At 42.1% G+C, this 115,343-nt stretch carries 89 protein-coding genes, 1 tRNA gene and 3 pseudogenes (1 of these 93 running past the window's edge); 56 read left to right on the forward strand and 37 right to left on the reverse strand.

Annotated features, from left to right (window positions below; translation table 11 throughout):
* Positions 1-61 precede the first annotated feature (61 nt).
* Both AW17_RS02610 and AW17_RS02615 read left to right on the forward strand, forming a co-directional pair.
* Entirely contained in the window at positions 62-424 is a 363-nt protein-coding gene (locus AW17_RS02610; protein WP_029274542.1) for an ISAon1 family transposase N-terminal region protein, read from the forward strand.
* A complete protein-coding gene (locus AW17_RS02615; RefSeq protein ID WP_029274543.1) occupies positions 399-1,382 on the forward strand; it encodes an ISAon1 family transposase in 984 nt (327 codons plus the stop codon). The genes AW17_RS02610 and AW17_RS02615 overlap by 26 nt, the downstream gene beginning before the upstream one ends.
* 501 nt (positions 1,383-1,883) lie before the next feature.
* Here the strand turns inward: AW17_RS02615 and AW17_RS02620 are convergent.
* The 4 genes from AW17_RS02620 to AW17_RS02635 all read right to left on the reverse strand — a co-directional run bounded on the left by AW17_RS02620 (position 1,884) and on the right by AW17_RS02635 (position 11,910).
* A complete protein-coding gene (locus tag AW17_RS02620; protein WP_029274544.1) occupies positions 1,884-6,599 on the reverse strand; it encodes an NACHT domain-containing protein in 4,716 nt (1,571 codons plus the stop codon).
* Between the two features lie 246 nt (positions 6,600-6,845).
* Complete coding sequence (locus tag AW17_RS02625) at positions 6,846-8,132, reverse strand: hypothetical protein (protein WP_029274545.1); 1,287 nt, start codon at positions 8,130-8,132, stop codon at positions 6,846-6,848.
* 307 nt (positions 8,133-8,439) lie between these two features.
* A complete protein-coding gene (locus AW17_RS02630) occupies positions 8,440-9,543 on the reverse strand; it encodes a ComEC/Rec2 family competence protein (protein WP_029274546.1) in 1,104 nt (367 codons plus the stop codon).
* A 12-nt stretch (positions 9,544-9,555) separates the two neighbouring features.
* Entirely contained in the window at positions 9,556-11,910 is a 2,355-nt protein-coding gene (locus tag AW17_RS02635) for a S8 family serine peptidase (RefSeq protein ID WP_029274547.1), read from the reverse strand.
* A gap of 237 nt (positions 11,911-12,147) precedes the next feature.
* On the opposite strand from AW17_RS02635, the gene AW17_RS02640 reads away from it, so the two are divergent.
* Entirely contained in the window at positions 12,148-12,903 is a 756-nt protein-coding gene (locus AW17_RS02640) for a metallophosphoesterase (protein ID WP_029274548.1), read from the forward strand.
* A 20-nt stretch (positions 12,904-12,923) separates the two neighbouring features.
* On the opposite strand, the gene AW17_RS02645 is transcribed toward AW17_RS02640, so the two are convergent.
* Both AW17_RS02645 and AW17_RS25470 read right to left on the reverse strand, forming a co-directional pair.
* The gene (locus AW17_RS02645) at positions 12,924-13,592 is read right to left on the reverse strand and encodes a competence protein CoiA family protein (RefSeq protein ID WP_483414141.1); all 669 of its coding nucleotides are present in this window, start codon (positions 13,590-13,592) and stop codon (positions 12,924-12,926) included.
* A pseudogene (locus tag AW17_RS25470) lies at positions 13,593-13,730 on the reverse strand (competence protein CoiA family protein); the annotation flags it as partial.
* 582 nt (positions 13,731-14,312) lie between these two features.
* Here AW17_RS25470 and AW17_RS02650 point away from each other — a divergent pair.
* Together AW17_RS02650 and AW17_RS02655 are read left to right on the forward strand one after the other, a co-directional pair.
* Positions 14,313-17,474 (forward strand): sacsin N-terminal ATP-binding-like domain-containing protein, encoded by a 3,162-nt coding sequence (locus AW17_RS02650; protein WP_029274550.1) that lies wholly within the window; start codon positions 14,313-14,315, stop codon positions 17,472-17,474.
* Positions 17,475-17,526: 52 nt separating this feature from the next.
* Positions 17,527-23,184 (forward strand): P-loop domain-containing protein, encoded by a 5,658-nt coding sequence (locus AW17_RS02655; protein ID WP_029274551.1) that lies wholly within the window; start codon positions 17,527-17,529, stop codon positions 23,182-23,184.
* 118 nt (positions 23,185-23,302) lie between these two features.
* On the opposite strand, the gene AW17_RS02660 is transcribed toward AW17_RS02655, so the two are convergent.
* From AW17_RS02660 to AW17_RS02670, 3 genes are read right to left on the reverse strand one after another with little or no spacing between them, the layout of a single operon-like run.
* Entirely contained in the window at positions 23,303-26,530 is a 3,228-nt protein-coding gene (locus AW17_RS02660) for an error-prone DNA polymerase (protein ID WP_029274552.1), read from the reverse strand.
* A gap of 16 nt (positions 26,531-26,546) precedes the next feature.
* Entirely contained in the window at positions 26,547-28,043 is a 1,497-nt protein-coding gene (locus AW17_RS02665; protein WP_029274554.1) for a Y-family DNA polymerase, read from the reverse strand.
* A gap of 1 nt (position 28,044) precedes the next feature.
* Positions 28,045-28,785 carry an ImuA family protein gene (locus tag AW17_RS02670; protein ID WP_029274555.1) on the reverse strand — a complete coding sequence of 247 codons (741 nt, stop codon included), beginning with the start codon at positions 28,783-28,785 and terminating at the stop codon, positions 28,045-28,047.
* A 73-nt stretch (positions 28,786-28,858) separates the two neighbouring features.
* Between AW17_RS02670 and AW17_RS02675 the strand changes: the two genes are divergently transcribed.
* Entirely contained in the window at positions 28,859-29,644 is a 786-nt protein-coding gene (locus AW17_RS02675; protein ID WP_029274556.1) for an XRE family transcriptional regulator, read from the forward strand.
* Positions 29,645-29,689: 45 nt separating this feature from the next.
* Here AW17_RS02675 and AW17_RS02680 read toward each other — a convergent pair whose 3' ends face one another.
* Genes AW17_RS02680 through AW17_RS02695 form a run of 4 tightly spaced genes read right to left on the reverse strand, consistent with a single transcriptional unit; the run spans position 29,690 to position 35,282 of the window.
* Positions 29,690-30,736, reverse strand: a complete 1,047-nt coding sequence (locus AW17_RS02680; RefSeq protein ID WP_029274557.1) for a hypothetical protein — start codon at positions 30,734-30,736, stop codon at positions 29,690-29,692.
* Complete coding sequence (locus AW17_RS02685; RefSeq protein ID WP_029274558.1) at positions 30,737-32,293, reverse strand: restriction system-associated AAA family ATPase; 1,557 nt, start codon at positions 32,291-32,293, stop codon at positions 30,737-30,739. It lies immediately after the preceding gene.
* Positions 32,290-33,882 carry a restriction endonuclease subunit S gene (locus AW17_RS02690; protein ID WP_083488611.1) on the reverse strand — a complete coding sequence of 531 codons (1,593 nt, stop codon included), beginning with the start codon at positions 33,880-33,882 and terminating at the stop codon, positions 32,290-32,292. Before AW17_RS02690 ends, AW17_RS02685 begins: the two co-directional genes overlap by 4 nt.
* A gap of 5 nt (positions 33,883-33,887) precedes the next feature.
* Positions 33,888-35,282: a class I SAM-dependent DNA methyltransferase gene (locus tag AW17_RS02695; RefSeq protein ID WP_029274561.1), complete on the reverse strand. Its 1,395-nt coding sequence runs from the start codon at positions 35,280-35,282 to the stop codon at positions 33,888-33,890.
* A gap of 962 nt (positions 35,283-36,244) precedes the next feature.
* Between AW17_RS02695 and AW17_RS02705 the strand changes: the two genes are divergently transcribed.
* The 15 genes from AW17_RS02705 to AW17_RS02770 all read left to right on the forward strand — a co-directional run bounded on the left by AW17_RS02705 (position 36,245) and on the right by AW17_RS02770 (position 50,499).
* Positions 36,245-37,357 carry a DNA cytosine methyltransferase gene (locus AW17_RS02705; protein ID WP_029274563.1) on the forward strand — a complete coding sequence of 371 codons (1,113 nt, stop codon included), beginning with the start codon at positions 36,245-36,247 and terminating at the stop codon, positions 37,355-37,357.
* A complete protein-coding gene (locus AW17_RS24020) occupies positions 37,354-37,503 on the forward strand; it encodes a hypothetical protein (RefSeq protein ID WP_157280186.1) in 150 nt (49 codons plus the stop codon). The genes AW17_RS02705 and AW17_RS24020 overlap by 4 nt, the downstream gene beginning before the upstream one ends.
* 45 nt (positions 37,504-37,548) lie before the next feature.
* Positions 37,549-38,511 (forward strand): hypothetical protein, encoded by a 963-nt coding sequence (locus tag AW17_RS02710; RefSeq protein ID WP_029274564.1) that lies wholly within the window; start codon positions 37,549-37,551, stop codon positions 38,509-38,511.
* Positions 38,512-38,575: 64 nt separating this feature from the next.
* Positions 38,576-40,186, forward strand: coding sequence for a hypothetical protein (locus AW17_RS02715; RefSeq protein ID WP_029274565.1), 1,611 nt, complete (start codon positions 38,576-38,578; stop codon positions 40,184-40,186).
* 41 nt (positions 40,187-40,227) lie between these two features.
* Entirely contained in the window at positions 40,228-40,596 is a 369-nt protein-coding gene (locus AW17_RS02720; protein WP_029274566.1) for a hypothetical protein, read from the forward strand.
* Positions 40,597-40,655: 59 nt separating this feature from the next.
* Positions 40,656-41,291 carry a hypothetical protein gene (locus AW17_RS02725; RefSeq protein ID WP_029274567.1) on the forward strand — a complete coding sequence of 212 codons (636 nt, stop codon included), beginning with the start codon at positions 40,656-40,658 and terminating at the stop codon, positions 41,289-41,291.
* 156 nt (positions 41,292-41,447) lie between these two features.
* Positions 41,448-41,855 carry a hypothetical protein gene (locus AW17_RS02730; RefSeq protein WP_029274568.1) on the forward strand — a complete coding sequence of 136 codons (408 nt, stop codon included), beginning with the start codon at positions 41,448-41,450 and terminating at the stop codon, positions 41,853-41,855.
* On the forward strand, positions 41,840-43,117 hold the full coding sequence (locus AW17_RS02735) for a relaxase/mobilization nuclease domain-containing protein (protein WP_029274569.1): 1,278 nt from the start codon (positions 41,840-41,842) through the stop codon (positions 43,115-43,117). The genes AW17_RS02730 and AW17_RS02735 overlap by 16 nt, the downstream gene beginning before the upstream one ends.
* A gap of 25 nt (positions 43,118-43,142) precedes the next feature.
* Positions 43,143-45,131 carry a conjugal transfer protein MobC gene (gene mobC, locus AW17_RS02740; protein ID WP_029274570.1) on the forward strand — a complete coding sequence of 663 codons (1,989 nt, stop codon included), beginning with the start codon at positions 43,143-43,145 and terminating at the stop codon, positions 45,129-45,131.
* Positions 45,132-45,238: 107 nt separating this feature from the next.
* Positions 45,239-46,207: a hypothetical protein gene (locus AW17_RS02745; RefSeq protein ID WP_157280187.1), complete on the forward strand. Its 969-nt coding sequence runs from the start codon at positions 45,239-45,241 to the stop codon at positions 46,205-46,207.
* A gap of 212 nt (positions 46,208-46,419) precedes the next feature.
* On the forward strand, positions 46,420-47,193 hold the full coding sequence (locus AW17_RS02750) for a hypothetical protein (protein ID WP_029274572.1): 774 nt from the start codon (positions 46,420-46,422) through the stop codon (positions 47,191-47,193).
* Between the two features lie 261 nt (positions 47,194-47,454).
* Positions 47,455-48,405, forward strand: a complete 951-nt coding sequence (locus AW17_RS02755; RefSeq protein WP_157280188.1) for a hypothetical protein — start codon at positions 47,455-47,457, stop codon at positions 48,403-48,405.
* A gap of 270 nt (positions 48,406-48,675) precedes the next feature.
* Positions 48,676-49,002 carry a hypothetical protein gene (locus AW17_RS24025; protein ID WP_157280189.1) on the forward strand — a complete coding sequence of 109 codons (327 nt, stop codon included), beginning with the start codon at positions 48,676-48,678 and terminating at the stop codon, positions 49,000-49,002.
* 49 nt (positions 49,003-49,051) lie between these two features.
* On the forward strand, positions 49,052-49,819 hold the full coding sequence (locus AW17_RS02765; RefSeq protein WP_157280190.1) for a hypothetical protein: 768 nt from the start codon (positions 49,052-49,054) through the stop codon (positions 49,817-49,819).
* 62 nt (positions 49,820-49,881) lie between these two features.
* On the forward strand, positions 49,882-50,499 hold the full coding sequence (locus AW17_RS02770; RefSeq protein ID WP_029274576.1) for a DUF6630 family protein: 618 nt from the start codon (positions 49,882-49,884) through the stop codon (positions 50,497-50,499).
* 130 nt (positions 50,500-50,629) lie between these two features.
* Here AW17_RS02770 and AW17_RS02775 read toward each other — a convergent pair whose 3' ends face one another.
* From AW17_RS02775 to AW17_RS24030, 7 genes are all read right to left on the reverse strand, one after another.
* The gene (locus AW17_RS02775; protein ID WP_029274577.1) at positions 50,630-51,103 is read right to left on the reverse strand and encodes a DUF695 domain-containing protein; all 474 of its coding nucleotides are present in this window, start codon (positions 51,101-51,103) and stop codon (positions 50,630-50,632) included.
* 44 nt (positions 51,104-51,147) lie between these two features.
* The gene (locus AW17_RS25325; protein WP_029274578.1) at positions 51,148-51,492 is read right to left on the reverse strand and encodes an Imm51 family immunity protein; all 345 of its coding nucleotides are present in this window, start codon (positions 51,490-51,492) and stop codon (positions 51,148-51,150) included.
* A 21-nt stretch (positions 51,493-51,513) separates the two neighbouring features.
* Entirely contained in the window at positions 51,514-52,020 is a 507-nt protein-coding gene (locus tag AW17_RS02785; protein WP_029274579.1) for a hypothetical protein, read from the reverse strand.
* Between the two features lie 17 nt (positions 52,021-52,037).
* Complete coding sequence (locus AW17_RS02790) at positions 52,038-56,582, reverse strand: RHS repeat-associated core domain-containing protein (protein WP_029274580.1); 4,545 nt, start codon at positions 56,580-56,582, stop codon at positions 52,038-52,040.
* A 26-nt stretch (positions 56,583-56,608) separates the two neighbouring features.
* Entirely contained in the window at positions 56,609-59,905 is a 3,297-nt protein-coding gene (locus tag AW17_RS02795) for a hypothetical protein (protein ID WP_029274581.1), read from the reverse strand.
* A gap of 101 nt (positions 59,906-60,006) precedes the next feature.
* A complete protein-coding gene (locus AW17_RS02800; RefSeq protein WP_157280191.1) occupies positions 60,007-61,539 on the reverse strand; it encodes a hypothetical protein in 1,533 nt (510 codons plus the stop codon).
* Between the two features lie 85 nt (positions 61,540-61,624).
* Positions 61,625-61,798, reverse strand: a complete 174-nt coding sequence (locus AW17_RS24030; RefSeq protein WP_157280192.1) for a hypothetical protein — start codon at positions 61,796-61,798, stop codon at positions 61,625-61,627.
* A 398-nt stretch (positions 61,799-62,196) separates the two neighbouring features.
* Between AW17_RS24030 and AW17_RS02805 the strand changes: the two genes are divergently transcribed.
* Complete coding sequence (locus tag AW17_RS02805; protein WP_029274584.1) at positions 62,197-62,583, forward strand: helix-turn-helix domain-containing protein; 387 nt, start codon at positions 62,197-62,199, stop codon at positions 62,581-62,583.
* 111 nt (positions 62,584-62,694) lie between these two features.
* The gene (locus AW17_RS02810; protein ID WP_029274585.1) at positions 62,695-62,907 is read left to right on the forward strand and encodes a hypothetical protein; all 213 of its coding nucleotides are present in this window, start codon (positions 62,695-62,697) and stop codon (positions 62,905-62,907) included.
* Between the two features lie 71 nt (positions 62,908-62,978).
* Here the strand turns inward: AW17_RS02810 and AW17_RS02815 are convergent, their stop codons facing one another.
* On the reverse strand, positions 62,979-63,419 hold the full coding sequence (locus AW17_RS02815; protein ID WP_029274586.1) for a hypothetical protein: 441 nt from the start codon (positions 63,417-63,419) through the stop codon (positions 62,979-62,981).
* 290 nt (positions 63,420-63,709) lie between these two features.
* The gene (locus AW17_RS24035; RefSeq protein ID WP_157280193.1) at positions 63,710-63,877 is read right to left on the reverse strand and encodes a hypothetical protein; all 168 of its coding nucleotides are present in this window, start codon (positions 63,875-63,877) and stop codon (positions 63,710-63,712) included.
* 60 nt (positions 63,878-63,937) lie between these two features.
* On the opposite strand from AW17_RS24035, the gene AW17_RS02820 reads away from it, so the two are divergent.
* The 4 genes from AW17_RS02820 to AW17_RS02835 all read left to right on the forward strand — a co-directional run bounded on the left by AW17_RS02820 (position 63,938) and on the right by AW17_RS02835 (position 69,535).
* Positions 63,938-65,200: a hypothetical protein gene (locus AW17_RS02820; RefSeq protein ID WP_029274587.1), complete on the forward strand. Its 1,263-nt coding sequence runs from the start codon at positions 63,938-63,940 to the stop codon at positions 65,198-65,200.
* A 32-nt stretch (positions 65,201-65,232) separates the two neighbouring features.
* A complete protein-coding gene (locus AW17_RS02825; RefSeq protein ID WP_157280194.1) occupies positions 65,233-65,760 on the forward strand; it encodes a hypothetical protein in 528 nt (175 codons plus the stop codon).
* Positions 65,761-65,871: 111 nt separating this feature from the next.
* Positions 65,872-67,758 carry a transglutaminase domain-containing protein gene (locus AW17_RS02830; protein ID WP_157280195.1) on the forward strand — a complete coding sequence of 629 codons (1,887 nt, stop codon included), beginning with the start codon at positions 65,872-65,874 and terminating at the stop codon, positions 67,756-67,758.
* A 169-nt stretch (positions 67,759-67,927) separates the two neighbouring features.
* Entirely contained in the window at positions 67,928-69,535 is a 1,608-nt protein-coding gene (locus AW17_RS02835) for an O-antigen ligase family protein (RefSeq protein ID WP_167343638.1), read from the forward strand.
* A 76-nt stretch (positions 69,536-69,611) separates the two neighbouring features.
* On the opposite strand, the gene AW17_RS02840 is transcribed toward AW17_RS02835, so the two are convergent.
* Positions 69,612-70,313 carry a LytR/AlgR family response regulator transcription factor gene (locus AW17_RS02840; RefSeq protein ID WP_029274591.1) on the reverse strand — a complete coding sequence of 234 codons (702 nt, stop codon included), beginning with the start codon at positions 70,311-70,313 and terminating at the stop codon, positions 69,612-69,614.
* Complete coding sequence (locus AW17_RS02845; RefSeq protein ID WP_157280196.1) at positions 70,310-71,302, reverse strand: sensor histidine kinase; 993 nt, start codon at positions 71,300-71,302, stop codon at positions 70,310-70,312. The genes AW17_RS02840 and AW17_RS02845 overlap by 4 nt, the downstream gene beginning before the upstream one ends.
* Before the next feature lie 129 nt (positions 71,303-71,431).
* On the opposite strand from AW17_RS02845, the gene AW17_RS24040 reads away from it, so the two are divergent.
* Together AW17_RS24040 and AW17_RS02850 are read left to right on the forward strand one after the other, a co-directional pair.
* Positions 71,432-71,575, forward strand: coding sequence for a hypothetical protein (locus AW17_RS24040; RefSeq protein WP_157280197.1), 144 nt, complete (start codon positions 71,432-71,434; stop codon positions 71,573-71,575).
* Positions 71,576-71,907: 332 nt separating this feature from the next.
* A complete protein-coding gene (locus tag AW17_RS02850) occupies positions 71,908-72,213 on the forward strand; it encodes a hypothetical protein (RefSeq protein ID WP_029274594.1) in 306 nt (101 codons plus the stop codon).
* A gap of 47 nt (positions 72,214-72,260) precedes the next feature.
* Here the strand turns inward: AW17_RS02850 and AW17_RS02855 are convergent, their stop codons facing one another.
* The 7 genes from AW17_RS02855 to AW17_RS02885 form a co-directional block, all read right to left on the reverse strand.
* Positions 72,261-72,857, reverse strand: a complete 597-nt coding sequence (locus AW17_RS02855; RefSeq protein ID WP_051691597.1) for a TlpA family protein disulfide reductase — start codon at positions 72,855-72,857, stop codon at positions 72,261-72,263.
* A gap of 11 nt (positions 72,858-72,868) precedes the next feature.
* Entirely contained in the window at positions 72,869-74,260 is a 1,392-nt protein-coding gene (locus AW17_RS02860; protein WP_157280198.1) for a RagB/SusD family nutrient uptake outer membrane protein, read from the reverse strand.
* Positions 74,261-74,264: 4 nt separating this feature from the next.
* The gene (locus AW17_RS02865; RefSeq protein WP_167343639.1) at positions 74,265-77,666 is read right to left on the reverse strand and encodes a SusC/RagA family TonB-linked outer membrane protein; all 3,402 of its coding nucleotides are present in this window, start codon (positions 77,664-77,666) and stop codon (positions 74,265-74,267) included.
* Between the two features lie 180 nt (positions 77,667-77,846).
* Positions 77,847-79,022: a FecR family protein gene (locus AW17_RS02870; RefSeq protein ID WP_029274598.1), complete on the reverse strand. Its 1,176-nt coding sequence runs from the start codon at positions 79,020-79,022 to the stop codon at positions 77,847-77,849.
* Positions 79,023-79,221: 199 nt separating this feature from the next.
* A complete protein-coding gene (locus tag AW17_RS02875) occupies positions 79,222-82,257 on the reverse strand; it encodes an RICIN domain-containing protein (RefSeq protein WP_029274599.1) in 3,036 nt (1,011 codons plus the stop codon).
* A 151-nt stretch (positions 82,258-82,408) separates the two neighbouring features.
* Positions 82,409-83,008, reverse strand: coding sequence for an RNA polymerase sigma factor (locus tag AW17_RS02880; protein ID WP_051691601.1), 600 nt, complete (start codon positions 83,006-83,008; stop codon positions 82,409-82,411).
* Between the two features lie 219 nt (positions 83,009-83,227).
* Positions 83,228-83,623, reverse strand: a complete 396-nt coding sequence (locus AW17_RS02885; protein ID WP_029274602.1) for a hypothetical protein — start codon at positions 83,621-83,623, stop codon at positions 83,228-83,230.
* A gap of 159 nt (positions 83,624-83,782) precedes the next feature.
* Between AW17_RS02885 and AW17_RS02890 the strand changes: the two genes are divergently transcribed.
* Together AW17_RS02890 and AW17_RS02895 are read left to right on the forward strand one after the other, a co-directional pair.
* Positions 83,783-84,643: a LytTR family DNA-binding domain-containing protein gene (locus AW17_RS02890; RefSeq protein ID WP_029274603.1), complete on the forward strand. Its 861-nt coding sequence runs from the start codon at positions 83,783-83,785 to the stop codon at positions 84,641-84,643.
* A gap of 301 nt (positions 84,644-84,944) precedes the next feature.
* The gene (locus AW17_RS02895) at positions 84,945-85,793 is read left to right on the forward strand and encodes an RteC domain-containing protein (RefSeq protein WP_029274604.1); all 849 of its coding nucleotides are present in this window, start codon (positions 84,945-84,947) and stop codon (positions 85,791-85,793) included.
* 294 nt (positions 85,794-86,087) lie between these two features.
* Here the strand turns inward: AW17_RS02895 and AW17_RS24590 are convergent, their stop codons facing one another.
* Entirely contained in the window at positions 86,088-86,591 is a 504-nt protein-coding gene (locus AW17_RS24590) for a DUF6922 domain-containing protein (RefSeq protein ID WP_209444188.1), read from the reverse strand.
* A 313-nt stretch (positions 86,592-86,904) separates the two neighbouring features.
* Here AW17_RS24590 and AW17_RS02905 point away from each other — a divergent pair, with 313 nt between their 5' ends.
* The 22 genes and pseudogenes from AW17_RS02905 to AW17_RS25330 all read left to right on the forward strand — a co-directional run.
* On the forward strand, positions 86,905-87,339 hold the full coding sequence (locus AW17_RS02905) for a hypothetical protein (RefSeq protein ID WP_029274606.1): 435 nt from the start codon (positions 86,905-86,907) through the stop codon (positions 87,337-87,339).
* A 68-nt stretch (positions 87,340-87,407) separates the two neighbouring features.
* A complete protein-coding gene (locus AW17_RS02910; RefSeq protein ID WP_029274607.1) occupies positions 87,408-88,523 on the forward strand; it encodes a hypothetical protein in 1,116 nt (371 codons plus the stop codon).
* A 248-nt stretch (positions 88,524-88,771) separates the two neighbouring features.
* Positions 88,772-89,104 carry a DUF4134 domain-containing protein gene (locus AW17_RS02915; RefSeq protein WP_029274608.1) on the forward strand — a complete coding sequence of 111 codons (333 nt, stop codon included), beginning with the start codon at positions 88,772-88,774 and terminating at the stop codon, positions 89,102-89,104.
* Between the two features lie 29 nt (positions 89,105-89,133).
* Positions 89,134-89,496 carry a hypothetical protein gene (locus AW17_RS02920; protein WP_029274609.1) on the forward strand — a complete coding sequence of 121 codons (363 nt, stop codon included), beginning with the start codon at positions 89,134-89,136 and terminating at the stop codon, positions 89,494-89,496.
* Positions 89,471-89,989 (forward strand): hypothetical protein, encoded by a 519-nt coding sequence (locus tag AW17_RS02925; protein WP_157280199.1) that lies wholly within the window; start codon positions 89,471-89,473, stop codon positions 89,987-89,989. Before AW17_RS02920 ends, AW17_RS02925 begins: the two co-directional genes overlap by 26 nt.
* Positions 89,986-90,309, forward strand: coding sequence for a DUF4133 domain-containing protein (locus tag AW17_RS02930; RefSeq protein WP_029274611.1), 324 nt, complete (start codon positions 89,986-89,988; stop codon positions 90,307-90,309). The genes AW17_RS02925 and AW17_RS02930 overlap by 4 nt, the downstream gene beginning before the upstream one ends.
* Before the next feature lie 48 nt (positions 90,310-90,357).
* On the forward strand, positions 90,358-92,868 hold the full coding sequence (locus AW17_RS02935; protein WP_051691605.1) for a TraG family conjugative transposon ATPase: 2,511 nt from the start codon (positions 90,358-90,360) through the stop codon (positions 92,866-92,868).
* A 12-nt stretch (positions 92,869-92,880) separates the two neighbouring features.
* On the forward strand, positions 92,881-93,441 hold the full coding sequence (locus AW17_RS02940) for a hypothetical protein (protein WP_029274613.1): 561 nt from the start codon (positions 92,881-92,883) through the stop codon (positions 93,439-93,441).
* Positions 93,438-94,112 (forward strand): hypothetical protein, encoded by a 675-nt coding sequence (locus AW17_RS02945; RefSeq protein WP_029274614.1) that lies wholly within the window; start codon positions 93,438-93,440, stop codon positions 94,110-94,112. The genes AW17_RS02940 and AW17_RS02945 overlap by 4 nt, the downstream gene beginning before the upstream one ends.
* A 6-nt stretch (positions 94,113-94,118) precedes the next feature.
* Positions 94,119-94,541, forward strand: coding sequence for a hypothetical protein (locus AW17_RS02950; protein WP_029274615.1), 423 nt, complete (start codon positions 94,119-94,121; stop codon positions 94,539-94,541).
* Positions 94,542-94,574: 33 nt separating this feature from the next.
* Positions 94,575-95,219, forward strand: coding sequence for a hypothetical protein (locus AW17_RS02955; RefSeq protein ID WP_083488613.1), 645 nt, complete (start codon positions 94,575-94,577; stop codon positions 95,217-95,219).
* Between the two features lie 68 nt (positions 95,220-95,287).
* Positions 95,288-95,917, forward strand: coding sequence for a hypothetical protein (locus tag AW17_RS02960; protein WP_029274617.1), 630 nt, complete (start codon positions 95,288-95,290; stop codon positions 95,915-95,917).
* Between the two features lie 35 nt (positions 95,918-95,952).
* Positions 95,953-96,945: a conjugative transposon protein TraJ gene (gene traJ / locus AW17_RS02965; protein WP_051691602.1), complete on the forward strand. Its 993-nt coding sequence runs from the start codon at positions 95,953-95,955 to the stop codon at positions 96,943-96,945.
* A 23-nt stretch (positions 96,946-96,968) separates the two neighbouring features.
* Positions 96,969-97,586 carry a conjugative transposon protein TraK gene (gene traK, locus AW17_RS02970; protein WP_029274619.1) on the forward strand — a complete coding sequence of 206 codons (618 nt, stop codon included), beginning with the start codon at positions 96,969-96,971 and terminating at the stop codon, positions 97,584-97,586.
* Positions 97,587-98,000: 414 nt separating this feature from the next.
* Positions 98,001-99,284: a conjugative transposon protein TraM gene (traM, locus tag AW17_RS02980; protein WP_051691603.1), complete on the forward strand. Its 1,284-nt coding sequence runs from the start codon at positions 98,001-98,003 to the stop codon at positions 99,282-99,284.
* Positions 99,285-99,304: 20 nt separating this feature from the next.
* Positions 99,305-100,129 carry a conjugative transposon protein TraN gene (gene traN, locus AW17_RS02985; RefSeq protein WP_029274623.1) on the forward strand — a complete coding sequence of 275 codons (825 nt, stop codon included), beginning with the start codon at positions 99,305-99,307 and terminating at the stop codon, positions 100,127-100,129.
* A 30-nt stretch (positions 100,130-100,159) separates the two neighbouring features.
* Complete coding sequence (locus tag AW17_RS02990) at positions 100,160-100,645, forward strand: hypothetical protein (RefSeq protein WP_029274624.1); 486 nt, start codon at positions 100,160-100,162, stop codon at positions 100,643-100,645.
* Between the two features lie 34 nt (positions 100,646-100,679).
* The gene (locus AW17_RS02995; protein WP_029274625.1) at positions 100,680-101,516 is read left to right on the forward strand and encodes a hypothetical protein; all 837 of its coding nucleotides are present in this window, start codon (positions 100,680-100,682) and stop codon (positions 101,514-101,516) included.
* 74 nt (positions 101,517-101,590) lie between these two features.
* Positions 101,591-102,403 carry a DNA adenine methylase gene (locus AW17_RS03000; RefSeq protein WP_029274626.1) on the forward strand — a complete coding sequence of 271 codons (813 nt, stop codon included), beginning with the start codon at positions 101,591-101,593 and terminating at the stop codon, positions 102,401-102,403.
* 38 nt (positions 102,404-102,441) lie between these two features.
* Complete coding sequence (locus tag AW17_RS03005) at positions 102,442-102,747, forward strand: hypothetical protein (RefSeq protein WP_029274627.1); 306 nt, start codon at positions 102,442-102,444, stop codon at positions 102,745-102,747.
* Positions 102,748-102,798: 51 nt separating this feature from the next.
* Complete coding sequence (locus tag AW17_RS03010; protein WP_029274628.1) at positions 102,799-103,209, forward strand: recombinase family protein; 411 nt, start codon at positions 102,799-102,801, stop codon at positions 103,207-103,209.
* 263 nt (positions 103,210-103,472) lie between these two features.
* A pseudogene (locus AW17_RS25330) lies at positions 103,473-104,402 on the forward strand (recombinase family protein); the annotation flags it as partial.
* A 586-nt stretch (positions 104,403-104,988) separates the two neighbouring features.
* On the opposite strand, the gene AW17_RS03020 reads toward AW17_RS25330, so the two are convergent.
* The 3 genes from AW17_RS03020 to AW17_RS03035 form a co-directional block, all read right to left on the reverse strand.
* Positions 104,989-105,062 (reverse strand) — tRNA-Asp (locus AW17_RS03020).
* A 104-nt stretch (positions 105,063-105,166) separates the two neighbouring features.
* Positions 105,167-106,240: a peptide chain release factor 1 gene (prfA, locus tag AW17_RS03025; protein ID WP_029274630.1), complete on the reverse strand. Its 1,074-nt coding sequence runs from the start codon at positions 106,238-106,240 to the stop codon at positions 105,167-105,169.
* Between the two features lie 744 nt (positions 106,241-106,984).
* Entirely contained in the window at positions 106,985-107,734 is a 750-nt protein-coding gene (locus AW17_RS03035) for a UDP-2,3-diacylglucosamine diphosphatase (RefSeq protein ID WP_029274632.1), read from the reverse strand.
* A gap of 459 nt (positions 107,735-108,193) precedes the next feature.
* On the opposite strand from AW17_RS03035, the gene AW17_RS03040 reads away from it, so the two are divergent.
* The 3 genes from AW17_RS03040 to AW17_RS03050 all read left to right on the forward strand — a co-directional run bounded on the left by AW17_RS03040 (position 108,194) and on the right by AW17_RS03050 (position 112,007).
* On the forward strand, positions 108,194-110,320 hold the full coding sequence (locus AW17_RS03040) for a prolyl oligopeptidase family serine peptidase (protein WP_029274633.1): 2,127 nt from the start codon (positions 108,194-108,196) through the stop codon (positions 110,318-110,320).
* A gap of 307 nt (positions 110,321-110,627) precedes the next feature.
* Positions 110,628-111,638, forward strand: a complete 1,011-nt coding sequence (locus tag AW17_RS03045) for an NAD(P)/FAD-dependent oxidoreductase (RefSeq protein ID WP_029274634.1) — start codon at positions 110,628-110,630, stop codon at positions 111,636-111,638.
* 42 nt (positions 111,639-111,680) lie between these two features.
* Complete coding sequence (locus tag AW17_RS03050) at positions 111,681-112,007, forward strand: 2Fe-2S iron-sulfur cluster-binding protein (protein ID WP_025141835.1); 327 nt, start codon at positions 111,681-111,683, stop codon at positions 112,005-112,007.
* A gap of 392 nt (positions 112,008-112,399) precedes the next feature.
* On the opposite strand, the gene AW17_RS03060 is transcribed toward AW17_RS03050, so the two are convergent.
* The gene (locus tag AW17_RS03060; RefSeq protein WP_029274636.1) at positions 112,400-115,006 is read right to left on the reverse strand and encodes a glycoside hydrolase family 2 protein; all 2,607 of its coding nucleotides are present in this window, start codon (positions 115,004-115,006) and stop codon (positions 112,400-112,402) included.
* Positions 115,007-115,243: 237 nt separating this feature from the next.
* Positions 115,244-115,343: pseudogene (locus AW17_RS03065) on the reverse strand (glycoside hydrolase family 92 protein); its annotated part runs 211 nt beyond the window's last position; the annotation flags it as partial.

Raw genomic sequence — 115,343 nt, forward strand, 5'->3', positions numbered from 1 at the left:
GGATCAAGCAAAAAAGTTGGGGAGTATTAAAGTTTGATTATTTTTGTGAAAATACTTTGTTTTGGACACCACACTACTATCTTTCATACTTCCTGAAGGCTTAACCGAATACTTTGAACTTGATAAGTTTGAACTTTCTGAAGGCTCTTATCATATTTATCTTTTAGAAAAAAACATTCACCCTGGGGAGTATTCAGGAGAAAAGCTAATTTCTAAGGGTTTTTTCGATGAAGTCACTGTTCGCGACTTTCCTTTACGTGGCAAGCCTTGTTTTTTGAAGGTAAAGCGCCGCAAGTGGCAAAACCTCAATACCAAAAAGATTGTTTTTAGGGATTGGCATCTGGTTGCCGATGGTACTAAGATGACTACTGAGTTTGCATTTTTTTTTGAAAAGCTATTTGGATTCAAGCCCAATAAGCTGTAAAACGCTAGGTCATTTCTTTGGATTAGATGGTAAACGCCTTGAGGAACAATATGCTAGTCATCTGAGTGGATTTACAGATTGGGATCAGTTGGAACATGCGGAGAACTGGCTTGTTTTTCCGGAGAATCTGGGAGAATATCTTTCCATAGATGAAACCAGCCTCTCCCAGGGAGAGTTGTATACCGTTCTGACCAATAAGGCTGCAAAAGGTAAAAAAGGTGCCTTGGTTGCCATTATTAAAGGAACGGAAAGCGAATCGGTTATCAAAGTCCTCTCTCAGATCAAGGTAGGCTTGCGCAGAAAAGTGAAAGAAGTTACTCTTGATCTTGCTCCAACAATGTCCCGTATAGTTAAACGGTGCTTTCCTAATGCAGAACTGGTTTCCGATCGGTTCCACGTACAGCAACTGGCTACCGAAGGTGTCCAGGAAATAAGGATAAGACACAGATGGGAGGCCATCGAACAGGAAAACAAGGAAATGGAGCTGGCCAAGACTGCAAAAAAACGCTGGGTGCCGGAATTGCTGGAAAATGGTGATACAGTAAAACAATTACTCGCAAGAAGTAGATACTTACTGTTCAAGAGAGAGGTTAACTGGACCCCTTCGCAATCACACCGGGCAGAGTTATTATTTGGTTTGTATCCTGATCTTGAGCAGGCTTATAAATTAAGTCAGGGTTTGTCCATTATACTCAGTACATCCAAGGACAGGATAGTTGCTTTTAAAAAGCTGGCCATTTGGTATAATCAGGTAGAAGCAGCGGGATTCAAATCGTTTAACACGATTTCAAGAACAATCCAGAACAACTACCAAACCATATTAAACTACTTTACAAATAGAAGCACCAATGCATCTGCTGAATCTTTCAACGCTAAAATAAAAGCATTCAGATCACAGTTTAGGGGAGTGAGAAATGTAAAATTCTTCTTGTTCAGATTAGCTAAAATTTATGCCTAGAATTAATCCCCAACTTTTTTGCTTGATCCCTTTTTTGCTTGATCCAATACTCCCCAACTTTTTTGCTTGATCCTGCCCGGCGCACAACGAAAAAGCCTGTAAACATTTAATTTACAAGCTTTTAGTTAAATTTAAAACTATTTTCGCGGACCGTACGGTACAAATGTCGAACCATTTTATAGAGGACCTTAAAAAACTGGAATTGATAAAAAGAGGATTAATTGCTGAAAATGAGTCTATTGCGAAAAGAATACAGACGGAGAGCCTGTTTCCTTCAAGAGACAAAAAGGCATCTATTAATAAACGAAAAGGATTTAAGCTGTGAATTTTTAAATTCTCTACCTCGCCAAGCGTATAAAATAACTCCTTTAAATAAAGAATCGAATAATGTCCTGTGTTCGGGCGAAAACTAAAGCCGTTATTAACAATAAGGTATCTATCCACATGCCAAAATTGAATTAGCGATTCAACTTTGTGAATCGCTAATTCAATTTTGGTATTTTACCTCAATTCCGGCAGCGTTTGAAACAACCGCCTTGCCTCGGGCCAACCCGCTTCCACAAACACCGCAAGGCATTCGACGAGCTTCTCCCTTCTTTGTGCATCCACAAAAATGGGACGGTAATCGGCTATGTAAAGGCCGACAAGTTTAACAAACAGCTTGGCGCCCATCGGCTCATGCTCATATCTTGCAACACCGGTTTTTCTCAGCATTGCCTCGCTGAACAGATCAAAACATTGGGCAGGGTTCGCTTCGAGTAATTTTTCAAGGACTTCTAAGCAGTGGTGCACGGATTTGGGCGTTCCCAATGTGGTCAATTTGGAAATGATCGGACTGTATTCGTCCAGAAAGGCCTGCTGTTCTTCGATCGATAAGCTTATTGCCCTCCTATAACCAATGCCATAATAAAGCTGATCGGCGATTTCATTGAATAACTTTAGTGCAGCTACTTCCTCTTCAGTCGCTTCACGATCAGTCGGCCATGATCTTACATTCGGTTCCAGAGCTGCAATCAATGCCCATAAAAATGCAATAACATTTTTCCTGCTTATTTCTTCCGGACCGCCCGCACTGGAATACCCAATACCGAGATAATCCCGCAAACTGAACAGCACGCCATGGAGCTGCTTTTCGTAATTCTTGAAATTGGCAATCCATTTACCGATTTCCGCTTTTGAGGACGTAAAGCCCTTTACCACACCAAAGTAAGCAAATGTAGACGGCACCACGTTCTCCCCGCTATGGAAAGATACTTCTTTACCTGTCAGTTTTAAAAACAACGGCTCTACTTTTTCAGGGGCAATCACCCTTAACCGGGAAAGTACGTGGGCACCAAATCCCAATACCGCCTTGTTATGTTCGGAGGAAACAAATTTATCTGCCAGTTCCCACATCGCATTCCGGTCAATATCCCACAGACCGATCACCTTAGTGATGAGCTGCATCCGCACCGCTGGATGGGGATCGGTAAGCAACATTTTCTGATAGCGCTCACTAATTTTTGGCCACAGCCCCGGTACGGTTAATGTATCTCCCAATGCTCCGGCAGCTTCTACCCTTACCGACTGGCCCGACCAGGATGGAAAACGCTCGAAATCCGCTTCGGTCTGTTTATCAATCCTCGGGCTGGTATGATGGCTTAAATCCAGTAGCCGCTGAACGGCAGCATCCTGCTCCTCAGTTGGCACTAGACCGTTTTTTAGCGATTTGCCCAGCGACTTGGAAATCACTTCGGCAGCTTCATCCGCCAGGGCCTCAGGAATGGGCAAACTTGCGGTATCAACCAATTTGGAAAGACCGTCCACAGTCGGCCATAATGGATCTTCCTGCCCGTCTTCCACTTTTTCGGCCATCATTGACCTCAGCGAATCGCTGGCCGAATGGATCTGCTCAAGCTCATCAGAATCATGGGGTTTCCTTCCCGTACTGCTTGTGGCGGAGCTCCATCCCGAACCAAACTCGACCGGTCTACCATTGGATACGTCCTCGCCATCTTTCAATGCCTTTTTAAGAAAATCCTTTGCCTGCTCGGTGACCAGATTGGCCTCACCGATTGCATTAAAAACAGTGGCAACAGTCGATTTCAGGTAGTATTCCGGATCTCCGGTGTGCGCGAAATCATAGGACAAAATCTTTTCCTCAGCACTTCTGCGCTGTTCCACTGAAACGAGGGGATAGGTCGCTGTAATCATTTCAATGGCCTGTTTCCTTGTATTCATGGAGCTTAAAATGACCTGGTCAATGGCCGAATTCCACATGAGCTTGCCCAATACTTCGGGCCGTCTTGTAGCGGCATCAAATAATACCTTCCACACCAATGCCTTGCTGCTTTCATTCAACAAAATAGCAGGTGCGGTAAACAACACAGCCTCATCTGCGCCAATCGCCCAGGCTATAAAGGCACTATAAATCTTATCTTCACCGTCATGCCCAGAATCAATGTCCCATGCCCAGAGCGCACTGTTATCCTCAATGAACAGCTTCTGGCCGTCCAAATAGTCCACCTTGTAATCCTTAACAGGTTCGCCCAGCCTGCGGCTGTTCAGCCCGTCCAGACCTGCACCAAGGGCGCGGAAACCGGCTTTTGGAAACAGTTCCAGCAGCCTTGGGAAATCCGTACTTAGGCTATACTCCGCCAAGCTAAAATCTTGGGCTGCATTTGAAGTCAGGCTCAGAATCCAGCTGGGGCGGCCCATTGCCGTTTTGTGCTCACTGCTGAAATCCCCTCCTGCAAATACCCGGCGGTAGAGCATTGCAATCAGATCATCATCATGCTCAGCAAGGGAAACTGTCTCCCTTGCCAGCCAGGGCACTTCAATGTAACCCAGCTTGTTAAAACGTTCGGGAGCGAAAACCTGCTTCAGCCTATCTTTGGAGGCTTTTGGATCAGAGCCGTATGTCTTTGCCAGGAACGGAATGACACTCGGAGAAAGCCAGTGGATCAAATGGTCTTCCTTTGACATGGCATCAAATAAAGTCCTTGATACTTTCCCCAATGCCAGCTGGCCAATATCGGTCAATGGACCAGGGAGCAGCAGATCAATGATCACCCTCAGGCTGTTCAGCTGATAATAGTCGATCACATTTTTAATTCCCGAAACCATTACAGCCCAGCCATCTGCCGCACCAGTGGCTACCCCAAAGGTACTAAGCGTACCGGCCAGATGGATAATTCCTTTTTTATGATCAGGATCAGCGCCTGACAAGACTTTTGAAAGCGCAGTCAGATCTTCTCCGACAGCAACACCTTGAACAGCGATCCGCGCCACTTCCACCCTGATGATGGGATCAGTAGCTTCACTAGTCATCAAAATGGTAATCAGCTTCCAATAATCTTCGGCAGAAGACGTTTTTTTTAGGTGTTCCACCCAGTACTCCAGCGACGGAGAGATGAGCAATCCCGCTCCTGCCGATTTTGACAATCGGGGTATGGCCTTCGGCGGATCAGGTTCCAATATCAACTTGGACACTGCATAATCAAAAAGCACGTGGTGCCGGAATGCGATACGGTGGGTCTGCTCGGTGACCAGCACACCCCTGGCCTGTAACTGCTGGATAACAGCAGCGGCATCTTGCGGAATTTCAGTCTCCGGGATATCGACCGCCCGTGCTGAAAGCACGAGCTCAACAAAGGTTTTCATCGCAATGGTAGCGGGCAGCCCCAGGTCATCCAAACGCTCGCTCCAATACCTGGCGAGCAATTCCGAGCGGGTGACAACACCGGACAGAGAAGCTGGCGCGACCCCTGCGCTAAGCAGTTCGCCGATCAGCGAGAGGTTAAACGGATTTCTTGCCAGTTCGGACATTTTATCCCCGCCAGCAGCTAATGCAACCTTCAGCGAAGGTGACTTTGCTTCGATCTCGCTGATTTCCGACTCACCGAGCAGGGGAACATGAACATGCCGGACAGCCATAAAGCTGGGCTCGGAAAATCCGGGAACAGGGGCCACGCCTTTAAAAAGCCGTCTCCATTCCACCCCTAACTTCAGATCAAAGGTCCGCACCGAGGCGATCACCTTCCAGCCGGGTAACAGGGAGACCTCATGGATCAGTTTTTTATAAGTTGCCTCGGCCACACCGCCCCTAGTCGCATCTAGTGCGTCAAGGACCAGGTAGCCGGTGCCACTTAGTGATATATTTTTGCACACCTCAATCAAGGGATGCTCCAGTCCGATTTCTTTTTGCAGCGCTTCCAGGGTGCCGATGTTGGTTTCAACCGTCAGGGTCACCACAACCGAATCTTTTGAAAGTTCGCTCGAAAGTGCATGCATAATGCCCGATTTTCCAGAACCGGGATCTCCGGTAATGGCCAGTCCGCCGTTTCTTGCCGCACTGATCACCACTGGGCTGACCGGACGGGAAAAAGTGATCTCTCCGGCCTCGGTATTGATCTTAGTAAATCGTACCAGCCTGTTCACCACACTTGCGCTATAGGCCGTAAGCTTGGCCACATCTGAGTGATAACTTGGTGGTTCTACAAGGGAAATTTTGCCCTGTAAGTAAAGTCGGATCGCACTCTGGTCGCCGCCGGTCCCATTTTTGGATGCCTCGGTTGCCCATTTGACCAGCATATCAGCCAACGTTGTTTCATCCCCCTTTATCTTGACCACCTCCCGCAATGCTTCGGTAGCCAAAAGTTTCTGGTTGTCATCCAGCACCACCACTGCGCAAAGCTTAAGTATCGAATTTACCGTGGCGGATGATGCTGCAGTTCCCTCTTCCTCCAGCCAGGCATCCTTAATCAAACCCGTGAAGATATCCAAGGCATTTTGCTGGTTCTTTGGCAATGCGGTCGCTGCACCCGTGCGGCTTTTTGCAAGTACTTCCTTCAGGTCGTTACGCACTGTAGCTGGTGCGGTCTCACTGACTACCAGTATCAACCTGTCGGTGGTCAAATCCATATCCCGGTTTTTACTTCCGCTGGGAACGCCTTCACGGTATTGCCGCACAAACTGGTCAACGACAGATCGCAGTTCACTATCCTTTGCATCGGACAATGACAGATTTGTTTTCGCTTGAAAAAATAGTAATCCCTTATCCGTTATGACCTTAACATCATCAACGGGGGAAGGTGCCTCCATAAATATCTTTTGGGGCTTGCCTGGTAAATTATCGCCCAGGCGACTTATTGGACGTTCTGTTAGTAGGAGAGCGGCTACATAGGCGCCGACTTCTGATTGAAAAAGAACGCCACCTGATGTTGCTCTTCCACTCATAGTACAAAATACAGGAAACTTCTGAATTTGGCAAATCACGGCTACCATACCTGCAAGTGTTGTGACTACAATTCAAAAACGACAAGTAATTTCAGACGAGACTGACAATAAACAAAAGAAGAAAGGCCTTGGATTATAATTTTCTGGTCGGGCAAAATAGTGAGCAGGGAATTATCGAATACCTTACATGAATACTTCAGATTTAGCGACGCAATATCTTTTTCATCAGACAACAAACTTCCTTGGCTAGCCAAGCTTGTACAGATAATTTTCAAGCTTGTTTTTCCAGCTTTCAAAACTCTCCAAAGGCTTCTTCGATATCTTAGAATGGAAAAAGGTTGCAAAACATACGATATCCACATTGCGATTTTGACGCTGGCTACTTTTGTAAACATCCCTTCCGGAGCTGCATATTTGTTTGATTTCTCGCTCTATTAGAAAAAATGGCTCGGTAGTGTCGAGGTAAGTGCTCCATACATAAGTAGCATTTGAATTTCTCTGCTCCCAAACAAAATGAGTATGTTTTATCCCTTCAATAGTAAACAAAAAACCGAAGTATGGATAAAGTGTAAATTTAATCTTCTGATTCAGGGTTTGCCTAATGTTAGCAAGATATTGGATCTGAGCTTTGTTACGTACTTTGCCATTTTTCATTATAATTTCAATTACCTCCTGCTCTGTATCCTGCAAAATACCTGTAGTAATTTTAGTCAATTCCAATACAGAATTAAGAGAAAGTAGCTGGCCTGTTTCATTGTTCTTTGCTTTGCAGATACTCATTACCCTTTCCTGTTTAATCTCTTCTATCAAAGATTTATTAATGGCTTCAATATCTGGCGAACTCGCGGTATGATCGGTTTGGCCCTTGAACACCGAAAGCTGTGCAACCACTGTAATGCGTTTCTTGCCAAGTTTTTTTGAAAACCATTCTTTTACTTCTTCGAACGCCTCTATGATTTCGGTATTTAGAACTACAAAGGAAATCGTTTTATTGATCCCTAGTTCTCTAACCCAGTAATCAAATGTTACATATCCATTCTTAAATAACAGATTAGAAAAAGGTATTTTAAGTTCAAGGGTGTATCGAAAAGCGCTCACTTGATCGACTGTTGTCAAATGTGAGAATCCTTTGAAACCTTGTTGATGGCCTAAACTAGCTGTTGATTCTAGGAGTTTAGTGGCGGACTCATTATATTCAAGCATTGGTTTCAAATTAATTTGTTGGTGCCACCACAATTGAGGTGAGAGTAAATCCCATTTCATTGGAGCAAATATTATCTGATTAATTATTTTATCAGTACGCTGTTTGATAAAACGATCTTTGTCGGTCGGCGAATAGTCAATCACTTGAACATTTAAAACACCTAAAGCCGGATTATAATCATCAATCTTGACCATCCAATATAAGCCTTTCTTAAAACCTAGGTATTGATAGAGGATATTGGTTTGATCGAAAGGTAGAGACAGAAACGGTGTCAGGTATATTCTATCCTCATCAATTTTCAATAACAATTCATTGTTAAGCTTACTCATTAGTTTTTGATACGTTCGGATTAAATAAATTTCAAAAAGCCGATAACACTGTGTGTCTTATTAAATCAATAATAAGCACTGGTGACGATATTGTTTATCTTTTACCAATTATTTTTAGCAACATCCTTTAATCCTTTCCTGACATCAGGAATCTCGGTTATTTTCAATCAAAAGTTTGACTCTTCTCTCATTTACGTATTTGAATTGTGCGTCATTTTTTTGCTTTCAATAACTAATAATCTGGGGAAGGAACCGCTCCTTTTTCGCTAATATCCATAGGATGTTTCATGAAAATGGCTATTGTAGACTAAAGTGTAAGCGATACTGAATTCTTTCCATGATCGATGTATGTAATACTGTAACCGTATTCTGTAGGATCATAGTCTTTTAGTATTTTTTTTGTCGAAGGGGTCTCATTAGTAATAATTATCTCAATTTGTCGGCCTTGCTTTTTTGCTACCTCAACAATCCAGGAGAGGGTTGCATAGTCAGGGTTTTGATGTTTCCCATTGGCAGAAATCACATACCTATCAGCAGTAATTGTTTCAAAAAACTCTCTGCTCGTATTCCTGTCACTTCCATGATGAGGTACTTTAAGTATGTCTACGTGCAGCTTCCCATACATTAATAGCTTACGCTTTTTAAGTCCTTCAATGATATGATCGCCACGAGCGTCTCCAGTAAATAGTATCTTTTTTTCATCGATAGTTGCGAGAAAGGTAATGCTGCTTAGGTTGGGAGCCGTATCGTCCGAATACGCAGTCATATCAAACTTTCCATCGCTGATTTCCTGTATCCTATTTTCCGTCCATTCGTTCCATTCATCCCTTAAGGCAAGCAGATTCTCAGTAGTTGGCCCTGTGATCGTAAGCGTAAGGTTTCCAAAGCTTATGGGATCTGAGGTTTTTTCAAGAGAAAAGAAATTATCATTCGTGCTGATGTTGATTGGTATTTCAAGATAGTTCGCAAATGTTCTCACTTTATTTGCTTCGTTCTGGCTGCTAATCACCATCTGGGCATGTTCCATGTCCATGGACTGATTGCCCATAACCTCGCATATTTTTTCTACTTGATTGGTGATGGTCCCATCTAAATCAATGGTATTGGAGAAAGAATTGTGCCAGAGTTCTTTTATGGAAAGAATTTCGTCTTTCCCCTGATCTCTTTGCTTTTTTATTTCGGTTAATAGATCAAGAACACCCTTTATGTGATCAGTGTCGATATGGCTCACGATAAGAGCATCAAGAGTACCCTCGGCACCAATAATATTTTCAATTTCTCCTCTGAGATGATTATTATACACACCAGAGGGCCCGCCGTCAATAAGAATGAATTTTCTCTCGTTGGGTGTGCCGAATTCAATAATAATTGAATCGCCGAATTGTGCCTGAACAACATGAATCCTTGTCATAGTTATAGGTTATTAGTGTTTTGTGAATATGAAATCTTTATCGTCTGACGTGATGACCATAGCAAAATCCTGAGAAGGTTGCCAAAGACTGTGCGCTACGATCTGCACGGTATAGCTACCAGGGGATGCCTCAGACAGGCATATAGTCTGAACATTGTTGTGTAAATCTATCGCAACACCGGTAAGCCCATCAGCAACAACCAGGTTTCTTGGGAGTATGTGATTGCCAGCCCATTTTTGGCCAGATGCTGGATGACTGGCGATTAGAACAAGATTATGTTGTAAACCCCGCGCAGGTGGGTCCGTATATACCATTGTTATCTTGAGCCAACATGGGTTTGATATTTGAATGTTGAAGCTAAACCGCTGCCCCGTTTTGGTGAAATGCATTGAGGGATCGAGATAGCCATCTTCGAAAGCAAGCTTGAAATTAGAGTGGGTACCAGGTATGCAGTTGAGCATATTTAATAAACCGAAGCCCTGATGATAGTGTGGGATTTCAACATCCTGAGTTGTGCCAGAAAATCTGACAAAATTTGCATCCGCCTCCTTCAATATCGATGTACTGTTAATAAGTGTGGCTTTTAAAAGTGCTGCACTAGGCAGATGGGAATGATTTTTTTGATAGTATTCTCTTGCGAGAGCTGCACAACCAGAAACCAAAGGGGCAGACATACTAGTACCGCACATGATTGCGTACTTGTCAAACTCAGGATGGATTCCACAGAAATTTGACAAATCAGCGTCTTTAGAAAATGTGGATGCAATGTCTGTTCCTGGTGCAACTAAGTCTGGTTTTACTCTACGTTCATCATCCACTGGCCCCCGGCTACTGAATGCCGCCATGCAATCAGGGTTGCCAGATATTTTTTGTCCTTTTGTAGGATCAAAGGGAAATGATTCTTGCCAGACTGTTCCATAAGTCAACGTTGAGTAACCGCCAACCGATCTCGTGCTGCGGCTAGCCCCAACGGTTAACGCATTTTTTGCAGTTGCAGGTGATCCCAAAGAAAAGAGATCTGTATAGCCTTCAGGCACGTTACGATAAATCTTGCCCTTACCATCATTCCCAGCCGAAAAGACAAGTAGCATATCCTTGTTTGCATAAACAAAGTTGTCAACTTCAACCGAGCTTGCCGTATAACGTGACTTTGTTGCTGCCCCCCAGCTATTATTGTGAATCCTGGCACCCGCATCAAAAGCTTCCTGAAAAAGCTGCCCCAGATCAACAGGTAAATCGAGCTGGCCATTTCCTTTTAAAATTGATTGAAAAAAGATCTTCGCTTTCGGTGCGGTTCCCTTTATCGTTTGATTAGAGTTGGCACCGGTTCCAACAATAGAGCCTGCAACATGTGTACCGTGCCCATTTGGATCAGAGCTATCGCCGGATCTCCCCCAAGCACTTATGCCAGCAATACGGTCAGCAAGTGCAGGGTGAGTGTCGTCTATTCCCGTATCAGCTATTCCGATAATTTGACCTTCCCCTTCATAATCCATTTGAACCACAACGGGAGCGCCAAATCCATCAACATTAAGTATCTGCCGCGCCAGATCGTTGGTTGGCTTCGGCTGGATATACTGCTCAATTGTTTGGATATATTTGTTGGCTGCAAGAGCTGCAAAAATAATCTCACCGGTCTTTATCTCAATGCGCACCTTTATCTCGGAACTTCCTAAGACTCGTACTTGATTTTCTTCTAAATATTTTAGCAACTCGTACCTATCCTCTTTGCGATGAAGAACGACATCAAAAAGAGCTGGTGTGCCTATCGGTACGGTCAGCTGAATCATTTCTCCTTTAAGATTTCCACGATTTGCTATGTCCGAAATAAAATCAAGATTATTAAAACTCAAGTTTTTCTTAAGTTTTGTAAAAATATTTAATCCAGTCTCATCTTCGCCGTAGTATCGTAAATCCTGGATAAAGCTTAGTTCGCGAACTCTATTCAGCACGTTTTCTTTAAGATAGATAACATAGCTATCATTGCCAAGGTATCTGATGATATCTATGGCAAGGGATTCGAGCTCTTGTTTATAATCGTTGATTAATGGCGTATCCAGTGTTACGATAAAATAATTAGGAAAAGTCGCATCATCAAAGCCCCGTTCAAATATACTTGAAGGCCTGATTTTAATGTAACCCTCTACTTTTGAGAATGTAGACTCTGGAAATATGTCTGCCGTTTCCTGAGATTTGCCTTCTTCACTTAACACTTTTATAATAAACTGTTCATTTTGAAGTTCTTTATATTCTTCATCACTGACAGTTCCAATTAGGTAACTATCTGTTCTCAAAATATCCTTAAGAGTTGTATTAATGCGAAGCATTTCTGCATCGGTCAATGCGTAAGCAATAATCCGTTTCATTGAGTAGCGTTTTAGCGTTTTTGGAACGCAGTTAGTTTTAGGATTGGCTTAGTAAATATTGTATTTTTTTTTTACGTGTACAACCCCCATTTTCGTCCCCCCACTGTCAATATTTGGGATAAGATAAAACTTAAGAATTACCAGCTCCCTAAAGTATTTAAAGTCTAGAAAGGACTTTGAAGTCATGTATAATTGTCTCACATTTGACAGGGAACTGAAAAAAGAGAACAATCATCTATGCGGACACTGGTTATTGGAGATATACACGGAGGCTATAAGGCATTGCTCCAGTGTTTGGAAAGATCTGACTTCGATTATAAAAATGATCGGCTGATTCAACTTGGCGACATAGCTGACGGGTACCCTGAAGTCTATGAAGTTGTAGAAGAACTTTTAAAAATAGAGAATCTTATTGCCATTAAAGGGAATCACGATGACTGGTTCGCCGAATTTATTAGAACAGATTTTCACCCGTTTTATTGGACATATGGAGGGAAAGGCACACTCATTTCATACCTTAATAAATGCGGCAAAACAGGCCGTTATTTTGCCACAGGAAGCGGGTATAAAACCTCACTGGTTTCGGGAGATATCCCCCAAGCCCATATGGATTTTTTCCAAAACCAAACATTGTATTACATCGACAATAAAAAGCGGTGTTTTTTACATGCTGGGTTCAAACGTGACCTAGGTTTTAACAGCCAAAAAATGGAAGAATATTTTTGGAATAGAGATCTTTGGAGCGATGCGCTTAAGTATAGTTCAAATGCTGAGCTTAAAAAAGAATTCAATATCGCTACAAAGTTCAAGGAAATATATATCGGTCATACACGGACCCCAAAAGACAAACCACTGAAACTATTTAATATTATCAACATCGATACCGGTGCAGGCCATGCGGGAAAATTAACGATCATGGATATTAACAAAAAGGTATTCTGGCAATCCGATCCGCTCCCGGAACTTTATCCTGAGAATTTTAGGGACCAATGACTCCAGCCGCTATTTTTATGCTAATCTCTATTAACATGACCCGGCACTTCATTGACGGCATATTTTTTAATAAAATCGTCCTTTTCAATACATTGAAGGTATGTAAGTGGTGTGCCGACCTGCTCTCTTTTCCTGATCCAGTATAAAGTATCTTCTCCAAAGTCCAGGAAAATCGGTGCTTTGCTGTTTAACCAGGCCCGATGTTTATATGACCAATTGAACAACCAGTATGTTTCTGGAGTGCTTTTATGACAATCCGCAATGGCCTGCAGTTGTTCATCACTAAGACCTTTACGGTAGACTGCAGGACCGTGTTGAAGATCGTCTTTCACAAAGTATTGAGGAAAACTTGCAAGTCCTTCGGGAGAAACCGAAAAATTGAAGGGATTCATTATTGGAGAACGCGGGTCGGGTATTGCTGTGGTCAGTCTTATGTTATTTTTGAAGTTTTGTGCGTTTACAACCCATATCAGCTTTTTGTAAAAATTATTTCGGCCAAGTAACTCATTAACTGATAAGGGAGAATGTTGAAACTCGATGGTAATACCTGTCGGAGTTTGTATGTCCGCCCTGTGAAACTCGCCGGTGACCTCGTCCCTGAACACTTTTTCGCGCCACTCTTTTGGAAAATAATCCTGCCAATCTAGGTGCCATTGCGTCATCGGCTCCCACCAGGGATCGCAATCCATATTTCTCAAATGAGCCCAATGATGGATCTTAATGGTGCCACACTTTGAGGTGACGAGATTACCGCACCCTGGACAAAGGCCTTTCAGTCTGGTCTCAGGAGCCCTGATCTCCCCATTTACGCTAGCATATCGGATCATATCAATTCAGGTTAATTTTAAATGGTACCTAAATATAAAAATGGTTAAAATTGATTTATATTCAAAGTGTCTTCGCAATCTTCCAAAACTTCCATTATAATTTATTACTGCAGCGATAGGTTACGCAAACAGGGTTTACTTTGGTAGACATAACTTTAACAGAAATGGCACCCAAGCAGGCCTGTGATACATTTCGGCATCTGTTAATACGTAGGCGATAATCCGTTTCATGAGTAGTGTTTTAGAGTTTTCAGCAGTCGGTTAGTTTTACAGGATGCCTTAGTAGATATTGTTTTTTTTTTATGCATGTAACCCCTTTTTTTGTACTCCATTGTCGTTACTCTTGATAAAATCAAACTTGAGAGTTATATATTAGAGAGTTATTAGAAAGATTTGAATACTGAAATGTCAGTATTTTTAATACCAACTTTTGTTGTGTCGTATTATATCTTTATTGTTGCAATGTGAACTTGCCTAGGCAGTAGTTATAGTGTGGGTATTTATAATAGTCTGCCGCTTGACAATATAGGTAGTGCTCATTCGCAAAAAAAACTTAAAAGAGGAACAATTAACGCTCAATAAATGCCAGAGAAAGATATTTTATCAGAAATGCAGTCAATAGAAACTGCCGAGGACTATAAAAAACAATCCGAAATCAATGATATGCGGCAACATGCCAATAAAATCATCGTAGGGATAAAAAAGCTTAATCAACATGACGCAAACCGGGCCATTTGGGAGCTATTTCAAAACGCGGTTGACCTTAGCAATAATTGCCAAGTCGAAATTTGTCTGGATAACGACTCTCTGCAATTTAGCCATAATGGAGTTCCATTCACGCCAATGACATTGGACTGCTTGTTTAAACAGGTTAGTTCGAAAACTCTAGAGGAGAAAAAGAAGTTCTATACAGATGAAGATCCTGTGGGCCAGTATGGTACTGGATTCATGACGACCCATGTATTCGGAAAGGAACTGATTATTGATGGCGCAATTCGAAAGGGAGATGGCTATATACCCTTAAATAATTTTGTGATTGATCGCCGAACCGACAATTGGAAAGTATTGGCAAATTCGATAAGGGATTTAAAGCTTGAGGTTACTTCATTACTCGAAAAGTTTAGAGATCCAATCGTATCCCCATATCCGAAAACAAGCTTCACCTACAAATTCGCATCTGAGCAAAATAAATCTGCAGCAAAATTAGCTATAGAGTCACTAGGACTTATACTTCCATATGTGATGACTATCAATCCTAATCTTTTTAGTGTCGAAGTTCGTGGGCTGGACGGAATTAAGACTACATATAAAAAAGCAGAGTTGTATGACCAAAATGAAATGATGGTCAGGCCGATTCTTATCGATGGGATCAGGAGAAAAGAAGTATGTTATATCGAGACCAACGATAAGAAAACCACGATAATTCTTCCGGTTGACAAAGATTACAACGCATTCCGCTTGGATGAAAAACTGCCACGCTTGTTTCTTTATTATCCATTGATTGGAACAGAAAACCTAGGATGCAACTTTATTTTTCACTCTCGACAGTTTCAGCCAACAGAGCCTAGAAACTCACTTTATTTAAACTCGGACAATGAGTCAAACGCCAAAGATGAAGCGCAAAACAAGTTGTTACTGGAAAATGCATCTTTACGGTTATTTGAATTCCTTAAAGCCAAGGTTAACAAAATATCTAATGGCATCTATCTGTCAACAATCAATTTTAAGATAGACGGCGATGATGAATTTCTTAATTCTTATTTTTCTGGATTAAAGAAAACTTGGATCGAAACCTTCAAAGATTTGCCATTGGTAGATGTTAAGGAGGGATCTATAAGCCCAACAGAGGCTTGCTTTTTAGACAACGAACTACTTTCTTTAGATGAAGGTTTTATTTCATGTTACCCACTTACTGAAAAATTCTTTCCGAACTTACCTCAGAAAATGCTAATTACTGAGTGGACTGCAAGGGTGGACGAATGGAGCTTGGATCAACTAAATTACATTCGCGCTGAGGATCTTGTTATCAAGATTGAAGCCGAAGCCGTGTTATCCAGATTTGAAAAGAAAGACGACCTTCAAAAATTTTATCGTTTTCTTATTGCAAACGGCAAAGGTCATTTTTTCAACTCACACCGATTGCTGCCTAACATCTTTGGGGACTTCAGATACTTGATGGGCAACGATGGATTAAATAATCCCGTGAATATAAGCCTAGAACTTATTTCTATAGCCAATGTGATAATGCCTGAAGTCCCTAAACGGCACGTTGATCATGATTTTCAGTTTAGTCTAGATCTTTCCGATTATAATCGGAAAAATTACGCAACGGAAATTCTTGATGTTATTGCTTCTAAGGTAAACGACAATACTTTAGCAGAAGAACTCGAAGATGATTTCCTAGATAAAGTCATCGACTACTGCAAGCTCAATGCAAACTTAGATTCTGCAAGCGTCCCTGCTGAAATGGCAAAATTGGTCAGCAGACTTTATACTAGGGATGAAACTCTGATCTTGTTGCCACAGATAGAAGAAGACAAGTTGGACCTTAGGCCTGTGCAACGACTGCTAGTACGTCTGATGCTTAATGATCTCAGTAAGAAAAGTACTGACTGGGTTGCAGAAAATATTGAATATTTGAAAGAGATATTGAATATTTCCGGATTTGATGCTTATAAAGAAATGTTCGGAGCTTTGCCCGTTTTCCCGAACCAACTTAATGAGCTTTGTAAACAAGCTTCACTTGAAATCGACGCTCCGGTTCCTTCTGAAATTTTAGATCTTTACGATACTGTACTCAAGCCCAACCTGCCTATTCGCACGGGCTTGGTTCACAATGGATTTTCCGACTTTTTAAAAGTCAAGGAGAAAAAGACAATCAGAAATGTAACTGAAAAGATCGAAGGAGTTTTCTTTGGTGATAATGATCTCATCAACCTTAATAGCCACCCATATAAGCCGGAGATTCTAAAAATTGTAGACACATTTAAGAGCAATTCAGACTATGCGAATTATTATCCCTTAATTCATGCTCAGCGCTCATCGATTTTGGTCAATCTGGCCAACGGGGAAGACTCGTTCGCTATTTTGAGTATGCACCCTGATAAAATAAATGAACTTGCGACGTTAGGAAATGATCCAAACTTTGATCAAATCTTAACGCTTGGTCGGGCGGCGGTGCTTGCGAAACAGCACGAGACGGCCAATTTTGACCATAAATATATGTTGGGAAGGCATATAGAGAGGATTCTACGTGATGGTCTTAAAGAAATTTTGGCAGAAGAAGTCAAGGCTGATGTCAAGGATGTACAAAATGGACAGGATATAATTATACGCATTAAGGAAACTCCGGTCTATTTTATTGAGGTTAAATCAAGGTGGGATAGTGATAATCCGATACGGATGTCAAAGAACCAAACCCAAAAAGCCTTTAAAGAAAAACATCGGTATGCGCTCTGCTCTGTAGATCTGACAGAATACGACGGCGAGGATGCATTGAAGGTAGAGGATATATCAGAGATTGAAAATTGCATGTATTTCGGAAGAGATATTGGCGATAGAGTTTCACACCTAATCGATATTCTTGATGAGGTTGATATGCCAGACTCTATCAATCTTGATGGTGATTTTCGAACAAGAATACCTATGAGCTATGTCGTAAGCGGAGAAAGCCTTAAGGTTTTTGAGAGTTTTCTAATTGAGTTTCTACAACAAAAGATAGCGGATGGCGCGCTATTAATTTAACAGGTCCAGCCCTGTTGGATTGTATTCGTTTTTTATTTCACAATAATTATTTATGGCATTAGGAGACGCACATGAGGGTTACAGTTATCAGGACCTATTGAATACTTATTTTATTTTGGATGACCTTGTAAAGCAACGGAATTCGGACTTTCTTGTCGATCTTAAGGAATACAAAGAGGATAGATTTGATGATCTGACTATTCGGTGCCAGGACGAGGTGTTTAAGAAACAAATTAAATATAGTAATGATCACAATGACCATAGGCTTAGTAAGGACGATATTGCAAATGATGGGAACTATCAACTTGCACTACATAGTCTCTTCGTTTCGTGGGCAACGAGTAGGAAAAAACCAAATGAGGTGAGACTCTGTTTAGCCTGGAGTCTGCCAGATTCAACTTTAATGGATCTTATGGAAACTGCCCCAAGTCGAAGCTCCTTTGAAAATTTCGATACGACTGTACTCCGCTTTAACATCGAAAAATTCTGGCCAGAGGGTGGAACCCCGGCCAAAGGCTGGAACAAGTTCAGGGGACAAAATTTAAATCGTACTCTATTCGCGGATTTTTTGGAAGTTTTCAGATTGGAACTCGAAATGCCCAAATTTACCGAGGACCTGCAAAATCCCGGACCACTTGAAAGGTTAGTTCTCGAAAAAGTCGATAGCTTAGGTATTGGCTATTTCCCTAATGACAGGTATTCAAAAGAAGAGTTTGTATGGGCGCTTATGGCCAAAGTGAGAAAACATCGTAGCTCTGGCTCCTCTTTGTCTACAAATGATATTTATAATCATTTTGGGATTAAAACAGACTATGGTGCTATCGAGCAAAGTTTTCCAGTTATAGGCTCACAGAATATTAGTACCGATTCGATTTACGAAATCTTGGTGTCTGAGTTAAGATCTTATCAGCTATTAGCAGTAACGGGGGAGCCCGGCATGGGCAAATCTTGGCTGATTGAAAATTTAAAGACATACCTTCAATGTAGAAACATACCATTGATCCGTCATTTGTGTTATACCGACCTTAGTGACAAGTATCAAACACAGCGAATTCTGCTAAATGTTTTTTATGGCAATCTAATTAATGAAATACTTGAACTCTTCCCCAATCTAAAGAGTAAAAAGCAGCGATTTTTCGCCAGTACATTAGACGAATTAAATTTGCTGTTGTCATCTATTGAGGAAGAAACAATTTTGGTGATAGATGGGCTTGATCATGTAGAGCGGATTTATGCCTCCCGTGGACTGGAGAGCGAGATCACGAAGTCTGAAATAGATATATTTGGTGCCATTGAAAAACTTCAACCGTCTCCCTATGTAAGAATACTCGTTATCGCTCAGCCTATGGCAAAGCTTTTAGGGCTAAGTGCTTTTAAACAGCTTAAATTACCCCCTTGGGAGATAGTACAGATTAAACAATATTTGAACAAAATTAACATCGAAGATTCATTGTTGTTACAAGGAGAGGAACTGTCGGTTTATTTAAAAAGAAAGACAAATGGAAATCCATTGTATTTACGTTACATTTTAAAGGAAATTGAAGAACTAGGCCAGATAGATCTTCAAACGCTTGAAGCGATTCCCTCTTACGATAGTGGGCTTCAAGCATACTATAAATACCTATTGAATAAACTTAATCTTCGTGAACAGGTTCCGCGTATATTAAGCGGAGTAAATTTCACCCTCTCCCTTCAGGAACTAAAGGACATAACTGGAGATGGCGATTATGTAGAAGAGTCTCTTTCTGCCTTATTACCTGTTATTAAACTCAACGTATCTCAGAATGGCTATAGTATCTACCATGAAAGCTTCCGCCGTTTTATATTAGCTGAACTTGAAAGAAATAATATTTCAATAACAAAGAATATTTTTGAACCGGTCACTTCATGGATGGAATCAAATGGAGTGATTAACCATCCTAAAAGCTTCAGATATTATTTCCAGTTTGTCTTCGAAAACGGAAATCTCGAAAGACTTCTTCCATATTGCTCGAACGATTTTATTTACGATTCGGTTTTGGCAGGCCAATACTGGGATCTGATTAAGGACAATGTTGATTATATTTCAAAAGCCACTCTTCGAAAGGGGGCCTTATCCGACATATTCCTAGTTACTGAGCTAAATAAGGTTATGTCTACCACCGGCGACGCATTTGACGAAAACCTTTTGTGTTACCTAACGGCGATTGGTCACATGGATGGTTTCTATACAATTGCCGATTATCTTGTCTATGACGGCAAGCCAACTTTGGGCCTTAAGCAAGGGCTACAGGTATGCAAATTGTGCTTCGACAACAATGTGCGTGCGCCTTGGCAGATCTATTTGGATTATTACCAAGGTACAAAATTCGAAAATGCTGATGATGCATATGAGGTTTTTACGCTGGCTTTGTCCTATCATATCGAAAGCGAGAATCTAACTGCAATTACACGCATTGGAGCAAAACTTGTGGAAAATGAGAACTCTGGATACGGAAATATTTTTCAACAGGTGTTAGAGAAATTTGACGACAACGATTTTGTGATTCAGCTTTTGAAGGATGACAATACCATTAGAAATTTATATAATCAATATACGCCTTCCTTACCACCTCCACTCGAACTAGAAAGCCTTTGGATGAAATTGCAGGCATTTGACAGGGTGGACGATGAAAATCTAATAACTCTCGATGATTTTATACAGGGTGTTGCGAATAGCGAAGATGTGGTTTACAATTATTATATTGATCAACTCAGTAATATTAACTGGTTTAATAACTGGCTAATTTTTTCTATTGAAATACAACGCCTTATACTCGAAGAAATTTCTGATCAAGCTAAAGTTCTCGATTGTTTCCATCTTTTAGCATGCGACACCGAGGCTTTTAAAGGAGCGCCACGGACAACCGACCTTTACGGGATACGTAGGTATATTTGGGAATCTATTGAAAAAGGTATAAGACTTGTAACCGATAGTAAAATCTGGCCGAGTATTGTTGATTGCCTTATAAAAGTTAGTGAAGGAACCTCTACGAGTTTGCAAAAAAGTCTTATGGGGCCGCTGACGACTGATAAACTGTTTGAGATGTTATTAGATCATTCAGGTAATACGAATCGGGCCTACATTGCGGAAAGTCTGGAAGAGTTACTTGAACATAAGAAGCAATATCATCTTCATAGTTACATAGCAGAGTATTATTACCGCCTTGCTGTTTTATATACTCAAATAGACATCGTAAAATCTAAAGCACATTTGAGAAATGGCGTGAATTTTACGCTTGGGTATACTTTTCGCAGGGATATGGCAATTGAAGATTTGCTTGTATCAATCGAAAGTCTGCATCAAGTAGATATCGAGATGGGCTTAGAAAGTATTCAGAGAATTTTACCACTAGTAAATGCTGTCGTTAATCATACGGATGGGAAAAGCACTCAGCATTTTCCTGTGGATTGGTTTGAAAAGTTTAATAAAATAGATCCTGAACGTTCAGCTATTTATCTCCTAAATCAACTTGCATATGCCAGATTAGACTGGCGGTGGGAAGATAGCCTTGCACATATGCTTGAATACATGGATGGAGACGTCGACCCCATTCTGGAAATGTATTTTACACGCACCTTCCCAGTATTGTCCTCACATAAATTCTTAGACTATAGTTTAGTGTTGCTCCACAAATTGTCTGAGCTTGATTGGCTAGCTGCCGAAAGGTATTTGGGGACAGTTTTTGAAAAATTTAAACCTGCATTTCGGAATAAAATCGACTTACTTCAGGCTAAGAATTTAAGGCTGGTGATCAACATGCTAGACTCAGAAAGCAGAATTGATCCGAAGCTCATTAAAGAACAAAAGCCATACACTAAATCGATTGAAAAAGATCATTCAATTGGTGCAAATATAAGAGAGCGAAAAGATTTTAGTGATATGGACCAAAGTGAACTATCAGATTACTTCAGCAAGAAACTGATTCTGAACAATGAGTGGCAATCGATTTTTTATCTTTTTGAACAGATCAAAAATCAACCAGAACAGCATAGACCCCTTATTGAAGCATTTTTCAGTGATAATTACCGATTTGATGGAAGACCCAGGGAACTTGAAGAAATATTTCATGATGGTGAACAAATGGAGGAGTACTACAGAATGATGAGCTTTATGAATGATATAAGTGGCTACTTTGACGCTCTCGTCAATAAAGAAGCATTTATTGTAGCCTATAGACAAGATGACAAGGCAGCTGTTTCGATACTAAGAGAAAAGATGGAAACGGCCTTTGATAGCGGGTATCCTAAATGCTTCTCAGGAAACCTTTTTAATGCGTTTTCGGTTGTCGGAATAGAACCAGATATTCTCAAAACCTCATGGTTACACATTTTTGATTCAATGAGCAGGCGACTGCCAGATACGACTCCAATTAATTGGCAAGAGGAGCTGGAGTTACCCTTTGAGATGACTAGAGAAGAAGTATTATTTTGTATACTATTAACACGTTTTAAAGCAGGTACTACAGAACGGTTTCAATGGGCACTATCTGGATTAGTAGGTATACTTTATACGGATGAAAACAAACTGATTAAACCTTTCTGTTGGTTTTTTACTCAATGGAAGAATTTTAAACCTAGCATTCAACTTACCATTCTCCAGTTAATCTATGACTATAACTTGAACAATAAAGGATATGGTGAAAAATTTAAAGAATATCTGATAGTTTTATATCCAACCAGAAGGTTTCTATTGGATGTTATGATAGAAGAGATTCTTGATTTACCCCTACGGAAGCTGGTTGCACTACCACCTAAAATGAGATACAGGCCGATGTCAGAGGCTGAATTCAATTTTTTTAGGTCTCGAAATCATAGACACATTAGAATGGAATCTTATTTTGTGGAGCTTGCGCCTGCATTTGAAAAAGCAAAAAACGAATTTGAAAAGCAACTTAATGAAACTGAAGATCTTGCTTTATATGCTAATAGAATGTATGAGAGAACTACGAGCAATATTTATTTCGCTGACCATATTCTCGATTCTATTAATACAGAACTCTATGAAGATCTATACAACAGCCTACTTAAAACGTCTGAACGACGCTCTGTAATCAGAGAAATGAAGCTCATGTTAAAGGGGATAGTTGCCTACTGCGAATCGATCTGTAGTAGGGATAATTCTCTAACAAAACCATCGCAGATTTCTGAGAAATATAATACATCGGCACCGAGCAGTAAAAATGGTTGGATACGTTTGGCACATTATGAATTGGAATTAATCGAGAATCAGCGGTTTAAATTGAGCGAGATAAAACTTTTTGCGGCCGTACAGTTCACAGCTCTCGATTGTGTGGAATTTCCATTTTCTACATATCTCCAACCAGTCGAGTCGATTTTCGATAATAAAACCCCTTTTAATGAGGAGCAAACTATGATGTTTTTCCAAAAAGAATCAGATGGTTTGGAGGACTACGTATTATTATGGGTGCATTCTAAACTAGTTGATCACTTAAAACTTACGGTTCAGCCTTTTAATAAAGGTCTTTATGCCATTGATAAAAAAGGAGATGTTGGATTAAAGTTTAATGCCTGGAAATCAGATTATCTGGCACTCGGGGCAACTGATAGGTTAAGTGACGAAATTCCAAAGTTAAGCGGTGGCGAATTACTTATTCGAGAAGATCTCTATCAAAAAATAGTTGCATGGATAGGGATGCCGGGTAAATATTTTACCTACAAGATCTCATAGATAATTTGTAGCCGCTACGTAGCTTCTGGGATTAATTTTTCCAAGTTGACTAATTCGAAAAGCTGAAAATTACTGTTTGTAAATCGGTAATTTTCAGCTTTTGATAATACAGTGTGTATTATTTAAAATTTCTTCCTTCTGGGAAAAGTTCAGTCTGTATTACTTTCTTTACTTTTGATTTGGCGCTAGAATTGCGGAAAGGTTCTCCGTTATTTTCATCCGCACGCGATAGAGTGAGTAAATCGGCTTCCTGATCTGTAACAGTCAATTCCTGCAATAAACAGGATAAATTAAAACAACGCTTTACAACAACGTGTGTAACCTCTCCCTCCCTCTGCAGTTGGCCCTCTACCATAAGTAGTCTCGATCTTATTATTTCCTTTCTGTAGCGGTCGAAGAGCTTTTTAAACACAACCAGATTAGCCACCCCGGTTTCATCCTCTATGGTAATGAAACAGATCCCTGATGCTGTGCCCGGTCTTTGGCGGACCAATACCAGACCGGAAACTCGTACCAGCGTTCCATCCGGCCAAAGTGCCAGTTCCTTATTTGTAAGCACATGGCGATTGAACAATTCCTGGCGTACAAAACTTACCGGATGTGCCTTTAGAGATAGCGCAGTGCTGCCATAATCCTGAACCACATGCTCAGACAGCGACATTTTGGGTAGCTGGATATTCTGCTCTTCTGTGTGGTTTATTTCATGACCTTCAAATAACCCAATAGGACGGTCAGCAAGAGCGGTAACTTGCCACAATGCCTGTCTTCGATCCATGCCCATAGACCGGAAGGCATCTGCATCTGCGAGTTTTTCAAGCGTAGCTAAAGATACACCTGCTTCCATTAATGTATACATGTGGTTGTAGGGGTTGTTCCTTTGTTCTATCAGCAGTATTATCTCCTCTTCCCGCACACCGCTGATCTGACGGAAGCCCAATCGCATAGCGCAGTATTTACCGGATTTTTCTTCCAATATATTATCCCACATCGAAAGGTTGACATCAACCGAACGTACTTCAACACCATGCTTTCTCGCATCGATAACGATCTGTGCGGGCTGGTAAAATCCCATTGGCATGCTGTTCAACAATCCGGCAGCAAATACATCAGGGTAATAACACTTCAGCCACGAGGAGATGTAAACTAGCAACGCAAAGGAAGCCGCATGGCTTTCGGGGAAGCCATACCCCTCAAAGCCTTGTAGCTGCTTGAATACCCGTCTTGAAAAATCTTCTTCATAACCACGGGCCACCATGCCATCTACAAGTTTCTTTTCATACAGGTGCAGCTTACCGTTGGCTTTGAAAGATGCCATACTGCGCCGCAGTTGATCGGCCTCACCTGGGGTAAAGCCGGCAGCAACAATGGCGATCTCCATGGCCTGCTCTTGGAAAAGTGGAACCCCCAGCGTTCTACCCAGTATTTCTTCGAGTTCTTTGGAAGGGTAGTCTACCAGTTCTTCTCCGTTTCTACGGCGCAAGTATGGATGTACCATATCGCCCTGGATCGGGCCAGGCCGTACAATAGCAACTTCGATCACCAGGTCATAAAAACATTTCGGACGCAAGCGGGGCAGCATGGACATCTGCGCCCTGCTCTCGATCTGGAAAACACCTATGGTGTCGGCATGGCTAACCATCTCATATACATTCGGATCATCTTGGGGAATATTGGCTAATGTTAAATCAAGGCCATAGTGTTGCTTAGCCAGATCAAAGCCCTTTCGGATCATGGTGAGCATCCCCAGCGCCAATACATCTACCTTCAAAATACCCAAAGCTTCCAGATCGTCCTTATTCCATTCCAACTGAGTCCTGTTTTCCATCCTCGCGTTGAGTACAGGGCAAATATCAGAAAGCAGATTGTCGGTGATCACGAAGCCACCTGTGTGTTGCCCCAGCTGACGTGGGAGCCCAACATATTGCTGCGTTAAGTTCAGCACTTTTAACAGGTGTGGGTCTTTTGGATCAAAACCTTCACTGGAACCTGTTTTGCCTTCCAGCCACTCCGGTGTCAGCTCATAGCCGGACTTCGACAACCGGTCCACCGCATCTACAGACAGGCCCATTGCCTTACCCACATCACGCACCGCGCCCTTCCAATGCACCTGGGTAACGGTGGCAACAATGGCAGCATGTTCCCGCCCATAGTCCTCATAGATGTATTGGATAATTTCCTCGCGGCGCTCATGCTCAAAGTCGACATCGATATCAGGCCACTCCTCGCGGGCATCGGACATAAACCGGGAAAACAACAAGCGCGATTTCATGGGATCAACAGCAGTGATGGATAAACAATAGCAGACAGTTGAATTGGCAGCTGAGCCTCGCCCCTGGTAAAGAATACCAAGTTCCTGTGCCTTTTGGGTATATTTATAAACCCGCAAAAAATAAGGGGCCAGCTTACGCCGCTCTATAAAATCAAGTTCAAATTCTAGTTGCTTTTGGATCTTTACAGGTATTGCTGCTCCATAGCGGCCATGTGCGCCTTCGAAGGTGAATTTTATTAAACGCTGCTGTGGTGCAAGCCCGTCAATGATCTTTTCTTCCGGTTCAATATATTTCAGGCTGTCAAGTGAAAAGGTGCAGGCCACTGCGATTTCCTGGGTGCGCCTGATCGCGTCCGGGTACTGGCGGAACAGCCGTTCCATTTCCTGCGCAGGTTTCAGGTACCGCTCTGCGTTCTGATGCAATAGATAACCGGCATTGTATATTGTACGTTTCTCTCGCACGCAGGTTACAATATCCTGCAGTTCCCGCCGCTCATGGCTATGAAAGTATACGTCATTGGTGGCTACCATCGGTGCACCTATTTCGTCTGCTAATCCAGAGATACGGAATAATTTTTTTGCATCATCACCTTTATAGGAAAAACAGGCACCCAGGTATAAATTCGACCCAAACACGCTCTTGTATTCTTTGATGGCGGATTTGAAGGCAGGATCAAAATCAAACTCATTGTTTAGTTTTCCCGGAGGTGCTGTTATAAATTTAATGCCTGCACAATAACGAAAAACGTCTGCTTTGTATATTTCGCAGCTGCCCTTTTCTGTCCGTAGGTTACCCTGAGTGAGTATGGCTGAAAGATTACTGTAGGCCTGCTGATCTGTTGGATACGCCAGAATACTCGGGCCGTCAACAAGATCCAGCCTGCAGGCAACAATGATGCGTATGCCGGCTGCTTTTGCTGCAATATGCGCCCGTACAATGCCTGCAAGGGTATTGTGATCCGTAATTGCAACGGTCGTATAGCCAAGTGCTACAGCTTGCTCTACCATTTCTTCAGGATGCGAGCCACCCCTTAAAAAACTGAAATTTGTGGTAACCTGTAATTCTGTATAACTCATACATCCTCCCTTTCATTTATGCAAAAAATCCGTGTATAAACCATTCCGGTTCGTGATCATCGTACCGGCCTGAACGGAATACCCAATAACGAGCGCCCTGCTCATCTTCGACCCTATAATAATCCCGGACCAGTCCTTGTTCAATCCACCATTCCCGTTCGATACGTTCTGGTCCATCTGCCTTCCTGATCTTATGGATCTGGTCTTTATAAATAAACAACATTGGCGGATAATCCGGTATGGGTGAGGTAACCTGGATACGCTCCGGTTTAGGCAAAAGGCATACCGGCCTTGGTTGATCATCCGGCCAGGCAATCGCTGGCTTTTCCTGTAAACATGAAGCCTCCCGGATAGAACGCTCCGGCCAGTAATGCTCGTCCGGCAGGTAACGGTGTATAGCAGCAATGCCGAATCTGCCGGCTATCCTGTCCAACAGCCCTGCAATAGCAGTATGTTCCTGATTGCTAACCGCCCATAGGCTTTCCTGCTGAACGGAAAGGTCTTCCACTACCGGAGCTTCCAAAATGAAGAGTTCTATGCCCAATGCTGGTCTGATGGTTGATATCTTAAGCTGGAATAATTTAAACAGGTGTTCTATATTTCTGACTGGCTGATTGGTACCTATTTCGATCTGCTGCACTTCTCCGTCAATCCTGTAGCCCCTGAATAAAGATTTTCTCAGTCCTTTGCCCTCCCGGAACATGCGTTGACAAAGGGTTTCCAATAAATGGCGTAATGCGATCTCTATGCCCGTAGCTGTTCGTATCGGCTCCAGGCACGGCAAGCGTTCCTGAAAAGGCACGACGGGCTGTACCGGATCAATTTGTTCCGGAGCTGTTCCCAAGGCCTGGTCTAACCTGGCTAACAGATCAGTACCGAAGCGCCTGCGCAACGCCGTGCGCGGCATATTGATAAAACTGGCTATCCGGTAAAGACCAAGTTTCTGCAACCGGGCCAACACTCCGGATTCCAGGCGCAGTGCTGCCGGTGGTAATTGTAAAATTGCATCGGCATGCATGCCCGGCGGGGTAATGGGGCTGATCTGCCCAAACCGGGATATGGCCCAGGAAGAACCTACGGTGTCTGCCACCGCAGCACGGACCTCATAGCCTGCCGATCGAAGCCTGGTCTGTATCTCTTTGAGGTAAGGCGATTCTCCTCCCCAAAGGTGGGCGCAGCCGCTGATATCCAGGATTAGGCCATCCGGTAGATCTATTGCCACAACTGGGGTATAGCGCAGACACCATTCTGCTAATGCTCGCAATAATTTTTCGGCCCTTAATGGATTATCGTCTAATACTTCCACGTTCGGAAATATGGCCCTAGTATCGGCTACAACCATGCCCGGTTCTATTCCTTTAGCGCTGGCTGCACCACTGCATGCCTTAACTACCATACGTCCGCGTTCCGCCGCCGCAAGCACGAAAGGCTTTCCTTTCAGCTCAGGTCTACGGATAGCAAGCTGATCCGCCGTTAAATGACGGAACCATATGGTTAAATAACGCCTGGACATATTATACGGCTTGGGGAATAAAGATTTTTTGTTTATCGACTGTGGCAGGTATAAGGTGGTTAAATTGACCAGCTGACCATTGCAATTGCCATTTACCGGGCTTTCCGTTGCGCACTTTCTGCAGATCCACATTCCAACATGGGTAACCCACACCCGGAAGTCCATACTGCAGATTACTAGCAATCGGCGTAATCTGCCAGCGGGATACGCAGGCTATATTATCTATCTTCCGTGGATTGCGCCGGTGCAAAAAGCCGGTTACCCTGCTTTTTTCAACAGCCAGCTGCAGCCGCCTGGATTCGGTCAGATTAATTTCTTTCAGTTCTGCTACGACAACAGTTAGCTTTTCACATTTTAAGGCCTCTTCTACCGCCCAAAGTACATCTCTGTCCCATCGTAGGTCCACAAAAATAATCCGGTCCGGATCAAGGCCAAAAGCCTTTAAACCAGGCGGGAATAACTGACGTTCTGTGCCCACCCATAGGCAGGTTCCATCTTGTTGCATTAAATGGCCCATCAGTCCGGCCATAAAGCCGGTTGTTGCAGCAGCGTCGGCAACTGTAGGGCTAATAAATTCGTGTACCGCAGCTACTGGAAAAGTCTCATTGGGAAAGGCATGTTCCAAAGGACCGAGCCCCGTATCCCGGCGGTCATGATCTAAAACAGCCCGAAAGCCCTGCATCGCAAGAATGTCCTGCCGCAGTTTTTTTATCAGTTCTTTTTTATTCACCGCTTCTTCCATCACAATTAAATTTAATTTCCTACATTTGACACGATTAGTGACAAAATGTTGATATCAATAATAGCAATACAAAATGAATGCACAAAAAGTTTTTTTCGCCGAGAATTTAAAACTCCTCCGCAACAGGAAGAAATTGAGTCAGGAGGCAATGGCCGAAACGCTTGGTATTGGCCGTTCTAAGTACAATGCGCTTGAAAATGGGCAGACCAAAGCCCCCCAACCAGAAGACCTCATACATTTTTCAAACACATTTAAAATAAGTATCGACTCTTTGCTAAGAATTGACCTTTCAAAGGTCTCGGAACTTAAATTGAGGGAGCTTGAAGCGGGGAGCGATATTTATTTGCAGGGGGGTAAAGTGCGCGTGCTGGCGATTTCAGTCGATAAAAGCAACAAAGAAAATGTAGAATATGTACCGATCAAGGTAAAAGCAGGTTATATGGCAGGCTATAATGACCCGGAGTTTATTGCCAGCCTGCCCAAGGTCAACCTGCCTAATCTCCCCAAAGGGAAAAGCTACCGGATGTTCCCGATAATCGGCGACTCTATGCATCCGATACCTGAAGGAAGTGACGTGATCACCAGCTTTGTTGAAGACTGGACGGGTATTAAGCCCAAAACGGCATGCATAGTTATCTTAAATGGCAACAATGATTTTGTATTTAAATTAGTTACTGTTCAAAACGACAAAACTATATTACTGGAATCGTTAAACAAACTCTACAAGCCATATAGTGTTACGGTTGCGGAAGTTTTAGAGATATGGCAATTCCATAGTTATCAAACGAAAGAACTTCCTACGCAAGAAACCGATCTGGATGAGATAAAACGTATGATAATCTCGTTGCGAAATCTATAATTTTTTTTTAAATCCAGAATACGTGGCCATTGCCGAAATGCTTAGTTAACTGTTAATAAAATTCAGAACGGCCTTATTAAACGCATCGTCAATGTATGAGGCTAGGAAATTATAAAAGGCCCCTTTCACTAAATTCGGCTCACTGAGTGGGTTTTCAAGCAACATTTTGCCGAGTTTTCCAAATTGAGCGCGTGCTTCTGTCTGGTCTGCTGGTAGACCATGTGTTTTGACGTATATTTTATAGTCCTTGAGCCAGTCTACAAAGCAGCCGTCTAGCATCTGATCTGCATAACGGCCTTTGATCTTGAAAACCTCTTCCCATCTTCTAGTCTGTGGATTGTCTGGATGGATCATTATTTTCCAATTCCCACCTGTCTTTAAGTCTTTCGGGGGGGTACTGCCATTTAGGGTTATGCTTATGGGAAACGAAGTCTCAAATGGGGAGTAATACAACACTCTTGCCTTTCCATTGTAGATTACATCCTTTGAGCCTTTAAAGTTTCGGTTACATTCAGTGCCCATAGGGACCAAATTTTTCATGTTTATACTTGAATAGGCATATTTGGACTGTATAAGGATATGATCATAATCCTGTTTACGCAAAGAAGGCGGGTTAAGCCTCTCGATTCCGCAGAATGGGCAGATATTATGATCCAAAGTATTATACAATTCCCGGTAGTGCTTTTTTACCTGTCCAAAACTACCTAAGGTCGTCTTGTACAAATAACTGAATAACTCTTTTGTTGCCGGTCTGATGGAGAGTGGAATGGATATTGCTTGAATTGACTTGCCATCAAAACTCAGATCGCTGATCACCGCAATGATAAACTGACTATCATTGAAGCTCTTTTGGAGTTGTTTTTTTTGGGGGACTGTAAGCGATTTATAGAGATTGAAAAAAGTTTCAAAGTGCCCCCGAAGCGTGCCCTGATCACCACTGGCTAGAAAAGTTACGAATTCCGAATGAAAATAATTGTTTGTATCAAACTGTGCGGTATTATCGACATCTGTAATTTTTCTGAAAAAATACCGTACGTGTTTATTTAATCTATAAGCTGGGTGCTTTGGCAGCTCCTTGAAAAGGTACAACATTTATTTTTCTTTTGAGTTTACGTCCTTATTTTTCAGATCCTGCAACTTTTTAAAAAGAAAAAATTTTTCTCCCGATTCACCAAATTCCTTTATACCGTCCTCTAACTCTTGCAGCGTTCCGTTTTTCAATAAGGACTGCATTTCATCAAAGGATTTTTTAGAGAGCGAAGATTCCAGTTCAAATGCAGATTGCAAAATAGAATCATAATCCGATCCGTATGTTTCATTGAGAGGCCATTCTACAGTCAACTCATTTTTTACCCTTTTGAAAACATAAACATATTCCCTTTTAATATCGGCTACGATAAAAGGAGAATGACTTGTCAGAAAATAATCCTGGCTTTTGCTTGATGTCAGTTTTGAAAGTAAGCTGATAAACTCCCTCCGCCACATTGGGTTAAAGTGGGTTTCCGGCTCATCCAACAAAAAAAGTGAATTTTCGAATCCCGACATAAGGATGGTACCTGATATATTCATCAGCTGGTGTTCTCCATCACTTAAATTCAAGTAGTCGATTACATCACCGTTATCTAGATTTAGTTTCACTTCTGAATAACTTAAAACCTTATCCTGTTCTGCAACCGTAGGTGGTTTGATAATAAGTTTTCTCAGACTGCGCTTTCTCTTGATCTCGGCCAAATGGCTATCCTTGATGATGAGGTTATTGAGCAGCTCGATTTTATATAATGCGGTATACAGCGCAAGAGGAGTCTTAAATAAAGCTAACAACGCAGCTCGTGTTGCATCATTCACGTAAAAATCAAGAACATATTTGTTCTCAGTCTTGAAATACTGGTGGCAGGTAGAGGCTTTCTTTAGTTTTTCGATCCAGTCCTCCAGTTCCGCTGTCAATTCAACTTTATTTTTTTTGGGAGCAGCGGTATGTCTAGTTTGTATAACAATTTGAAAACTTCTAAGTGCGCTAATCCCAATATAATCCGTTAATTTTTTTACCTTACTTTTTTGTCCCAGAACCAGATTGGAAATGACTACTCCAATATTGGTATTATAATCCATCAGATAAAAGCGCGGTTCGTAGTCATCCAAGGTTTCGGTTTTTTCGAGTCTTGCTCTTTTAGCGGTATAACGTGCGTATTCATCATAGTAATCGGTAAAAGGAAGACTCAAGGTCTCATTTTCTCCTGAGGTATACCCAATGACCTTGAGCGGCAAAAATTTGTTTACTTCCTCAAAGGGGACAGCTACAATTTTACCACTAGCATCTTTTATGACCAATTCTGGTTCCCTATCTTTTTTATCAGTGTGTTTGAAATTTACCTGAAAATCCTTCTTATTTAAAGATATAGTATAATGGATATCAAAAAGAACTGAGGTAAAGGGACTCAGAATCTTATTGACCTGTCGGTAAACCCGGTCCAGATATAAAAATATGTCGGCTATTGTTTCCAGTAGCTGCGATTTCCCCGACCCATTTATGCCGATAAAAATGTTCGGATTAAATGTATCCTCTGATTTGTTGGTAGGAAACTCAAGCAGAAGATCATTTAACAGCGGCTTGTCCGCGTTTTCAATGATATGGATCTGAAGTATTTTCATGTCTTCCTAATTTTAAAATACATCGTATTTGAACTTTCTTGGAAGTTCATCTCAAGGGCGCTGTCCAACAATGCATAGATTTCATCTTTGAGAATCTCATAATCAAGCTGGGAATGTTTCTCAATATCCAGAAAGGTAAATTCCTTGGAACCGTATCTTTCTTTCAAAATATCGATTAAAGAAGTGTTCTTTTTTTGGGCCATATTCGCATGCTTTGTTTTTAACCGTGCCTTTTTCTTCAAAACTAACTGTTGCTGAAGTTCCGATTTCTTCTCCCTGATATCGATTAAAATATCGGTTTGGACAACATCTTCTGACTGGGCGACCAACGTACCCTCAAATGCTTCTGATAAGATTTTATCCAGGGTGCTTGATACAGATATTTTGGCGGCTACGTTTTTCTTATATATTTTCTCAAGTTCATGGAATTGACCGGAAATCCTTTCAACTATCTCCAACTGCTCAGCCACAGGGGGCACCTTAATTTCAAAATTCCGGCACTGTGTAAGCGAGATATTGCTCTGGCCTGCCGATCCCCTGTATTCATTTTCGATTTGTTTTATTTGAGTGCCTTCCAAGAAAAAATAATATAGAAACTTATAATTCAAGAATGCTTTGGGCCGAAACAGCACCATGGCTTGATTCATGTTCCATTCAGGATAATCGTTGGGTATAATGGCCACTTTTCCTAGGGGCGGTCCCACAATATTAATGACAACGTCATTAGGTAGCGCAATTGATTTTTTCAATTTTTGATGTGCCATCTCATCAATAAATTGAGGCTTATAATCAAAGTCGATCCTCTGATTTACTATATTGTAGACTTTAAGAAATGGAATCCCACTGGAAATCTCAAACCGCTTGCCTTTAGGAGTTGAACCATTTGATATTTTGCTACAGCAACTTTCTGCGCTTATTCTATGCCAGCCATTTTCATCCACTGGGGCTTCAAGAGCCGGAGCCTCTTCAGGCGGGGCATCAATGCGCCATTGTCTAGTGAGATCACCGGAAAAGGCTTTGTTTAAGATTTTCTCTCTGGAGGCATTTAATACATCAGGTAATTTGTCTAGCGTTGTCTTTACGGTATGAAGCTTCGCAAACGATTCGCTTATCTTGGCTGCGATCCGATGCTGTTCTTCGAGCGGAGGAAGGGGTATTTCAAGGTTCCAGAATATATCCTGGTTAACATGCGGGATTCCTGATCCTTTTATATTTGAGTTGATGTACTCAAAATTAGATTTGATAAAATAAAAAAGGAAATCGTAATGAACAACCACTGGTGTAAGTACCATCAATGTCGAACCTAGTGCTCCATTTTGCCCCCTACCTACCCAACCGCTCCTTGAACCGTCCCATACCACAATAAGATCGCGGTCTGATATGATGACGGCTGATTCTTTATCAGCAAACTGATTGATCTTCCCGGTTTCTATAGCTTTGATATCTAAATAGGGAACAGCGTTCTCAAAATGTTCGCCGCTAAGTTTTTTCGGCTTTTTGCCTTTTCTTGACAAGACAACGTCACTCAACCTAGCGGAGGTCCAGCTAGTCGGTAAATTCGTTTGCGGTGTATTCTTAGACTGCTTCAACTGATCTATTTCTCTAACATTACCAATAATTCCCTAAGATCGTCAACCAAATCCTTGACTTGGTCGATAGTATCTCTGATCAGGTGTTCGGCCGTAACACCATTGTAGCCTGCATCATCGGTATCATCTTTTAACCAGCTGATATCGAGGTTATAGTTTCTTTTCTTAATATAATCCAATGAGTACTTTCTAAAGCGGCCTTCCTCCCCCGAATCTTGTCTCCGGCTGTTTCCGTTAACATCTGCACCGTATTCTTTTACGAATTCCGAAAAATGTTTTGTTGCTAGGGGACGATCCTTTTTAGTGATGCTCTCTACATTGCTCCTTGCATCGAAATACCATACATTTCTCGTTGCAGTTCCCTTCTGCAGAAATATTACCACAGCCTTTACATTTGCATATGGTAAAAATGTTCCTTGGGGGAGTCTCAAAATAGTATGGAAATTGCATTTTTCAAAAAGAATTTTCCACAATTCAATCGCCTTGTCATCGGTAAGAACGCTATCAGGAAGAACGATGGCTGCTCTTCCATTTTCTTTTAAACAGCTAAAGACATGCTGGATGAAATTCAACTGCTTGTTACTAGTCTTCACAATGAAATCCTTTCGATCCGGAATTTGGCTGGCCCCTTTGTTTCCGAAGGGAGGATTGGTCAGCACACAAGTATAAGCCTGTGTGTCCAGTGGCTCGTAAATGGTGTCACCCAACCTAATATTTGGTATGATGCCATGAAGATACAGGTTCATTTGTGCCATCCTGCGCGGCCGAATTACAAGCTCTTGTCCATAGTAGGTCTGTTCATAGACTTTCTTCTTCTGAGATGCTGATAATTTATGACCTGCGTTTTTGCTTTTCCACCATTCATAACTGGAGATAATAAACCCTGAAGTTCCGCAAGCAATGTCAGAGACATTGAAATCGCCTGATTCAAAGGGGTCCGGTTTCATCACCTCAACGATCGCCTCGATCAGCGGCCGAGGAGTAAAATATTGACCAGCTCCCTTCTTACTTTCATTAGCCGCTTTTTCCAACAAGCCCTCGAACATCGCCCCAAGTACGTCCTCGTTGTAGTCACTCCAATTGATTTCGTCAATCAGAAGCAGTAGCTTCTTAAGGCTTGCCGCGTACCTGATCTTGGCAATTGGCTGTATGAAAATATCACCTAGGATATTTTTTTCTCTGCTAAGCTGAGATAAAATCTCGTTATACCTGATCAGTAAGTCTTCCTGGTCATGTATAATCAAATCATTCCACCTGCAACCCACAGGAATTGCAACTCCCCTTTCTTCAGCAATTTTAAGAAATAATAAATATGTAAGTTCTTCAATATAGTCACTATAGTCCACACCTTCGTGTCGAAGGGTGTGGCAGAAGTTCCAAAGCTTGCCAACAAGATCCATTTACTTAAAAAGTATTTTTTAAATTTTTATTTGCCTACGTTGAGAGGCAAAACTTTACAATACTACTAAAACTTCTAGTCAAACAGCAATCAGCTTTGCAATTTCCTGCCCTAGAGATTGTAAATTCGTCGTTTTCAACATGAATTAAAAAAAGCCAGGGGTATTGTTGAAAACTCTTGATTGTTTTTTTGTCTCTTCATGAATTTACTTGTTGTTATTTGGCACCCAATGCCGTCCCCAAACTACGAGAATTCCCAACGTAATAGTTTACTCATCCTAAGGATGTTTAATTGCCGGCAGAACTCGGGAAATTACAAATTAAGAACCCGTCTCATTTTATCATGTGTGAAACGGTCATGGTCGTTGTTCATCCTATCGGCGAAGTTTCACAACCCATAAAAATGACTGAGTAAATTTGAAAACTCCAGCGTTCGCAAAAAAAAGCTAGTACTTTTTAGCTTTTCAAAATGCACGCATCAGATTCCGAACCGTTAGTTGCTATGATCTATCCGATGACGCTTATCTTTTAGTGTTTGTTGATATCCCTTTCCCATCATACCAATCGCCAATAACACTAACGCAATTGCCAATAACTTTCCGAGTCTTTCTAGCCAGGTTGTGGCGACTGCTTTCCTATAGCTATTGAAATGCTGCAGGCCTCTAGCGCCTCTCCTATAGAACCTCCTTCTATTGATTGCAGTGTTGATCCCAAAGGCCAAGGCTACCAAGGCCACGGCTGCCACATAATAAAAATTCAAGCTAACTCCTTTCTCTTAATGTTGCTTTCTGATTTAAGCTAATTTATAAAAATATTTTATCATATCTAAGTAGCTGTATTCCCATTTCTTAGGATTTAAATTTATCACCCAATACCAAAGTATCATAATTACAAATCACCCATAGCCAATTTTGCCACCGTACCCGATGGTCCGATAACCGCCCCTTAAGACGAGGAGGCCAGAATGAAAGGACAGAGAAAAATCAGGCACGGAAGCTTATTCAGTGGGATAGGCGGCTTTGACCTGGCGGCAGAATGGATGGGGTGGGATAATGTGTTTCACTGTGAGTTGAATGCATTCTGTAAACAAGTGTTGAGTTATTATTATCCAAAAGCAAAAAGCTATGGAAATATCAAAGAAACAGATTTCAGGCCGCAAAGAGGCTGCATCGACATCCTTACCGGAGGTTTCCCCTGCCAGCCATTCAGTGTCGCAGGAAAGCGGCAGGGAACTGCCGATGAGCGCCATTTGTGGCCGGACATGCTTAGAGCAATACGAGAAATTCGACCCCCGTGGATCGTGGGCGAGAACGTTCGCGGAATCATTAGTTGGAGCGAAGGTGTGGTCTTCGAGCAGGTGCAGATTGACCTGGAAGCTGAAGGATACCAGGTTCAACCGTATGTTCTTCCTGCTGCAGGTCTCGGCGCTCCGCACCGAAGAGAAAGGGTCTGGTTTATTGCCTACTCCGGTAACAATGGATACGGGGGCAAGCGATATCCTGAAGATAGACCAGCGACGGGAGAAATTAAAGGCAATGAAGATCAACGGCAACGGTTTTGGAATGAGCCTGGCAGAGATGGTGCAGCGAATGCTTCTTCCAACACCGCTAACATCAGATGCGACGATGGGGAGCATCATCGGCAAGAACGACCAGTTCAGAGCTACCCGTGGGCTGCCGCGAAAATACAACCAGAATGGGAAATCGGGCAGCGTGGGGCTGGCCCGCTTGGTGCAATTGCTACCAACGCCAATAGCAAGGGATTGGAAGGGGAAACAGGCAAGAGAATACAACAGGGAGGTCAAACCCACGAGCCTGCCGGGCACTATGGAATTCCGGGTTGGGAAAACTTCCCACAAACTCAGCCCACTATTTGTCGAGGAAATGATGGGATTCCCGGCAAACTGGATTTTGATGCCCTTTTTGAATTGTACCCATCTACCATCATGCCCATAACATTTCCCAAATGGCGGACCGAGAGTATAAAGGCATTAGGCAACGCGATCGTGCCCGGCCTGGCATACCAAATATTTAAAGCTATAGAGAAAACGATGGCTGGTTTAAATAGAACATTATGAAAATACAACTTAAAAACATCAAGCATATGCCCTCCCTTAGCCAGGAGACCGAAGCATTTACCGCCAATCTTTATATAAACGATGCTCATGTCGGTTTTGTAGAGAACGGGGGATACGGTGGCAATACGGACTATTTTTCAACCTAAAGAAGTTATGCATAAGACTGCGAAGAAGAATAAACCCCAAAGGTTATGAACGAAGAAGAGATGGAAACGCTACTTAAAAATCTTGAAGCAAGAGGGTTTGCGGATCAAAGGTTGAAGCTAGGCATAGAAAAAACCGAGCAACTGGGACTACCCACATTTTTAATTCCCTTCGACAGAGCATTTGACGGTGGCCAAATGTTTTACAAATTACAGATTCAGTGGAATGATGATGCCCTTGGTTTTGAGCTTGCGGCAATACATGCAACTCTTAGAACGCCCGTGAGTATCGATCGAAATGTATTTCAGGGATTTGATACGGTTGTACTGGATAAGCAAATGGATGAGATCGACTGGCAGCAGTATTGGAATTCTACAATCGACGGGCCTGCGTTGCCAGACAATTTTCAAAATGCAATAGGCTGTATCGATGGCATTGCTCAATTGCTGTTATCCGAATCTACGCAAGCAAAACATGCTGGAGATCTATTGATGTATAAACACTGGCCTGCTAATATCTACAACATTTTTTCTGGAGAACCGGACAAAATGAGACGGGCACATGAGCATAGTTACACCTTTAAGCTAAGTTCCTATCCGGACATTTCTGCGGCTACAGCTTATACGATCATTTCGGAAATGGCCGCCTCCTTTTTAAACAGCGACCAACAAAATAGTGCATCGTTAACCCTGGAACATTCAAATCTACAGCAGATTCAAAGAGCTATTGCAACTAGTATTGTTTTTGGCAATCCCAATGGTAGCCTCAGTCAATTGACCTTTAACAGTCCCATTCAAGAAATTCTAAGAACACCTTATGGTGAGATAATGATTATGTATGCAATTACAGACCACGTTGTGCCCAGACTTAAAAATGGTGATCGGGTTTTGAACGATAATATACCTACGGAGATTTATGTGGATGCAGGGCTTAAAGAAAGCCAATACACTGCGTTTAAGCATAAAACAGCAAGACCGAAACACCCACATAGGAAAGGCAAAAAACTATAAGGCTTTTTATGGGCCCCAATAAAAAACTCTATAAGCAATGATTACCCAATAATATAAGTAGAGAATGGATAGTGAGAAGGAAGAACAATTATTAAATTATCTGAATAGCCTGGGCTTTTACGGGGATACTTTAAAAGAAGAAATTCTGTACCATACGAATTTGTATCAGCCTGTTTTTTCCGTAAATCATAGAATTGATTATGGAGAAGAGGCAATGCTCTTCCGGCTGAGGTTCGAACGGGATTTGCAGTTCGACGCTTACCGCCTGGCCAGTTACAAGGCTACACATCAGGAAGCCATTACAATTGACCATAAGACAATTAATGATGTCGACACCGGTAAGCTTGAGCAGTATATGAAGATTGAGGATTGGCCTGCATATTTTAGCAAGAATGGTGACTCGCGGCTTAACGAACAGGATAAAGCTTCTATTGAAAAAACCATTGAACAGCTCAATAGATTATCTTCCGGGCAGAACTTTGATGGGATAAAGATACAGCAAGAGCTGATGTTCAAATATTGGCCAGAGGACATAGCAAATCTTCCAGATGGCAATGAACTGAAGTACATGCATCAACGCAGCCGGGATTTTTCTGCAGGAGCATCCGGTATCTGCACCAGTACTGAGGCGTACCTGCAGGTTTCTGGAAGATTTAATGATCTGCTTGAAAAAATGATGGCACTTAAGCTTGATCAATATGCAAACTTTGATACTTACAGCGCACTTACCCGTTTGCCGGCAGACAATCCAAAAGAGTTCTTGATAACCTGTTTCCATAACAACACGGAGGCTTATGGGGAATTTTCCATTCCTGTTACAAGCGTTGATGGCTGGTATAGTATTGATGAATATCGTGCAAGTCTGTGGATATATCCTGAGATTGAACATGGAGTATTCAATGGCATAAACACATTGGAGTTGGAGAAAGTCATGCAATCCGTTGACTGGTCTAATGATGGCGAACTGTTTGTAATTCACGATGATCGCGAACCAGAGTTTTATCCCAAGATCGATATGATTCAGCAACAAATATTTCAGTTACAGCAGGACGAAAAAGGTGCGGTAATTGCAGATCTCTTCCAGCTAAAGTACTGGCAATATTCTTCTTTCTTTGAGGCTCTGGTACGGCAGGAGGCTGATAAGCTTCTTGAGTCTCTTCCTAAAATTGAACGCTATTTCCCTTGTGAGGTAGATGCCGGCATTGCCTGGAACCTTCTCTGTGGCAGGACTGTTCTTGATAGTAACGTATATCCTCTTTCGCCGAGCAATGCCGAGTGGCTTCGCCTGGACACCAATGAATATTCCGGTGAAAAGAACCTTGCATTTACTGAAATTTATGAGGTTTCTCATGAAAGACTTTCGGCATTGGTTCAGCAGATACCAACTAAACCAGATCATGGTGTCGTGTATGACCTGACTAGGGGTAATATTGTTCCAGTTACTCTTTATAACGGGGCAAAAGTTCTGTTGCAAGCTAATCCGGAACACAAAACAATTGATTTTTTTACCCCTGAAAACAAACCAATACCGATCAATTTAAACTTTGATCCTGACTGGAAACCCTTGTATTCAGTCCCCCCAGCATTGTCTGAAGGGGAGCGGATCAAGCTTGCGCAACCAAGTCGCACGCAACATCAGTTCCGGAGGAAAAAAGGTAAAGGAAAGGGAATCTAACGCCGGTCAGGCAGACGAAATTAAGATGAGACAATAAGATTATGGAAGATATTGGTAACAGTTATACGGCATATTCTTTAGGGAACCTCGAGAAATTGGTTATAGAAGCAGAACGGTTAAACAGCAGTAACTTACTGGAAGCTATTTTAAAGGATGATGGCTTTACGAAGCAAGGTGACAACCGATATTCCGGTAAAGATCCGGATCAAATAATTGAGCTTACCCCCGGCGAAAATGGATTGTCCTATGTAAATAAACTACAGGAAGCAGACCGCGGGCAGCTCATCCAGTTCCTGCAGAACAGGATGATAAGCGAGCAATATATTATCCCCAATACCGATTTAATATCTTCCTATCCGCTGTACAGGTCGCCCTACAATTTGAAGAAAAGAACAAAAGAAAACAGATAAAGATAACGAACCGGCCAGTACGAAAAAAAGGCAAAGGCAGGGGTATTTAATTAATAAAGATGCAGATAGGAATTGAAGATTTAAGCTATCATTTTCCGTTAACGGAACCGTTTCCGGTGTTCAAGGGGACACTGCTCATCGACGGTATTGATGTAGGCACAACGTGGAATGAAGGGTATGGTGCAGCGACCCACTATTCAGCAAATGATCATGGCATTGTGCTTATCAGACAAGCAGAAGATGAATGTCTGAGTAAAGAAATGGTCTTTAAAGCAGAGAATGGAAACGGAGAGTTATGGCTAAGGCGTACCCTTTCACTGAGCATCGACCAAAAGGTTATGGGGGACATTTACAGGCATGGTCGGGAGCTGGGTCGGCATAATAGAGCGGCAGAGAACTTGTTACCAGCAATGACAAGTCAGACGGAATTACCAAGTCGTGAAAAATTATACAGGGACATGCAGCGAGGGATTCTCACTGGCAAACTTAGTGACTATTATATTCACGACTTAGGTATCTCTCTTGCCCGTATTATAGAACATCCCGACGCAAAAGAAATACTGGTGCCCGCCCTGATGAACATCTCCAAGGCGTACAGCAGAAAGCAAATACTAAACACCAATATCGCTAACGCCATCCTGCAGGCTGCTGGATTGAAAAACAAACGAGACAAACGTTACCGGAAAGGATTGTAGAGCATAAAACAGGCATTAAGAAGAGAGAACACGTTTTTTGGGTGTTCAGCAAGATGTAGGTTTGTCGACAAACCATCTTGCCCCCTGCTACCCGCAGGGGGATGGAAAACCCTCCGGAGTCGGGTTTTCTGATGTTATTAGAATGAAAAGTGCTGTATGGGAAAGAGAAAAAGTGAGGAAAGAAAACAGCTTAGCTATAGGATACATACCCGTATTTCGAAAGAAAAATACGAAGAGCTCGTGCTACTTTTAAGCCAGAGCAAAAACATAAAATCCCTGAGTGCACTGCTGCGCCATATCCTCGATGGCAACAGAATTCTGGTCAGACACCAGGATATAACCAGCGATAAAATGCTGGCTGAGCTTGGCGCTGTCCGTAGGGAGCTTCATTCCATTGGCATAAATATAAACCAGGTGACCAAACGTTTTCATGCCGAAAAACTTCCCGAATCCCGTATTGCACGCGTGCTTGATCTGACCCGCTTCTACCAGCAGGCGGAAGAGAAACTCACCGAGGTGATAGCGATAATTTCTAAAATCTCAGCGAAATGGTTGCCCGAATAGCGCATGGGCAGAGCATCCGGGGGGTGCTCAACTACAATGAAAATAAAGTTGTGGACGGCGATGCTAAACTGCTCATGGCCTGCGGCTATCCCTTGGCCCCGGAGGATTTATCCTTTAAACAGAAGCTACATTTTTTTGAAATGCTGACCAGCCAGAACGAGATGGCGCGGACCAATACCCTGCACATATCGCTCAATTTTTCCAATAGGGAAGTCATAGATGATCAGCTCATGGAAAGGATAGCCATTGACTATATGGAAAGGATCGGCTTTGGGCAGCAGCCCTTTCTTGTGTACCGGCATTATGATGCGGCTCATGCCCATATGCATATCGCGACGGTAAATATTGCGGACGGTGGTGAGCGGATTGAAACACATAATCTGGGACGTAACCAGTCGGAGAAAGCACGTAGGGAAATTGAAAATGAGTATGGACTGATCAAGGCCGAAGATCAAAAAAAAGAAACAGAATTTTTGCTGAGTGCGGTTGATCTAAAGAAGATCAGCTACGGCAGAACAGAAACGAAAAAGGCAATTTCTGCTATCGTCCGCGAGGTAACCGGGAGTTACAGATTTACTTCTATCCCTGAATTAAACTCTGCCTTGGCCCAGTTTAATGTAACTGCCTACCAGGGAGAGGAAGGTTCGAAAATGAAGGAGAACGGTGGCCTTACCTATCATATCGTTGATGAAGAAGGCAAGAAATTGGGCGTGCCCATTAAGGCCAGCTCCATATATTCTTCCCCTACCTTAAAAAACCTGCAGAAGAAATATGCTCCAAATAAAGAAGCAAGGAAACCTTACGGCCAGCGCTTGAGGCATCTGCTGGACAAGGCCATCGCCAGTTCAAAAACCAGAGAGGAACTGGAAGCGCAACTTCGGTGCCAAGGCATCCGGATACTGTTCAGAGAGAACGTACAGGGACAGATCTATGGTGTCACTTTTATTGATAACGGAACACGCGCGGTATTTAATGGCAGTGATCTGGGCAAAGCCTATGGTGCGAAAGCTTTTCTGGAAAGGCTGCCGAAACCGGTAGAGCCCAATGAAAGAAATAGCCTCGTTATGTCGACAGGTAATATTAAAATAGAACCCGCGCCAGTAACATATCCTGCCGGATTTGATTCCCCCAATAAAAATTATCCCGCCCATGATCAGCCGGTCATCCTGATCCTGGTTGATACTTTGCTGTCCGATACTTATCAGGAAAATATGCCTGATCCTTTCAGGAGAAAAAAGAAAAAGAGAATACAAACAGAATAGTGAGTTGAAGATAAAGCCGTGAAGTATGAATACTGGAGAGAACGCAGAAGCTTTAAGAAAGATCATTGACCTGACCCGCAAATGCAGCATCATAATACTTGCCCTGCATTTTTATGTTTACTGTTATGCCGCTTTTGAGCGGTGGCATCTTGCACATGACATCATAAAACAGGTCTTAACAAATATTGGGAATACCGGGCTGTTCCGGCATTTTTATATTTCAAAAATTGCGGCACTACTCCTGCTTTTTATATCCCTGATCGGTGCGAAGGGAAAAAAGGATGAGAAGTTAAAAAGTGCTACTGCCATTCGCTCTTTGCTTTCCGGCCTGGTTATTTTCGGAGCCAGCCACATTCTCCTTAGGCTTCAGGCATCGGCAGAAGTTCTGGCCGGGATGTATATAAGTGTAACATCTCTTGGATACCTGTTCATCCTTAATGGCGGAGCGTTGCTTACCAGGTTATTGAAGCAGCGCCTGGATGAAGATATCTTTAATCAGTTGCAGGAAACTTTTCCCCAGGAAGAGAGATTACTTGAGAATGAGTACTCAATAAACCTTCCGGCGAGATACAACCTGAAGGGTAAAATCCGAAAGTCGTGGATAAATTTCCTCAACCCCTTCAGATCGCTTTTGGTAGCGGGAACCCCTGGTGCTGGTAAGAGCTACTTCGTAATAAGGCACGTTATCACGCAGCATCTGAGCAAGGGCTTCAGCATGTTCATTTACGATTTTAAGTTTCCGGACCTCTCCATTATTGCTTATAATTCTTACCTCAAGAACAAGCATAGATACAAGGTAGAGCCGAAATTTTATGTTATAGACTTCGACAACATTTACCATCGCTGCAATCCACTCTACCCGGAAAGCATGACCGATATTACCGATGCGACCGAGAGCAGCCGTACTATCATGTTGGGACTGAACCGCGAATGGATCAAAAAAACCGGGGATTTTTTTGTGGAAAGTCCAATCAATTTCCTGACCGGTATTATCTGGTACCTGCGCAAATATAAGAACGGAAAGTACTGTACACTGCCGCATGTCATAGAGTTAATGCAGACAAATTATGATCAGCTTTTTCCGGTGCTCAGGACCGAACCGGAAATAGAAGTTCTGATCAATCCTTTTGTCACTGCGTATGTAAACGGGGCCATGGAACAGTTGGAAGGTCAGATCGCCTCTGCCAAGATTACCATGGCACGGCTGGCTTCTCCAATGCTCTATTACGTGCTTTCTGGCAACGACTTTACACTGGACATCAATAACCCGAAAGAACCCAAGATTGTCTGCGTAGGCAATAATCCCCAGAAGGCGCAGGTCTATGGCGCTGTTCTATCCCTGTATGTTTCCAGGATGATCAAGTTGGTCAATAGAAAGGACCAGTTGAAATCATCACTTATCTTCGATGAGTTTCCTACGATATATATTGGTGGTGCTTCAGGTATCGAAGGCACGATAGCAACTGCCAGAGGGAATCGGGTCTGTACCTGCCTTGCAGTTCAGGATATATCTCAGTTGCGCAAAGACTATGGTAAGGAAAGTGCTGATGTGATCTTCAATATAGTGGGTAACATTATTAGCGGCCAGGTTTTAGGTGATACAGCGAAGACTTTGAGCGAGCGCTTTGGCAAGATCATGCAGCAGCGGCAGAGCCTTTCGATCAATGCAAATGATACCTCAATTAGTAAGTCCACCCAGCTGGAATATGCTATTCCCGCTTCCAGGATTTCGACGCTTTCTTCTGGGGAATTTGTTGGTTCGGTTGCCGATAACCCAACGGAAAAAATTGAGCTGAAAAATTTTCACTGTGAGATTATTAATGACCATGACGCTATAGCTGCAGAAGAAGCCGCTTATGTTCCTATTCCAAAGGTGAGGAATGTTTCTGCTCAAGAAATAGATGATAATTATATTCAGATCAAAGAAGAGGTAGCAGTCATTATCGAAACAGAGATGGATAGAATTTATGCGACACCTGAATTAGCGCACCTTCTGGTGTCTAGGGATGATTAAACCGGGTATCATTCCCGATGCTTCAGCGCTACGATGATGGTATAATTTTTGTTTTAAAAACAGGACCTAGTTAACCGATTATGAAGGCTAAATCTTCAGAAAGATATATGAAATCAATGATCATTTTATTGGCTGCAGTGTACAGTTCCTTAGCCAGCGCCCAAAGCGATGTGCGCAGACAAACTTCCGTCGAAGAATTAAACAGAACAAATAGAAACGCTGGAAAGGCAATTGAGTACCGTGCTAATATACAGGCAGGGGCCTGCGCTTTCGAATTGTTCGTGAACGATATTCCGGTAGAACAGTTTTTTGGTAATGCAACCGGAACCTTTAATACCAGCAGTCCCATAAATGACTGCATCCTACGCTCAGGCACGCAGCAATGGAAGCTTATTGTATATCCAGGCTATAAAGACGGAAAGCCGACCGAAGCTCTTTCATCGAATATAGTGATTGATATAGAAGTGGAAGGACTGGAACATGTCACAACTGGAACTGCAAAAACAGTGGATAAGCCAATACAGCTAATAACTGCGCCTGTAAAAAAAGACGGTAATGGAAAAGAAACGTATTCGGACGCAGGAAAACCTATGGCGGTTTATGAAGGGACTTTCAAAGCACAGGTTCCTTATAGTCTGCCTGGGTGGTCGAACAGCAAAGATTTGAGCAAAGAGAATCCTGAAAAGTTATTGGAGGAAGTATTATCATATTACAGGGAGTATGCCGGCTATTATGCGATGAAAGATACGGCTGCAATATTACAGGCAGTGTATCCCAAGGAAAAAGAACGCGCCCAGTATTTTTTTATTGATGAAAACGGGGCCAGGGAAACCTATAAGGATTATACTGAGTTCCTTTCATTTAAAAACGCGGAAGTCCAGCCTATTGAAAAGTACAAACTAAAATTTTACGGAAATGGCAGAATTGTAACGCTTGAGCGTTCAGATTTTCCGAATATCGGCGAACCTGTTACCCGTATACACCACTACGGTAAAAACAACAATCTGCTTATAGACTACATGTTCTGCTATCTTCATAAACGGCAGGGTAGCGATAAATTCGAGATGATAAGATAACGGGCTATTGTAAAAAACTAAACAGTCTGTACCTAGGCCACACCTGAACTCGCGCACTTGCTTGTTTCAAGGGAATATTAATTTGCCGATACATTTCTAATTATAGCCATCCAAAAAAAATAACAGCTATTACCGAAGTAATACAAAGCCGGTTTTAGGCTATCCATTTTTGTTTTGCCATGGCAATGCAGCCATGTGTGAATTAAACAAAGATGAATAGAATTTACGTTTTGGCATTGCTGGTTATAGTAGCCACTGCCTGTAACAAAGAAGCGTCGGTAGAACAGAGGCTTCAAAGTGCTCCGGTCATATCAGGCCTGACTATTAGGGGCGCTGGGATCGGAAGTCCTTATAACCCGAACAATCCGGCAGATAGTATCGGCATCATCCATAATCTTGCGCTTAATTATGTCTATAATAAAATGCTCAATAAAGGCGATACCAGTCGCATGGCCAAGCGAAACTATATCTTAGACTTTTTCAGAAATAGATATGGACAGATAAATCCGGAACAGTTTCTTGAGAAGGATGAGAGCTATAAGCCTTTTAAATCGATACCCATCGGAGAATTGACCGCCCGGTTTAAATGTTCTCCAGGAATGGGAAAGTACATTAACAGAATTATCAATGATTGTTACCTGGTCAAAAAGCCGCGGGATTACATGGAATACTTTAAAAGAATGGCTGCCCTCGAGGATGAGTTAATGTTACCCGATAGTTCGGTTACAGATGAAGAAAAGCAGCGGCTGCTACATTTGACTTCAATAACCCGTCATTCGATGTGGTTCTGGATGAACGCAGTTTCTAAGGAACAGGGAGAAACTGCGCAGGGCCTTCGCAAATTTATCCGCGCCCTTCTTGGCTTACAGGCAGATCAGCATTACGCAATAACTGCCTTGCTGACTTTTCAGGAATACCGGAATCTCGCGGAGTATGCTGCGGATGAAAGCGCAGGGGCCCTCTTTTACTTTGATGCATTTCTATAAAGAGAGTGGTTTGTGACAAGGTTACCTACAGGGGTAGCCTTGGTCATTGTGGACAATTATTTTAGTTGATCAGAGAAAGAAGGTGTTTTTTAATTCTCCCGCATCAATATTATAAAACAGGTATAAAATTTGCTTGGCATAATTCAGCATTTAATCTTTATGAATACAGCCAAATATTATTTAACGCTTCACGGTTCATCAGCAATCAACCTATCAGATCGAAGCTTCTGACAAAAATATGGACCAACCAAAAACCAACAGATGAAACATTTACACATGAACCTGAGATCCTTACTAATAGTATTGATTGCAATATCGGTGCAAAGTGCCTGCAGTCAGCCTAAGGCGCAACAGATAACCAAGGAGAAGTATAACAATATATCAAAGGAAATAAAAACATTCGATTATAACCCTACCTACCAGATAAGGTTTACTGCAGTGAACTGCACTTATGAAATTTATGTAAATGATATGCTGGCAACTTTTTCATTTATTACCGGCAATAGTGCGGGCGAGCAGCATGCGGACATCCCGCAGTATATCCTTGGAAGTGGAACTCAAGAGGTCATGGTGAAAGTTTTTCCTAAGGCTATTGAAGACGGTCGGTTGCAGGAAAAATTAACCAAGGCTGCATCCTTCCGCGCACGGATTGTACATGGTGAGTATGGGGTAACAGCTTTCGATAATTTTGCAGAGGTTGCAAATTTAAAGGTGCCGATAGAAGAAGGAAAGACAGTTGCGGTGTATAAAATGAAATTTGATGCGAAGGTGCCTTACGCATTGGCCGGCTGGAAAAACGGAACCGATCTTACCAAAGAAGATAAAACAGCATTGAGCAGAGAAGCTATCGCAATAAATGAAAAGCTCGCAAACGCTTTTTCAAAGAAAGATATTCCGGTTATTGCTTTAATGATATACAATAGGGAAAAGGAAGTTGCGCAGGCCTTTTTCTTTAAATCAGGTGAAGAGAAGAGCTATGATCATGGATGGGAGAAGCTTGCCAAAGAAACGAATGACCTGGTTAGTATGAAGCTGGCAAAGGATACAGATCTCCGCTATCTGGCAAATGGCAGGGTTGTAGCACTTCTGCAGCGGTCCGGAGAAAACCGAGACTTTCCGGCTATCGAGGGGGAAACTGAAGACAGTTTTGTTTATTACGCTCTCTATCTCTTCCGTCCGAAACCGGGAGCACCTTTGGAAATTATCAGATAACGAAAATCAGAACCTATGTTTAACTTCTTATTTTTGGCCATACTAATTATTTGTATTGTTATATGGATATGCTTTAAACTGAAGAACTGGAAACAGAGAGGCCTGTTCCTTGTGGTGATGTTCATAGGTATTCCTCTGGCTCTGCTATACTGGTTCCATATGGGACGAGAGAACCGAGAAGCGCAGTTATTGAAAGCACGCACTGAATGCCGGGCGCGGAAGACAATTGACGGGCTGCATATAAAGTTCAACGGGTTTACCGAAAAAGATATGTCAAGTAAATTTTTTACTGTTCATAAAAATCAAATTGGAGCAGTATTGGACAGCAATAAGCAGAAGGTCAATACAGCGAAACTTTCGGGCGGAGTTTTATCTGCAGATTATGAGTACCGTGGTCCGTTTCAGAACAGTGACATTCTCGAAATCAGGGCAGGCAGAAAAACCTATATCCTCAAAAATTTTATTCTGACTGCAACCGCGAATTACAGCATGGGCGGCCCTATTGTAAGAGGATGTAGAATTGATAGTGCTGATATAAATGGGAAAAGAAGAGCTTTAGATCAGCATATAATAATTTACAATTCCGACAATTATTGAAATAAAAGAAGTCAGGTTTTCAATAAATCCAATTAGAAAATCCAGAACGATGAAATTTACAAGATACCTCTATCTGATGCCGGCAGTGATCTTAGTTATATCCTGCTCGAATCCGCGCCTCGGTGAGCCGATATTAAACCTGGAAAACTTTGACCTGAATATCAATGTTGACAGATTTTACTCTGGCGAATTTAATAAGGCAAAGGAATACGATGCCCAGCAGAATGAGATAGCACATGGTAAAAAAGAAGAAGATTTTGGAGACAAACTAATTGATCCCTGGGCTTTGCACATGATTGCGATTGATAGCGTTTTTAAGGACACGGATGATCTTTCATCACCCAAACAATTGATCGGCTTACAATACAACATGAAGTCGTGGTCACCAGGCGACAGTTTAGCCGTTGTGGGGGAAATGTACTTTGAATCCATCAATATGATGAAAAGCGCCGATGGAAAGTTCATGGCTTTGGTCGCATCAAATGAGAGCGATGGAAAAGAACCGTTTGAAAAATTGCTATCCTTCCTTAAGCAAAAGCATGGGCAACCAAAAATTACCGAAAGGGATTTTTTCGGTAAGTATAAAATTTATTCTTGGCAGCTAAAGGATATGCTGTTGGCGATCTCATCAAGGCACAACGACAAAAAAAATGAACTGAAAATAGAACTGGATTCTGGAAATGGCAAGGCTGACACAACAAAAAATCCTTCGGTTGATAGCAGGTTCTTTATTGTCAAAAACTCATTTAGAGATTCAGTCATTGGTAATTTAAATTCGGGTTCCTGGCTATATTTCGATGACCTTTTGGAACAATAGTATTCGATACTCAAAACTAAAATCAAACCTCATTTATACACCTATTAAAACGCACGTAAGATATGGACACCAAATTTAGCCAATTACTTATGACCCCTGAAGAACAGAACGCGATGGTGCAAGAATCCTTTGCCAGTCATCAGGAGTTACTGACCTATCTGTTGGATCACTGCATATTGCTACAGGTGGATTGGAAAGGAGAAGAAGAGGAGCAGCAGATCGGCAGGTTCCTTCAGGATAGGGCTGCGATCCTATTGCCCGGAACAAGTATTGACATTGAAACCCCATATACGAAGCTCAGAGAAGCTGTCAGCGAGGGAAATATTGATGTCGGTGATAGCGTACCCCTCCTGTTGAAAAATTTTCAGAGCCAGCAAAAAAAGACCGATTTAACGGTTGTTTTACTGGATATAGGAAATGATAGCTACTATATCGGCCTGATAAAGCAAAGTGACACGGCCAAACTGAAAAAACAAGCAGGTCTTGGATGGAGATTCACTGCTTTTGGCAGTTTAACTGGCGAGGTTCTTTACACTGTAAACTGCGACTGCGGTAGTATGAATGTCTGGCAGGTGAAACGGGGAGAAAAGTTAACCGACGATGTTTGCCAGGATTGTGGCAAGCAGATTTTTGATGAAGAAGGCCACTCCTCATTTCAGGTTGTCAAGGATTATATTTAAGTGTCTTGGTGGACCCTTCAGAAGGTATGGCTGCAGCAAATAAAAAACGGAGCCAAATGTTTTTTTTATTTCGCTCCGTTTTTTTGTTACAAAGTTATTATACTGAATAAAGGTAGATTGAAGCGACTAATTATTTAAAGGATTTGTAAGTCTTCCAACCCGGATCGGGCTTATTGAAACTCGTTAGCTCGTAGCGGGGATATTTTGATTTGATATTTTCAAGCCCTTCTTCAAACTTATTGATATCTTTTGTATAAATAACAAATTCTCTAAATCCTGACGTAGTTATAACTATTGGAATTACAGAGTTGAAATCAAATTCTAGGGTCTCGAAAATATCATCTTCCAATTTGTTTAAGCTTGGCTCAAGCTCGAAATTTGGCAGACCATCTGCAGTCGGCGCTAAAAGATTAAACGCTATGCCACAATTAGTTGTATATGCTTTGTGGCCAGCGATTTTATCACAACCAACATTCTTTCTGACTATCATTGGCATCCCATTATTTTTACCTTCCAAGACACTCCATGATTGTGGTATCGAGGTGATATCAGCAGCTTCAGGAATATTAGGCTTGATGCCGAATAATTTTTTAAGTATGCTCATGTTCAATTTTAGTTTGTTAAAAAATTTGATCAACTAGTCAAGACTTAATCATCAATTCTACTTCTGTCCGCTATCGATATCCAGGATTGCAACTTATCCATTTCTGAAAAAATTGGAGCAAGCGTTTTAATAAATCTCTCCTGGATTTCCGAACTGTCACAAGTACAATAAAATCTTTCGGTCTCTGAGTCGAACTCAATTTGTTTATGTAATTCAGGATCTAATTTTTCAAGAATCTGAATTACATGGCCTTCCCAACAATAACCATTTCCCTCGTATCCATTGGCTTTAAAGAGGTGATAGTAACTAGGGTAAAGGTCACTACTTTCTAAATTAGCAACTATCGAATTGCCCGTCTTCTTGGTCAGGAAAGGGTAACATTCTGTCATTTTTTGATGAGTTTTAGAATACTATTCAAATTTTGGATAGTTCACTAAATCGTAGTGGCCAGTCTGCATTCGATAAACAATGCTCTTCGGGTTCATCACCATCCCGATTTCTGCATTGCGATTTTCACCAATCAATTCACTTACACGTGTAAATTCTGGGTCATTAATTCTCCAAATGACCCATTTTTTTGAAATGATAATTGGGGAACCTCCTTCTGACCGACCAAAGTCGTAGGTATCTCTAAAAATGACATTAATGTCACCTACCTCCTTAATATTGCCTGCTTTAGTCCAATATCCAAATTGTATTCCAAGTTTAATCAAGCAGTGTGCATAAAAATCTATATCATCTTTGATGATTTCGGTCAAATCGGGAGTTTGATTTTCTTCATATGTTTTTTTGTAAACCCTGATTACATTACTATCTAATTGCCTCTCGTCGTCAGCAACATATTGAAAGAATTTCTTTTTATTTTCACTCACTTTAGCAAAAAAAATATCTCCGTGTTTTATGATTGTTCGAGCCATGTGCTAAACTACTTATTTTAAGGTTTTACGCCAAACAATTCCCACCTAGAAGGAGAAATTGAGTTAATCTTGTTGTATAAGTTGCCTAAACCTTGCTGATTGATCACCGTCTGTTCGATAACCCGGGCTTGATTTCTCGTCAGATTTTCCGCTCCATCAACAACCCTCCAAGTCAATAGCTCCTTTCCGCCGCCTTTACTGACATGTTCCGCCCATCTCAATACTGGATTCCTGTTCGTAATTCCGACGTATTTTATAACACCCACAGCATCCACTCCTTCATAAACCTTATAGGCGCGTTTCGCCCATTTTGCCCCTGTAACGTAGTTTCCCGCAATCGGAATAGCTGATGCAAAAGCCCATGCAGCGTTTTTGCCATCTCCTTCGATCGAGTAGTATAATCCGTTGACAATATCGAAGCCTTCCCCAATTACAGGCAACATACCGCCTGTCTCTAGTGCATCGTGGACAGTACCCATTGGCGGCAAGTATCCCAATTCGCCGGCTCGGAAATGGGCATTATCCATCGCTTTGTTGTATGCGAAATCATAGTAGCCATTACCTAATGGTGATTTAGAACCCAACGATGAGTATACGTCTTCACCCCATTTCCAGAAGTTGGGTTTATGGTCAACAACTTCAATTTCTGGAAGCAAGAGTCCCCAACCGAGAAAAAGTCTATCCACAAAATATGCTGTTTTTCCAGCTTGCTCGGCTGCTATATCAACCATTTGTTGAGAGGTAAGGCCTTCTGTTTCTCCACTTGCACCATCACTACTAATACTTGAGCCGCTACCTTTCGACGCTCCAACACTGAAATAATCCCCGTGTTTCTTGAAATTACTAGGCCCCGAAGCACTTGAGTACAGATCAGCTGAGTTTTCAATGCTTTGCCCAGCATAGGCAAATGAAGCTAAAGATGGATTAAACATCTCTCCGTTTGGATCTACCATACTCTCAGGGGCATTACCCATCGCTGCATACGGTGAGTATAAATCCTGCCCACCCATAGAGCCAAATGGATCAACGCCAAGGAACCTGCCTATTTGGGGATCATACTGCCGAGCATGGAAATCCATCCAGTTAAGGCCTATATCCTTGATGTATTCGTTACTTTGATATTTGTGTCGTTGACGTTTGGTATTATTATCTGCGGCACTACTTAGCCCAGCCATTGGCAAACCGAAAGGATAATAATGCATTTCTTCCAGTTGTCTCCCTTTCTGGAGTTTTATTACCAGTTGGTCAAAGTTGACGTTGGCACACTCATAACAGTTTATGCCACGGCTTTGATTGCTAAGGTAAACCGCGAGATAACCATTGGCAGGTATCGTCAGAGCGCTATTTGTTCCGATCTGTTCCCAACTTCCGTTGCTATTGACCTGAAAGGCATTGCTAAAGCTTCGATCAATCTGCATATTTTCATCAAAGAGCACATAGTTCAGATAGGCTTTTGGACGGGTTGGGTCTGTGGCGCTATTGATAATATTGTCATATTGATCTAAATAGTTCTCAGGAGTAAACAGCTGCGGTACCATGTCGGGATTGTGCCCTTCACTACCTTCAAAACCACCAACACCGCCTGTGAGGGTACCGACAATACTTACCAACATCTGATCACTAACGACGGGATTGTCGTCCTCTTGGTCATAACTATCGTAAAACGAGTTTACGTTCATTTCCACCTGATCCCCTGCCATTACATGCATTAGAAGGGACGTGCCAATACGCTGGTCTTCACCGTTCAATCTGCCCGCTTTTAGATCACCAGGATCGGTACTTGCAGGTTTGTCATCTCTAATTTCGTTGAGCTGTTCAAACAACAAACCTTCCAAATTGGCACTTGCCAATTCGTAAGTAGCGAGATACTGTAAAAGAGGTTTTTGAGTAATATCTATTGTAGATCTTACATTTCCCAGGTGATCTTTTACAAAATACTCTTCCTTAAAGGCATCGGTTGCGACATCGCGGACTGTGCGTCCATTGGCATTTAAAATATATTGTAGAACATTATTTTCATAAATATAGGAGCCTACATAGTCGATTTGCTTATTTGGCTTCCCTGGCTCCAAGACCAATTCTTGCACCTTTTTGCCAGATACATCATAGCTGTATTCTATACTTTTACCATTTGCAAAAGAAATCACCTGTGGCTTGTCAAAATGGGTATAAACTACACTGGTAATTCCTTTGTTGGCATCCTTTGTCAGGTTCCCGTTAAGGTCATATTCGTAATCTTTAGCGGCGCCATTAGTATTTACAAAATCGCCGAGTTGATAGTCAGTTGCAGAATCAACAACCTTGGTTAATCGGTTGCTCAGTTCATTTTCTTCGTAGCTGTAGCGCAAATTATCAATGGTCTGTACCCCTGCAGTCGGTGACACGCCCCGCTGATCCATGGAGAGTAGGTTGCCATTTTTATCATAGTGGATATTACTTACGGTATAATCCAGATCAGTTTTGTTCCAGCCTGTTGTACCATTGGTGCGGTACTCGGCGTTCTTTAACCGACCTGCCATATCATAATCGTAGCCATAGGCATGGCTATTACCACTGCCACGCCATATTGTACCCGATATTTTGCCATTGTATTGCGGTTGGGTAAAACCGCAATCGTATTTTATTGATTCTCCAAAAGTTCTGCTTTCAAAGCCCTTGTAACCGGTCTCGGCATACACAGCATTAATGCCCGTTAACTGCCCACGGATATTATAGGACAAGTCCTGCACCTCCCCGTAACTACCAAGGGTTTTGCGCTTGACTCTTCCTAAAGCGTCATAGAGATATTTAACGCTTACTGACCACGGGTTATCATTTATTTTATGGCTGGTCTGAAGCAATGCTCCTGTTCCGACCTGGTATTCATTTTTGGTAAACTCCTTGTACACAGAATATGAAGCAAACAGATTTTGAAAAATGCTTTTACTTATAAGAGGCCTGTTAAGGAAATCGTATTGCGTCCCTGAGAAAAGATAATGAACGAGACCGGCCTGGTCAGACCAATCAACTTTCAAGCTCCTGATCAACCTGCCTTTATCATCATAATAATTATGATTCCAGGTCCAATCACCGGTTGATATTTGCACAGCACCCGGGGACCGAAAAATTTTGCTTTTGCTACCTGTCAGTAGTCCTTGAGTCCGTAAACTTCGTACTGGTATCTCGGCTGCCGGTGTGTTTTCAAGTTCGGTAAACTGTAATTGATTATTATAAGTAGTATAGTTTGTATTGTTCGGGTCAGTATCCTCATAGTTATCATAAAAGTGGTAACTCACAAGTTGATGTCCGGCGATAGCATTGTCCCCCGGTATCACACCTTCTTTATCAAAACCCATATAATGCCTAATATCACTATTTGAAAAAGAGGTGCCTGGGGGATAATCAAATGTTGCTTGCCAGTCATATGGAAGGTCAATGTTGGAATATTGAGCAGTAGCAATAACCCTGTCTAACTTGTCATAATAAGTTAGCTGATACTGATTGGCCTGCTTATCCTTTGGAGTCTGCAGCATGACAATCCTATCTTTATTGTCATATACGTAATGCGTAAATCCGCTTTCTCCTGGAAATTGAACGGCCTTTAAACGACCCGTGTTGTCATATTGATGCTGGAAGCATAGGTTATTCAATACCGTGGCACTCACTACCCACCCATTTTGTTGGATCAGTTGTACGGCGCGCGGCGGCAAAGTGTATCGTAGTTGACCCAATTCATCGTAGACATAATAGGTGCTTAGATAAGTTGTAATATTTTGCGGGACACCGCCGCCTATCGCGTAGCTAGAATCGGCGACCATTTTAAGCACAATCCTTCCATCTTTATCTTTAAATGCTTTTGTTGATAACGCACCGAAACTGTTAACAGCATTTGCATTCGGAGCGGATATTATTTGCCCAAATAGTTCTCCCGCTGCATAAGTTCCAGTGGATACTGGATTGCCAGAAGCGTCAATATCCCACATCCTTACCTCCCCAGCAACGTTACTTATCCCGGTTGTTACTGAGCCCCGATTTTGGCCTACCTGGCTTTTACCCGCTCCATAATTTATGTTGCGGGTTCCTGATGCGTCTGATATAGTGGTAGACTTCGAATACGAAGTATAACCTTCGTCTGGATAGACGCCATTATAATAGCTCTTTTGTGCCTCGAAACTATTCGGTTGCAGTCCAAAATACTCACTGGCATAAGGCAGGAAGCTATATTGATCATTCTGAAACCTGGTGTCTGCTATCTGAACCAGATGCTTATATGTACTGTTTTCCAACGATACATTGCTTTGTACAGACTGGATCGTACGGTTAAATCCATCTACGTATGTGTAGCTCTGCTTAAGATTCTGTGAACCAATCGAATTGATCGCAGACGCGTCCGAAATTGGAACCATCGGAGTACTGCTTTTTATATAATTGACTCCGAGCGTTGTAATAGGAGCAGGTGGTACTTGAATTGTCGTAACGCTTCCCTGAGGAAACGTTTGATTGAGCTGAGGCACATTCTGGCCCCATATCTTTGATGCAGATACTACAACAAAAAGCAGCAGACTTAAATATTTTGTGTACATATTTTTTTGTTTTCGGAATTAAGAATTTAGTTGCTGAAGAATTCAGTTTTGGAAAGTATATGTCCTTCCTGATCCCTACTGAGGACAGGTCGGCCAAGTTTATCATATTCCAGGTAAATTATCCTTCCTGCTGCATCTGTCGTAGATGTCGCTCCACATAGAGGTTTGTAGGTCCAGGATTGCATCATAGCATCTGCAGGAAACAACCTGATCTCGTCCACGAAAATCTGGCTGTTTGAGGTAAAGCTCATAGTGCCATTATTGGTAGGCGTAAATTTACCCTGGTAAAATGTCCATCCATTCGTTGCATATAGAGCTGCAAAGGTTACGGTCGCGCCCGCACCGGAAAAGTTGGGTATACCGTTTTTAGACCAAAAACTGACGATATACACTTTATTCGGTGTAAGACCTGACACTGAAATGTTTACACCATTTGGAGTGAGGCTATAAGCAAATTGCCCGCTAATGGCGCTTGCAGCCAAACCGCTGTTCTGATAGGTGAATCGACCATCGGTGATAAAGGTTCCTGCAGGATAAGTTGCACCAGTTGAAAGTATTTCAAAACTGGTATAAGCAATCTCGTTGTAACGTGCATTACTAACATCGGCCAGTTTATCACCGGTAACAGTATCCCAGAGCATAGCTTTATAACTATTCAAATCGCGAAGCTTGGTTTCTAAAGGATTACCTTTTTGATCAAACAGGATCACTTCCGTTGTCTTTTTGAATAGGGGAATAGCAGCACCACTATAAGCAGAAATAATTTTGTTATATCGGGCGGAAGCCGGGGATGTAGTCAAAATGCCTGTATAGGTAGGATATTCTATAGGTGCCCCATTGTTTAAGGTATACAGCTTTTTTGACCGCAAGATACCATTGGAAAATTCCAGGCCATTAATTGAGGCATCTAAAAGACGTTTGTATTCCGGCCTATTAAGGCCTGATGTTCCTAAACTCCACCGTTCCGTACTTATTACCTTTTCAATTCCATTATTTTTCATGTCATACAATGGACCAGAACCACTTCCTTCTACAACATCATAGTTGTATACATATTCGGTAAGGATATATTCTCCTTTACTGTTTCTAGTTTTGATCCATTTTTGCCTGTCCCTACTATCATAACCATATGACACCTTATCCGAAATTACTGGACTGCCATCAGGAAATTTCTCTGTTAGTGTTTCTTGGAGAAACACCTTCCCTGTATATGGCAAGAAGGTATCAGTAGCAACAATAACATCCAAAAAGGGATTTATGCTTTGACCTGTGCGGGCGCGCATCGTCTTTACGTTCGGTTCTAATAAAGCAGAAGAGCTCATGTCAACAGTGCTAGAATACGTATTGGCAGTGCGGGTAACCAACTGGTTGAACTGGTCGTACTGTGTTGTTTTTAAGGGTAGGCCAACAAGCCAGTCTTTGATGTATTGCTTGTCTGTAAAAGGCTCCTGAAGATAATCTCTTGAACCGCTTTTCAAATAACAAGTGTCTGTACCGGTAATTATATTTGTAAACACGTACTCTGTACGTCCTATTAAATTTCCTGATTGATCCCGGCTCTCCACCTTCACCTCGGAGTATCCGTGATTTGAGCCATTGATTAGTTGGCGAGGACTTATGCTATATCCTCCAACCGTGTAAGCTGTTTTATCAAGATTACCAGTACTGGAGGAACCGCCAACATCGCTTAAGTAATGAAAATACCCACCGGTCAGAAAGCGCTGTCCGCCGCTATAGATGAAATTCTGTATCCTGGAATTGCCAGGGTGGAATTTGTCGGTTTCGGTTATCGACTTTATTCGAAGGCCATCATTATCGTTTACACCAAGAAAGAAAGCTGGATCTTCTGGGGAAACAGACCTGGTATTCTGCAGTCCTGAATGTAATTCATAAGCAAAGCTTACACTTCCTCCTAATGCATTTTTTACCTTAACGAGATTAGCCGCAGCCATTGTATTGACATCGGTTGTCACCTCTCTATTAACACCAAAGCTAGCGCCAGCAAAGGTATGCTGAGGTACTGAATAACCGTCCTCAACACCTTGCGCCGCTCCATTGTTATAACCAAAGCGATCCATGCCTCCGCTCATTCGGGAAGGAAGTTTATTTGAAGAATATTCGAAAGAATAATAAGGCTCTGTAACAGTACCATCACAACTTTTGATTTCAATACCTGTTAAAATCATTCGTAGTTTGGTGTCATTGTTAAAATCGCAAATCGGGGTATAGGGCACAATAACAGCGGGATTTGGATTGTGACTGGCAACATGGTATGCCTTAGAAAGGGTGAAACGGGTACAATTCTCCGAACCCGAGCTTATGACAACCTCTTTTAAAGCCGTTGCACAAACAGGCTGGCCGATTCCAGGAGAAGCGGTGTCATACACGAATGATGCGGTAACTCCATTTGGATATCGGATGGCTTTTAATTGCACCAGATCGCCTGTAACTTGGTCTGCTTTTACCCATGAACTAGGGATATAAATAATTGCACCGTCTGTTAAGCGCTCTTGCCATTGAGCCTTTCGGTAAAGTGTGGTTTTCGGAGTTAATGTCTCATCATATTCATAGGTAATCTGATTGCCCTCGGCAAAAATGATCTTTTCTATCACCCAGCGTGAAACATAGCTGTAACTAAGCAATGTATTATTGGTAGCTGCATTGTTCTGAACGCGTCCCTGATTAAAATCGCCGGGGCGAAAAAAATATTGGTTACCAGATTCATCGGTAATCTTGAAATTCAATTCTCCGGTCAATAATTTTTCTATCTTTACATGTCTGTTGGGATGTGTAAAAACATATCCATCTTTGCCGATTTTGAAAGTAAAGTTTAACCCTCCGACGGAAACAATAAAGTCGTCATTTTCACCGTCAGGATGGATATTGCCGGGAATATAAGCCATATTATAAAGCCCCCATCTCCCCACAGAGGTCATGACAGTTCCGTTTGGTGAAGCAGGTAACTGATGCACTTGACTTAATTCATCGGGCAGGTCGCGCATTACCCTACTAATTCCTCCCCCAGCGTTAATATTCCAATGTAGGCCTGCTTTTCCGGCAATTTCATCAACCTTCACACCTTTGGTATTGTAACTAAATGAAACCCCAAAACTACCATGGTTGTTGCTGAACTGGTAAATAGGGATATTTATATTGGCGCTACCATCGAACAGGTTGGGGCTATAAATATTGCCAATGCTACTGTTCTTTCCTGTAATAGACGGAACAAACTTAGCATCCGCTGTTGGAGCGCCGGGCTGGGCGTTTCCGTTTGGGCCACACAAAATAAAAGCAGCACCAAGTAATCGAAGAAAGTGTTTCATAGAATATAAAGAAGAATTGTTTTGGGTTGTTGAAGGATTAAGCAAAGATCAAGTATGTCTACGCCAACACTTGGCGTCCCATATTTTTATATTATTAATTTTCATTTTGACCATCCGAAACGAATCATAAACGGTGTTCTTAAATTGTTTTGCTGCCACAGGAAATTATAACCTGCTAGAAAAGTACCGCCCCACTTGCTGTTGATCCGGTACCGTTTCATAATACCCGCATAGGTGGACTGCTGCCCGCCGCCGAAAGCGGCTTTCAGGGTATTATCACTTTGCTGTGGTTGCGGATTATTAGGATCGGCATGCTCCTCCAGGTAAGAACGGTTTAAAGGACGGAATATCTGTTCATAACCGGCGTGTATACTGAAGCCATATAACATAATCCAATCGGCATAAGCGCGTGCGCTGATGCCTTCATAGGTCAGCTTAATGTTTTGCCAGTTCTGCCCCAGGCCTATACTGGTTGCTAAACCAACACCATAACTGAGTTTGGGTGTATGTTTAAATGCTACCGATGCTCCCAGTTCCAGCATAGCCGGACGCAGGCCATCAGGCGTAGCCCTCATGGTCTGGAAATTATACTGTGTTTCGAGCCTTTGCCAGAATGGTTTTCCACGTTCGGGGTTTTTAGTGAATGCCGGTGCCTCGATATGTTTTAATTTAACTTTCGCTGCTTTTGCTTCTGCAAGGGTTTGTTTGGCTTCGTTTGCAGCATTCTTTGCTTCTTTTACTTTATCGGTTACACCATTCAGCTTTTCGCTGAACTGCTGCACCTGCTCGCCCATACTTTGTTGTACCGCCTGCAGGTTATTGCCAAATTTATCCTGTAACATTTTACCCATCTGGCTTTTGGTCTGGTACCCCATGCTTTGCAGATCTGCAGCTGTAGCATTATTGCCGAGTCCGCCAAAGGCATTTTTATTGGTGTTGAGATAATTGTCAAAGCCTTCTACGCCCTGCAAATATTCCATTGCTTTTTCTTCCGCTTCATCCGGATCGTCCGCCAGTTCGCGCCAGGCTTTCATTTTTTCCTGGGCATAGTAAACGTTCTTTTGTATGTTTTGCAGACCGGCAATATTTTTACCGCCCGCTAATTGCTCCAGGGCTTTGCTGCGTTGTTGGATCAGGTCTTTGACCTGTTGTTCTGCATTCAGTTTGGATTGGAGCTCCGAAATCTTTGATGTATAATCACCACCCGGCAATTCTTTGCCGGCAAGACCGGCTACCGAATTCAGTTTACCGGCTTGCTTTTGTATAAATTGCTGAATGCCATTCAAACTATCGATGGTAGCATTCCGTCTTCCTGTCCTTTGATTCAGTACCGCAGTATCCTTCGATAAGCTGGTTATAGAATCATAGGTCAGTGGCATATCCAGGTACTGCTTGTAAAGCGCTGAATCTTTGGCTGCCAACTGCTTCATCATACGCGCTTCCTGTTTTTTCAGGCGGCGCAATAATTTCTGTTGTATACGCTGGGAACGTTTCAGATATTTGTCCAAAGCCGAAGTTCTGTTGTCCAGGTAATTCTGTGCTGTGATTTCTGGATTATTTTCCTGACCATGAGTGTTATCAATGGCAATAAACTGTATGATAAACAGATTCATCAAGAAAAATATTATTTTCACTAGAGAGTTTTAAAATTGTAGCCCAAGGGCTGGGAATGGATGAACAACAAGCGGGGACTATTCTAGTAGGGCCAGGTACGAACAATTATACTCTCCGTTTTAATGCAGGCAGTTGCATCTGTTCCGCACAGTGTTTCACAGAATCAAAATCTTTAGGTTTACCCGAGGTGCCACCATCACCTGTTGTGGTAATAGCAAAGCCTATCAATAATAAAAGAAGTAAAAAAAATGCACAGATACCTAGAAAAAATGCCTTCATGTTTGTCTGTAAGACCGCCACTAACTTTTAGTGGCGGTAATTAGAAAAGATTTTTGTTCTAATGGTTGGTGTTCAGGGGCGGCATCTTTTCAGCGACAAAGATTGGTCAGAAATTTTCCGCCTGCAAGGGTGAAACCCCGGTAATTCAGTAGGGGAAATTTCCCCTGACTTTATTTTATTCAACCATTATCCCGCAAAGATTATATCAAAATTTGTATCCTGTATACAGTTAAAAACCTGAAAATTACACACATTGCATTTTGCTATTTGTTGCGGTCATAATGCCAATTTTAATCGGTTGATTTAATTTAACTTTGCTTACCGAAGTGGGCATCTTGCCATATTTCATGGGCATTCTGCCCACTAAAAATCTTCAACTTTAACAAAATTTTATTATTATGAATGATGGCAGTACTCCTATAATCAACAATATCGGAAGGAAAATAGAGCGGCTTAGAAAACTAAGGGACATGAGCCAGGATACTTTAGCAAAGGAGCTAGGGATTTCCAGGCAATCGGTACAAAGGATAGAACACAGTGAAGAAATTGATGAAGAAAAGCTGTCCCAGATTGCAGCAGTCCTCGGGGTAACTTCCGATGCAATTAAGAACTTTAATGAGGAGGCAATGTTCAATAACATTGTCAATGACCATGGTACTGTATTCAATTACATCTCAACATATCAGTTGAACCCCATCGATAAAATCGTGGAGCTGTATGATCAACTATTAAAGAGTGAGCGTGAAAAAGTAGAAATCCTAAAAAGTCTGCTTGATAAAAAATGAGTTTTTAGCAGATGCACAGCTTCAGGTTAGCTGTTAAAAGGCAAATGGATTTGATACAGAATTCCGTGGAACAGCGGTAGGTGATTCATTGGGTAAACTAAATTATAATGCATGGAATCAAAAAAAACTTCTACAATTTTTGAACACCGGGAATATTTTTACGCGGTGAAAAGCATATTAGCTTCAGAGATCATACTCGAGATGTATAGTACAACCTATGTACTCGTAAAAGATAAAGACGGTGAATGGGTAAACCATCAGAACAACCGTTATCAGTTAGGGAAAGGATTGTTAGCGTCAACAATTGCCGCTATAGGGGCATGATCTAATTCACCCGTTGCCCTTGAAATATTAAGATGCCCATCCCAAATTGATTTGACTAGATGCAGTCTATCCTATTTGTTGAGCCATTTATCAAGCCCTCCACGCAAAGTAGGCTCCTTGTCAAATTCATCCCGGGTCTTCTCCAGACAGGCCGAAGCATAGTATAAATAGTATGTTTCAAATTCCTTGAAATCCTTAAACCTATTGGTTTTCTCTTGTACTATTCCGAATATCCAATTTGATACATCATCAGTTGCTGAAACCATCCGTTTGGATATTTCATTTGTGATCAACAGGAAACGCATTGATTGTTTTAGGCTGAATGTGACCTCTCCATTTCGAAACTGTTTCAGCAGGCCATCGATATCATCTTCTTTCCAGGTTTTTAATATGATTTCTTTATCATCAAGGGATACTTGTTTCGTAAGGGCCTTTAGCCATAACTGAATGGTAAAATACCCATACTCCCAGCTGTCCATTCCTTTCTTGAAATACATTCGTACTGCACCCATATTGAGTTTTGTTTTGTAGTGACCTTTGATTCTCTAAAATAAAATACGATAAAATTTAGATGACTTCAAAACTTCAGAACTAACTAATGGATTGTTATCAGGTATGATTCGAATAGACGGTGAAGTAGGTAGCCCAATACTTTGCTTTAACTGCGTCCTGCTCAACAAGGGCCAGATACGCCATTTTTTTTGCAAAGACAAAGATTATTACCCTTTCACAAATGGACAGCGTCTCTTATTTAAGCAATCGCTGTATTTAAAAGTGCTACGGGTTCTTCGCGAACAAAGATTTAGGGAATGCCCTGATTTTTATAAGCCCCAATAATTTGGACATTTTTATTAAAGATTTGCGGTTTTGATCGCGCTTTTTCCCCATTCTGCATCAAATATATTGCTAAAAATAAATATAACTTATTTTTTAGTTGCATTTTAATATTTCCAAATGTATATTTGGCCATACAACAACGTAATATCTTATAAACGTGAAATTTTAAATTAACTATCGAACACTACCTATTATGAAAAAATTTTTCTCTCTGCTGTGTTTAGCGCTTATCGCTATAACAGTATTTGTCATCTCTTGTAAAAAGGATTCCAATAACCAAAAAAGTGACCAGGAAACTTTAGCTATAGACAAAGCAAAATCTTGGTACAACCAGAGTATTCTAAAAAACGGTTCCACAAAGTCAAATACATCGCCGCTCTGGGAAGAAGCTGAGGTCCAAAAATCCAAATTCGGGGAAGATGTGGTTATTGTTCCGGCTAGCAGTGGGAATAACACAGACAATCCGCAGGTTGGTATGTTAACGTCCTTTTTGTTTACTGGAAATTCAACGGGAATAAAAACGGGCAACATTGTCAAGATACTTGGAGATGCTCAAGCCATCAAGAACCAAGGGCAACAGCTTATTTTAAAATACAAAAATCAAACTGTTCCCGATCTTAAGTTGGGGGCTATTTTTGTATATGATATACATAACAGATATCTGATTGGAGCATCAATAAAAGACGGTAATTTAAATTCCAACGTAGGTTCACAGTTTGTTAGTTCGTCAGCATTCAACCAATATGATGGTGACAATATCGCGAATAAGAAACTGTCTAGCAGTAAGTTCGGGCAAGGTTTACCTTCTACATTTAGCACACAGGGAGAAGCCGATGGCGAAAACTGCACCAATTGGTATTGGACAACATGGGATGCCAATACAGGTCAGGTACTTAGCGAGACATTCGTAGGCAAGACCTGTGAATCTTCAAACTCTGGAAGTTCAACCACTACAGCTGCATCGACTAATGCACCTCCGCCATGTTATGAATCTTATCATTATGTAACCAAAGTAACGGCAGAAATAGGACAGATAGGAGATATAAAATACGAGGGCGGATGGCAGGTTGCTGCTCTTAAAAATCTCCATACAAGATTGGTAGACGTGCCAGTAGCAAATGTTCCTCCGCGTCCTCCTGTTACCCTTGCATTCGGCACCCTGTACTTTGGATTACCTGTATTAAAGGCGAATGGAAACAATATTACCTATGAAATAGCGCAGAGTATCACCTCGCTTGCGGTTGAAAATGCTGAGAAAGCAGCAAAGCAAGCATTCAAAGATAACTATATGGTAGATGCGATCAACGTAATTTATATGAACACACTTAAAGCTGGAATGGAAGCGGCTGGAGGTCGTGTTAGCGACAATCCAGGTTTGAATATTGTGGTTCCAACTACAGATATAGTAACTGCAACTTACCCTTCAATATTTGGCATGGGCTGGGGGTGTTTCTAATGATGATTTTTAACCTTATAATGATAACGATAATGTTTACAGGTGATACTTCAGCCAAGCAGATTAGCTTTTCAGCTAAAGGGTTAAATCTGTTACATATGGGATCAAAGGCTTCGACCGATATAGAATCTGACCTGATTGACATTGATACATCAACTACAGAAGGCTTTATGGAATATCTATCGATAATGGATTCGCCCGCGCATGAAGGTTATGAGTATAAAAAATTGATATCAAAAGACTATGTCTTCAAAGGGATGGAAAAGGTTCCTTTCGATCTGCTTCTGGCGATAAGTCCAAAAGATGGAGTTAAAGCGATAAAGATTAATTTCAAAACCTCTAATCATCAGTCGATCAAAGATATACTGACAAACGTTTATGGGAAACATAATACGGAGGTTTCAACAGAATATTCCACAGAAATAAATGATGTATCCTATCAGTCTCTCTATTGGTCATACTCAGACTTTGAAATACGGTTTTCTGGTTCAGAGGTCAATATTTTTTACCCTCTGCCCAAAGAGCACATTGAGAAATTGCTTCGGCAGCCAATAGATTAAGATAAAATTTGAGGGTACCTAATGGATATCAGAAGATTGAAATGCGATTTTAAGATTTTTATTGTTTTATTTCTGATTTTTATTGTCGCATGCAAATCTGGAATCAAAAAAATGCCCGTCGGTGTACAAAAAACCCTTGTTACAGCGGCCGAAAACCGCGAAGAGCTTGAAAAGGTAATTTCTCATTATTCAGGGGAATCCGATTCATTAAAGTTAAAAGCCGCATATTTTCTAATTGAAAATATGCGGTATCATTTTACTTATAAAGGTAAATCGTTAGAGTCTTTTAATACTATTTTTGACAGGATCGAGCAAAGAGAAAAACAGACCCCATTTGTAGGTAACATACATTTTCCATTAATAGATTCATGGGCAGATTCAATAATGAGAATAAACGGCATTCCGCATCCCGGGACTCTAAAGAAGGAATTCGACCATAGGATTATTTCTGCAGAAGTTCTAATTGAAAATATCGATTGTGCATTTGCAGCTTGGGAATTTCCATGGGCAAGGCACCTTACTTTTCAAGAGTTTTGTGAATATATACTGCCCTATCGTTTTCAGGATGAACCAGTAGAATCATGGAGGTCGGTCTATATGGAAAAATTTAAATGGCTGATAGATTCCATGGGCAACAGCCGCGATCCGGTTAAAGCTTGCTCCATCATAAATAACGATATCAAGAAATGGTTCAGATTTAATGAAGGATTCAAGGTTTATCCTAGCGCAATTGGCCCTTTAAATCTATTAAGGGCGAAGATGGGCAGATGTTTGGATCAGGCAGGTATTGCCAATTTTGCAATGAGGGCAATGGGCATCCCAGTTGCACATGAAGTTATCCCACAGTGGGGAGACAGAAGTATGGGGCATGATTTCAGTGCTGTGCTGGATACGAACGGAAAATTTATAGATTTTTTAGGTGGAGAGCTTTCCCCTGGAAAAAATGAAATCAGAAATAAAGCATCCAAGATTTTTGAGCAGCATTTTTCTGTTCAAAACCAATCCCTGCTTCAATTTGATGATGGCCTTTCCACGGTTTTGGGACGACCGTTCGGATCTGATGCGACATCCTTATTTTGCGTTACTACCGATTTATCTATTCCCAAAGTTAAGAAATACCCCGCCAGCAATGTGTTTCTGGCTGTATTTGACGACACCAGATGGGTGCCTGTTTTCGGGGCAAAAGAGAATAAGGACAAATACCTCTTCGAAAAGATGGGAAGAGAAATTGTTTATCTGCCCTGTTCGATAGTTGATAATTCTCTGTCACCCTTGTCCGATCCGGTCTATATCGATAAATCAGGAAAAATCCATTTTATAACGCTTAATCAAACCACACAGACAGTCCGGTTGGAGAGAAAATATCCACTGACCAAAATAAAACAGTGGTGGATGACTTTGATGGGAAAAGGAAGGTTTGAAGGGGCGAATAGATCAGATTTTAGTGATCGTGAAACTATTTTCATTATTCCAGATACTATTGCTCTTAAGTATCATATATCCAAAGTGGATAAGTCAAAAGACTACAGGTATGTCAGGTATCTATTCCCAGATAGTTGTTTTGGTTCTCTTGGCGAAATTTCATTTTTCTGCAATCAATCGGCAGTGCCTATAAAAGGATCACCAATAAAGTCTGCGAAGGTAAATAATGAAGATCTAGTCATAGCATTTGATGGAAAATGGGATAAGTTTATACATACGCCGTTAAAAGATGATTATGACAGAGAATGGATCGGATTGGCTTTTGACCAGAGCAAATACATTACACATGTTGGCTACAGTCCGCGTAATGATGGGAACAATATCGAAAAGGGCATGGAGTATGAACTGTATTACTGGGATGGCAAATGGGTTACGCTGGGCAAGCAACGGGCAATAACCGATTACCTAATGGTTAAAAAAGTTCCGGGCAATGCTTTGTTGTTGCTTAGAAACCTGACAGCCGGTAAGGAAGAAAGGATTTTTCTCTATGAAAATGGCAAACAGATCTGGTTCTAGATTTCTGGCGTTAGTTCTTTCACTTGTATTCCTAACGCATCTGTTTGTCCTGGAAAGATACCGGAACAGGTTTTTAGAGTACGATAATCATTATCTGGTGTTTTCCAGTCTTCTATTCTTCGTATGTCTAGTGGTATGGAAATATTCAAATTTTAGTTCCGACACCAATTTGAATATTGATCTACCATCGGCAATTGGGATTTCATTGGTGATCCTTATTACATTCCAGGTCAGCATCTCTCAAAACCCGGATATGCGATATCTTTTCTTTTCATGCCTGCTTCTATTCCTGTTTTTTGTGTTTAAAAATTCTGCTGACAGCCTTAGGACTTTATCTTGGTCTTTTGTTCTTCTGACTTTATTGACTGCTATAGTTCATATCTGCAACCTGCAGCTGTTTTCAGGGGTGTTCTTCTTGAAAAATGGATCAGCTATTAACACCGGTGAAAACGCCAATTATTTTGCATCGGTAATCCCTTTTATTTTTTCGCTCTTGCTTGAAAAGAAAGACAAACTATATTCAAAGATATTTTTTGTGCTGACAATGGCAACTTTTGTTTTATGTACCTATGTACTGTTTACCTGCCATGCACGTACAGCTACTATCGCAACTATTTTAGGGATAGGTATTGTCTTATCCAGGATCGACGCGTTTCGAACGATAGCGGTCCAAAAAGCTAGCACAATTGGCCGCAAGCTGCTGTTGATTTCAATAATAACCGTTATCTGTTGGTTGTCCGGCAGGGCCCTATATAACCGAAACCCGGATTCAGTAGATGGGCGTTTCTTTATCTATGAAGTTAGCTGGCAGATGATAAAGTCGAAGCCAATTTTTGGCCATGGCCCGGAGAGTTTTAGAACCAATTATAATATTTACCAGAGCAACTATATAAAGGCACATAATATATCTTTATCAAAAAAGCAGTTAGCGAATGATAATTACTTCGCCTTTAACGAATTCATCACTGTATTTGTTGAGCTTGGTGCAATAGGGCTGATCATTGTTGGTTTAATTATTTTTAGTTTTTTTCGTACTCGAAAGTCTATTGCCAATGATCAATACTATCATGTTCATATTGGTGCATTAGGAGGACTTGTTTCGATCTTAACTTGCGCATTATTTTCTTATCCCTTTCATACCCTTTCCGTAATGATCAATGTTGTGTTCTTCGGTGCGATAGTATCGGGTAATAGCAAATCAATGTTTTTCATTAATCCAGGAAAGGCTGCTTCAATTTTTCTGTATAGTGCAGGGCTTTGCCTGCTTTTTGTATTTTCTATAAAAGAATATAGAAGGGTTATCGCGTTGGACAGCTGGGAAAATGGTGCACACATAGCTGTAGTGGCCGATATGGACCATGCAGATCCGTTTTATAAGAAGGCTCGGGAGGAGCTGCTTAACAAAAGTGATTTTTTATACAACTACGGAGCAGAGTTATATAGGGCTGGGGATTATGAGCAGAGCCTTTCTTTGCTAAAAAGGGCGAGTTTGTTCATGAGCACTACAGATCTATATATCTATCTTGGAAATAATTATAAAGTGATAAATGATTTTAAGAACGCAGAATCATGCTACCAGACAGCTGAATTTATGCATCCTGCTAAATTCTCTCCGAAGTTTCAGCTTTTGCTCTTGTACCAAGATTTTGGTTTTAAAAATAAAGCTTTGTCTATGGCAAAGAAAATAGCGGACTATCCGGTAAAAATTCCCTCTATCACAATAGATAGCTATAAGTCATACTCAAGGGAATTCCTAAATATAAATAGGGTCAATTAAAATATCACGTCTGTTTGACATCTGGTGTAAGGGCACCATGCGGGTATAAATTCTCAAGTTCTCCTCGGTTCAATCCTCAACGGATGCGTTTGATAAATTCATTTTTATATGTAGGCCCAATGGAAGCGCGAAAGCCTTTTTCCAGCATGACCTCATTGCCTTCAACGTTGACTATTTTTTCAAGATTTATGATATAACTCTTATTGATCCGCATAAAATTCGAGGAATCCAATGCCGCAGCCATTTCAGCAATGGAAATGTAGGTCGTATAGATATCGGTGTCTGTATAAACCTTAACCTTATGGCGTTCGCTCTCTACCATGATAACCTCCTGCTCTGGAATCTTCACAAGACTTCCGCCGATTTTCAGGAATAGGCTCTTGCCAGCCGTCGATAGCGGTAAACGATCACGCAAGCTGAGCTTAGCGAGTACCTTGTTGACGGCCTGTAAAAACCTGGCATAGTCGAACGGCTTGTGCAGGTAATCTACCATATTAAGGTTATAAGCCTGCAAGGCATAAGCATCATGTCCTGTTATAAAAACGACTTCCGTAAACGGCATTAAGAGCGGCGCTATCTGGTCACCCTGCATCCCTGGCATTTCTATATCCAAGAACACAATATCAGGTTTGATAGCGTACCGCGTAATCATATTCAGCGCATGCACGGGTTGGGTTGTTGCACCCAGTAGCTCCAGACCAGTGGTCTGAGAAACATAGTCACTGATCATATCGATCACAGATTGATCATCATCTACAATATAAACCTTGGCATTCATAGCTTGATTTTTAAATCCACGACAAAGCGGTTCCCGGTTACTGCGGTACTTAACTTAAAATTCTTACCATAGGCGGCTTTCAGCCGCGCGATGGAATTGTTGATTCCAATTCCATAACCTCTGGAATCCGTATCGACCCGGATCTCGTTTTCTGTCCGGAAGGTGAACCAGCCACCGATAACCGCCGCAGATACAGAGGCAGGGAACGCCATATCTGCAAGCATCCCATGCTGGAACATGTTTTCGACCAGTGTCAGCAATACCAGCGGAGGCACTGAAAGTTTCGTTTGCTCGGGCACTGAAAGAAGCAGGGATATCTTCACGCCAGGCTTCTTCAATTTCCAAAGGCTTATATATCTCTCGATTTGGAGTAATTCGTCTACTAAAGGGACGAGCCCATCTGTATCTGCTTCGCCGAGGTTGTAACGCAAAATATCGGAGAGGATCATAACCGATTGTTTCGCCTTTTCCGGCCTTCGGTCTATTGTGGAGTAAATCGAGTTGAGGGTATTAAAAAGGAAATGCGGGCTGATCTGAGCCTTCATCAATGCATTTGCAAGCCGCATTTTCTCTTTGATGACCGCCACATTGACCCTGCCAATGTGAAATAACAGCGCCAAAATTGAAATGAATACAGCACGGTATAGATACAGGAAATAATGGGCCTTACCAAAGTGGATCGCTGCCCGGCTTGAATAAATAACATTAAGGATTTCATTAAAAGCATTGTAAAGCCATAAAAATAACGCCCAGGCTATTGGAATGGCAATAATCCCAATTACCCATCTCCAGCTTCGCTTTCTGAATAGAGGAAATACTAAATAGGCCAATGAGTAGAACAGTCCAATGTCTGCAGCGAAGAAAAAAGCAAAGTCCCATAGGCCTGGTTTACTGCCACCCTGCATAACCACGGTCGCATCATTGACCATGTATAAAAATATAAAGCCAAGATGGCTCAGTATCCGCTTTGTCGTATTAGTGAGGGTCATAACATGATATAGATTGGTGCTGCCATATGGCACTTTGGTGCTCTTATGTAAATTTTGGTGCCGAACGTTTTGAATGAAGTCAATGGTTTTATTATTATTGGACTGATCAATAGACAATAACCCAGCATCATGAAAACACAAAGAATTGTCCCACAAAAAAGAACGCTGTTCGTATTCAAATCCGTAAATGCCCTAATCCATGGGTTAAAGGCAGCATCAACAACAGTCTTAACCACAGGAAGCCCAACACAAAGCAGAGGCTGCGAAGATTAGTTTAACATTTTCGTGTCGGCATCAGCCACTTTGGTGCCGACTAATTTGTTTTCGTGCCATGTCATTTTTCTTTTGGTTCAGGCACATCTACCTTCGAGTTAGAAATCACAAACCCTATTTTAACAGGCATTTATTAACGCATAAAATTAAATAAAGTACGATTCGTAATTCCACCCTGTAACCGTTGCTTAACAGGTGAAAAACTCAATTTTTTGAGTTTAAAATCTGGGTTTTAAATAATTAATGAACACGATTCCTCACCGCTTATAAAAGCCACTCTCTGAGGCGGCAAAAGCACCACAACCATTTTTTTAATTCTAAAATCAAATCAAATGAAAAAAGTGTTTTTCTCCGCCCTTTTACTGGGCTTCGCCGTAGCCTCTTTTGCTGGCTCTACCAAAACAGAAACAAAATCCGGAGCAATTTTGTACTGGTACAAGGTTTCTTATGACAACCCTGCTTACCTGAACGGTTATGTCAAAGCAACCGAACCTCTTGTTGCCCACGATGAACAGTCTAACTTCGACTCTCCATGTGACGAAGGAACCAGCAGGGACTGCATCCGGGGTTTTATGTCCCCAGTTACATCCGAAACAGATGCACCTGGAACAGAACAGGTAAAAACAGACGAAGAATAATAATCAACAGGTAAGAAATAAGGACAGCCAATGACGCTGTCCTTATTTTATTGTGTGGCCTGTCTTTTTCTTTCTCTGGACTCTGTTGAATTGTACACCCTGCGCGGATGAATTTCCAGGTCCCTCATAAGGCTATCCAGTTGCGCTTCCGAAATTCTGGAAGTTATTGCCTTTACAATACCGTCAGGATTTGCAACTACTATATAAGGGCAGGATCCGATATCAAATTTGGAAAAAAGAACAGAGTCGTAAGCAACAGTTAAACTCAATTTGAACTCTTCTCGATTCATTTCGTACAATTTGCGAATCTGTTTGTCATCAGGCTCTTTCGCAGATTTATAATATTTTGAACCGGTATAGCCAACCATCACGACCTGTGCTTTTCCCTTGAAGTTGCTTTGAAGGTTACTCATTTTTGGCATTGAGTTTAGACAAACGGTACAATAGCGGTTCCAAAAATCAAGTATCAGCCACTTTCCTTTAAAATCAGACAGGGTGGCGGTTTTGCTTGTGAAGTAGTTTATGTCACTTAAATAAAAATCGGGGCATTTTTTGCCGATAACCGGCAGATCCTTAATTGGTATCTGAGCATTCACAAAATTAAATGAGAATATTAGTAGTATCAATAGTTTTATTGTTTTCATGATTTTTAAGATTAATTGGCATAGCCATCGTTTTGTATAAGATTCGGATTTCTTTGAATTTCAGTTTGCGGAATTGGATAGAATGCATCCCCTCTATTCCAGGTAACGCCCTTTATGGGAGCAAGGACTGCATCTACTTTGCCGAGTCGCTTAAGATCAAACCAGCGATGGCCCCACTCGCAGAATAACTCTAATTGCCTTTCCTTACCGATTGCAGTAAGCAGGTCTTCTTTACCTATGGTGGGATTAGTAATTTTGATTTTCGGCAGCCCTGCCCGGCTTCGGATCATATCCAGGTCATCGATCCCTTCGCTGAGCTTATTGAGATTAGCCCTGGCTTCCGCCCGTATCAGATAAATCTCTGCTAACCTTTGAACGATCAAAGATTCTGTTATCGGTGTTGAAGCGCGCACTTTGTATTTATTCGGATAAAAATAGGTCGTGCCTGCAACTGTATTGCTCTTTAACCAATTGACCTTCCTGTTATCAATTGAACTGAATGCAGCAAAAAGCTGGTCGGTTAAAGCATAGGTTGGCCGTACGGTACCTGAAGAAGGTATAAATAAAGTACCGTCCACAGAATTTCCAGTTGTTTTGGTAATCGAAAACAGAGACTCTTTTGACGTTCCAATAAAGACAGTCGGCAGGGTTTCCAAAGTGAACTTACCTGAAGAAATTACCTCCGAGGCGATTGATTCGGCTGCTTCCCAATTTTGCTGGTATAAATATACGCGTGCTAACAACCCACAGACCGCACCTTTGTTTGGCCTTGTGCTAACGGAAGAAACAAACGTTGGGGTCAACAAATCTCTGGACATTAATAAATCCTCGATAATTTGTTTATACACCGCTTGAACAGATGTTCTGGGCATCAAACTGTTTATTTCAAAATCGGTCGACTTCAGCAGGGGAACATCTCCATATAGGTTTACCAGATAGAAGTAATGCAGCGCCCTTATATAAAGCATCTCTCCCAAGAGTTGGGATTTGATAGCTGGCGTTAAAGTCAGCGAGGAACTAAGTCCTTCGAGAACTGCATTCGCCTGGTATATGTTTTTATATGGATTAGTCCAAAACATTGCCCTCACAATACTGCTGCTGGATAATAAGGAATTTGATCTAAAGGTTTCATCGTTTGCGCTTTGGCTTACGTTATAAACTTCATCAGCAGATTGAGCGGGATATAACGTTAATCCTGAATTGCAGAAGTTAAGCCCGCTGGTGGTAAATTGCGTATACAAGCCAACCGTTGCCGATATTGCAGTTTGATCATCGGTAAATATCCTGCTTAACTCTGCCTGGGTCTCAGGAGGGTCAATCTGCAAAAATTTCTTGCAAGATGAGAACATGACTGCTGTCATCGCAGCTATCACAATATTGAAAGGTATTTTTTTTCGTTTCATGATTTTAAAAATTAAGTTGAAAACCTGCAACCACAGTTCTTAAAGGTGGCAGGACAAAAAAGTCCTGGGTTTCCGGATCAGAGCCTTTATAGCCAGTTATGGTCAGTAGGTTCTGCGCTTCCATATAGACCCTGCACATACCGATACGAAAACGGTCCAATAACCCTTTTGGCAAACGATAAGACAGGGAAACATTTCGCAGTTTTATAAACGAAGCATCTGTATATTGACCGTTTGACAATGCAACACGCCCAACCGCACCGGATACAGCACTTGGCTTTGCAGTGAACCTTTGAATTTCGGCTTCATCCCCAGGCCGCTGCCAGCGGTGTAATACCAACGAAGGTTGGTTATATACTAGTCCCGGAGCGGTGAAACTCAATTGACTAATATAATTAGCGCCTGTCTGACCAACTATCTGGAAGAAGAAGCAGAATTCGAAATTTTTGTAGGTAAGGTTGTTTTGTAATCCTCCAAAGAATTTAGGGTCTGTGTTACCGAAAACCTGATAATCTCCGGCGGTGGTAAACTGTCCGTCTTTGTTTAGATCCTCAAAGGAATACACTCCGGTCTGTGGATCAACGCCAAGGTACCGATAGCCCTTTATTATACTAAGAGATTTCCCTTCTAAGTACCTGGCACTATAAGTAGAGGAGGCCAGTCCTGGAAAGGAAACGAGCTTGTTCTTAGGAATTGAGATATTGAAAGAAGTATTCCATTTAAAAACATTACCGTTAAAATTTTTACTGGTCACAGTAAATTCCCATCCTGAATTTTGCACGAGTCCTGGGAAGTTTTTTACAACGTTTGCGAATCCCGTCTGTGTCGGTAAATTATAGTTGATAAGCTGATTGTTGCACCGGTTTAAATAGTATGTTGAGGAGAACAGTAGTTTATCGTTTAAAAAGCCAAGATCGAGTGAGACTTCAAACTTTTTATTTATTTCCCAGCTGTATTCCGGATTATAAAGGCTTCTTGGATACAACCCCGATATGTTATTATATGGGTTGGGTGTGCTGCTCCATAAATTCAAAAACTTATAATCTCCAATTTGATCGTTTCCTGTCGTACCATAGCTAGCCCTTATTTTACCAAAGCTCAAATAACTAAATTTATCTTTGACAAATTTCTCATTGGAGAATAGCCATGCTGCTCCAATGGAGCCAAAATTTGCATTTTGCTGATCGGGGCCGAAACGGCTGGAGCCATCTCTGCGCGCTGCGAGATTTAGGATGTAGCGGTCAAGGTAATTGTAATTAAACCTTGCAAAAAAAGCTGCATATCTATATTTTGTCCTGTCGTTTGTAGCCTTAATAGCGCCCGCTGCAGCAATGGAATTTAACAACAGGTCAGAGTTGTAGTTAGACCCATACTGATAGGTGAGCAGGCCGGATTTATCCTGGGTTGTGTTTCCAATGAGAATGTTAAAAGTTCCCGCTTTTGTTGATCTGTTGTAATTGATCTGCGGCTCAATGATCCAGTTCTCGTTTTTAGAGTTGGCGAAATATGCAGATGGCAGAACGAAAGCGCTTAGATACGGATCAATAGAAGTGGATGGCTGTATGGATACTTCATCCGAGCCAAACCTATTATATCCCAAATTCAGCCTTATATCCAGACCGGTAACAACGCTATAGTTCAAATTGAAATTGCCCGATAAGTTTTCATTACGGGAAACATATCTTTGATTGAGCATGCCCAATGGATTAAGATGGCTGTTAACAGTATTGAATACCACTCCGGCCTCATCCCAACTCAACTTACCGTTTTCATCGTACAGCCGAAGGTTAGGCGGCAGATTTAAATATCTGGTTAAGTCGACCTGCGGGAGCGTGTTTTTGTCGTTGGCGTACATGCCGGTTAATGCAATCTTAAATTTTTGGTTCTGGGATTTATGATTGATACTGAAATTTACTGACGCTACATTATCTGCAAAATCCACTGGATAAACAGAAGTCTGCCTTTGGTAACCAGAACCAATGCGAAACTGTGTAAAATCATTACCTCCGGAAATAGTGGCCTGTGCATTTGTTGCATGTGCTGTCCGTCCGATAAGCAGGTCTTTAAAATCGGTATACCGTGTAGTATCCCACAGCATGATGTCAGGGGCATACCCCGGGTCGCTTGACAGTTGGCTTGGAGTCAGGCCGTCATTTGCGAACGCCTCTTTTCTCATTTGTACGTACTGCTGTGTATTTAAAAGCTGCATTGATCTGCCGATCTGACTAAATCCTGAATTTGCATTTAAACTTATCAAGGTGCCGCCGGACTTTCCTTTTTTTGTTGTTATTATGATGACACCATTTGCCCCTCGGCTTCCATATATGGAAGTTGCGTCAGCATCTTTAAGTATATCAATACTCTCAATGTCCTGCGAATTAATAGTGTTGAGCGGGCTAAGGCCACCGTTATTCGTGGAAGTGGGATTGTTCGCAGCAGAGGTTAGCTGGTTTGATACGGAATTACCAGACTCAAACGGAACGCCATCGATAATAAACAAAGGGTTGTTTTGAGATAAACTGGGGTCGAGTGATGATTGTCCACGTATTTGTACTTTAAAGGCTGATCCAGCAACACCACTGGTTTGGGTTACGACCATACCGGGAACCCTTCCCTGTAAGGCAGCCAAAGGATTACTTACGGGTTGGCTCTCAATATCTTTTGCAGTTACCGTAAACACAGATCCGGTATTGAGCCTGCGTGTCGTTGTTCCATAAGCGATTACCTGTACCTCATCCAGCTTGGATGTGCTAGAAATCAGTTTAACAACCAGTGCTTCTCCTGCCTGAATTTCCTGCATCTCATATCCAACACAGGTAAATTGCAAGGTTGTGTTTTCGTTGGTAACCTCGATCTGAAATTTACCTTCTTTATCGGTTGCGGTGGCGTGATCCGTTTTTTTCTGCCGGACAGACACATTGGGTATTGGAACTCCTTTTTCGTCTACAACCCGTCCGGAAATTTTAATTTCCCTGGTTGATCCAACAACCTTTTCTTTGGCCTTTATAATTATGGTTTTCCCCTTAATTGCATAAGTAAGTGCCTGGTCCTTTAAACAGGCATCGAGCGCCTGTTCCAGTGTAGCATTGGTGATTGCAACGTCAACGGGACGGGTCTTTTGCAGCAGTTCTTTTTCGCACCAGAAAAGATAACCGCTCTGTTTTTCAATCATCTTGAAAACATTTTCGAGCGGAGCCTTCTTTACGGAAATGGTTATACCCTGACCATAAGCAGCGGCAGGTGAGTGAAGGCAAAAGAATGCGAGAAAAAAAACAGTGATGTTTATCCGCATATAGATTGCTGTTGAATATCTGAACAGTACATCCGGTTTGTCTATCGGAATGCGCATACAGATACGCTTCCACTTTTCGCAATTAGCGTTGTGAAAGCATGTGTAAAAATTCATACTTTTGGTTTTGGTTGGTTGATAAAATGTTGGTTGTGCTGACATGAATCACCCCCAAATTTGCCGGAACCGTCTTGCCACGGTACCGGCTTTTTATATTGGGGGAATCATTAACTAAAACTTCTCTTCTTTTATTGCTTCATACAATCGGGTTTAGGTGATACAATCCGTTATTTATTATCAGGGACGAACGGTTAATAATTTTTTGCCTTTTACGGGTTCGGTAAGTTCAAAGTGGATCTTATTTTCCTCTAGGATCTCAAGTAGGTTCGAAAGCTTCGCATCTCGGTAGATACCACCGCTGTAAAGCTTTGCAGATAATTTTCCCTCAAATTCTACATCGATATTATACCATCTCGATACCTGCCGCATGATGCTTTTGATATCCGCATCCTTAAAATATATCTTGCCGTTTTTCCAGGCCAGCGCACTTTCCAGATCAGCATGCTGAACTTCCATGTTTCCCTCGGAGGATAGGACAGTTTTTTCGCCAGGGCTGATGTTCAATGACACACCGCCTGATTCCACTTTTACCTTTCCTTCTTCAAGTGTGGTAACTAAATAGGGCTCATCACTATAACCGTTTATGTTGAAGTGTGTACCCAGAACTGTAACTGTCTGTTTTTTTGTGCTGACGATAAAGGGATGGAACTTATCTTTTGCAACCACAAAGTAGGCTTCGCCTTCGAGCTCTATCCTTCGTTCTTTTAAGCCATAAAAGGAAACCGGATATCTTAGGCTTGAACCGGCGTTGAGCCATACTTTAGAACCATCTGGTAGCAGCACAGCGTACTGCCCGCCCCTCGGGGTTGAAACCTTGTTATATAGGGACGATAATGGTTGCATGTCTGTTGGGGTATAGATGATCTGGCCGTCAGCAGTCTTTTCAATTGCTGCGCCCTGATCGGTTACGAGTTTGCCATTCGTAGCATCCGTAAGGTTTATGGTACGGCCATCTGAGAGCGTAAGTGTTGCCCGGTTGCCACCAGGCAAAACTTCGATTGTTTTTCCGTAACCTGAAGGACGAGTAACGGGCCTGAGAGTCCCTGTTAGGACGAGGAATATATATCCGATGACCAATGTTACAATAGCAGCGGCAAGAATTTTGATATAAAGACTGACGCTCATGCCTTTCTTTCTGACCGCTTTCATAACCGAAATGTGATTGCGTGCAAGCAGAGTTTCAATTTCAGACTTATCGTTTCCAGTGGTTAATTTGGTATCTAACGTTTCATCGATCATTTCGGCTAACACGGCAGTGTCGGAAACCTCAAAATGCTTCATCAATTGTTCAATCTCTTCGGGCGAGCTTTTCCCCTCGAGATATTTTTCATAAAGTAGTTTGAAATCTTGCATAGGATAACCGTTTATATCCATTACGAACGGGATTAGGAAAGTCTATGCTCTGGCTAAACTTTTTTAGAAAAGATGCGATAACCCATAGAAGGTAAATAGTAAACAATCCCAGTAATGCAATAAAGAGACCCCCAGAAAGTGTTTAACTTTTGGGGGCCGTGCAAGAAGCGAGCTTCTTATGGTAGATCATTAAAAATAATCAATTCGCGGAGGAGACTGATATTGTTGCTAAAACCATACCCGATGGTGTAACACTTTGTGAAATTTTACAGTCATATTCAGAGTCAAAGGCAATTTTAGAAAAGGTGATGCTGGCTGGGGCAGGATAAGTCCCTCCTCCAAATATGGAGTATGAATTTGTAACCCCAACGGTCATTACCGTTTGGCCGTCAGCAGTTATTTGAATTCCACTACTACTTGAGGAACCCTGCAGAGATAGTGGATCATCCTCTTTATTTGATGGATTGAGATAACACCAGGAAGCTCCCGCGAATTGCTGTACGCCATGCGGCGCAATCAAATAGGTTTGGGCAGTATACTCAAACGGATAGCTAAAATAGCTTCCTTTCCCCACTAAAGAACCAAGTGTTAAAGTAAGTGTTAGCTGACTATTGGTGAAATTTTCCACCGTTACAATAACGCTGGCCCCTGCTGGTACTCCCTGTGTCTTTGTACCTACCATCTGTTGATATTGCACCGGAAGATGCCATCCGTCCAGTCCCTTAAAAAAGCAAAATGGAGTAATACCATAGTTCCAGAGCATATCCATTATCTCCTGGTTTACCGTTGTTGTAAAAACATTCTGCGTGCCATCATTATTATTTTCAACAAATGAACCATTACTTTGCAATCCGGGAGGAAGTGGTGATGAAGCCTGGTAATTCGTGTGCATCGTAGCTTTGATCACATTGGCGGCGTTTGCTGGCAAAAGGGTTCTTAGCACCCCAATGGTATATCCGGTCAACATCTGATTGATATTCATCGCACTCATCGTTGAGGGCCAGAAAAGGGATGATATATGCCCTAAGCTGTTAGTCATCTGATATACCGCATGAAGCTTACCCCAATCCGAAAGGATAAATGTTTCAATCTTACCCAAAGCAGAAACTACTGCTTCAAATTCGTTAAGAAGCTCTTGTTGTATCTCAGCAACGGTCATTTCATAGTTATAGAAATTCTGTTCCGCTTTTTGAAGGGCTGTTACGTATTTCGCTGTCAGGGAACCATCCTGTTTTGCCCCCTGGGCGGTAGCCCATCCTGCAGACATTAGATTAGCGATGCAGGGTAAACCATTCTTGGTGAATTTTGCGAGGTCCGAAGCCTCTGTCCCTGCGTCAGGATCACCTACGAAACTGCCTGCTACGTTCATTCCTGCATAGAGCAGGCCCTCAACCAGGTCTCCCAGCCATGGCCTTTTCTTTTTTTGCGGAGGTATTTTTGTTTGCAATCCCTGTGGCAGAGCACAGAGCGTTATCAGTTCAGAAAGCATCATTTCCTGTGCCTGGCTAAGGGAGAGAAAAAGTGTTGTCATCTGTTGGAATAATAACTGGGTCGCGCTGACAGCCGTTATTTCTTTGTTCAATTGAATTGCCACACTATGGAGGTCTTCTATCTGTAGCTGGGTAGGTATCACTCCACCTGGTAAAGTCCCACCATTGAGTAAACCTGTGACCATCAGGTTCATACTAGACTGGTAACTATTTAAAGGCGCTGCAAGGTTTACGTACTGTGTACGAATTCCGCTTGGTACACCAAGCTGCGAGCTAATTGAATTATAGGCGTCTTTTTGGTTAGCGGTCCAAGCAGGAAAGGGATACGAAGGTTGGGCAAGTACTGTTTGCAAGGCCATGCCAGGAGAAAAGTCCCAAACCTGGAATGAAGATTCAGGGGTTGCAGGAGAGACAGCCATAACGCCTACCGTTACTGATGAATTGGTTGCTGATCCGGTAAGCACTGAGTTGTTTTGTTGGTTAATGATGTATCCTTCTGGAGTTATCGACCAAAGTTGGAAGCGCTGCGGACTGGCTTGAAGCGGGTAAGCAACTACATTAGTAGTAAAAATCGGTGCTGCAATTGTGCTGCCTGGGGCAACCTCTAAAGAAAGGGCTACATCCGGGTATGCACTGTTTATGATATACCCTGGATATTGGTATTGCCACATAGTGAGCTCCTGTTGACCAGAAAGCGCAGCGGTAGAAATCTGGAAAATTTTGGACTTATCTGGCTTTTCTGGCATTGTTAAGAACAGTCCTGCCGCTTCACCTGAATCGGTTACATTTCTGATAGTGGTGCTCTGACCAAATGGCATCGCATAAGGAAGTATATACCAAGAGTTAAACTCTGTTCCTTGAGGTTGCGTACCTAGCCCGACCATCCCCCCATTCGCATAAAGCGACTTATTTTGTCCAACGTTCCAGAGTGTCCCAGCTGGAATTTTTTTTGTCCCTCCGCCTGACTGTATGGACTCAGACTCGGCATATTCCCATTGCCATTGCTGGTTGGTGTTTCCTATACATAATGGTGCTACTGAGACGGTTATTCCTCCCGTTAGCGCGAGGTCTGGATTAGCTGCGCTGAGGATATAGCCCTCAATAGTCCTTCGCCATAACTGGGTTAATGTAGGTTGAGCACTCGGGTTCCAGGGATCGGTCTTTGGTGCCACTGAAAGCTCAAAAGTTAGAGAAGTCGTAAGTAGATTATCTGGTGTCGTAATTGGCAGTATAGTGAACCACAGGTCGGAAACGTTGAGGGGGATCAGTTGCCAAAGTTCATTTGTTCCACTGGTAAGTGCATATGTAATCAAAGGTTGACCTGGTGCTGAATTTCCACCGCCATAGACGTTTAAATATAAAGCGCTTCCGGAAGCGTCTGTTGACAGCAATCCGTTTTGAAACGTCCAAATTTGATTGATTGCTCCCTGCACGATGGGTTGCATGGTCACGTTAGTGCCTGCCGAGGAGCCGGCAGTTAGCGCCATGGTAAGGTTAAGTGCATTGATGATAACTCCCTGGGAAATCATCATCCATCGCTGGCCGGGCGAATTAGCTTGCAACGGCTCAATAACAACTACAGTGCCAGCCGAAAAACTAGTCCCTGACAAGGCCATTACAAAGGGTACGCTTTCACCCGACCCATCGGACATTTCTGATTGAAGATAGAACCATTCCCCCAGGGCAATGCCCGAGGTTGTAGTTTGTGCGTTCGGTTGTAAACCGAATGATTTCGGATCTGCCATAGGTTTGGATTTTAGTTAAAGAGGTTAATTGCTATTAAATGTAGTGATGATTATTATACATAGCCATAATAATACATGTGCCATTTTATTCATTTTGTTGGATTTGGCAAAGCCAAAACACACCCGACGGGATAATACAGAAATTATTGCTTTATAACTGAGATGCGGCTATAATTAAAACGAAAGAGGCGATTTTGCCCTCAGGGGTAAGTAACTCCGATTTGAGAAACCGGCTCGCCTTAGCCATATGATCTTTTATTGTACCGATTGAAACACCGAAATGTTCAGCAGCATATTCATAGGTTTTATTCTCCAGTTTGATCAATCGGAATACCTTTTGGCGCTGCGTTGGTAGTTTATTAATGGCAACTTCCAATGCCTCATTTGTTTCCTTTAACAGGATATGCTCGTTAACAGGATCATGATATTCCGTCATGGTCAGGGCGATCTGTTCCCGAAGCGAGCTGTCCCTTGACGCCTTGCGATAGAAATCAATAGCCATGTTCCTGGCAATCTGTTTCAAAAAGGCGGTCACAGGGCGGTCCGGATCAATCCGGCTTCTGTTCGTCCATAATTTTAAGAATACATCCTGATGTATTTCTGCCGCGATTTCATTGATGCGGACCAGTTTGAGAATATTGTAAAAAAGCTGTTTGTCATACCGCAGATATAATTGCTCAAAGGCCTTCACATCTCCCTTTTTTATTTTTTCGAGGAGGCCTTTTTCATCGGTGGCATTTAAAGCGGTCATTTATAGTTAGCCTGCAATTATATAAAAATAATTATTATGTAAGGCAAATAAAAGTCTTTCGGCAGAATAAAAAATATCAAATCGGAACATTACTTTGGCATGGCCGAAATGCTTTTGCTATTGATAGTCTAATACCCGTTAGCTATATTTGAAACGAGAGCGTTAATAGATCGGGGCTGCAATTCTTTGCGCCCCTTTCCTTTTCTGGGCACACTAATATTAATCCACAACAATATAACTCAGCGATAACGTAGTTGCCCCGCCGAGATCTCCGATACCGGTAAGTGGTGGAAAATAGGTATTGCCGCCTCCAACGGCAACAACGATCTGCTTGGTCCTGCGAGGTGGGCCATAATTTGGCACATCTTCTTTCCAGATTACCGACCTGCCGATAATGGCCGCCCCGAACTGCGCACCCCAATAGAATTTTACTTTAGCAGGCGCACCTCCAATGTAATCCTGTTGCTTTAAGGTTAGATTAAAATTGGCATAAAGCCAGGCTACGATATCTGTAGCCATAGCCCTGGCTTCCGTTAATAGATCTGAGTCGTCCAGGACATACAGGTCAGCTAGCTTAGCTCCTATCCCCGAGCTTGTAAAGTCGTATAAAGGCATAATTGTTTTTTTTTAGGTGTTATATATTGAAAATCAATATACATATCCTTGAAAAAAACTTACAGGAGTGTAATCGGAATGTTACGATCCTCAAAACATATTTTCCCTATTTTGAAGTTTTAACCGAAAGCGAACGTTGTACGAATTACTGATTAGCTCATGGAAGTCATCTCTTACCCAACGGGAAAAAAAATAAAATACAATGACCTTACCCTCCGGATTATTGCATCCTTTGCAGCCGCACACATAGTAACAGAATTTGGTGGAAACGAGCCATGGCTCAGCCGCTTATTAACAGGCATGTACTACATCGAATTCGGAACCACCCTGGTTATTACATTGCTGCTTGTCTGTTATATCTACCGCTGTACCTGTTATCTTGACGTAAGGCTGGGATGGCATGAGAAACCGTTGAAGCGGGGTATACTCCAGTTTATCTTTGGCGTTATTTGCCCGACCCTTGGGGCATTTTTTTTGGCCGCCCTATATTTTGCATACTTCGGGGTCAATATTTTAAAAACCAACTATCACCTTTATGCGCTCCCTTTTATCGCGGCATTGATCACGCTCTTTAATGCATATTACCTCGTATACTATCTATTGGCGGAAAGTAAATACTACAAGGCCATTGCAGGCACTGCACTGGACACAAGCGGCAGTCAGACCTACGATACGGAAACCTCAAAAGAGGTCTTTATAGTTCATACTTTAACCAAGAGCTTTCCTGTACAGACAGGCGATATTGCCTATTTCTTCCGGGATAACGGGCATGTGCTTCTTCGTCTATTCCATGGTGCTGATCACCTGCTATCACAAAGCCTCGATCAGATTGAAAAACAGCTCGACGGCCAGGACTTCCTAAGGGTAGCCAGACATATGATTATCAGCCACAAAGCCGTCGTTTCTTTTATGCCGCTGACTTTCGGCAAGATCGGGGTCACCCTAAATCCGCCATACAAAGAACAGGTTAGTGCAAGTAAGCTTCTTGCACGTAATTTCCGGCTGTGGATGGACCGGTAAACGCACCCTTTTGCTGGTAATCGATCCACATTTGTTTGCGTATTTTGATAAGATGTTTGCAGATAACAATAAGTAGATAGCGTATATGACAATTATCAAAATTTGTTTTATGCTACGCCATAAATTTGCATTTTCAATGTCGGAGATCAGATATTTGAATACCATTCCGCAGTAAAATCTGGCATTTCGGGAACTTTTTTTACCATTTCACCCAAATTTCAAACCCACAACTTAGCCATCGCCCTGGTGCGGTAACTAGATTTGACCCAATTAATCACATCAATTACCAAATACCTATGTTATGGAACTATTCACCACAAATCTGTATTCGCAGATGCAGGAGGAGCTTCAGAGTATCGGACGATCAGCAGGTGATCTTCTGTATGTAGCTGAACAATCCTATCTGGTTGCCTGCGGGCACCTTCGCGACCTAAAGACCTTTACCAAAGAATATAACTTTAAAGACGAGGCAGAAGAAATCAGATTTTTTAAAGAAATCAAACCATCCTTTTTAAAGGAGGTCGTCTATTTTATGAAGGTCTACGATGTCGAATCCTTAAAACCTGTTGGGGGCAATGATGCCCAACGCAAATATTATCTTGACTGGATAGAACAGGCTCAAAAGTATTTTGAGCGGAACAGGTTCATCTATCTTTATCACCGGATGGAAAAATCCCACCTCGACCATAAGATGTTTGTCCGGGAACCGGAAGATATACCGATGGTACCCAATTATTCGGTTGATTCCGATCCACTCTTTTCCAATGTATTCAGCTATAAGATGGCCAAGGTAAAAGCGATGGAAGACCTGATCGATTTTCTCCAGGTCCATTTGCGGACGCTGGATGATCCAGAAAATGGGCAATCTTTAGAAACAGGCCCGCTGTTTACCGGCAGCAAGGCTCAGTTTTATGAGCTCGGCTACGCCCTGCAGGCAGCCGGTGTATTCAATAATGGCAATGCCACGCTCAAGCAGGTATTTGACCACCTCCAGTATTGTTTCAGGATAAAAGCCGCAAATTATTATGGTTATTTTAATCAGGCTATCCGTATCCGCAAAAAGAACCGGACCCCGTTTATAGATCTGCTCAAAGAATTTGTTATCCGTAAGATGGATGAAAGCGATGAGTTCCCGAGATTTTCCGGATAGATTTTAACCTACTTATGAGGTACGGAGGCTGTCTCATAAGTCTCTTTTTCAAAAGAGGCGCAAAATAAAATTTGCCTCAAATCTTTAATAATACCAAAAAGGGCAATTTTCGATTTTGAAAATTGCCCTTTTTATATTCGAATCAGGCCATTGCTGGTGTTCAGCCAAATTAAATTCTGAGACGACTGCCTTGTTTTTGCTTTTGAGACAGCTTCTTTTTTTTTATACTTTTATCGCTCGCTTCCCTTTAACAGATATAGTGGTTCGATCTTGCGTAGATCGTAATGCTCTTAATCAGAGCCATAGTTTTGGTTGTACTAGCTTGCGGTTGTAGCATAGCATATGCTCTTTTTTAAGATTGAAAAAAGAAGATACTTCATCTATGCTCGGATCGGGGAGATAGGTAATTTCCTCTTTCAAGGAGGAGATGACAACTTCTAAGCCGTAAAACCTGATAAGCTCCTGCCAGTGCTCACGCATACCACGCTCAATCACTCGCTGGATAACCATGGCCCGACTATCTTGCCAATCTATGAGATCGCAATTGAACTCCCAAAAAAACATCCTCGGCAGATCCGGCTTTACTTTTTCTACAATGACTTTTTTTTCAATATGAACTTCGTCATTGTCAAATACCGTCCTGCTAAAAGAAAAAGCATTTCTAAGTTCTACCAGGTCAAATCGCGGGTAGGACATACAAAAAATTTCCAGCCCACCGAAAATCTCCCAATGACCTTTTTCCTTTTTCCAGTTTACGAGAAATACTTCCTGACGGGAATGGTTGTTACCTTTTTGCATATACCAAATTTAAAAAACGTCTGTCGGTTTTCCTCAAAAAAACGCATTTCGACTGGTATTGCCTTCTAATGTAGTCAGCCACCGGCAAGGATTTTAGGGATGCAGTTTGTTCACAGAATGCGACTTTCAATTGCATTTTCAAAGAGGACGAATAGGTTATGCAATCAATACTTTACTTATTACCCTGTAGGAAGTCTGTCGAAAAATATTTTTAATACCTGATACTTTAGTATGAGAAATTGAAATGCGCATCCGACAATTTTGCCTTCGTAATCATCGCGGTAATGGTGCCCGGTGACAAAGCAAAAAAGTCATGCTCAACAATCTAACATGGGGAACTTATTTTACGGCTGTGATTGCCATCCTGGCGATCTATGAAGCAGCAATTATGCTTCTTTTCTACAGAGCCGAAATCACCGCCTTGTTGCAACGCAGATCTACCTCTGCAGGAAACAATAATAACGACAATAAAAAAACGGAGGCTTTCCCGGGCAAAGATGAAATATTCGAAGGAATCGACTCCGTAGTTGCAGGTTTGCGTGATATTCTTGCAAAAGCAGGGAAAGATGCCAGTAAGGCTGAGCTGTTAAGCCGGCTCAGCAAACGACTGGAAAACTACGCTGGATTACAGCACCGTGTTTTCGGACCCGCAATCAACAACGATATCATTGCCCATGCGAGGAAGCTATGCGGAGTGAACTTTAGCATTGAAGAATTAAACAATGAATGGAAGCGATTCTCCGGCTAAACTCTGCTCCGACCAGGATTATCCGCTCTCCCAAAAACACCCTATCAATTCAATTAATTTAAAACATCATGAACAAAATTTATGTAAAAACACTCTATGCTGTGCTGACATCGATATCGCTGCTCTATGCCTGCAAACGGACCGAAAGTATGGAACCAGATAAAACTTTTGCACCATCGGGCCTTCTGTCACTTCCTATTCAATCTAATGCTGTAGGGCCGACTGTTTCAAGTGGCTGGCTAAATTTTACAAGCCACGAACAGTTTAATGCAGTGATGAAGACACTTCACGAAAAATATGATCAGCCTGAAAAACTATCTATATGGGAAACTGCATATAACCGCCAGGGCTATACCTCGCTCCGTAGATTCTACGAGCAGACAGATGCGGACACTTCAGAGTATAGAAAGGCACCTACGGCTGATTCACTGATCAACGCCAATAAATTACTGGATTGTCCCGATAGCTGGTTTGCAACAGTACTAAATAAAGATGGCTACATACAGATTGCCGATACCGTTTATAGCTTCAGGCCAGGCAATGAGAAAGGAGAGGCATATGCAATTCCAGCCAAACATATAAAGAAAATCCTTAGCGGGGTAAGGCCGACAACGATAGAAGGTACTAAGGTTCATTTTTCCTCTTTCCTAAAAGTACCTTTTATCCGTTGGCCTGAGCAAGGCAATGAACAGATTGGTCCCATGCGGTTATCAATATGCGCATTCCCGGGGCCATTGATGCCCAACTTCTGGGGGCAAAGCGGTGGTGATATCTATGGCGGTGATAATGGGGACACCTTCCCCGAACACAATGGACGTACCGTAAAATTAAACTATCACCGCTGGCGTGTCGGCTATATCTTTTATGCCTCGACCGGCATACGCTGTAAGATGTGGAAACATACCCGCTTTGCAGGCTGGCAGAGCGTCACCTATGCCGATCAGATGATAATGGAAGCTTGCTGCAAAGGATATGCTGCAACTGCAGGTTCAAGTCCATATCCTTTTAATTCTTCTACTTCGCCAACCTGGCCCGGCTTCACAAAGTATGCTGAAAATAATTTTGAGAAAACAATGAAATGGGTAGGCTCACCGATTTTCAGTGAGATACTTCTTGAACATTTCAATTTTCATTTCAAGGTCAACTACAGGGGAAGAGTAGCAGAACGGTCGATAAGACAATAAAGAAAAAAAACAGAACAGGCATGTACCTGCTTTCAGCGAGAAACTGAATGCTTAATGGGGATGCTATGCTTAAAAAAACCGGCGGTAACAGAGAGCGGGATAGCGTGAGAGTGGGTTTGATGTGGTGACGAGTGAGAGAAGACCGCCGGATTCTGAAGGCCCCTGCCCATCCGGGCAGGGGAACCACAGAAAATATATTGATACCAAAACAAGACAGATTTAAGGGATTAAATTTTAATCAGTGAAGAATGGAAAATGTGAAGAGGGGATTAACACTATCCCACAAATTAAAACCAGTAGTGGCATTTATCTTAATCATGGGAACAGTTGTTTTTGCCCATGCACAGGATGGCAACGCAGGTATTACCGAGGCCACCAATAAGGTTAAAGGCTATTTCGCTACAGGGACGAACCTGATGTATGCGATCGGTGCAATTGTCGGTCTGGTCGGCGCGGTTAAAGTGTACAACAAGTGGTCAGCAGGCGAGCCCGATACAGCAAAGGTAGCCAGCTCCTGGTTCGGGGCCTGCATTTTCCTGGTCGTTGTTGCCACCGTGCTGAAAAGTTTCTTCGGCGTATAAAAATCAACAACAATTTAAATATATGAACTATGGAACGGCAACTTCCTCTCGTAGATATTGCAGGCACCGCATTTTATGTCGATGTACTGCACGATGAACTCCGGCAAAAGGATAATCAAAAAAACAGAATCTCCTTTAATGTTTTCGATCAGGACGGTGACGGCTATACTTTCCTGTATGATACAGCGATCAAAAATGTCCCTGGCCCTGCAGAAGAGCTGACCCATATGAAGGAAAGTTATCAGTGGGTAACGCTGAAGGCCTTGATGGAACTGGACCCCAGAGGTATAGCACTGAAATATAAGATTCCGCTTTCCATCCTTTGTCCGGAGCTGGTGGAAGAAGACGAAGAAAATGAAGATGACTATGAAGAAGAATCTTTTTACCGATAATCCGCTGGTCCGACGTAGACTGGAAGACATTTTACCCACCATAGACCTTGCTGGTAATACCTACACAGTAGACCTGGAATCCAGGGCGCTTAAGGGTGAGGATAATATGGTGCCGCTTATCGATCTGGATAACCTTGTGCTTGATAAAGATGGGTTAAACTACCTGTGTTTTTACCATCTGCCAACCAAGGCTCCGGTTATCATAGGCCCAAATATCATAAGCCTGCCTGCCGATACAATCTATCTGAAAATTCCAGATGAACGGTTTCTTGACCCAATTGGACTGGCAAGGCAATACGGTATGGAAGATACCGCTCTGCTGGAGCTCTATCCTATCCGTGCCGATCTGAAAGCAGAAGTCATTGCGCTTGAGGATTCAGGGTTGCCTGAGCTCATTAAGATCAATCTGGCTAAAAAAAAAGCGCGGTCCAGTCGGATAACATTGGTCTGTAATCTTTTTAAAAAACCGGGGAAGAAAGCAAAGGGAATATGACGGGCAACATTTCATACGAAATAAATAAGGGGGTTAATCGCCCGATAGAATTCCGTGGGCTGAAAGCGCAATATATCTATTATCTCGCTGTAGGGCTTGCAGTTCTTTTGATCGGATTTTCCGCAATGTATATAGCGGGGGTACCTGTTTACCTGTGCGTGCCGGTCGTGTTGTTGGCAGGATCGGGTTTATTCATAGGGGTGTACCGGTATAGCCATAGGTACGGCGAGTTTGGGCTCATGAAAGCCCTTGCTCACCGGCAGGTGCCCCACGCTATTTTATGCAGGACAAGGCAAGATTTAAGGACATTGAAAAAATAAGAGGCATTAACCAAAGCCAAAGCAGAAGAGATGATTGTGATAATGATAATGGCAGGGTTCCTACTTGTTGCAGTATTGCTGCAGCATAAAGCACCGAAAGTAAACAGCCGGGATTTAGAGAATATACTTCCGGTCTGGAAGATAGAAGATGACTGCCTTCTTTCCAGGAACGGCGATATAACGCTTGCCTTTGAGGTTGAGCTTCCGGAAGTTTTTTCGCTTTCCAACGATGAGTACGAGGCTTTGCACAATGCCTGGCTCAAAGCAGTTAAGGTACTTCCTGTAAATACCGTATTGCATAAACAGGACTGGTTCATCAAGGACAGCTATAAAGCTGTGCAGTCCGAAGGAAACAATTTTTTAAAACGGAGCGCTGAAAAGTTTTTCAATGAGCGGCCTTACCTGGACCACAACTGCTTTTTGATGCTGACATTAAAACCTGCAGGCCGCAGGGCTGCGAGCTCTGCCTACTCCAATTTACTTCGAAAAAATATAGTAGATGTGCCAGAGCAAAATGGTAAACAGCAGCAAGCCCTGCTGAACGCTGCCGGCCAGTTCTCGCGGATACTCAGCGATAGCGGGTTTGTCAAACTGCGCAGGGTAACAGCCGATGAGCTATCCGGAACGGAGAAGCAGACCGGTATATTGGAGAGATATCTTTTTCTTTTGAACAGTCGGCAGCAGCCATTGCTAAAGGATATCATATTTAAGCCTGATTGGAAAATCGGAGAAAATTATTGCCAGCTCTATAGTATTTCTGATACTGAGGATTTACCGGCAAGCTGTAGCCCGAGGGTTAACTATGACCGGTATTCAACCGATAAAACAAAATTCTCTGTTGGCTTTGCTGCGCCTGTCGGTCAGCTGCTGCCCGTTAACCATATATACAATCAGTACCTGATCATCAGCGATGTACCAAAAACGCTAAAGAGACTGGAGGCCAAACGCAGAAGACTACAATCCCTTTCCGCTTATAGCCGCGAAAATACCATCGGCAGGGATGCGACAGCAGATTTTTTGAACGAAGCTATTGCCCAGGCACGGACGCCGATCAAAGCACATTTTAATTTACTCTGCTGGACTGATGATCACCAGGACATAAAGGAACTCCGTAATCAGACGGCGTCTTCGCTTTCGCAAATGGATATTGTTCCACGCCAGGAAAGCAGTGGCGCTCCACAGATCTGGTGGGCAGGGCTCCCAGGTAACGAAGGGGATTTTCCAGAAAATGAAACCTTTGAAACTTTTGCCGAACAGGCTTCCTGCTTTCTGAACATGGAAACGGCTTACCGTTCTTCAAAGAGCAGTTTTGGTATCCGCCTGGGTGATCGCATTACTGGAGTGCCAGTGCATGTCGATATATCGGATGAGCCGATGAGCAAACACATTATTACCAACCGAAATAAGATAGTGGTAGGCGGCTCAGGCTCTGGAAAATCAATGTTCATGAACCACATGCTTCACAGCTACGTACAGCAGGGCGCGCATTGTGTGGTAGTAGACGTGGGGCACAGCTATGAGGGATTATGCAAACTTCTGAATGGATATTACTTTACCTATAGCGAAGAAAATCCGATCAGATTCAATCCATTCTATATCCCGTCCGGAGAAGTGCTGGATACAGAAAAAAAAGAAAGTATAAAAACACTGTTGGTTGCTTTATGGAAACAGAACGATGAATCGTTCCGACGCAGCGAATACGTAGCTATATCAAATGCTCTCCAGTCCTATTACTTATACCTGGATAAAAACACGGCCATCTTCCCCTGCTTCGATAGCTTTTATACCTTTTTGCAGGTTGAGTTTATTAAGGAGCTGGAAAGTGACCGGGTTAAGGACCGGGACTTTGATATCCATAATTTCCTTTATGTTCTCAGGCCCTACTACAAGGGTGGAGAATTTGATTACCTGCTCAATGCTACCGAAAATCTTGACGTATTACAGCAACCATTCGTGGTCTTTGAAATTGACACGATAGCCGGGCATCCCACGCTGTTTCCCGTCGTAACGCTCATTATAATGGAAATGTTCATTTCAAAAATGCGCAAGTTGAAAGGAATCCGTAAGGTGATCTGCATTGAGGAAGCATGGAAGGCGATAGCAAAGTCTGGCATGGCAGAATTCATGAAGTACCTCTACAAAACGGTGAGGAAATATTTTGGAGAGGCCATTACCGTAACGCAGGAAATAGACGATCTGATTACCTCGCCGATAATCAAAGAGGCTATCATCAACAACGCCGATTGTAAAATACTGCTGGACATGAAAAAATTCCAGAACAAATTTGAGCAGATCCAATCGGTGCTCGGTATGACCGATAAGGGCCGTGATCTTGTCCTCTCGCTCAATATATCAAATGATCCGGACCGGAAATACCGCGAGGTGTATATCGAACTGGGCAATCAGCTGATGAAGGTTTATGGCTACGAGCCTTCGGTAGAAGAATATTATGCCTATTCAACGGAACAGACCGAAAAAATGAAGGTACAGGAGTATACAGAAAAATATGGCGATATCAGAAAAGCGCTGTCCGTAATTGCAGCGGAACAAGCAGCTTAATAATAAAGAGATATGGAAAACCCGGCAGATTTTAATTATCCAGAGTTTGATGTCTCCTTCTATAAATCCCTTAAAGGAAAGGAGGCAGTAGCAGAGCGTTTGAAAGGACGTCAACCTGTTATTGATATAAAAGGCCAGCCTTATACTATCAACCTCAGTTTTGGCCTGCTGGAACCGGCTGGTAATTTCACTATTGATGCCATTTACATAGGTAATATCGAGATGGATAGGGCTACCAAAAAGATCCCATTTTATTTCAATACGGAGACAAGGCAAAGGGTTTTCCTAGCCGATAATATTACCGAGTTTCCTAAAGATGTTGTCCGCGTAGAAATTCCCAATAAATATTTCCTTGATCCCGTTGCGATGGCCAGGGACAACGGAAGGGGTGCCGAGAATTACCGCGATTACGGAATACCACTGATAATGTACCGGAAAGCTGTCATCATTCCTTTGGTAAAGACCGAACTGCTTTCAGTCGTAAACCGAAACAGGATGCGGGCCGGGATGGAAATACTACCACCAGAAAAACCAAAACATTCAGTACAAAAGAAAAGGAGTATAAAAAGATGAAACGGATTTCAACAATCATTATGATATCGCTGCTATTGATAGCTCCTGTTTACAGGAGCCAGGCACAGATTCCTATAATTGATATCATCAAGGCAGGAATAAAAAAGGTTATCAAAGCAGTGGACCTGCAGATCCAGCGCCAGCAGAACAAGGTAATCTGGCTCCAGAACGCGCAGAAGACTTTGGAAAATGCGATGTCGAAGCTAAAGCTGAACGAAATATCGGAATGGACCGAAAAGCAGCGCAAGCTGTATGATGATTACTTCCAGGAGCTCAGGAAAGTAAAAAATGCCATTACCACCTACAAGAAGGTAAAGTCCATTATCAACCGTCAGTTACAGCTGGTGGAAGAATACAACAAGGCCTGGGGCCTGCTTAGACAGGACAAACATTTTAGCACCAAAGAGCTGGACTATATGTACGGGGTTTATTCGGGTATTCTTGATGAAAGCCTTAAAAACCTTGACCAGTTGTTTCTCGTCACAAATGCCTTTGTTACCCAGATGACCGATGGCAAGCGGCTGGAACTGATAGAGGCCGCAGGCAATAACCTTGAAAAGAACCTTACCGATATGCGCGGCTTTAATAACCGCAATTACCGGCTTAGCCTTTCAAGGGCAGACGATATCGGACAGGCAGAAATACTGAAAAAACTCTACGGCTTACAATAGACCATTATGAAGCAAGAACATAACAGGGATGTCTCAGATTTCACATCCTTTATCTATCAGAAGGGATACCGAAAGCACTTCAGTATTGACCTGGTGGCAAAAGAGCGTATAGTCTTTGCAGGCAACCTATCAGATTGCCTCAAGAAAATCCTTAATTGGCTCAGCCGGGAAAATAATAGTGCAACTGGTTTTGAGCTTAGGACAACTGCACCTTATGCCGATAATCTTGAATGCATTTTTAAGGTACGCTTTGATGAGGTAAAGGGTTTTCTGATCAATGGCGTCACCTTCCATGATAAAAATTCTGGTCTCGATCACCGTTACAGTATAAGCAGCAATCACCAGATTCCAGGAGCCAATTCGGTTGAGGGACTTTTCCCAAAACCCAAACCCTGGGCACATCGGTTAAAGGGGAAATTTAGGCCATAAACCCAGAGCGACCAAACTTTAATACCAATTCAGATGAAAAAGCTACACACCATCACCTTAATGCTATTACTCTTTGCTACTGCTGCTTCAGCTCAGACCTGGGGCGAATGGTTCAACCAGAAAAGTACGCAGAGGAAATATCTGTTGGAACAGATCGCCGCACTACGGGTATATAAAGGTTACCTGGAAAAAGGTTATGGTATCGTCAAAGATGGTACAGGGATCATCCGTGGTATTAAAAACGGCGACTTTAATATACATAGCGGTTTCTTTAACGGCCTTGAACTCGTCAACCCCAGGATCAAAAGCTATGATAAAGTGGAGGCCATTATAACCATGAACAATTCCATGATGCAGCAGCGGCAAAAAGCCCTGAGGATTGTCCAAAACAGCGGCCAATTTAGGCCAGATGAAATGAAAACCTTACGGTCGCTGTATTCGAACTTAAGCGAAGAAGCCGCAAAAGACCTCGAAGAACTGCTGCTCATAGTGCAGGATGGGCAGCTAAAGCTCAGTGATGATGAACGGATCAAGCGGATTGAAGAACTATACATCCGTATGCAGAACAAATCGGTGTTTCAGCGGAGCCTGAATAAAAATGTCACGGACCTGGTTTCGGGCAGAAAGCGACAGATAAAAGATGTACAGAATAGCAGGCTGCTTTTCGGTTTGCAATAGACATGCGACCCCTAAAAAACCGGCCCGTCGGTTTTTTAAGACCAATGGAACCAATTTATACCACGATGATGAAAAAAATTTTTATAGCATTACTCCTATGCTGCACGATGCAGCTACACCTTGTTTCCGCCCAATCGGCGGAGGTTCAGCAGTTACTGCTTAATGTAGAAAAGCTAGCCCAGTTAAAACAGATATTGACCGATCTGAAAAAAGGTTATGATATCGCCAGTGCCGGCTACGGTAAGATCAAAGATATCTCGCAGGGTAATTTCGGTATCCACGAACTCTTTCTGGACGGACTGCTTACCGTAAACCCGAACCTAAGAAAATACAGGCGGGTAGCGGATATTATCAGTTACCAGGTAAAACTGCTCAATGAATATAAGGCGGCCTATAACCATTTCCGGGCCAGCGGCAGCTTTACCCCGGAAGAGCTCTCCTACCTAAGTAAAGTATATGGCAACCTTTTTAACCGGAGCCTGGAGAACCTTGATGAACTCGCTATGATCCTTACTGCAAGCGAACTCCGGATGAGTGATGATGAACGGCTCTCCGCTATCGACCGGCTCTATGATGATATGACCGAGAAACTCAGCTTCCTGCGGGCCTTTAATAAGAAGACCAGTGTACTCGATGTTCAGCGGCAGCAGCGCATTAAGGAGAACACTCAAATGAAGAAGATCTACGGGGTGAATTAACAACAGGGATAACCTATAAAAAGTGAGATAAGAAAATGTGCAGCAGAAAAATTTTAGGGTTGATTGTCATCTGTACGGTGGCACCCCTGGTATCCCATGCCCAGGGCATGGCCAATAGTGTTTATAGTTTAAATGAAGTACTGGACCGCCTCTTCGATGAAATGTTGCCGCTCTGTGGCCGCCTAATAGGCGTTGGGCGGGTGATTGCAGGCTTCGCAGCATTGTGGTATATAGCATTCAGGGTCTGGAAACATATCGCAAAAGCAGAGTCTATTGATTTCTTTCCATTGTTAAGGCCTTTTGCCATAGGAATGACGATCCTTCTATTTCCCCAGGTTATTGCGCTGATGAATGGTGTACTAAAGCCTGTTGTGGTAGCAACCAAAGCAATGTCCGAGGACAGCCACAAAGCTATATTGTATAACATTGAGCAGCAGGAAAAGGCTGTGAAAGAAACACCTCCCGTAAGCATCTACCCCGGCGGTAATGATGACATGGAAAAATACGAACAGCCCGATGGCAGTTCGGACGAAAGCGGATTCTTTTCCGGGCTTAAGAGCGCTTTTAGCATTTTCAACATCAAGAGCATGATCAAGGTATTCATCTCTGAAGTGATGCAGATGCTCTATGCCGCCGCTGCCCTGTGTATCAATACCGTCAGGACCTTTTACCTTCTTATACTGGCCATACTTGGGCCGCTTGTGCTGGGCCTGAGCGTCTTTGATGGTTTTCAGCATACACTTTCCAGCTGGTTTGCCCGGTACATAAACGTATTTATGTGGCTTCCCGTCGCCAATATTTTTGGCGCGATTACTTCGAAGATCCTCGAAAATATGATGACCCTGGACCACGATTTTTCCAGTAGCGTGGCCTACATCATTTTTATGATCATCTCCATCGTCGGATATACGACGGTCCCCAATGTTGCCGGCTACATCATCCAGGCCGGAGGTAAAGATACCCTCCTCCATAAAGTAAACCAGATGACCCAGACCGCCGGTAAAGCGGCTCTTGCCAGTGTGCTTTAGAAAACCATTTAATGCGAGAAATTATGTTCCGTCAATTGCAAAATATTGATTCGGCTTTTAAACACGTGCGCCTATTCAGCTTTGTGTTAATAGCCGCCTGTATGGTCATCTGTTGTTATGCCATTTTTGAAAGCTATAGGATGGTGACCACCGCGCAGGAGCGCATTTACCTTCTGGCCAATGGCAAGGCCATTGAAGCACTTGCTGCCGACCGTAAAGACAATATTCCTGTAGAAGCCCGTGACCATATCGGTATGTTCCATCATTACTTCTTTTCCCTCGATCCTGATGATAAAGTGATTGAGGCCAATATTAAAAAGGCGCTTTATCTCGCCGACGGGTCGGCAAAGAAACAGTACGACGACCTAAAAGAAGGCGGCTATTATTCAGGCATCATTTCAGGAAATGTAAGCCAGGAAATCGTCGCAGATAGCATAACGCTCAACATGGATGCCTATCCCTATTACTTTAAATATTATGGCGTGCAAAAAATGATCCGGCCAACGGCCATTGTCAGCCGTAGCCTGATTGCTGATGGCTATCTGCGCAATGTTGCCCGTTCGGACAACAATTCTCACGGGTTCCTTATTGAACGCTGGCGCATTTTAGATAACAAAGATCTGGAGGTGCAAAAACGATAGTATATGTGGTTCAGAAAAAATAGAGATAGAACTGAGGATAACCCAGGCCTTTCAGCAGGCTCAAATCGTTTGACGGATGAGGCTGCGGGGTGGATTGCTAAGGGGATTATATCCTTTCAGATGGGAGTTGCCAGGAAACTGGCGAGCTGGGAGAAAAAATGTAACCGGGCGCAGAAGAAAATTGCCCTATTCCTTTTTTGTGGGATTGTTTCCTGTTACCTCTTTTTCAGTTTGAGAGACGCTCTGTCCGAAAAGCCTGGCCAGGCGAAAGGTACGGACCGGGAGATAGGCACGATGAGCGTTCCTCCGCTGCCTACGCCTTTACCGCCCCACAACAAAGGTGATACTACGGTGAAGCCAGTCCTCCCATTACACCGCAATAAGTAAATAATTTTTAATTAAAACATGATAAAGATGAAAACAAATTCAGAACAGTTTTTAAAGAAAAGGAAGTTCCTGCTGGTATTGCCTTTTCTTGTATTACCCTTCATAACCCTCGCTTTTTGGGCGATGGGCGGCGGCACGGGAAGACCGGAAAGCAATGTCCCCGACCAAAAAGGCTTCAACAAAGAGCTTCCTGGTGCCAATCTATCTACCGATCCGGTGGATAAAATGAGCCTGTATAATAAGGCTGCAAAAGACTCGATAAATCTGCATAGTGGGAATAAAAATTTCCCTAGTGAGGATTCATTGCAGAGAATGCCTGAAGATCCGTTCGCTACTGATTCCTACGCCCAAGGCGCAACGGGCATGAACGGATATCGAGGCTATCAAGATCCTAATGAGACTAAAGTAAGGGATCGGCTGGCAGCACTGGAAAGAGCGCTAAGCCAACCATCGGTACAGGGCTCTGGCGATTATAGACAACAAGGCGGTTACAGTAGCGAGCCAGCCTCTATATCAGCCGATATTGACCGCCTGGAAGCCATGATGAAATCCATGTCCTCTGGGACAGCTGCGGACCCAGAGATGCAGGCATTAAACGGCATGCTGGAAAAAATCTCAGAGATCCAGAACCCTGGTCTGGCGCAGGCTAAGCTCAAAGAACTATCAGTCAAGAACAAAGGGCAGGTTTATGCAGTCAGCACTTATTTGCCCAGTAAAGAAGCTGATATGATTGGCCGCAAAGTAGATGTTGCGACAAAGCAGAGTAGCTCAGCGCCAGTATTAGCCGGCAATAGCTTTTACGAAATTGACGGGCCAGTCCTCTCAGATTCGATGCAGACTGCAATACCTGCGGTAGTACATGAAACGCAGACAGTAGTGTCGGGCTCTACGATAAAGATGCGGCTCGAAGAGGACATTTTTATCAACGGGACGCTGATTCCTGCAGGAAACTTCATATTCGGCACCTGTGAAGTCAGTGGGGAACGCCTGCGCGTCCAGATAGAAGGTGTAAGGTTTGGCAAAAGCCTATTTCCGGTATCCCTTAATGTTTATGACCTGGATGCCATCGCTGGCATTCATATTCCCGGGGCGATAGCCAGGGATGCTGTTAAGGATGGATCTGACAGGGGGCTGCAAAGCGTACAGTTCATGAGCCTTGATCCGTCCATCGCCAGCCAGGCAGCGGGTGTTGGCGTGGAAGCAGCGAAAGGGCTCTTTGGCAAAAAAGCAAAAATGATCCGCGTAACCGTGAAAGCAGGCTATCCCATTTTGTTAATGGATGATAAAACCCTGCAACAACAATCCAATTAGTTTAACTAAATCAGTCGACGATGAAATATCTGATCTTAATATGTGTTTTCTTTTCTACGATAGTAGTAAAGGCGCAGGAAATTTTAAATCTCAATAACAACACAATCATTCCAGCTTACAACCTGGATATTAGCTGGCATAAAACAACGCTGCTTATTTTTCCGGCCCCAATAAAAAGTGCAGATCGCGGCGATAGTTATGTCCTTGCTGAAAAGGTGAATGAGGCAAACAATATCTTGAAGGTAAAGGCGGGGCAGAAAGGTTTTGAGCAAAGTAACCTTCAAGTGGTTACCTCTGATGGTAAGATATATTCTTTTACCATAAACTACAACGAAAACGCCGCATCGCTGCCAATTGATATGGGTAAGCAGCCGCCTTATGCACCTATTACCTTTAGGGGCATTTCCTTAAATAGTAAGGAGCTGGAAAGCTGTGGAGCCAAGGCCGCTGGCAGCGTGCCATTCTTGAAAGGTGGACGTTTCCAAAAACATGGAATGACCTTTAGTCTGGACGGGATCTACATCAAAAATGATGTACTGTTTTTTCAGCTGTTGCTAAAAAACGATACGCAGATTCCGTATGATGCTTCATCGCTACGTTTTTATGTCCGTGATAAGAAAACAGTTAAGCGCACGGCTGTGCAGGACAAAGAAGTAATCCCCGTTTATGTCCAGCATACGGGCTCTCCAGAATCCGGCAAGGGTGAGGTGATCGTTGTCGCTTTCCCAAAGTTTACGATTGCCGAAAAGAAATTTGTCACCGCTGAGCTTATGGAGCAAGGTGGTGACCGCAATCCCATTATCCGGCTCGACCAGAAGAAATTGCTAAAGGCCAGACAACTTTAGCGAATATCTTTTAACCATAAAAACACGATCATGGAAAATTCATTAGTGGCGGAAATGATGGACTGGAATAGGCTTGATGGCGTTATAAAGAGTTCATCGGGAAAAGACCCACTGAAAATCCGGGAATATTTAAAGTTGAAATTAGAAGATTTTGATCGGATGGTATCAGTCTATGGGGGCCGTTCCCTTACCAGGGACGAAAAAGCATTCACGATTATATTAAAATATCAGCGTGCAGAACTGGAAAAAGCGGTGTACCCCCGATTGCCCAATCGGCTTCTTCGACGGCTCATCGCATACTTCAGCGAACCAATAAATATAAAGAAGGAGGTTGAGATGGCAACGCTGGCTGGAAGCTTCTCTGATAGGGATCTGGAAATGCTCAGGACAAAACCGGACGCACAAGAAGCAAAACAGGGTGCAGTTGAAACTGTGCGCAGACAACAGTATCAATCAATAAACCTGGGCAAGAGAAAACAGCCCAGGCAAAAACGGAATAGAGGCCGTTCAGTATAGCAACAATATCAAATGACATAAAAATATAAATATCATGAACCAGGAAAATTTTGAAAAACTAACGGAACGGCTATATTACGCTGGCTTCGGTGACAAATTAAATGCCGAGCTGAAAGAAAACCTCGCGGCGGGGAAACAGGAATTTGCGATTAGAGACGCAGCTACTATTGATAAGGACAATGTGGACTATGGCCTGAACTATCGCAAAGACGACAATAAGGACTGGACATACTGGAACACTCTGGACGTGAACTTGACCGGCCCAGGTATTGAAGAGCAAGGTCGCCAGCATACTTTTTTTGCAGATAAAAACATCACTGCAATGGAAGCGCACCGGCTGCTAAAATATGGCGATCTGGTCGGCGTAAATAAGACGCTCTTCAATGCAAACAATGAGAAATACAATACATGGATCAGTGTTGATGTTCATGGTGTAAAGGATCAGTACGGGAATTTCCCACTGAATACCTATCATGAAAACTATTTTAAAAAGCATGATTTCGACATCAGGACAGCCTTGAAGGAAAAGCTTTCAGTGCCGGTTGTGGAGTTGGAGAATAGTAGGAAGATCGATGACATAGAAAAAGACTTCAAAAAGGGCAAACTCCCTGAAGTAACGATCATGCATAATGGAGAACAAGCTACCGGCTACCTTTCTTTAAACTTGAGGGACAGGAAGATTGATGTCTATGATCAGGACATGACGTTGATCGAACGTCAAGGCCAGGCACAGCAGCAGGCACCAGCGGAACAGATTAAGGAAGCTACACCGGAACAACAACCGGACGATGTAAAAAAAAAGCCCATGAACGAACAACAAAGGCCTCCGTGGAACCAACCGAAGAAACAGAATAGAGGACTGAGCCATTAATATGATTTGTCAATAAAGACCGGGTGTAAAAAACCCGGCCTATTTTCAATAAAAACAGAGCGAGATACGTGAAGATGGAAGAAAAAAAAATTAAGACGCCAATTACTTACTACGGTGGCAAACAGACACTTGCCCCGCTGATTATTTCCCTTATACCAGAACACACCCTGTATGGCGAGCCGTTTACGGGAGGCGGAGCGGTATTTTTTCAGAAACCACCCTCCAAGGTTGAGGTCATTAATGATACAAATGGTGAGCTCATGAATTTTTATAAGGTAGCCAAAGAGCAGTTTAAGCCGCTGCAGAAGATGATCCAACGGACACTGCATAGCAGGAATGCCTATCGGCAGGCCGAAGTAGTTTATTATAATCCTGACCTGTTTGATGAGGTCAGGCGTGCGTGGGCTGTATGGGTGATCTGTTCACAAGGCTTTGCTTCCAAAATGGATGGCCCCTTTGGATTTGATAAAACCGACAACACAACTTCAAAACGGATCGCCAACAAGCGGATAAACTTCACAGAAGTTTATCAAAGGCGGCTTGAAATGACTCAGATTGAATGTACAGACGGTCTTTATATAATAAAGAGCAGGGACCACGAAGATGCATTCTTCTATTGCGACCCGCCTTATATCGGTTCAAACTGTGGCCACTACAAAGGATATACCGAAGCTGATTACGAAGCGCTGCTACGCCTGCTATCGGGCATTAGCGGTAAATTCCTTCTATCGTCCTATCCTACAGATATCCTTACGAAATACGCTAAAGAAAATGGATGGTATTCCATCAGCAAAGAACTGTTGATTACAGTAAACGCTAAAGGAGGAAATCCCAAGAAGAAGACAGAGGTATTAACGGCGAACTATCCGATCAATAACCATGGTTAGTATGGAATTCGCAGGTACATAATATCAATTAGCAAGATATGGCAGACATCAAAAAACGCATATTGACCCTAAGTTCGGGGCGCAATATAAAATTATATGGCAATAGCATTGCAATAAACAAGTCATTGGAATTATCGGAAGGCTATGCGCCAAATGTTCTTGGGCTGCAGATCGACGGCATCGGAGAAAAAGCATCAATTGTTCTCAATCCGTTGAAACTTACAGCAGATGAAATACAGGAAATCGCAGACTATAATATTAGATTATGGATGCAATTGAAAGATAATATCAGGCAGCATGGTCTAACGAATTCCAAAATCTTCTATAAGGATGCGGTATTGTAGGCGAAAGGCAAAAGCTATAACTCTTCCCCCATATAGGGGGTATTAAAAATTATGAAAAGAAATAAAGCTATCGGATATGTAAGATCGGCAGTGTACGATCCTACCGGTGAGGTCATTAAAAGGATGACCGAAGAAGTTATCGATTATTGTAAAAGCAACAAACTGGATCTCGACCGCATTTTTATGGACAACGGTGCGAGCGGAAATAATTTTAATCGATTAGGTTGGAGCGAAATGAAAGACTACCTGCAAATTGAACGAGGCAAACTACGTCATTTGGTAGTTCCGGATTTGAGCAGAATCGCTAGAAACTTTTGTTTGTTTAGAGAAGAGATAAAATATTTAAAGGAAAATTTTGGGTTAAAAATAAAGCCGATAAACTATCGGCAAATGAGTTTGGCACCGGAGTCCTTGAAAAAAAGCAGAGCGCTTAATGTTGAAAAAGGAAATAGAATGAGATAGTGCTCTTATCTGGTTGAATCGATCAAACATTGAGTATAACTGGTCATGTGAGTGCAGTCTACTGGACAAAAAAGGCTTCTAAAAGAAAATGTAGGGAGGGGAAATGAAACAAATTAATCCAGAGTCAGTACAAGAATTTCTAAGAAAGCGGGGAGTTGAGGTTACCATTGAACAGGCAATTAAGATTTATGATTTCATGTTGATGATTGCCAGGATATCAGTTACAAAATTTTTGGAGCAGTAGAAAGGGAGGAGCTTGAATTATGTTGATTGCAGATTTATATATTAGGGTATCCACGGATGAGCAGGCTGATAAAGGATATTCGCAACGCGACCAAGAAGACCGGCTTAGGAAGTATTGTGAGCATAATAATATTAGCGTAAATAATATTATCTGGGAAGATCATTCCGCTAAGACATTCCAGCGTCCAGAATGGTCAAGATATCTTTTACATCTCAAGAAAAATAAAGGTAAGTCCGATATTGTTCTATTTACAAAATGGGATAGATTTAGCCGCAACGCAGGAGATGCTTATCAGATGATAAGCATTTTGCGTAAATTAGGGGTTGAGCCTCAGGCAATCGAGCAGCCCTTGGACATGTCAATACCAGAAAGCAAGATAATGCTTGCTGTATACCTGGCTACGCCAGAAGTCGAAAATGACCGCCGGGCAATTAATGTTCTTAACGGTATGCATAGGGCGCGAAAGGAAGGCCGCTGGATGGGGCCCGCCTGTGTTGGATTTAGAAATATGTCTTATGAAGATGGTCGTAAGTATATTGCTGCAAAAGAGCCTGACGCCAGCATAATGAGGTGGGTATTCAGCACTCTTGGTGACGGGGTATACAATACCGAACAAGTATGGAAGCAAGCTCTGAAAAAAGGACTGAAATGTAGTAAGAACAATTTTTGGCTTGCCATTAGAAACCCTGTATACTGTGGGCGGATAGCGGTTCATGCTTATAAAGACGAGCCGGCCCACGTCGTAAAAGGGCAGCATGAAGGGCTAATTTCTGAGGTACTTTTTTATAAAGTACAGGATATTCTGAATGGGCGGAAGAAAAAGCAAAGAACAAAAATGGTGGCGGATGATCAGCTACCATTACGGGGCTTCCTTAAATGTCCGAAATGTGAAAGAGTACTCACGGGGAGTGCGTCGAAAGGGCGCAATGGCTATTATCATTATTATCACTGTGTGTCAGCTTGCGGATGGCGTATTAAAGCTCCGATCGCCAATGAACGGTTTGTAGAGGAACTAAAAATGCTGGTTCCCGATCCCTCGATGGCAGATTTATTTAAGGAGTTTGTCCTGCATGAGTTTAAAACTGCAACGAAGTATGAAAAGGATGAATTCAAGACTACAATGGAAGAAATTGAGGAGTTGACGAAACGGCTTAATAATGCAAGGAACAAAGTTTTTGCTGATCAACTCGATCCTGCTGATTTCAAGATTATGAAGCTTGACTGTGAAAGCGCCATTGAGAAACTTGAACGAAAGCTTGTAGGGTTAAAATCAAACAAACCGAAAAGCATTGACAGCCTTCTTGAAACGGGTATTGAGACCCTTTTGCAATTAGATCAATTGTATATCGATAATGGAATTGACGTGAAGCGTGAGATAATTGGTTCGATATTTCCGGAAAAATTGACGTTTGATAAAACACATTATCGAACCGCAAGAGTCAATGAAGCACTTAGGTATATGTACCTGATAAATAGGGACTTACTGGTACAAAAAAAAGGTACAAGTGACATTTCTGACAACTTGTACCTTCCGGCGGAATGGACGGGACTCGAACCCGCGACCTCCTGCGTGACAGGCAGGCATTCTAACCAGCTGAACTACCACTCCTTTTGTTCTTCTTTAAAGTTCGAACCTCTTATCTCTTTCGAGGTTGCAAATATAGAGACTATATTTTAATTCGCAAACTTTTTTTTCAAAAAACACATAACTCACTATCCTACAGCGCCTTCCTGCATCTTTTCTGCATTTTCAGCAAACTGAAGGGCACTAATAATCTCCTGAATATCGCCATCCATAATAGACGGAAGGTTGTACATCGTTAATCCGATACGGTGTTCAGTAACACGGCCCTGCGGATAATTGTAGGTCCTGATCTTAGCAGAACGATCTCCTGTTGATACCATTGTCTTGCGTTTTGCAGCAATATCACCATTCTTTTTCTGCAATTCGATATCATAAAGCTTGCTACGCAACATCTCCATCGCAATAACACGGTTACCCAATTGCGAACGTTCCTGTTGGCAAACCACCACCAAGCCAGAAGGTTTATGTGTTAGCTGCACCTTAGTTTCTACCTTGTTTACATTCTGTCCACCGGCACCGCCTGAACGCGAAGTTTGCAGTTCAATATCGGCAGGATTAATGTAAAGATCAATTTCTTCTGCTTCTGGTAAAACCGCTACAGATGCCGCCGAAGTATGTACACGCCCTTGAGTTTCAGTATCTGGCACACGTTGCACACGGTGTACGCCACTTTCGTATTTTAACTGACCATAAACATCATCGCCACTCACTTTTAAGATCACCTCTTTATAACCACCGGCGGTACCTTCAGTTACATCAACGGTTTCTACTTTCCATCCCTTAGTTTCGAAATAACGGGTATACATGCGGTATAAATCGCCGGCAAATAAAGCCGCCTCATCTCCACCGGTACCACCACGGATCTCGAATACCGCGTTCTTCGCATCTTCAGGGTCTTTAGGAATCAACATCAAACGGATATTGCTTTCCATTTCTTCCTGTTGTTTTAACAAAAGATCGAGTTCTTCTTTTGCCATCTCACGCATTTCAGCATCTTTCTCAGTAGCTAAAATTTCTTTGTTGGCATCAATATTACTCATCACATTTTTGTAGATTTTATATTCATCTACAATCTTGCCCAAGTCTTTATATTCTTTATTTAAAGCCGCAAAACGTTTCATATCCTGAATTACATCCGGATTGCTCAACGATTCTTCCACATCTTCCCAACGCAGCTTTATAGCTTCTAATTTATCTAACATATTTATTCTTGTTGAAATTTCCTGACGGTCGGTATAGGCCCAAAAATTCAGGAAATGCAAAAATAAGGAAAAAAGCTGAATTAGTTTGGAAAGGAAGGATGGTTAATTGGTCAATCCTTTAACCATAAATGGAAATTGCGCTAGTTTAGTTAGAAAATGAAAGGTTCTGTACTTATGGCAGCCGATAGCCCCGCTATCACTTCAAGTCCTCACTCGTTCCTCGCTCCGGGCTTTCCGTTCTATCTGGTTTAGGAACAAAGAACAGTGCATTTTAGGCATCATGCAGCCTCAAATAGAAGTAGAAACTGATGTATCTAAACGGGATTGAAGTGGCAGCTCCCGATTCTTCATCGGGACTACAACGAAAAGCCCAACGAACATTAAAAAAAGCTACAGACACTGCTTTCCAAACGAGAAAGTTCTTCATCTACCCTGCAAGTATGAAAGGAATTTATCGTATTATCAAAAAGGGGGTTGAAAACGAACAGTTCTGTACCCGTGGCAGCCGATAGTCCCGCTATCACTTCAAGTCCTCGCTATGCTGTGGGCTTTCCGTTTTATCGGGTTTAGCAACAAAGAACGGTGCATTTTAGGCATCATGCAGCCTCAAATAGAAGCAGAAACTGATGTATCTAAACGGGATTGAAGTGACAGCTTCCGATTTTTCATCGGGACTACAACGAAAAGCCCGACCAACATTAAAAAAAGCTACAGACTTCGCTTTCCAAAAAATGAACTTAAAAATTAAGCATCTGGCTTGTAATACTCCAATTTTAAATCCACACCATCAAAAACCCCATAAGAATTATAGTTGAGCCATTCGCCAATATTAACATACCGGCTCCCATTACCCAAATCGATATCGAGCGGCAGGTGCCTGTGTCCGAAAATAAAATAATCGAAATGCTTCTTATGCAATTGCTCTTTGGCATAAATGGCCAGCCATTCTTTATCCTCGCCTAAAAAAACTTCCTTCTCGGTTTGTACAGCCCTACTACCCTGGCTCCAGCCATTGGCAATACCAATACCTAGATTCGGATGCAAACGGGCAAACAACCATTGGCAAAACCTGCTTCTAAAAATCTTTCTTAAGAATTTATATTTGTTATCCCCTGGCCCTAAACCGTCACCGTGGTGCAGGTAGAATTTCTTGTCACCCCTTTCAATGATCATTTCATCGCTGATGATTTCCATGCCGATTTCCTGCGTGAAATAATCATGCACCCACATATCATGGTTACCTTTAAAAAAATAGATTTTTATTCCGGCATCGGCCATAGCCGCCAATTTACCCTGTAAACGGATAAATCCCTTCGGAATTACTTTAGCATACTCGAACCAGAAATCGAAAATATCGCCCATTAAAAATAGCTCACTGCAATTCGGCTCAATAAAATTCAACCAACTTACAATACGCGCTTCACGGGCACGGCTTTCGGCATAATTTGGCGTGCCTAAATGAAAATCGGAAGCGAAATAAATATTCTTAACCATGTACAAATTCAAAGGTAAGGCAAAAAGCTGAAAGACTATAATCTGTGCAATCTCAAAATCTGTGTAATCATCCCGTAAGGAAAAAGCTTAAAGACTAAAGCAGAAAGACCAAACCCAAAGACTAAAGCAAGAACGCTAAAACTAAAATCGCCTTAACAAATCTGTGAAATCCTAAAATCGGTGTAATCAACCCGAAGGTAAAAACCCAAAGACTAACATAACGAGCCAAATTCCGTGTAAATCTGCGTTTCCGTGGCAAAAAACTTAATGCCCTTAATTTCTCAATGGTGAAAACTCCCTAAGGAAAAAGCTTAAAGACTAAAGCTTAAACCGCCTTAATCTGTGAAATCCTAAAATCTGTGCAATCACACCGAAAGGAAAAATCTGTAAAATCTCAAAATCTGTGTAATTAATCCAAAGGAAAAAAAGACATATATTAGTAAACAAATCTTATTAAAGATGAAAAAACAAATTCTATTAAGCTTATTTGCATTAAGTCTGTTTGCCTGTAACCAGGGCAAAAAACCAGCAGAAAAAATAACATTGATGAAATACCCTGAAACAAAAAAAGACAGCACAAAAGATAATTATTTCGGTACCATAATTGCCGACCCTTACCGATGGTTAGAAAACGATACCTCGGCTGAGACAAAAGCCTGGGTTATAGCCGAAAATAAGGTTACCCAAAACTACCTGAAGCAGATCCCTTACCGTGCTGACATTAAAAAGCGCTTAACAGCATTATGGAACTACCCTAAAGAAAGTGCACCATTTAAGGTTGGCGAATATTATTTCTTCGCCAAAAATGACGGGCTTCAAAACCAAAGCATCTGGTTTATTAAAAAAGGGTTAGATGGCAAGGAAGAAGTTTTTCTCGATCCAAATAAACTTACAAAAGACGGAACGGCAGCCATTTCGATTTTGGGCTTCTCTCACGACAAAAAATACCTGGCCTATTCGGTTGCGCAAGCAGGATCAGACTGGAGCAATATTTATGTAATGGAAATAGCCAGCAAAACCAAATTAGCTGATGAACTGAAATGGACCAAGTTCTCTGGCGCAGCATGGAAAGGCGATGGTTTTTATTACAGTAAATTTGATGAACCTATTAAAGGAACTGATCTTTCTGCCGCCAATAAATATCAAAAAGTATATTTCCACAAATTGGGCGATCAGCAGCAAAATGATCAATTAATTTTTGAAGATAAAACCAATCCAAATCTATATTTCGGCGCCAATGTAACCGAAGACGAACGCTTTCTGGTGGTTTACGCCAGCGCAGGCACCTCAGGCAATGCATTATTCTATCAAGATTTAAAAGCACAGGGAAGCAAAATCGAATCTTTGATTAAGGGTTATGAAAACAACCACAGCGTTATTGATAATATTGGCGATAAGCTATTGGTAAATACCGATCTAGGCGCTGAAAACAAACAGGTGGTTTTGGTCGATCCAAAAAATGCAGATCCTAAAAATTGGCATAAAATCATCCCCGAATCTAAATTGGCACTAGAAGGTATTGGAACTGGAGGAGGATTTCTATGGGCATCCTATCTAAAAGATGCAAGCACCAATATTATACAGTTTGATTTAAGCGGAAAGAAAATCGGCGAAGTAAAACTACCCGCAATTGGCACTGTTGATAGCTTTGGCGGCTATAAAGAAGATAAAGAATTCTTTTACAATTTTTCTAACTTTACTACTCCAGGTACCATTTACCGTTACGATGTAGACAAGGCAGAGTCTGTATTGTATAAAAAATCGGGTTTAAAATTTAATACCGAGAACTACGAAACCAAGCAGGTATTCTATCCATCAAAAGATGGCACAAAAGTACCTATGTTTATTGTACATAAAAAAGGGATCAAGCTTGACGGCAACAATCCTGTTTATCTTTATGCATATGGTGGCTTCCAAGTTAGTTTAACGCCTGGGTTCAGTCTTTCACGTTTGTTGTTTCTAGAGCGTGGTGGCATTTACGTTCAGCCGAGTTTACGTGGTGGAAGCGAGTATGGCGAAGCCTGGCACAAAGCCGGAATGTTATCGAAAAAACAGAACGTTTTCGACGATTTTATTGCTGCAGCCGAATACCTGGTTAAAGAGAAGTACACCAATCCATCTAAAATCGCTATTTCGGGCGGTTCGAACGGCGGACTGCTGGTAGGTGCCTGTATGACCCAAAGACCCGATCTTTTTAAAGTGGCTTTACCTGCTGTTGGTGTTTTAGACATGCTGCGCTACCATAAATTTACGGTTGGCTGGGGCTGGGCAGTTGAATATGGTAGCAGTGATAAAAAAGAAGATTTCGATTACCTGATTAAATATTCGCCGCTCCATAACCTAAAAAGCGGTGTTAATTATCCGGCAACATTAATCACAACAGCAGATCACGATGACCGCGTAGTACCTGCACATTCATTTAAATTTGCAGCAACCTTACAGGATAAATACAAAGGCGAAAACCCGGTTTTAATCAGGATCGAAACCAAAGCAGGCCATGGTGCAGGCAAGCCAACAACGAAAGTGATTGAAGAAGCGGCTGATGTATGGAGCTTTGTGTTTCAGAATTTAGGAATGAGTTGGTAAAATTCGATGCGTCACCCTGTCCCGATTTTATATCGGGATCAGGGTCTAAGTAGCAAGATAGATGCTGATCCCGAACATTCGGGACAGCATGACGATCTACCGAGAATATAACAATAATCATTTCCCACTAAATCCATAGACCAATTATAATTTGCTTTAAACCGCTAAAAACCCTTAACTTTTGTTTTTACCCAACGCAAAGCATATAAAATATTGAATACAACAGGATTACAAAATTATCTAGAATATTTCTAAATAGCAGGATTGATAATACTTTATTTTGTAACTTTGCGTCAAATTTTTTTTAATGATCACTACTGATATAGCCGTAATAGGCGCTGGTCCGGTTGGCTTATTCGCCATTTTTGAAGCCGGTTTATTAAAAATGCGTTGCCATTTAATTGACTACCTGCCTCAGGTTGGTGGTCAGCTGTCTGAAATTTACCCTAAAAAACCGATATACGATATCCCAGGTTATCCTTCTGTGTTGGCCCAGGAACTTATCGATAACTTAATGGAACAGGCAAAACCTTTCCATCCAACGTTTACTCTAGGCGAACGTATTGAAGGTTTAGAGAAGCGTGGCGAAGCAGATTTCGTTTTAACGACCAATATGGGTACTGTTATCGAAGCTAAAGTGGTGGTAATTGCCGGTGGTTTAGGTTGCTTTGAGCCGCGTAAACCTGCTGTAGAAAATTTAGAGAACTTTGAAAATGGTAAAGGTGTAAACTATATGATCCTCGACCCGGAGAAATACCGGGATCAGAAAATGGTGATTGCCGGTGGCGGTGACTCTGCTTTAGACTGGACCATTTACTTAGCAGAAGTTTGTTCTGAATTAACTTTGGTGCACAGAAGTGAGAGTTTCCGTGGTGCGCCAGATTCGGTTGCTAAAGTAATGGCATTGGCAGAAAGCGGTAAAATCAATTTGATTTTAAATAGCAATCTTCAGGCGGTACAGGGAACCGACAAATTAGAACAAGTTGAAATTGTGCAGAACCGTACCATGGAAAAAACGGTTGTTGAAGCTGATCACTTAATTCCTTTGTTTGGTTTGAGCCCTAAATTAGGTCCGATCGAAGATTGGAACTTAAATATCAACAAAAGTGCAATCGAGGTTAACGTTGATGATTATTCGACAAACATCCCTGGAATTTATGCTATTGGCGATATCAACACTTACACCAATAAACTAAAATTGATTCTTTGTGGTTTCCACGAGGCTGCATTAATGAGCCATAGTGCTTATTCTTACATGAACCCAGGTGTGAAATATACCATGAAATATACAACTGTAAACGGAGTTTCAGAATTTTAAGCTTTCTACTATATTTGTGAATCAATATAAGTAAGCTAAAAAATGGAAAACAATATTAATATATACATGCAAGAGCCGGATGGCTCGGTTACTGAACACGTTGCACCAACCGACATGGGTTTAAGCCTCATGGAGTTTTTAAAAGCATCAGAGTACGATATTCTAGCTACTTGTGGCGGAATGGCCTTATGTGCTACCTGCTGCGTTGATGTGTTAGAAGGCGAAGAAAAACTTAACGAAATGACAGATGATGAGTATGCCATGTTAGATACTTTGCCTGATCTGTTACCAAATTCGCGTTTAGCCTGCCAACTGCAGTTAAACAACAATATGGATGGATTAAAAGTGAAATTACACGGCGTAAGCTAAGTTATAAAACATATTAAAGAGAAAAGGCGACACTTTAGGTATCGCCTTTTCTTGTTGGTATCGTCATTGCGAGGTACGAAGCAATCTTAAAGTGTTGGCCCAAAAACTAGCCGATGTTTTTTTGGAAATGTGGGGTTCTGTTTTAATGGCCAGAGCAGTCCTGCTATCGCTTCAAGTCCTCACTCGTTCCTCGTTGCGGGCTTTCCGCTTTATCAGGTTTAGAAATGAAGGGCTTGTTATTAGAAGCAGCAAAGACCTATCAGGTTTCGAAAACCTGATAGGTCTTGTAATTCTGTTAGTCGAGATTTGCAATCTCGACTTTGAGTTTCCCCACCCAGGATTAAAAACCCTAAGTTCAGAAGACGGGATTACAAATCCCGACTAGCAATTTTCTATTGAATATTTACTTTCTGCTTTTCTACATTCCAGCCATATACCTCCACAGCTAAATTACTTTGTTTCCCTGTATATTCTACCGTTACGATTTTACTTTCTCCGGGTAAAATACTTACATAGTTATCATCATAAAAAGCAGGAAGTACACGTTCACCAGTATTGCCATTTATTAAAGCAACACGGTTAAAAAATGCCACAGGATTTCCGTTTGCATTGCTCAAAGTAACTGCCACCTTACCGTTTTTCTGATCAACTGCTGCAATTTTTATTGGCGCTTGTTTGATGCTTTTTAAACCCGAATATTCACCATCCTTACCTGGAAGCCAGTAAATATTCTCACTTAAAATATTTTGCTTTTGATCTAAAATCCTAAGCGAAACAAATACACCTTCTTTTTTATCCAGCTTGGTTAAGAACTCGTTCATAGGAAAAAGTCTTCTCACCGAAGATGGACCAACCGAATTGAAAGCCTGAGCGTAGAAATAATCTTTTCCGTCCATATCATAAGCTTTCGCTTGTACCATCAGGTTATTTTTGGTGCTAAAGCCATTGTTTACAATGGTAACCATGCTATCCAAGGGATTCATCATCACATGCAAAGGTTCACTTCCTTTCCTTAAGCCATATAAACAGGCATTAGGATCAAGGTAATAATCGTACATCTGTCCACGCATGGCTGTCCAGGGGTTTTGGGTTTTCCAGATGATAGAACCGGTATACCAGTCCCACATTTTGTTCGAGAAACCCTCCATTAATGCCCTGTATTGATCGTAATTGGCCAATTGAGCCTTCATGGCAAAATCTTCTGCATTTTTTGGCTTACCATACGGATTAAGGTATTGCTCGTAAGAGATGTATTTATGATAATCCCACACCGAATCGGGCTTGGCTTTATATTGCGGCGCAATCAGGTTTTCTTTTGGAATAAAACGGAGCAGGGAAACGTAGTCGCCCACCCCTACCGATCCTACTTCCGAGTTGTAAGGGAAGGTTCTGATACCCCAAAAAGTTTTAATATCCTGTATGCCGTATGGGCCATCACCATTCCCTCCAATGGAATTGAACGACATTTCGTCGCTATTGGAAAAATCGAAAAGTTTTCTCGTTCCATCTAAGCGCTGCAGAATATCGTTCTTTAAAGGCTCCAAAATATCTTCCGGTGGTGTAATCTCATTTCCACCACACCAAAAAGCAAGTGAAGCGTGGTTTCTGATCATCTTGATCTGATCTTCAATCGCTGTTAAGGTTAAATGATGATCATCAGGATAATTTCTTCTCGTCCACTGGTCTTCCTTCTTCATAGGATCTACCCAACGACCGTTGCAATCGCCACTGAACCAAAAATCCTGAAAAACCAGCAGACCATATTTATCGCAGGCGTTGTAAAATTCAGGCCTTTCTAAAATTGCTCCTCCCCAAATCCTGATCAGGTTGAGGTTCATATCTTTATGGTAACGCACCTCAGCATCGTAACGGGTATCGCTAAAACGGAGCATCGCGTCAGAAATAATCCAGTTACCACCCTTAATAAAAATCTTTTGTCCGTTTACAAAAGCGCCCATACTCCTGGTGTGCTCGTTCCAGATATTGTCTATCTGGCGGACACCTACTTTAAGCTGTTCTTGATCTAATACTTGATTGGCCACTACAAATTCGATTTTTACATCATACAGGTTCTGCGGTCCGTACCCGCTTGGCCACCATAACTTAGGGTTGTCGAGCAGCAAATCAGGAAGTTTAACCGTAGTAGTCTTATTGGCCGCAATAGTAGTTGGCTGTTTAACCAATTTTCCGGCAATTTGATATTGTAAAGTACCCGAAATAGCCTGACCTGTAGGGTTTTCTACTTCAACTGAAACTTTAACGGTAGCCGGATTTTGTTTCCCTTCTGGCAAGCGCTTGCCTGGAACCAAGGTAATTACCTGTGGATTCAGGATATTGATGCTTTTTGTTTTCTCGATGGTCACTTTATCCCAAATACCCGTATTACGATCACGCGTAGGCTGAATCCAATCCCAGCCAGCGGTGTATTGTGTGGTTAAACCTTTGGCAATAGTGCCATCACCACCCTGGCCACCGTTCGGGTTACCTGGAAAATCCGGAGGATAAACAATTACGGCCAGCCTGTTTTTCCCGTTTGAAGATAACAGTTTGGTAATGTTATATTGCGCCCTAAGGTGCATCCCAACCTGGGTTTTTGGATTAACTTTTTTTCCGTTTAAATAAATTTCGGCTTTGTAATTTATTCCCCTAAACTGCAACCAAACCTGTTCGTTACCCACAGCGCGCTCTTCAAAATCTTTTACAAACCAATAGGTGTAATAATCGTTGCCGGTTTTATACACATCAGGAATTTTCTCATTGTTCATTCCATAAAATGGATCGGGTACTTTTTTGTTGTTCAGCAAAGTAGTTAATACTGTTCCTGGTACAGTTGCAGGCATCCAACTGTTAATCGAAAAGCCTGTTTTCGAAATTTCTGAACCAGTAGATTTAGCATCTTTGATATTGGTACATACCCAACCCGAATTTAGTTCATAGCGCTGTTGTGCATTTACGGTCAAAACCGAACAGAGTAAGAGAAGTAGGAATATTTTTCGCATTTATTTAAGATATTTTAGTTGATGCTTGTTTATTTTTAATGAGGATGTATATAAATATTGGTGTCATCCTGAGCTTGTCGAAGGACCTTCCACAACGCCGTATAGGGGCGTTTCGACAGGCTCAACGTGACAAATTCTAGATAAACCAGACTTAGAATATAACCTCACTCTTTATTTAGAATTATTTTCCGGATATTGGTCTATCCTCAGGTTTTACACCCCAGGTTGCTGATGGTTTGCAGGCATGATCGAAATATCGCCCAAATCGCCGATTCCGGTACCGCTTAAATGCGTAAGTGCAAAACCGGTAATGGTATTACTAACATAATTATAACCA

Origin of the sequence: Pedobacter borealis DSM 19626, from assembly GCF_000708285.2 — a bacterium.
GTDB classification, from domain to species: Bacteria; Bacteroidota; Bacteroidia; order Sphingobacteriales; family Sphingobacteriaceae; genus Pedobacter; species Pedobacter borealis.

Bases quoted from the DNA above. Each gene is read 5' to 3' on its own strand.
- AW17_RS02735 (WP_029274569.1), top strand. From the start codon at position 41,840: ATGGTTGCCCGAATAGCGCATGGGCAGAGCATCCGGGGGGTGCTCAAC.
- AW17_RS02660 (WP_029274552.1), bottom strand. From the start codon at position 26,530: ATGAGTTATACAGAATTACAGGTTACCACAAATTTCAGTTTTTTAAGG.
- AW17_RS02680 (WP_029274557.1), bottom strand. From the start codon at position 30,736: ATGTTGTACCTTTTCAAGGAGCTGCCAAAGCACCCAGCTTATAGATTA.
- AW17_RS02765 (WP_157280190.1), top strand. From the start codon at position 49,052: ATGAAATTTACAAGATACCTCTATCTGATGCCGGCAGTGATCTTAGTT.
- AW17_RS02710 (WP_029274564.1), top strand. From the start codon at position 37,549: ATGAACGAAGAAGAGATGGAAACGCTACTTAAAAATCTTGAAGCAAGA.
- AW17_RS02670 (WP_029274555.1), bottom strand. From the start codon at position 28,785: ATGGAAGAAGCGGTGAATAAAAAAGAACTGATAAAAAAACTGCGGCAG.
- AW17_RS02815 (WP_029274586.1), bottom strand. From the start codon at position 63,419: ATGGGTGCAGTACGAATGTATTTCAAGAAAGGAATGGACAGCTGGGAG.
- AW17_RS02665 (WP_029274554.1), bottom strand. From the start codon at position 28,043: ATGTCCAGGCGTTATTTAACCATATGGTTCCGTCATTTAACGGCGGAT.
- AW17_RS02630 (WP_029274546.1), bottom strand. From the start codon at position 9,543: ATGACAAGGATTCATGTTGTTCAGGCACAATTCGGCGATTCAATTATT.
- AW17_RS02715 (WP_029274565.1), top strand. From the start codon at position 38,576: ATGGATAGTGAGAAGGAAGAACAATTATTAAATTATCTGAATAGCCTG.
- AW17_RS02635 (WP_029274547.1), bottom strand. From the start codon at position 11,910: ATGAAACGGATTATTGCTTACGCATTGACCGATGCAGAAATGCTTCGC.
- prfA (WP_029274630.1), bottom strand. From the start codon at position 106,240: ATGTTAGATAAATTAGAAGCTATAAAGCTGCGTTGGGAAGATGTGGAA.
- AW17_RS24590 (WP_209444188.1), bottom strand. From the start codon at position 86,591: ATGCAAAAAGGTAACAACCATTCCCGTCAGGAAGTATTTCTCGTAAAC.
- AW17_RS03060 (WP_029274636.1), bottom strand. From the start codon at position 115,006: ATGCGAAAAATATTCCTACTTCTCTTACTCTGTTCGGTTTTGACCGTA.
- AW17_RS02785 (WP_029274579.1), bottom strand. From the start codon at position 52,020: ATGGCTCGAACAATCATAAAACACGGAGATATTTTTTTTGCTAAAGTG.
- AW17_RS03035 (WP_029274632.1), bottom strand. From the start codon at position 107,734: ATGGTTAAGAATATTTATTTCGCTTCCGATTTTCATTTAGGCACGCCA.
- AW17_RS02955 (WP_083488613.1), top strand. From the start codon at position 94,575: ATGAAAAAGCTACACACCATCACCTTAATGCTATTACTCTTTGCTACT.
- AW17_RS02650 (WP_029274550.1), top strand. From the start codon at position 14,313: ATGCCAGAGAAAGATATTTTATCAGAAATGCAGTCAATAGAAACTGCC.
- AW17_RS02655 (WP_029274551.1), top strand. From the start codon at position 17,527: ATGGCATTAGGAGACGCACATGAGGGTTACAGTTATCAGGACCTATTG.
- AW17_RS02865 (WP_167343639.1), bottom strand. From the start codon at position 77,666: ATGAATTTTTACACATGCTTTCACAACGCTAATTGCGAAAAGTGGAAG.
- AW17_RS02685 (WP_029274558.1), bottom strand. From the start codon at position 32,293: ATGAAAATACTTCAGATCCATATCATTGAAAACGCGGACAAGCCGCTG.
- AW17_RS02720 (WP_029274566.1), top strand. From the start codon at position 40,228: ATGGAAGATATTGGTAACAGTTATACGGCATATTCTTTAGGGAACCTC.
- AW17_RS02870 (WP_029274598.1), bottom strand. From the start codon at position 79,022: ATGCAAGATTTCAAACTACTTTATGAAAAATATCTCGAGGGGAAAAGC.
- AW17_RS02850 (WP_029274594.1), top strand. From the start codon at position 71,908: ATGAAAAAAGTGTTTTTCTCCGCCCTTTTACTGGGCTTCGCCGTAGCC.
- AW17_RS02775 (WP_029274577.1), bottom strand. From the start codon at position 51,103: ATGAGCATACTTAAAAAATTATTCGGCATCAAGCCTAATATTCCTGAA.
- AW17_RS02695 (WP_029274561.1), bottom strand. From the start codon at position 35,282: ATGGATCTTGTTGGCAAGCTTTGGAACTTCTGCCACACCCTTCGACAC.
- AW17_RS02860 (WP_157280198.1), bottom strand. From the start codon at position 74,260: ATGAAACGAAAAAAAATACCTTTCAATATTGTGATAGCTGCGATGACA.
- traK (WP_029274619.1), top strand. From the start codon at position 96,969: ATGTTCCGTCAATTGCAAAATATTGATTCGGCTTTTAAACACGTGCGC.
- mobC (WP_029274570.1), top strand. From the start codon at position 43,143: ATGAATACTGGAGAGAACGCAGAAGCTTTAAGAAAGATCATTGACCTG.
- AW17_RS03040 (WP_029274633.1), top strand. From the start codon at position 108,194: ATGAAAAAACAAATTCTATTAAGCTTATTTGCATTAAGTCTGTTTGCC.
- AW17_RS02725 (WP_029274567.1), top strand. From the start codon at position 40,656: ATGCAGATAGGAATTGAAGATTTAAGCTATCATTTTCCGTTAACGGAA.
- AW17_RS02820 (WP_029274587.1), top strand. From the start codon at position 63,938: ATGAAAAAATTTTTCTCTCTGCTGTGTTTAGCGCTTATCGCTATAACA.
- AW17_RS02840 (WP_029274591.1), bottom strand. From the start codon at position 70,313: ATGAATGCCAAGGTTTATATTGTAGATGATGATCAATCTGTGATCGAT.
- AW17_RS02805 (WP_029274584.1), top strand. From the start codon at position 62,197: ATGAATGATGGCAGTACTCCTATAATCAACAATATCGGAAGGAAAATA.
- AW17_RS02640 (WP_029274548.1), top strand. From the start codon at position 12,148: ATGCGGACACTGGTTATTGGAGATATACACGGAGGCTATAAGGCATTG.
- AW17_RS02995 (WP_029274625.1), top strand. From the start codon at position 100,680: ATGAACCAGGAAAATTTTGAAAAACTAACGGAACGGCTATATTACGCT.
- AW17_RS02935 (WP_051691605.1), top strand. From the start codon at position 90,358: ATGGCAGGGTTCCTACTTGTTGCAGTATTGCTGCAGCATAAAGCACCG.
- AW17_RS02940 (WP_029274613.1), top strand. From the start codon at position 92,881: ATGGAAAACCCGGCAGATTTTAATTATCCAGAGTTTGATGTCTCCTTC.
- traN (WP_029274623.1), top strand. From the start codon at position 99,305: ATGAAATATCTGATCTTAATATGTGTTTTCTTTTCTACGATAGTAGTA.
- AW17_RS24035 (WP_157280193.1), bottom strand. From the start codon at position 63,877: ATGGCCAAATATACATTTGGAAATATTAAAATGCAACTAAAAAATAAG.
- AW17_RS02945 (WP_029274614.1), top strand. From the start codon at position 93,438: ATGAAACGGATTTCAACAATCATTATGATATCGCTGCTATTGATAGCT.
- AW17_RS03050 (WP_025141835.1), top strand. From the start codon at position 111,681: ATGGAAAACAATATTAATATATACATGCAAGAGCCGGATGGCTCGGTT.
- AW17_RS24030 (WP_157280192.1), bottom strand. From the start codon at position 61,798: ATGAAGGCATTTTTTCTAGGTATCTGTGCATTTTTTTTACTTCTTTTA.
- AW17_RS02895 (WP_029274604.1), top strand. From the start codon at position 84,945: ATGGAACTATTCACCACAAATCTGTATTCGCAGATGCAGGAGGAGCTT.
- AW17_RS25325 (WP_029274578.1), bottom strand. From the start codon at position 51,492: ATGACAGAATGTTACCCTTTCCTGACCAAGAAGACGGGCAATTCGATA.
- AW17_RS02880 (WP_051691601.1), bottom strand. From the start codon at position 83,008: ATGACCGCTTTAAATGCCACCGATGAAAAAGGCCTCCTCGAAAAAATA.
- AW17_RS02745 (WP_157280187.1), top strand. From the start codon at position 45,239: ATGAAATCAATGATCATTTTATTGGCTGCAGTGTACAGTTCCTTAGCC.
- AW17_RS02675 (WP_029274556.1), top strand. From the start codon at position 28,859: ATGAATGCACAAAAAGTTTTTTTCGCCGAGAATTTAAAACTCCTCCGC.
- AW17_RS02830 (WP_157280195.1), top strand. From the start codon at position 65,872: ATGCCCGTCGGTGTACAAAAAACCCTTGTTACAGCGGCCGAAAACCGC.
- AW17_RS02625 (WP_029274545.1), bottom strand. From the start codon at position 8,132: ATGAGTAAGCTTAACAATGAATTGTTATTGAAAATTGATGAGGATAGA.
- AW17_RS02810 (WP_029274585.1), top strand. From the start codon at position 62,695: ATGGAATCAAAAAAAACTTCTACAATTTTTGAACACCGGGAATATTTT.
- AW17_RS24020 (WP_157280186.1), top strand. From the start codon at position 37,354: ATGAAAATACAACTTAAAAACATCAAGCATATGCCCTCCCTTAGCCAG.
- AW17_RS02910 (WP_029274607.1), top strand. From the start codon at position 87,408: ATGAACAAAATTTATGTAAAAACACTCTATGCTGTGCTGACATCGATA.
- traM (WP_051691603.1), top strand. From the start codon at position 98,001: ATGAAAACAAATTCAGAACAGTTTTTAAAGAAAAGGAAGTTCCTGCTG.
- AW17_RS02875 (WP_029274599.1), bottom strand. From the start codon at position 82,257: ATGGCAGATCCGAAATCATTCGGTTTACAACCGAACGCACAAACTACA.
- AW17_RS24040 (WP_157280197.1), top strand. From the start codon at position 71,432: ATGAAAACACAAAGAATTGTCCCACAAAAAAGAACGCTGTTCGTATTC.
- AW17_RS02920 (WP_029274609.1), top strand. From the start codon at position 89,134: ATGGAACGGCAACTTCCTCTCGTAGATATTGCAGGCACCGCATTTTAT.
- AW17_RS02705 (WP_029274563.1), top strand. From the start codon at position 36,245: ATGAAAGGACAGAGAAAAATCAGGCACGGAAGCTTATTCAGTGGGATA.
- AW17_RS02925 (WP_157280199.1), top strand. From the start codon at position 89,471: ATGAAGAAGAATCTTTTTACCGATAATCCGCTGGTCCGACGTAGACTG.
- AW17_RS02960 (WP_029274617.1), top strand. From the start codon at position 95,288: ATGAAAAAAATTTTTATAGCATTACTCCTATGCTGCACGATGCAGCTA.
- AW17_RS02855 (WP_051691597.1), bottom strand. From the start codon at position 72,857: ATGAAAACAATAAAACTATTGATACTACTAATATTCTCATTTAATTTT.
- AW17_RS02730 (WP_029274568.1), top strand. From the start codon at position 41,448: ATGGGAAAGAGAAAAAGTGAGGAAAGAAAACAGCTTAGCTATAGGATA.
- AW17_RS02930 (WP_029274611.1), top strand. From the start codon at position 89,986: ATGACGGGCAACATTTCATACGAAATAAATAAGGGGGTTAATCGCCCG.
- AW17_RS02905 (WP_029274606.1), top strand. From the start codon at position 86,905: ATGCTCAACAATCTAACATGGGGAACTTATTTTACGGCTGTGATTGCC.
- traJ (WP_051691602.1), top strand. From the start codon at position 95,953: ATGTGCAGCAGAAAAATTTTAGGGTTGATTGTCATCTGTACGGTGGCA.
- AW17_RS02845 (WP_157280196.1), bottom strand. From the start codon at position 71,302: ATGACCCTCACTAATACGACAAAGCGGATACTGAGCCATCTTGGCTTT.
- AW17_RS02755 (WP_157280188.1), top strand. From the start codon at position 47,455: ATGAAACATTTACACATGAACCTGAGATCCTTACTAATAGTATTGATT.
- AW17_RS03000 (WP_029274626.1), top strand. From the start codon at position 101,591: ATGGAAGAAAAAAAAATTAAGACGCCAATTACTTACTACGGTGGCAAA.
- AW17_RS02795 (WP_029274581.1), bottom strand. From the start codon at position 59,905: ATGAAACACTTTCTTCGATTACTTGGTGCTGCTTTTATTTTGTGTGGC.
- AW17_RS02950 (WP_029274615.1), top strand. From the start codon at position 94,119: ATGAAGCAAGAACATAACAGGGATGTCTCAGATTTCACATCCTTTATC.
- AW17_RS02750 (WP_029274572.1), top strand. From the start codon at position 46,420: ATGAATAGAATTTACGTTTTGGCATTGCTGGTTATAGTAGCCACTGCC.
- AW17_RS02890 (WP_029274603.1), top strand. From the start codon at position 83,783: ATGGAAGTCATCTCTTACCCAACGGGAAAAAAAATAAAATACAATGAC.
- AW17_RS03010 (WP_029274628.1), top strand. From the start codon at position 102,799: ATGAAAAGAAATAAAGCTATCGGATATGTAAGATCGGCAGTGTACGAT.
- AW17_RS02645 (WP_483414141.1), bottom strand. From the start codon at position 13,592: ATGGATTGCGATCCCTGGTGGGAGCCGATGACGCAATGGCACCTAGAT.
- AW17_RS02885 (WP_029274602.1), bottom strand. From the start codon at position 83,623: ATGCCTTTATACGACTTTACAAGCTCGGGGATAGGAGCTAAGCTAGCT.
- AW17_RS02620 (WP_029274544.1), bottom strand. From the start codon at position 6,599: ATGAGTGGAAGAGCAACATCAGGTGGCGTTCTTTTTCAATCAGAAGTC.
- AW17_RS02825 (WP_157280194.1), top strand. From the start codon at position 65,233: ATGTTTACAGGTGATACTTCAGCCAAGCAGATTAGCTTTTCAGCTAAA.
- AW17_RS03005 (WP_029274627.1), top strand. From the start codon at position 102,442: ATGGCAGACATCAAAAAACGCATATTGACCCTAAGTTCGGGGCGCAAT.
- AW17_RS02790 (WP_029274580.1), bottom strand. From the start codon at position 56,582: ATGTACACAAAATATTTAAGTCTGCTGCTTTTTGTTGTAGTATCTGCA.
- AW17_RS02770 (WP_029274576.1), top strand. From the start codon at position 49,882: ATGGACACCAAATTTAGCCAATTACTTATGACCCCTGAAGAACAGAAC.
- AW17_RS02915 (WP_029274608.1), top strand. From the start codon at position 88,772: ATGGAAAATGTGAAGAGGGGATTAACACTATCCCACAAATTAAAACCA.
- AW17_RS24025 (WP_157280189.1), top strand. From the start codon at position 48,676: ATGTCAAGTAAATTTTTTACTGTTCATAAAAATCAAATTGGAGCAGTA.
- AW17_RS03045 (WP_029274634.1), top strand. From the start codon at position 110,628: ATGATCACTACTGATATAGCCGTAATAGGCGCTGGTCCGGTTGGCTTA.
- AW17_RS02990 (WP_029274624.1), top strand. From the start codon at position 100,160: ATGGAAAATTCATTAGTGGCGGAAATGATGGACTGGAATAGGCTTGAT.